This is a genomic window from Paenibacillus sp. FSL K6-2859 (assembly GCF_038008265.1).
Taxonomy (GTDB): domain Bacteria; phylum Bacillota; class Bacilli; order Paenibacillales; family Paenibacillaceae; genus Paenibacillus_AQ; species Paenibacillus_AQ nitricinens.
Window position 1 is genome coordinate 115,343 of record NZ_JBBOYU010000002.1, and the last position, 115,343, is coordinate 230,685.

116 protein-coding genes and 5 pseudogenes (2 of these 121 running past the window's edge) are annotated in these 115,343 nt (G+C 38.9%); 36 read left to right on the top strand and 85 right to left on the bottom strand.

What is annotated here, in order from left to right; translation table 11 throughout:
- The 8 genes and pseudogenes from MHB64_RS31125 to MHB64_RS31160 form a co-directional block, all read right to left on the bottom strand.
- Window positions 1–13: the beginning of a hypothetical protein gene (locus MHB64_RS31125; protein WP_341136210.1), read on the bottom strand. The gene continues 398 nt to the left of window position 1, outside the view; the window shows 13 of its 411 coding nt (coding positions 1–13); its start codon is at window positions 11–13; its stop codon lies off the left edge, out of view.
- A 40-nt stretch (window positions 14–53) separates the two neighbouring features.
- Window positions 54–332 (bottom strand): hypothetical protein, encoded by a 279-nt coding sequence (locus tag MHB64_RS31130; protein ID WP_341136211.1) that lies wholly within the window; start codon window positions 330–332, stop codon window positions 54–56.
- Between the two features lie 87 nt (window positions 333–419).
- Window positions 420–713, bottom strand: coding sequence for a hypothetical protein (locus tag MHB64_RS31135; RefSeq protein ID WP_280788530.1), 294 nt, complete (start codon window positions 711–713; stop codon window positions 420–422).
- A gap of 276 nt (window positions 714–989) precedes the next feature.
- Window positions 990–1,313, bottom strand: a pseudogene (gene ssb / locus MHB64_RS31140) (single-stranded DNA-binding protein); the annotation flags it as partial.
- A gap of 149 nt (window positions 1,314–1,462) precedes the next feature.
- Window positions 1,463–3,352, bottom strand: a complete 1,890-nt coding sequence (gene ltrA, locus MHB64_RS31145; protein ID WP_341136212.1) for a group II intron reverse transcriptase/maturase — start codon at window positions 3,350–3,352, stop codon at window positions 1,463–1,465.
- Window positions 3,353–3,364: 12 nt separating this feature from the next.
- Window positions 3,365–3,532: a hypothetical protein gene (locus MHB64_RS31150; protein ID WP_341136213.1), complete on the bottom strand. Its 168-nt coding sequence runs from the start codon at window positions 3,530–3,532 to the stop codon at window positions 3,365–3,367.
- A 549-nt stretch (window positions 3,533–4,081) separates the two neighbouring features.
- Window positions 4,082–4,228: pseudogene (ssb, locus tag MHB64_RS31155) on the bottom strand (single-stranded DNA-binding protein); the annotation flags it as partial.
- A gap of 23 nt (window positions 4,229–4,251) precedes the next feature.
- Entirely contained in the window at window positions 4,252–5,508 is a 1,257-nt protein-coding gene (locus MHB64_RS31160; protein WP_341136214.1) for a hypothetical protein, read from the bottom strand.
- A 954-nt stretch (window positions 5,509–6,462) separates the two neighbouring features.
- Here MHB64_RS31160 and MHB64_RS31165 point away from each other — a divergent pair.
- Window positions 6,463–7,455, top strand: a complete 993-nt coding sequence (locus MHB64_RS31165; RefSeq protein ID WP_341136215.1) for a helix-turn-helix domain-containing protein — start codon at window positions 6,463–6,465, stop codon at window positions 7,453–7,455.
- 139 nt (window positions 7,456–7,594) lie between these two features.
- Here the strand turns inward: MHB64_RS31165 and MHB64_RS31170 are convergent, their stop codons facing one another.
- From MHB64_RS31170 to MHB64_RS31240, 15 genes are all read right to left on the bottom strand, one after another.
- Window positions 7,595–7,972, bottom strand: coding sequence for a hypothetical protein (locus tag MHB64_RS31170; RefSeq protein WP_341136216.1), 378 nt, complete (start codon window positions 7,970–7,972; stop codon window positions 7,595–7,597).
- Window positions 7,973–8,133: 161 nt separating this feature from the next.
- Entirely contained in the window at window positions 8,134–8,610 is a 477-nt protein-coding gene (locus tag MHB64_RS31175; protein WP_341136217.1) for a hypothetical protein, read from the bottom strand.
- 146 nt (window positions 8,611–8,756) lie between these two features.
- The gene (locus MHB64_RS31180; protein WP_341136218.1) at window positions 8,757–9,440 is read right to left on the bottom strand and encodes a hypothetical protein; all 684 of its coding nucleotides are present in this window, start codon (window positions 9,438–9,440) and stop codon (window positions 8,757–8,759) included.
- A gap of 136 nt (window positions 9,441–9,576) precedes the next feature.
- Window positions 9,577–10,104 carry a DUF4367 domain-containing protein gene (locus MHB64_RS31185; protein WP_341136219.1) on the bottom strand — a complete coding sequence of 176 codons (528 nt, stop codon included), beginning with the start codon at window positions 10,102–10,104 and terminating at the stop codon, window positions 9,577–9,579.
- A 176-nt stretch (window positions 10,105–10,280) separates the two neighbouring features.
- Window positions 10,281–10,718: a hypothetical protein gene (locus MHB64_RS31190; protein ID WP_341136220.1), complete on the bottom strand. Its 438-nt coding sequence runs from the start codon at window positions 10,716–10,718 to the stop codon at window positions 10,281–10,283.
- A 154-nt stretch (window positions 10,719–10,872) separates the two neighbouring features.
- Complete coding sequence (locus tag MHB64_RS31195) at window positions 10,873–11,322, bottom strand: hypothetical protein (protein WP_341136221.1); 450 nt, start codon at window positions 11,320–11,322, stop codon at window positions 10,873–10,875.
- Between the two features lie 663 nt (window positions 11,323–11,985).
- A complete protein-coding gene (locus tag MHB64_RS31200; protein ID WP_143766591.1) occupies window positions 11,986–12,153 on the bottom strand; it encodes an aspartyl-phosphate phosphatase Spo0E family protein in 168 nt (55 codons plus the stop codon).
- Between the two features lie 53 nt (window positions 12,154–12,206).
- Window positions 12,207–14,513: an LPD1 domain-containing protein gene (locus MHB64_RS31205; protein WP_341136222.1), complete on the bottom strand. Its 2,307-nt coding sequence runs from the start codon at window positions 14,511–14,513 to the stop codon at window positions 12,207–12,209.
- Window positions 14,514–14,954: 441 nt separating this feature from the next.
- Complete coding sequence (locus tag MHB64_RS31210; protein ID WP_341136223.1) at window positions 14,955–15,944, bottom strand: phosphotransferase enzyme family protein; 990 nt, start codon at window positions 15,942–15,944, stop codon at window positions 14,955–14,957.
- A 270-nt stretch (window positions 15,945–16,214) separates the two neighbouring features.
- Complete coding sequence (locus MHB64_RS31215; RefSeq protein WP_341136224.1) at window positions 16,215–16,712, bottom strand: EutP/PduV family microcompartment system protein; 498 nt, start codon at window positions 16,710–16,712, stop codon at window positions 16,215–16,217.
- A 420-nt stretch (window positions 16,713–17,132) separates the two neighbouring features.
- Window positions 17,133–18,011 carry a PhzF family phenazine biosynthesis protein gene (locus MHB64_RS31220; RefSeq protein WP_341136225.1) on the bottom strand — a complete coding sequence of 293 codons (879 nt, stop codon included), beginning with the start codon at window positions 18,009–18,011 and terminating at the stop codon, window positions 17,133–17,135.
- A gap of 281 nt (window positions 18,012–18,292) precedes the next feature.
- A complete protein-coding gene (locus tag MHB64_RS31225; RefSeq protein WP_341136226.1) occupies window positions 18,293–18,748 on the bottom strand; it encodes a hypothetical protein in 456 nt (151 codons plus the stop codon).
- Window positions 18,749–18,898: 150 nt separating this feature from the next.
- On the bottom strand, window positions 18,899–19,408 hold the full coding sequence (locus tag MHB64_RS31230; RefSeq protein ID WP_341136227.1) for a GNAT family N-acetyltransferase: 510 nt from the start codon (window positions 19,406–19,408) through the stop codon (window positions 18,899–18,901).
- Between the two features lie 135 nt (window positions 19,409–19,543).
- Window positions 19,544–19,885, bottom strand: a complete 342-nt coding sequence (locus tag MHB64_RS31235; RefSeq protein WP_341136228.1) for a hypothetical protein — start codon at window positions 19,883–19,885, stop codon at window positions 19,544–19,546.
- 114 nt (window positions 19,886–19,999) lie between these two features.
- Window positions 20,000–20,593 carry a DUF2441 domain-containing protein gene (locus tag MHB64_RS31240; RefSeq protein ID WP_341136229.1) on the bottom strand — a complete coding sequence of 198 codons (594 nt, stop codon included), beginning with the start codon at window positions 20,591–20,593 and terminating at the stop codon, window positions 20,000–20,002.
- A gap of 205 nt (window positions 20,594–20,798) precedes the next feature.
- Here MHB64_RS31240 and MHB64_RS31245 point away from each other — a divergent pair, with 205 nt between their 5' ends.
- Window positions 20,799–21,851 (top strand): MBL fold metallo-hydrolase, encoded by a 1,053-nt coding sequence (locus tag MHB64_RS31245; RefSeq protein WP_341136230.1) that lies wholly within the window; start codon window positions 20,799–20,801, stop codon window positions 21,849–21,851.
- Window positions 21,852–22,067: a DUF3006 domain-containing protein gene (locus MHB64_RS31250; RefSeq protein ID WP_341136231.1), complete on the top strand. Its 216-nt coding sequence runs from the start codon at window positions 21,852–21,854 to the stop codon at window positions 22,065–22,067.
- Between the two features lie 35 nt (window positions 22,068–22,102).
- Here MHB64_RS31250 and MHB64_RS31255 read toward each other — a convergent pair whose 3' ends face one another.
- The 17 genes from MHB64_RS31255 to MHB64_RS31335 all read right to left on the bottom strand — a co-directional run bounded on the left by MHB64_RS31255 (window position 22,103) and on the right by MHB64_RS31335 (window position 35,551).
- Window positions 22,103–22,396: a YolD-like family protein gene (locus tag MHB64_RS31255; RefSeq protein ID WP_341136232.1), complete on the bottom strand. Its 294-nt coding sequence runs from the start codon at window positions 22,394–22,396 to the stop codon at window positions 22,103–22,105.
- A 349-nt stretch (window positions 22,397–22,745) separates the two neighbouring features.
- Window positions 22,746–22,961 carry a hypothetical protein gene (locus tag MHB64_RS31260; protein WP_341136233.1) on the bottom strand — a complete coding sequence of 72 codons (216 nt, stop codon included), beginning with the start codon at window positions 22,959–22,961 and terminating at the stop codon, window positions 22,746–22,748.
- Window positions 22,962–22,972: 11 nt separating this feature from the next.
- Window positions 22,973–23,218, bottom strand: coding sequence for a hypothetical protein (locus MHB64_RS31265; protein WP_341136234.1), 246 nt, complete (start codon window positions 23,216–23,218; stop codon window positions 22,973–22,975).
- Window positions 23,219–23,421: 203 nt separating this feature from the next.
- Entirely contained in the window at window positions 23,422–24,042 is a 621-nt protein-coding gene (locus tag MHB64_RS31270; RefSeq protein WP_341136369.1) for a restriction endonuclease, read from the bottom strand.
- Window positions 24,043–24,260: 218 nt separating this feature from the next.
- A complete protein-coding gene (locus MHB64_RS31275; RefSeq protein WP_341136235.1) occupies window positions 24,261–24,692 on the bottom strand; it encodes a hypothetical protein in 432 nt (143 codons plus the stop codon).
- A gap of 407 nt (window positions 24,693–25,099) precedes the next feature.
- Window positions 25,100–25,624 (bottom strand): GNAT family N-acetyltransferase, encoded by a 525-nt coding sequence (locus MHB64_RS31280; protein WP_341136236.1) that lies wholly within the window; start codon window positions 25,622–25,624, stop codon window positions 25,100–25,102.
- A 130-nt stretch (window positions 25,625–25,754) separates the two neighbouring features.
- Window positions 25,755–26,552: a GNAT family N-acetyltransferase gene (locus MHB64_RS31285; protein WP_341136237.1), complete on the bottom strand. Its 798-nt coding sequence runs from the start codon at window positions 26,550–26,552 to the stop codon at window positions 25,755–25,757.
- A gap of 173 nt (window positions 26,553–26,725) precedes the next feature.
- The gene (locus tag MHB64_RS31290; RefSeq protein ID WP_076300645.1) at window positions 26,726–27,283 is read right to left on the bottom strand and encodes a class I SAM-dependent methyltransferase; all 558 of its coding nucleotides are present in this window, start codon (window positions 27,281–27,283) and stop codon (window positions 26,726–26,728) included.
- A 714-nt stretch (window positions 27,284–27,997) separates the two neighbouring features.
- On the bottom strand, window positions 27,998–28,306 hold the full coding sequence (locus MHB64_RS31295) for a hypothetical protein (protein WP_341136238.1): 309 nt from the start codon (window positions 28,304–28,306) through the stop codon (window positions 27,998–28,000).
- A complete protein-coding gene (locus MHB64_RS31300; protein WP_341136239.1) occupies window positions 28,260–29,678 on the bottom strand; it encodes a DNA cytosine methyltransferase in 1,419 nt (472 codons plus the stop codon). Before MHB64_RS31300 ends, MHB64_RS31295 begins: the two co-directional genes overlap by 47 nt.
- A 222-nt stretch (window positions 29,679–29,900) precedes the next feature.
- The gene (locus MHB64_RS31305) at window positions 29,901–31,259 is read right to left on the bottom strand and encodes an IS5/IS1182 family transposase (protein ID WP_076117529.1); all 1,359 of its coding nucleotides are present in this window, start codon (window positions 31,257–31,259) and stop codon (window positions 29,901–29,903) included.
- 144 nt (window positions 31,260–31,403) lie between these two features.
- Complete coding sequence (locus tag MHB64_RS31310) at window positions 31,404–31,664, bottom strand: hypothetical protein (RefSeq protein WP_341136240.1); 261 nt, start codon at window positions 31,662–31,664, stop codon at window positions 31,404–31,406.
- 136 nt (window positions 31,665–31,800) lie between these two features.
- Window positions 31,801–32,670, bottom strand: coding sequence for an SAM-dependent DNA methyltransferase (locus MHB64_RS31315; protein ID WP_341136241.1), 870 nt, complete (start codon window positions 32,668–32,670; stop codon window positions 31,801–31,803).
- A 90-nt stretch (window positions 32,671–32,760) separates the two neighbouring features.
- On the bottom strand, window positions 32,761–33,048 hold the full coding sequence (locus MHB64_RS31320) for a hypothetical protein (RefSeq protein WP_341136242.1): 288 nt from the start codon (window positions 33,046–33,048) through the stop codon (window positions 32,761–32,763).
- An 18-nt stretch (window positions 33,049–33,066) separates the two neighbouring features.
- Window positions 33,067–33,795 (bottom strand): hypothetical protein, encoded by a 729-nt coding sequence (locus MHB64_RS31325; protein ID WP_341136243.1) that lies wholly within the window; start codon window positions 33,793–33,795, stop codon window positions 33,067–33,069.
- A gap of 74 nt (window positions 33,796–33,869) precedes the next feature.
- A complete protein-coding gene (locus MHB64_RS31330; RefSeq protein WP_341136244.1) occupies window positions 33,870–34,856 on the bottom strand; it encodes a DNA cytosine methyltransferase in 987 nt (328 codons plus the stop codon).
- 206 nt (window positions 34,857–35,062) lie between these two features.
- Window positions 35,063–35,551 carry a hypothetical protein gene (locus MHB64_RS31335; protein ID WP_341136245.1) on the bottom strand — a complete coding sequence of 163 codons (489 nt, stop codon included), beginning with the start codon at window positions 35,549–35,551 and terminating at the stop codon, window positions 35,063–35,065.
- Window positions 35,552–36,003: 452 nt separating this feature from the next.
- Here MHB64_RS31335 and MHB64_RS31340 point away from each other — a divergent pair, with 452 nt between their 5' ends.
- Complete coding sequence (locus tag MHB64_RS31340; RefSeq protein WP_341136246.1) at window positions 36,004–36,450, top strand: hypothetical protein; 447 nt, start codon at window positions 36,004–36,006, stop codon at window positions 36,448–36,450.
- Window positions 36,451–37,335: 885 nt separating this feature from the next.
- Here MHB64_RS31340 and MHB64_RS31345 read toward each other — a convergent pair.
- Complete coding sequence (locus MHB64_RS31345) at window positions 37,336–37,515, bottom strand: hypothetical protein (protein WP_076179592.1); 180 nt, start codon at window positions 37,513–37,515, stop codon at window positions 37,336–37,338.
- Window positions 37,516–37,560: 45 nt separating this feature from the next.
- Between MHB64_RS31345 and MHB64_RS31350 the strand changes: the two genes are divergently transcribed.
- Both MHB64_RS31350 and MHB64_RS31355 read left to right on the top strand, forming a co-directional pair.
- Window positions 37,561–38,028, top strand: a complete 468-nt coding sequence (locus MHB64_RS31350; RefSeq protein ID WP_341136247.1) for a sigma-70 family RNA polymerase sigma factor — start codon at window positions 37,561–37,563, stop codon at window positions 38,026–38,028.
- Entirely contained in the window at window positions 37,980–38,222 is a 243-nt protein-coding gene (locus tag MHB64_RS31355; protein ID WP_341136248.1) for a helix-turn-helix domain-containing protein, read from the top strand. Before MHB64_RS31350 ends, MHB64_RS31355 begins: the two co-directional genes overlap by 49 nt.
- A gap of 388 nt (window positions 38,223–38,610) precedes the next feature.
- On the opposite strand, the gene MHB64_RS31360 is transcribed toward MHB64_RS31355, so the two are convergent.
- Both MHB64_RS31360 and MHB64_RS31365 read right to left on the bottom strand, forming a co-directional pair.
- Window positions 38,611–38,871, bottom strand: a complete 261-nt coding sequence (locus tag MHB64_RS31360) for a hypothetical protein (protein WP_341136249.1) — start codon at window positions 38,869–38,871, stop codon at window positions 38,611–38,613.
- 126 nt (window positions 38,872–38,997) lie between these two features.
- Window positions 38,998–39,438: a DUF6843 domain-containing protein gene (locus tag MHB64_RS31365; RefSeq protein ID WP_341136250.1), complete on the bottom strand. Its 441-nt coding sequence runs from the start codon at window positions 39,436–39,438 to the stop codon at window positions 38,998–39,000.
- Between the two features lie 223 nt (window positions 39,439–39,661).
- Here MHB64_RS31365 and MHB64_RS31370 point away from each other — a divergent pair, with 223 nt between their 5' ends.
- Both MHB64_RS31370 and MHB64_RS31375 read left to right on the top strand, forming a co-directional pair.
- Window positions 39,662–40,261, top strand: coding sequence for a DUF3238 domain-containing protein (locus tag MHB64_RS31370; protein WP_341136251.1), 600 nt, complete (start codon window positions 39,662–39,664; stop codon window positions 40,259–40,261).
- 388 nt (window positions 40,262–40,649) lie between these two features.
- Window positions 40,650–41,780, top strand: a complete 1,131-nt coding sequence (locus MHB64_RS31375) for a hypothetical protein (protein ID WP_341136252.1) — start codon at window positions 40,650–40,652, stop codon at window positions 41,778–41,780.
- Between the two features lie 36 nt (window positions 41,781–41,816).
- On the opposite strand, the gene MHB64_RS31380 is transcribed toward MHB64_RS31375, so the two are convergent.
- From MHB64_RS31380 to MHB64_RS31410, 7 genes are all read right to left on the bottom strand, one after another.
- Complete coding sequence (locus MHB64_RS31380; RefSeq protein ID WP_341136253.1) at window positions 41,817–42,692, bottom strand: stalk domain-containing protein; 876 nt, start codon at window positions 42,690–42,692, stop codon at window positions 41,817–41,819.
- Window positions 42,693–42,889: 197 nt separating this feature from the next.
- On the bottom strand, window positions 42,890–43,039 hold the full coding sequence (locus MHB64_RS31385; RefSeq protein ID WP_341136254.1) for a hypothetical protein: 150 nt from the start codon (window positions 43,037–43,039) through the stop codon (window positions 42,890–42,892).
- 112 nt (window positions 43,040–43,151) lie between these two features.
- Window positions 43,152–43,307: a hypothetical protein gene (locus MHB64_RS31390; RefSeq protein WP_341136255.1), complete on the bottom strand. Its 156-nt coding sequence runs from the start codon at window positions 43,305–43,307 to the stop codon at window positions 43,152–43,154.
- Window positions 43,282–44,415 carry a hypothetical protein gene (locus tag MHB64_RS31395; protein ID WP_341136256.1) on the bottom strand — a complete coding sequence of 378 codons (1,134 nt, stop codon included), beginning with the start codon at window positions 44,413–44,415 and terminating at the stop codon, window positions 43,282–43,284. The genes MHB64_RS31390 and MHB64_RS31395 overlap by 26 nt, the downstream gene beginning before the upstream one ends.
- A 70-nt stretch (window positions 44,416–44,485) precedes the next feature.
- The gene (locus MHB64_RS31400) at window positions 44,486–45,343 is read right to left on the bottom strand and encodes a DNA adenine methylase (protein WP_341136257.1); all 858 of its coding nucleotides are present in this window, start codon (window positions 45,341–45,343) and stop codon (window positions 44,486–44,488) included.
- A 211-nt stretch (window positions 45,344–45,554) separates the two neighbouring features.
- The gene (locus MHB64_RS31405; protein ID WP_341136258.1) at window positions 45,555–46,460 is read right to left on the bottom strand and encodes a hypothetical protein; all 906 of its coding nucleotides are present in this window, start codon (window positions 46,458–46,460) and stop codon (window positions 45,555–45,557) included.
- 1,636 nt (window positions 46,461–48,096) lie between these two features.
- Window positions 48,097–49,368: an IS110 family transposase gene (locus tag MHB64_RS31410; RefSeq protein ID WP_341136259.1), complete on the bottom strand. Its 1,272-nt coding sequence runs from the start codon at window positions 49,366–49,368 to the stop codon at window positions 48,097–48,099.
- Window positions 49,369–50,048: 680 nt separating this feature from the next.
- Between MHB64_RS31410 and MHB64_RS31415 the strand changes: the two genes are divergently transcribed.
- Window positions 50,049–50,165, top strand: a complete 117-nt coding sequence (locus MHB64_RS31415; protein WP_341136260.1) for a YjcZ family sporulation protein — start codon at window positions 50,049–50,051, stop codon at window positions 50,163–50,165.
- Between the two features lie 137 nt (window positions 50,166–50,302).
- A complete protein-coding gene (locus MHB64_RS31420) occupies window positions 50,303–50,776 on the top strand; it encodes a hypothetical protein (RefSeq protein WP_341136261.1) in 474 nt (157 codons plus the stop codon).
- A 237-nt stretch (window positions 50,777–51,013) separates the two neighbouring features.
- Here MHB64_RS31420 and MHB64_RS31425 read toward each other — a convergent pair whose 3' ends face one another.
- On the bottom strand, window positions 51,014–52,450 hold the full coding sequence (locus MHB64_RS31425) for an erythromycin esterase family protein (protein WP_341136262.1): 1,437 nt from the start codon (window positions 52,448–52,450) through the stop codon (window positions 51,014–51,016).
- A gap of 206 nt (window positions 52,451–52,656) precedes the next feature.
- Here MHB64_RS31425 and MHB64_RS31430 point away from each other — a divergent pair, with 206 nt between their 5' ends.
- Window positions 52,657–53,541: a helix-turn-helix transcriptional regulator gene (locus MHB64_RS31430; protein WP_341136263.1), complete on the top strand. Its 885-nt coding sequence runs from the start codon at window positions 52,657–52,659 to the stop codon at window positions 53,539–53,541.
- A gap of 655 nt (window positions 53,542–54,196) precedes the next feature.
- Here MHB64_RS31430 and MHB64_RS31435 read toward each other — a convergent pair.
- Window positions 54,197–54,934, bottom strand: coding sequence for a DUF3800 domain-containing protein (locus MHB64_RS31435; protein ID WP_341061951.1), 738 nt, complete (start codon window positions 54,932–54,934; stop codon window positions 54,197–54,199).
- A gap of 1,206 nt (window positions 54,935–56,140) precedes the next feature.
- Window positions 56,141–57,229: a hypothetical protein gene (locus tag MHB64_RS31440; protein ID WP_341136264.1), complete on the bottom strand. Its 1,089-nt coding sequence runs from the start codon at window positions 57,227–57,229 to the stop codon at window positions 56,141–56,143.
- 1,058 nt (window positions 57,230–58,287) lie between these two features.
- Between MHB64_RS31440 and MHB64_RS31445 the strand changes: the two genes are divergently transcribed.
- Window positions 58,288–58,923 (top strand): DUF3238 domain-containing protein, encoded by a 636-nt coding sequence (locus MHB64_RS31445; RefSeq protein ID WP_341136265.1) that lies wholly within the window; start codon window positions 58,288–58,290, stop codon window positions 58,921–58,923.
- 933 nt (window positions 58,924–59,856) lie between these two features.
- On the opposite strand, the gene MHB64_RS31450 is transcribed toward MHB64_RS31445, so the two are convergent.
- The 19 genes and pseudogenes from MHB64_RS31450 to MHB64_RS31540 all read right to left on the bottom strand — a co-directional run.
- Window positions 59,857–60,270, bottom strand: a complete 414-nt coding sequence (locus MHB64_RS31450; protein ID WP_341136266.1) for a hypothetical protein — start codon at window positions 60,268–60,270, stop codon at window positions 59,857–59,859.
- A 298-nt stretch (window positions 60,271–60,568) separates the two neighbouring features.
- On the bottom strand, window positions 60,569–60,952 hold the full coding sequence (locus MHB64_RS31455) for a BC1872 family protein (RefSeq protein WP_341136267.1): 384 nt from the start codon (window positions 60,950–60,952) through the stop codon (window positions 60,569–60,571).
- 183 nt (window positions 60,953–61,135) lie between these two features.
- A complete protein-coding gene (locus MHB64_RS31460; RefSeq protein WP_341136268.1) occupies window positions 61,136–61,666 on the bottom strand; it encodes a hypothetical protein in 531 nt (176 codons plus the stop codon).
- Window positions 61,667–61,755: 89 nt separating this feature from the next.
- A complete protein-coding gene (locus MHB64_RS31465) occupies window positions 61,756–62,190 on the bottom strand; it encodes a hypothetical protein (RefSeq protein ID WP_341136269.1) in 435 nt (144 codons plus the stop codon).
- A 2-nt stretch (window positions 62,191–62,192) separates the two neighbouring features.
- Window positions 62,193–62,582: a DUF6573 family protein gene (locus MHB64_RS31470; RefSeq protein WP_341136270.1), complete on the bottom strand. Its 390-nt coding sequence runs from the start codon at window positions 62,580–62,582 to the stop codon at window positions 62,193–62,195.
- A gap of 47 nt (window positions 62,583–62,629) precedes the next feature.
- Complete coding sequence (locus MHB64_RS31475) at window positions 62,630–63,160, bottom strand: hypothetical protein (protein ID WP_341136271.1); 531 nt, start codon at window positions 63,158–63,160, stop codon at window positions 62,630–62,632.
- Between the two features lie 75 nt (window positions 63,161–63,235).
- The gene (locus MHB64_RS31480; protein WP_341136272.1) at window positions 63,236–64,732 is read right to left on the bottom strand and encodes an AAA family ATPase; all 1,497 of its coding nucleotides are present in this window, start codon (window positions 64,730–64,732) and stop codon (window positions 63,236–63,238) included.
- A 33-nt stretch (window positions 64,733–64,765) separates the two neighbouring features.
- The gene (gene radC / locus MHB64_RS31485; RefSeq protein ID WP_341136273.1) at window positions 64,766–65,440 is read right to left on the bottom strand and encodes a RadC family protein; all 675 of its coding nucleotides are present in this window, start codon (window positions 65,438–65,440) and stop codon (window positions 64,766–64,768) included.
- Window positions 65,441–65,762: 322 nt separating this feature from the next.
- On the bottom strand, window positions 65,763–66,014 hold the full coding sequence (locus tag MHB64_RS31490; RefSeq protein WP_076179572.1) for a hypothetical protein: 252 nt from the start codon (window positions 66,012–66,014) through the stop codon (window positions 65,763–65,765).
- 39 nt (window positions 66,015–66,053) lie between these two features.
- Entirely contained in the window at window positions 66,054–66,638 is a 585-nt protein-coding gene (locus MHB64_RS31495; RefSeq protein WP_341136274.1) for a hypothetical protein, read from the bottom strand.
- The gene (locus MHB64_RS31500; protein ID WP_341136275.1) at window positions 66,619–67,245 is read right to left on the bottom strand and encodes a hypothetical protein; all 627 of its coding nucleotides are present in this window, start codon (window positions 67,243–67,245) and stop codon (window positions 66,619–66,621) included. Before MHB64_RS31500 ends, MHB64_RS31495 begins: the two co-directional genes overlap by 20 nt.
- A gap of 260 nt (window positions 67,246–67,505) precedes the next feature.
- The gene (locus MHB64_RS31505) at window positions 67,506–67,742 is read right to left on the bottom strand and encodes a hypothetical protein (protein ID WP_229696535.1); all 237 of its coding nucleotides are present in this window, start codon (window positions 67,740–67,742) and stop codon (window positions 67,506–67,508) included.
- Between the two features lie 223 nt (window positions 67,743–67,965).
- Entirely contained in the window at window positions 67,966–68,337 is a 372-nt protein-coding gene (locus MHB64_RS31510) for a DUF4258 domain-containing protein (protein WP_076316043.1), read from the bottom strand.
- Window positions 68,338–69,234: 897 nt separating this feature from the next.
- Window positions 69,235–70,149 carry a phosphotransferase gene (locus MHB64_RS31515; protein ID WP_341136276.1) on the bottom strand — a complete coding sequence of 305 codons (915 nt, stop codon included), beginning with the start codon at window positions 70,147–70,149 and terminating at the stop codon, window positions 69,235–69,237.
- A 228-nt stretch (window positions 70,150–70,377) separates the two neighbouring features.
- Window positions 70,378–70,470 (bottom strand): annotated as a pseudogene (locus tag MHB64_RS31520) (LuxR C-terminal-related transcriptional regulator); the annotation flags it as partial.
- A gap of 183 nt (window positions 70,471–70,653) precedes the next feature.
- Entirely contained in the window at window positions 70,654–73,284 is a 2,631-nt protein-coding gene (locus tag MHB64_RS31525; protein WP_341136277.1) for a hypothetical protein, read from the bottom strand.
- A 179-nt stretch (window positions 73,285–73,463) separates the two neighbouring features.
- Window positions 73,464–73,547, bottom strand: a pseudogene (locus tag MHB64_RS31530) (transposase); the annotation flags it as partial.
- A gap of 328 nt (window positions 73,548–73,875) precedes the next feature.
- A complete protein-coding gene (locus tag MHB64_RS31535) occupies window positions 73,876–74,076 on the bottom strand; it encodes a hypothetical protein (RefSeq protein ID WP_341136278.1) in 201 nt (66 codons plus the stop codon).
- A 289-nt stretch (window positions 74,077–74,365) separates the two neighbouring features.
- Window positions 74,366–74,452, bottom strand: a pseudogene (locus MHB64_RS31540) (helix-turn-helix domain-containing protein); the annotation flags it as partial.
- Between the two features lie 215 nt (window positions 74,453–74,667).
- Between MHB64_RS31540 and MHB64_RS31545 the strand changes: the two are divergent.
- Window positions 74,668–75,939 carry an IS110 family transposase gene (locus MHB64_RS31545; RefSeq protein WP_341136279.1) on the top strand — a complete coding sequence of 424 codons (1,272 nt, stop codon included), beginning with the start codon at window positions 74,668–74,670 and terminating at the stop codon, window positions 75,937–75,939.
- A 496-nt stretch (window positions 75,940–76,435) separates the two neighbouring features.
- Here MHB64_RS31545 and MHB64_RS31550 read toward each other — a convergent pair whose 3' ends face one another.
- The 10 genes from MHB64_RS31550 to MHB64_RS31595 form a co-directional block, all read right to left on the bottom strand.
- Window positions 76,436–77,239, bottom strand: coding sequence for a hypothetical protein (locus tag MHB64_RS31550; RefSeq protein ID WP_341136280.1), 804 nt, complete (start codon window positions 77,237–77,239; stop codon window positions 76,436–76,438).
- A gap of 432 nt (window positions 77,240–77,671) precedes the next feature.
- The gene (locus tag MHB64_RS31555; RefSeq protein ID WP_341136281.1) at window positions 77,672–78,112 is read right to left on the bottom strand and encodes a hypothetical protein; all 441 of its coding nucleotides are present in this window, start codon (window positions 78,110–78,112) and stop codon (window positions 77,672–77,674) included.
- Window positions 78,112–79,929: a glucosaminidase domain-containing protein gene (locus MHB64_RS31560; protein WP_341136282.1), complete on the bottom strand. Its 1,818-nt coding sequence runs from the start codon at window positions 79,927–79,929 to the stop codon at window positions 78,112–78,114. The genes MHB64_RS31555 and MHB64_RS31560 overlap by 1 nt, the downstream gene beginning before the upstream one ends.
- A 21-nt stretch (window positions 79,930–79,950) precedes the next feature.
- On the bottom strand, window positions 79,951–84,300 hold the full coding sequence (locus MHB64_RS31565) for a CD3337/EF1877 family mobilome membrane protein (protein WP_341136283.1): 4,350 nt from the start codon (window positions 84,298–84,300) through the stop codon (window positions 79,951–79,953).
- A gap of 3 nt (window positions 84,301–84,303) precedes the next feature.
- Window positions 84,304–86,940 (bottom strand): ATP-binding protein, encoded by a 2,637-nt coding sequence (locus tag MHB64_RS31570; protein WP_341136284.1) that lies wholly within the window; start codon window positions 86,938–86,940, stop codon window positions 84,304–84,306.
- A gap of 31 nt (window positions 86,941–86,971) precedes the next feature.
- Window positions 86,972–87,373, bottom strand: a complete 402-nt coding sequence (locus MHB64_RS31575; protein ID WP_076179056.1) for a TcpE family conjugal transfer membrane protein — start codon at window positions 87,371–87,373, stop codon at window positions 86,972–86,974.
- 6 nt (window positions 87,374–87,379) lie between these two features.
- On the bottom strand, window positions 87,380–87,691 hold the full coding sequence (locus MHB64_RS31580; RefSeq protein WP_076179055.1) for a hypothetical protein: 312 nt from the start codon (window positions 87,689–87,691) through the stop codon (window positions 87,380–87,382).
- Between the two features lie 29 nt (window positions 87,692–87,720).
- On the bottom strand, window positions 87,721–88,872 hold the full coding sequence (locus tag MHB64_RS31585; RefSeq protein ID WP_341136285.1) for a conjugal transfer protein: 1,152 nt from the start codon (window positions 88,870–88,872) through the stop codon (window positions 87,721–87,723).
- A 15-nt stretch (window positions 88,873–88,887) separates the two neighbouring features.
- Window positions 88,888–89,268: a hypothetical protein gene (locus tag MHB64_RS31590; protein WP_341136286.1), complete on the bottom strand. Its 381-nt coding sequence runs from the start codon at window positions 89,266–89,268 to the stop codon at window positions 88,888–88,890.
- A 214-nt stretch (window positions 89,269–89,482) separates the two neighbouring features.
- A complete protein-coding gene (locus MHB64_RS31595; RefSeq protein WP_341136287.1) occupies window positions 89,483–90,460 on the bottom strand; it encodes a replication-relaxation family protein in 978 nt (325 codons plus the stop codon).
- Between the two features lie 785 nt (window positions 90,461–91,245).
- Here MHB64_RS31595 and MHB64_RS31600 point away from each other — a divergent pair.
- Window positions 91,246–92,559, top strand: a complete 1,314-nt coding sequence (locus MHB64_RS31600; RefSeq protein WP_341136288.1) for a ParM/StbA family protein — start codon at window positions 91,246–91,248, stop codon at window positions 92,557–92,559.
- 55 nt (window positions 92,560–92,614) lie between these two features.
- On the top strand, window positions 92,615–93,079 hold the full coding sequence (locus tag MHB64_RS31605) for a hypothetical protein (protein ID WP_341136289.1): 465 nt from the start codon (window positions 92,615–92,617) through the stop codon (window positions 93,077–93,079).
- A 340-nt stretch (window positions 93,080–93,419) separates the two neighbouring features.
- Here MHB64_RS31605 and MHB64_RS31610 read toward each other — a convergent pair whose 3' ends face one another.
- Window positions 93,420–93,551: a hypothetical protein gene (locus MHB64_RS31610; RefSeq protein ID WP_341136290.1), complete on the bottom strand. Its 132-nt coding sequence runs from the start codon at window positions 93,549–93,551 to the stop codon at window positions 93,420–93,422.
- Window positions 93,552–94,474: 923 nt separating this feature from the next.
- Between MHB64_RS31610 and MHB64_RS31615 the strand changes: the two genes are divergently transcribed.
- Together MHB64_RS31615 and MHB64_RS31620 are read left to right on the top strand one after the other, a co-directional pair.
- Window positions 94,475–95,485: a hypothetical protein gene (locus MHB64_RS31615; protein ID WP_280788825.1), complete on the top strand. Its 1,011-nt coding sequence runs from the start codon at window positions 94,475–94,477 to the stop codon at window positions 95,483–95,485.
- Window positions 95,486–95,595: 110 nt separating this feature from the next.
- On the top strand, window positions 95,596–98,022 hold the full coding sequence (locus tag MHB64_RS31620) for a type IV secretory system conjugative DNA transfer family protein (RefSeq protein WP_341136291.1): 2,427 nt from the start codon (window positions 95,596–95,598) through the stop codon (window positions 98,020–98,022).
- 131 nt (window positions 98,023–98,153) lie between these two features.
- On the opposite strand, the gene MHB64_RS31625 is transcribed toward MHB64_RS31620, so the two are convergent.
- A complete protein-coding gene (locus tag MHB64_RS31625) occupies window positions 98,154–98,489 on the bottom strand; it encodes a hypothetical protein (protein WP_256715909.1) in 336 nt (111 codons plus the stop codon).
- 119 nt (window positions 98,490–98,608) lie between these two features.
- The gene (locus tag MHB64_RS31630; RefSeq protein WP_341136292.1) at window positions 98,609–99,253 is read right to left on the bottom strand and encodes a helix-turn-helix domain-containing protein; all 645 of its coding nucleotides are present in this window, start codon (window positions 99,251–99,253) and stop codon (window positions 98,609–98,611) included.
- A gap of 424 nt (window positions 99,254–99,677) precedes the next feature.
- Here MHB64_RS31630 and MHB64_RS31635 point away from each other — a divergent pair, with 424 nt between their 5' ends.
- The 19 genes from MHB64_RS31635 to MHB64_RS31725 all read left to right on the top strand — a co-directional run.
- On the top strand, window positions 99,678–100,298 hold the full coding sequence (locus MHB64_RS31635) for a hypothetical protein (protein WP_341136293.1): 621 nt from the start codon (window positions 99,678–99,680) through the stop codon (window positions 100,296–100,298).
- Window positions 100,299–100,395: 97 nt separating this feature from the next.
- Entirely contained in the window at window positions 100,396–100,881 is a 486-nt protein-coding gene (locus MHB64_RS31640; protein WP_341136294.1) for a hypothetical protein, read from the top strand.
- Complete coding sequence (locus tag MHB64_RS31645; protein ID WP_341136295.1) at window positions 100,878–101,723, top strand: S1 RNA-binding domain-containing protein; 846 nt, start codon at window positions 100,878–100,880, stop codon at window positions 101,721–101,723. Before MHB64_RS31640 ends, MHB64_RS31645 begins: the two co-directional genes overlap by 4 nt.
- A gap of 11 nt (window positions 101,724–101,734) precedes the next feature.
- The gene (locus MHB64_RS31650) at window positions 101,735–102,640 is read left to right on the top strand and encodes a replication-relaxation family protein (RefSeq protein WP_280788819.1); all 906 of its coding nucleotides are present in this window, start codon (window positions 101,735–101,737) and stop codon (window positions 102,638–102,640) included.
- 19 nt (window positions 102,641–102,659) lie between these two features.
- Entirely contained in the window at window positions 102,660–104,189 is a 1,530-nt protein-coding gene (locus MHB64_RS31655) for a hypothetical protein (RefSeq protein ID WP_341136296.1), read from the top strand.
- 45 nt (window positions 104,190–104,234) lie between these two features.
- Window positions 104,235–104,924: a hypothetical protein gene (locus MHB64_RS31660; protein WP_280788817.1), complete on the top strand. Its 690-nt coding sequence runs from the start codon at window positions 104,235–104,237 to the stop codon at window positions 104,922–104,924.
- A 9-nt stretch (window positions 104,925–104,933) separates the two neighbouring features.
- The gene (locus MHB64_RS31665; protein ID WP_341136297.1) at window positions 104,934–106,001 is read left to right on the top strand and encodes a hypothetical protein; all 1,068 of its coding nucleotides are present in this window, start codon (window positions 104,934–104,936) and stop codon (window positions 105,999–106,001) included.
- Window positions 106,002–106,114: 113 nt separating this feature from the next.
- Complete coding sequence (locus MHB64_RS31670; protein ID WP_341136298.1) at window positions 106,115–107,461, top strand: ATPase, T2SS/T4P/T4SS family; 1,347 nt, start codon at window positions 106,115–106,117, stop codon at window positions 107,459–107,461.
- A 10-nt stretch (window positions 107,462–107,471) separates the two neighbouring features.
- Window positions 107,472–108,512, top strand: a complete 1,041-nt coding sequence (locus MHB64_RS31675; protein ID WP_280788814.1) for a hypothetical protein — start codon at window positions 107,472–107,474, stop codon at window positions 108,510–108,512.
- 15 nt (window positions 108,513–108,527) lie between these two features.
- Complete coding sequence (locus MHB64_RS31680; protein WP_280788813.1) at window positions 108,528–109,397, top strand: hypothetical protein; 870 nt, start codon at window positions 108,528–108,530, stop codon at window positions 109,395–109,397.
- Window positions 109,398–109,486: 89 nt separating this feature from the next.
- The gene (locus tag MHB64_RS31685; protein WP_280788812.1) at window positions 109,487–109,699 is read left to right on the top strand and encodes a hypothetical protein; all 213 of its coding nucleotides are present in this window, start codon (window positions 109,487–109,489) and stop codon (window positions 109,697–109,699) included.
- Window positions 109,696–109,839, top strand: a complete 144-nt coding sequence (locus MHB64_RS31690; RefSeq protein ID WP_280788811.1) for a hypothetical protein — start codon at window positions 109,696–109,698, stop codon at window positions 109,837–109,839. The genes MHB64_RS31685 and MHB64_RS31690 overlap by 4 nt, the downstream gene beginning before the upstream one ends.
- Before the next feature lie 24 nt (window positions 109,840–109,863).
- On the top strand, window positions 109,864–110,244 hold the full coding sequence (locus MHB64_RS31695) for a hypothetical protein (RefSeq protein ID WP_076315929.1): 381 nt from the start codon (window positions 109,864–109,866) through the stop codon (window positions 110,242–110,244).
- 14 nt (window positions 110,245–110,258) lie between these two features.
- Window positions 110,259–110,756 carry a hypothetical protein gene (locus MHB64_RS31700; RefSeq protein WP_280788810.1) on the top strand — a complete coding sequence of 166 codons (498 nt, stop codon included), beginning with the start codon at window positions 110,259–110,261 and terminating at the stop codon, window positions 110,754–110,756.
- Window positions 110,757–110,785: 29 nt separating this feature from the next.
- Window positions 110,786–111,100, top strand: a complete 315-nt coding sequence (locus MHB64_RS31705) for a hypothetical protein (RefSeq protein WP_341136299.1) — start codon at window positions 110,786–110,788, stop codon at window positions 111,098–111,100.
- Window positions 111,101–111,189: 89 nt separating this feature from the next.
- Window positions 111,190–111,756, top strand: coding sequence for an AbrB/MazE/SpoVT family DNA-binding domain-containing protein (locus tag MHB64_RS31710; protein WP_280788808.1), 567 nt, complete (start codon window positions 111,190–111,192; stop codon window positions 111,754–111,756).
- 30 nt (window positions 111,757–111,786) lie between these two features.
- Window positions 111,787–112,401, top strand: a complete 615-nt coding sequence (locus tag MHB64_RS31715; protein ID WP_341136300.1) for a hypothetical protein — start codon at window positions 111,787–111,789, stop codon at window positions 112,399–112,401.
- A gap of 9 nt (window positions 112,402–112,410) precedes the next feature.
- Complete coding sequence (locus MHB64_RS31720; RefSeq protein WP_341136301.1) at window positions 112,411–114,666, top strand: PKD domain-containing protein; 2,256 nt, start codon at window positions 112,411–112,413, stop codon at window positions 114,664–114,666.
- Between the two features lie 12 nt (window positions 114,667–114,678).
- A protein-coding gene (locus tag MHB64_RS31725; RefSeq protein ID WP_341136302.1) for a hypothetical protein crosses the window boundary here: on the top strand, window positions 114,679–115,343 show its 5' portion. Its footprint extends 1,426 nt past the window's final position; the window shows 665 of its 2,091 coding nt (coding positions 1–665); it begins with the start codon at window positions 114,679–114,681; the stop codon falls past the right edge of the window.

The window sequence follows — 115,343 nt, forward strand, 5'->3', positions numbered from 1 at the left end:
TCAAAAGTGTCATCAGCGTTCACATCCTTTCATATTTACTATTTCAGTGGAGATCAATTGCACAGCTTATCACTCCATGAACCCCAGCTATGCAAAAGCGCTACCGGTCCATATGTACTCTTTCCGTCAATTCCCATATACAGCAGATATCGAATTCCTTCTACGGTACCTTTATAGTCACTCGGCTGTTTCTCATATTCTGAGTGCAACATGATGGGTTTGATTTGTAGATCTTCAACCTGGTTATTCATGTTCATCTTTTGAGCTGCTGCAGTTCCTACGCAGATATCCATAATCTCTCCATATGTACTAACTAAAGCATAGATATACATGTTTTCCCCCTGGAATGTTCGATTATTTAATCCAGCAGCAAAAATTATTTGCTTGTCACAGAAGTAGCTTCTGATCCTTTTTATTCATTAACTCCAATCATTACGAAGCTTTTGTAATGATTCTGAAAAGGACTCACTCCCATCGAAAGCGTACGCCCATATTTCTTCACTAAACACTAATACCTCTCCGTCAACGGCTAAATGATAAAGGGTGGCGGATCCATCCTCGGTTGTATATTCACTACTCTCTTCATCCAAGGAACCATGCTCTTTAAGATAATTGGTAATGATGATTTCAACAGTGGATGTGAAAGGAATGAGTTCTAACCCATGAACAGTACAACGAGCAATACCACCATCGATGATTTGCAAAAGAAACATTTATATTCCTCCTATGACAAGCCCCTTTCACCGCGGGGACTGTCTTATACTTCCCCGCGGCAGGGAACAACAAAAAGAAGTGATTGCTTAGCAATTCACTCCTCTTTATCTCCTATCAGTAGAGGTTGATTGACTCTCTACTTGTCTTTAATAGTCCACTTTAGAGGGGATCGTTGAATGTTCTCTCTAATCAGGACTGTAAAAGTTGTTTATTAGTCAAAACGTACCGGTTAAACTTCGGAACAAGTTGACTACTCCAGATTAAGGCTTTATCTCTTAAAATGGCAGGTCATCGTCAGATATTTCGATCGGTTTACCATCTCCACTAAATGGATCCATCGTATAGTCATCAGATCTGCTACCAGAAGATGAGTTATTCTGATTCGCTTGCCGACCTACAGAGTTCCCTCCGGAACTGTTATTAGCAGATTCTAAGAAACGAACGTTATCAGCGACAACTTCGGTCACATACACACGTTTACCCTCTCTATTCTCATAGTTCCGTACTTGAATACGGCCTTCTACAGCGCATAAACGGCCCTTTTTCAAATAATTAGCACATGTTTCTGCAAGCTGTCTCCAGGTCAATGGTGATAGGTAACCCTTTGATATTATCTCCAGGTTTTCCCCCACCCCACACCGTACGTGCGAGTTTCCCCGCATACGGCGTTCCATCGATACAAGTAAAGTTCTAGTCACCCTCACTAGACTTTCGAAACAACTAACCCCTCACGGGAAAAGTCGTTAGACTATTCGGCGTTAAGCTCTTTTTTGAGCAGTTTTCGGTACTTCATAATTTTTGTCATCAATTTTACATTTTCAGCCTCTGCTGTACCGTGAATTAGGCGATGGCATCGGTCACATACCGAGGCAAGGTTATTAACTTTGTTGACCTTGTCCATAGGCAGGTATGGTTTTATATGATGACAATTATAAAGATGTCCGTCCAAGAATATTCTGCACACCTTGCATAACCCTTTGTCTCGATTGTAGGCATATTCTCTGTTGAGAATGAACTCAAAGTTGTACAGCTTGTCGTTTTTCCCCTTAGGTACAATCTGATGAAGAGCTACAAAGGCTAAATCTTCCGGCGTGTACAACGTAGGTCTGTTAAGCCTGAGTTTCTTACCTATACGTTCTTCGTATAGAGCGCGACCTTCCGAAGTATACGGCGTGAGATCTTGGTTGAAGTTTTTGGCGAGAGTGCTGGTGGTGAATCCCAATCTGGTCAACCCCACCTTCATGCTGTTCACTTCAACAAAGAATACTCTCAGTTCTTTTCCGGCGTGCCTTTGAGGGCGATTATTGAGTTCACTTGCTGGCACCGTCAACCTCTTCCAGTCTTTACGACCGTAAATTTTGGTAAAGGTTTTATATGCTCTGTTGCTCAGTCTGTAATCGAGACTCTTGAATAGGTATGAACTATTCCCTATCTTGAAGTAATTAGATACTCCAACAATTTTTGAGTTAACAAGTTCAATATGTGCGGCCCTGTCGTAGTCGTTTTTGAACCGTTTAAGTTCGTCGATGTCTGCGGCGATACTCCTAGTCTTTGCATCCAGTTTAGATTTCTCAGGGAGCGCCTTTCCAACTATCTTGTCCTTTAACCGTGCTTTTTCAGCAATGATTTCAAAACCGAGGAATTTTGCTGGTTTTTCCCTGATATTAGTTATCAAGGTCTTTTCTTTAGATAGCTCGAGTTTCAGTACGTGGCTGAGGTATTTCTCAACATCGGTAAGCACCTTTTTGGCTTTATCCTCAGTCTCGCAGAGGATTACCCAGTCGTCCGCGTATCTTACTAAGAAGCACGCTTCGTGGTCTCTTCTGACTCTCCGTGTGCCGTTCTTAGTCGGATTGGATACCTTAATGTATCTTGCCGGGTGTTCCTCGAACTTCTCAGCAACCATCCAGTCAAATTCATTGAGGTAGATGTTTGCCAACAGAGGTGAGATGATGGCGCCTTGGGGTGTTCCGAATTCGTTTTCCTGAAACGAACCATTTTCAAAAATTCCAGCCTTGAGCATTTTTTTGATAATCATGAGGTATCTCTTATCTTTGATGCCCATCTTCCACATGATTTCGATCAGTTTATTGTGGTTGATGTTGTCGAAGAATCCTTTGATGTCTCCTTCGATTACCACATAATTTTTGCACCGGTTGATGAGGTCGAGAGTTCTTGCGATAGCATGGTCGCATGCCCTGTAGGATCTGAAACCGTAGCTGTGTTTGAAGAATTTCCCCTCGGCAATCGGGTCGAGAACAATCCGCGCGATTTCTTGGATCATTCGATCGATCATGGTTGGAATGCCCAACGGTCTTGTTTTGCCATTTGGTTTGGGTATGTGGACTCGACGAACCGGACTTGGGTCGTAATTATTAATACTCCGTTTTATGATGTTTAGTAGTTTATCCTTCTTCATCTGGAGATAGTAATTGACGTCCTTTTTATCTACTCCGGCTGTCATGCTTCCACGATTAGACTTAATGTTGTGAATAGCTGTCAGGATGGTTTCGTCATTGAGCATCAGTTCAATGAGGTTGTAAAAGGGTTCTTTTCCATCCTTAGCCGCATTATGCATCCGATCCAGGGTAGCAACTAATTCTTGTTCGTTCCGAATTTCTAGTCCTTTAACCTTCACCGGACCATCCCCTTATATATAGGTAATCGGGTGAATTAACTGTTTGACTCCCACGTCATTATGACGGTTCGTATAGACCAGAAATTTGCCTTGTAGTCTCTTGTACCGACTAGTCCCCTTCGCTCGTACTGGTTTATTGCCAGTGGTCATCACTACTACGGGACTGCTGCCACTTCTCAAGTGTCATTAGTTCATTCTCCAACCTCGGCTTGAGAAGCTTCCTTTGTTCCGTACAACGTATCCCTTGTTTTGCAAACTTTTAGGTGCCCACTTTACGCCGAAGGTACTCGCCAACCGAGATGAGTCTTAACTGGTTGGTTCAGTCTTATTGGCGCAATATAAGCCAATAATCCGCTCTTTCACCACTGTCGAAGGTGATCGAATTCCCTTGGTATCCTTCCACTTACCTATGTAGGAAGGGTTTCATTCACGACGCTTCAAACGTGGATTCCTCTCGTCACCATAAGCATTGCTTTTAAGGACCTCCGCACCATGTAGGCCATAATAGGTTAGGCCATCAGGTTACGTCTTCACCTAGCTTCGTACAGCCCGCCGGATAGAATTGGCCGCACGTAGGAGTATTAAGGAAGGGTATTTAGACTCTTTACCCTTGCTGGGGATTCCACCCAGCCTCTCAGTTGTACAGTTAGAACGAACTGTTTTGTTCGTTCCCGTCCTTTCACGCGGCAATTAAGCCGCGCTTATGGACGAACAAAGCGCACCGACAGGTATGAAATCTGCTTCACGTTCACCATTTGGTCCAGTGAAATTACGATCAACAGCAAGGGTAAAGGTCGTTGTTGCTACACCGGATGGGGTGTATCTGAGTTCCGGATCCCGAGTGAGTCTACCAATAAGAATTATTCTGTTTAACATTATCTATCAGCTCCTAATTCAATTTATTCAATCATCGCGGTCAACTGAGGCAAATAGCCATTGTCAACGAGATCGTCGATTCCCTTGCCTAAAGTTATATCCCACATAGCCAGGCTTAAAGACATATCTGTGTTCTTTGCAAAAAATTCTGCGCATAGTCCTAGTGTCTGTTGTACCTGTGGTGTGGTAACAATGTCGGCATCAAATGCAATCACTATATGTTTGCATCCCAGCTCTTTCAATACATCCAAGATCAAACTGTAGGTTCCTATCCCGGGAAGTCCTATAAAAGGTTTGAGTAAAGCTTCAGCCCCTTTATCAGCTTTTATCGGACCTTCAGTTATCCATACTTCAGAGCAATCTATAATGTCGGTTGGCATTTCTCCAATGTTCCAGTACGGAAGACATGGGGTCGGCAAGGCTAGATGATAAGGGAGCGGATTACCAATAGAGGAACCGTTTTTCTTGGAACCGCTACTCCACCACCAGTACCGCAGACCTTGCTTGAGTACAACACTGAATACAAATTGCTTCGATTTTGAATAACATTCTTTCTTGTCCTTCTCTGTAAGGATGACTTCTAGCTCTTTACCCTGAACATAGAGTTTGCATCTAGCACGCCGCATCCCGAATTGATTAGGTTCTAGTTCCTTCATGATTTCGCCCTTAATCGCACCTTCCATAACGAGTTCAAGCGGTGGATCATCTACACGAATCTGCCAGCCTGTAATTTCATTTGTTATTGATCGGAACGGAATCATTAGCCCAGCAGCTCCAGCCATAGTCCAATAAGAACCATAAGTTCCTTCTTTAGCGAAAAAACCAGGAACGCCTAATAAATCATTCTGATCACTCACACGATTGATTACAGCTTTAGCAATTTTATGTCTATTCGTACTTGGCATTGTCCGGTATTGTCTTAGCTGGATCTCCTTATCAGAGAACTGGCGGACATTACGTAGATGATAGAGATGATCACTCGACAAAGACATTTCTTCGAGCATCGTGCGATAAACCGCATTCAGGTGAGAATTTGATTTTTTGTCTATCGACTCATCATACATAATCTCCACATTCGTCTTAGGAAGTGCATCCGGATCAAGATAATGCTTATACTGACGACCCATAGTCGTATCAATATAATCATCAGAAGGTACCCGCATACAGCGCACGATGGTTTGTTCATGGTTAATGGCACACCATCCTTCATGGCCGCAGATCGGACATACCGACTGTATCTCATACCATCCAGGTTGCTTACGAAGGCTACGCAATTTCATTTTTATGTTCCCCTCCTATTTTTAAATTCAATTCCTGTTGCCTTTCTATCACTAATATTTTTTTGCCTTCAGAGATACACCGTAATCCGCTGCCTCTCCCGCCAAGAGATAGAGCTTTCATACAGAGTAAGAATCTAAGATTAACCACCAGTTTTAAATTTATAACGTTTTCCAGGATTGCATCCAAAGGTCTGGAAAGCATAAAAAAAGACACATTTCATAAGAAATGTGTCTTCAGGTTCATAACGGGCATCAAAAAAAGGACATACTTATAGCGTATGGCCTTATAGCGTCCATTATTTTACCTATCGCCTCTCGGCATCCCACTCTTCGCTGATATCGGACTGCGAAGAAAATAAATTGATTTCGTAATGTTTAGATTATAGCACCAGATCAGATTCGGGTAAACAGATAATACTAGGGCCAAAAAAAGAGCACCCCAACTTCGGAAGGTTTCCTAAGCTGGGGTGCTCATTGCGTGCATATAAGGTTTGATCAAATTTTAGCATAACATCACACTCATAGCAAGTGGCGCCATTCGATTAATTCTTCCAAAATTCTCTTTACTGAAAAAAAATATTATGCTATATTCGAAGTGCGTGCAAGACTAGGGATAGGTCTATCCATTTACAAAAAAATGGAAGATTTTTAACCCTTTATTTTGTCGCACACAATTTTAATTGTGTGTTTTTTCAGTTTAACCAGAGTATCAATTTTTGATGAAAATGTTTTAGCTGCTACCAAATATATGAGTAAAATAAATAGAAAAAAAGTCCCTATCGCGAGTACATTTAATCTCTGCGGCCGCCAAGCGTCGAGAATAAATGTTAGAGGAATAGGAACTTCACTTATTAGTATTTGTGATTTTATTCTATCACAGACTTTTTGAAAAGTGAAGTGCCTACTCTTCTTCAATGTTGCCTTTTTTTAGGGACGTAAAAGGAGAGTTTTTTTATGCTTGAAAGGAACCTTAAGGGTACGAATTATAAGCTAAGCTACTATCGTTATCGTCAAACAGGTGCTGAGGAATCAAAAATCCGTAGAGTTGGAAATGCAGATCAAATCTATATGCAAAAAGAGATTGAAAAGATCTATATCACTGAAGATGAAGTGAGACGTTTTTCATTAGATAAACACGGTCAAGCCATCCCCTACGTAGACGGTCACATGACAATAATTAGTAACTACATATTCGATTACTGGGGGCATTTTTTATCTGCAGAAGGTATCGCACTCTATGGGCATCTCAAACGTTATTGTTATGGTGACAAGGATTACTGTTGGCCAGACCTCAACCTCATCTCTCAAAAGATGAATAAAAGCCGGAATACAGTAAAAAAATATATGACTATCCTTGAAAACTATGGTTTTGTTCTCATGTTTAACGTTCAGAATGCAGACAAGAACAATATGGAAGAAAGCCCTCTGTTCAAGGTGAGAAAAAAGGTCCCCTTCCTCCCTATGGATCTTTATGAGCAGCTGCCGGCAGAATTAAAGCTTGATCACGATCGATACATGCAATCCATTACAGAGCAGTTTGATCAGATTCTTGATCTGGACCCAGCTATCGATTATAGCGAGGTATATGAGGATGTAATTAGTACTGGAACTGTCGTACGAAAACGAAAAACTCCCCTTGAGCTGGATAATGAGATGCAAATCCAGATTAAGATGCTAGAGAAGAGTATAACTGAAGATGATAAGCTTATTTGGAACGCAGCGCTTGAAATAATGAGTAAGAGAATGACCAAGCCATCATATGATACGTGGCTTAAAGGTTCCTTTTGTATCAAAAAAGGATTAGCTTACACGGTATATGCTCAGAACGAATTTGTATCTAACTGGATGAAAGATAAATTACATACAATAATTTTAGAAGCTCTACAGCAGGCTGGAGCTGACTTTGAAAACATTGAATACAGGTATATCACTTCTGATGAAGTGTAAATGAAAGAAGAACTCTTGATATTTAAAGAGTTCTTCTTTTTTGATTCGAAATATTCAAGCCACAAACAGTAGATTAAGAATTGTTCGGTGAAAATAAAGTATTAGACTTCCGCTGTTATCGAACTAACAAAATTTCCCGTTAGCTTAATCCTTGATTGGGAATATCCCACAAAAAACAATGTCTTGAAAACTGTCGGGTTTCTACAATTATAGTCTGCTTATCATTCTCAAAGATAAGCCCTGAACCCATGTGGTCCTTATAATTCCAGCCCTTTTCCTTCATAAATTCCTTGACAACATCATATCGAAATTCGCCGCTATTTTTCGAAACAAATCTGAGCTGTTTATCTGATTCAGAAAACTGTTCAAAATTGCTGTTTGTAAATTCTAATTTAGAAATGGAAACAAGTATCGTTACAGGGTTGCCCTCTTGTGACAAGGCACTTCCAAATCTGAATATAATAAAACCAGCCGCTATAATGAAAACAGAAAGCACAATCGTCAAAAATCTTTTCAATTACCATCCCCCTAGACCATTTCATTATTTAAAGATACGTTTCCAAGAGTTGTAAAGTTGCGTTGTCCTGCCCGTTAACCTAATAAAATGAGCAGACTGCGGTAGCCTGCTCAACAATAAGTTTTATTATTCAACTATCGTTCCCCGTTAGCGCAAAGATACTATTGAACCTGATTAGCTAAATCAATTAGGTCGGACTCATCTAATTTATAATTGTTTAACTGATTAAGGTTCCCGTTAATATAATAAACAAATCGAGCCAAAAATCCTTTTTCACTTTCCCACCAAATTGATTGACTGGTTTCGTCCTCTTCGTAATATGCTTGTTTCCCATTTTCAAGTTCAAAGGGTTGCTTGCCTTGCGAGGATATTTTCTCTGGTTCATCAATAACCTTGCTCAAGATATACCTTAATTCTTGCGTGGTCTGCTTGTTTTTATAATGAAAAATATACTGTTGAAGTACATCAGGATTATCAATTGCTATTTCCGTGCGAACTTCATTAACTTCAAATGGAAATCTATATGGTTCATTGAAATCATAGAGCATTGATTTACTTCTTTCTTCGGTTGGATTGCTGCTACTACATCCACTTATTAAAAAAATCATTACTAGAAAAGAAAAAGAAATATTCCTCATTGTTTCACCCCTTATTACTTTAACGAAAAAGGAAATATTTAGTTGCGCTAAACTGCCCGTTAGTTGAACAAAGGGCTACCTCTCGGCAGCCCTCTCATTATTGAACTATAGTTCTCCGTTAGTTCAATGAGTTCATGGAGGAAAAGTTATTTCAGACCTTCATTTTTCGTTTCGGAACCCAGAACCTTCCCTGTCTTGTCCATATACAGTTTTGTCATCATACCGTACTTGTTCTGCCCAATCACTCCAAAAAACAAGGCTTGATGGTCTTTTATAACGTTGAAATGATATCCTTTAGCCCATCCTTCCCCTGGTTTGACATCGTTTTTAATCGCAATCTGCACCATATTAGGTGAGTCAAGTATAAGATCACTTTGTGGAATAATTTCAAAGTCTTGAATGTCTTCTTGTATAGTTCGCATAATCGCAATCTTACCTTTTTTTATGTTAATGATTAAAATTTGATTTCTTTGACCATTTCCAAAGAGCAAATTCCAAACTTCTCTTTTGCCATCAATACCAAGAGTAGATGGTGGTGTTGAGCTTGTGTCACCAACACTCGTGATTGAGATTAGATTCGCCTGAGCATCCCATTTTCTTGATTCTGTAAGACCGATCTGGAAAGCGTCTACTAATGTGATCCCTGAACTGGTGGATGCTGTGGCTTTACTCATTACATTAATGCCGCTTAACAAGATCAAAAAAATCAAAACGCCTCTCCGTAACATTGAACAGAATCCCCCATAAATGTTTGGATTATTTTCCGCATAAATGATTGAATTATTCTGCCCAAAGTTTAATCCATTGTCATTTGCAGTACGTAGATACATAGCAGTAGACTCATACTGCTTACTAGCGAATTCCAAAAGAACTCTTTTTGAGGGTTCCAATATAAAAAACTACCATTTGCCTTAAACTAAAAAATAAAGTCCTAGACCTGTTGGTTTATTGAACTAAAGTTACCATTCATTTTACTGATTTGGCTACCTCAATCATATCCTTCTTGGACAATTGGCTACTATCCATCTCAATATAAGTACCATCTTGCACCCATCGCAAACATCCCCCTAGTGTTCCATAATCAAACCTTGCTTCAATTCCGTTCAATTTAACAATCTCACCACTCGTATCAAATTTAAAATTCTCTTCTATAACTCTGGTCGCACTTGTCTTACTACGAACATCGATTATTGTTTCAGATCGCTTGCTTTTGTATCCTATTGCTTTATGCTGTTCAATCCCAAACATATACGTGCTTCCCGATTTATCGAAGTAGTGGAGTCTAACCTTCGTAATTAGTCGGTCAGTATCAAAAGGATACGGTTCCTTGATTTCAAGTTTCCAACTCGTTAAGGAGTAGTGTGGGGTAAACAGCTTAAAATCCGTTGCACTTTTTAATTGATTCAATCCAATATTTGCAAAAGCTTTCATAGGATTTAACAACGATATTGTTGTTAAGAACAAAATTAAGACCAGTTTCTTCAGAACCATCATTAGCACCCCCGCATGCGTTTATTCGTGTAGGGTTTCCCAAGAATGGTGTCTTTATCAACGAACGGACTTGTTTAGCAATCCTGCCAGTTAGCACAACGAAGCTGCCGATTCATGTCGGAGCTTCGTCCTGGTGTTATTGAGCTATAGTGTCCCGTTAGCTCAAACTATGTGTCTCGTTATAACTCACTTATCTTAGTCACGATAAATCCTGATTCGTAATTATGATTGAATGTGATTGTATACATCTTGTTTTTCTTGTCTCTTTTATTTTCTATAACTCTTTGGACCGTTGCCAATACATCTAATTCCTTAAAACCACCCTCGACTTCTCTCATATCCGTTACTTGAAATGGGTCAAACCAGTAAACGTATTCTTTTCCTGTCTTCAAGTACCCTTTTTCTTGTAGCGCTAGAAGTGTCCTTCTTTGCAACTCTGTTGTTAACATACGTTCCAGTTGTTCTTCTCTTGTTTGAGGAAATCCCCATAAAGCGACCCATTCAATCGAATCTTTTTCTTTAGACGCTTCGCCATTCGCTGGAGCAGCACTTGCTGACTGAATGGATAGTATAGTACCAATGGAAAGGACCAGAATGGACATAAATTTTCTATTCATATCATCACCTACCCATAATTTACCCAGTTGGATTTGTTTTATGTGTACAAGAAATTGTTACGTTATCCTGCCCGTTAGTTGAACAAATAAAAAACGGCTGCCGAAGCAACCGCTATTCCACTATCGTGTCCCGTTAGTTGAATGCATATCAGTATTATTCTACATATAACCAGTCGAAATCATTATGCAAAATGTACTCTTCTGGTTCCAATTCTATTGCAAAACTTTCGCAGATTATATCTTGTTCTACATATTCATTACCATTGTCTATACCCAAATAGATATGTAGGAGTTCTTTATGTTTTTGTGCTCGTTCGGGAACTCTTTGTAGGATACTTGAAGTTTTGATAACTGCGGAGCGGTAAAATTCACTCCATTCATCAAATTCCATCCAATATGGTAGTTTCGCATATACCACACCTGAAAATTTTAGCCTTGCTTCCCTTACTTTATAAGTAAAGCTATGCTTACTTCTGTCTACTCGTTCAATTACCTTAAGAAAGTAAAACTCAACGGTCTTGTTTTGGTGGTCAATAACGAATTTCTTTATGACTGAATCATACAGTTGTAAATCATCATTACCTTTGTAATCTTCAGTGTTCATATTTTCTCCTTATTTATCCATTTGATAAAAATGCTTATACTGTTTTGATTATACAACTCAAATCTATATTCCACTATACTGCCCGTTAGCGTAATGATGACCTGTCATCTATGGTACGGTTCTACTTAATAACGCGGCGAATTAATTTCATAAAGCACCCTCACTGCTTATAATATTCTAGCACGTAATCTTGCTTGTGCAGAGTGTTAATGCCCACGGATGTCAAGATCACTTAATGGATAGTTACTACTGCCCCAAGTATAAACAATATAATTGGAGCTGTTTTGTTGTTCAGGATTTATCAAATTCTGCTTTAAAATCACATCATTCCCGCCTCTCAAATTTTGAGAAACTGCCTATGAAACATTGAAACGCCGCCTATCAATAATTGAGAATCAACGTATTTCAAAATTTGAGAGGCGGAATATCAATAGAATTCCCGCCTCTCAAATTTTGAAAGGCTGTGTCTCATAATTTTATAAGCTATTATGCTTCTCAAAGGCTGAGATACCCTCTTTCAAAATCTGAGATAGCCCTTCTCAAATATTGAGTTACCCCCTCTCAAATATTGAGAAGAAATAATAAGAACTAAATAAGACTTATTTATTAATCCTTATAAATAAGAAGATCATTAAAAGAGTCATCAACAAAAAAAACGCACGGCTATTCAGCCGTACGTTTCAATTTATTATATTGATTAAGCAAATTATCTAAGTCTTTAGACTTCTCTAGCACCTCATCCGAATCTAGTCCAGTTTCCAACCCTATTCTATTTAGTTCAGTTCTTTCATCCTCAATAATTGCTTTTAAAAGATTCAATGATTCATTCACCACTGAGTTTTCCCTCCCAGAATTAATGTCCTTGATAAATAGTCAAAGCAACTTTAATTCCAAAACTCTTTATTATGGAGAATCTCAGAGTCACTGAGAACTTTCCACCACTTTCGAAAAGCATCATTGATTGACTTTCGTTCATCGTTCATTGGATATGGGCCTCCAAAACGGGTGCCTGTAACCAAATAGGAATTTGATATTCCACGTTCTTCTAACTCATCCTTAATCCAAGATTCAAAGGCTCGTGCAAATAATTCGTGATCCCGCTTCCAGTAAGCTCCCCGTTCACATGCGTCCAGATAAAAAGAGCTATAGTTAGTAGGAATGAAATATTCGGTTGGAACTTCCCTTCCTTCTTGTATGAGCATGTTGCAGTACATGATTCCGATTTCTTTCCAATCTTTTGAATGAATTCGATAACGACTACAACTATTAAGATCTAACATCGTTTTGTTAATGTCGTAACTGTTTCTTACTAGGTAATCTTTGATACCTTGAACATAATTTGTTTTATTAACGGGTAAGGGATTAGGTACTTCAAAACGCATCAAGCCCTTTCCCTCTTTCATCGTAGTCATCAAGTTAGCAAAAGCATAACTGATATTATCAGGTAGGAATTTACCTGGCTGATTTCCGGATAAGGCCATTTGCTTACCATTCATATAATCATGAGAGTACGAATAGAGATTGAAGTCCAAGGCATGTGCCCATTCGTGGCACTGAGATCCTCCACCTCTGAATTTTGTTAAATTCATCAAATTCTCTTTAGGTTCGAAATGAGCACTCGCGTTCCCACTTCCTCTAGCCCCAAATGCTAACCCTAACTTTCCATATAAAGATATTGATTTGCGCGGAATCTGAAGAATAGCAGCCAAGTCCGCCCAAGCATTTCCGCTACTAAGAACATGGTAACGACCAGCTGCGTCCTCCATCCAGTTACCAAACTGAATCCCTCTAAATCCATATTCCTCTATTAAGTCCTCTGGTTTTCGCACTCCTGACGGTTCATTAGAGAGTCTTACAACCTCTTCCGGTACTTTTCGCTCCCATTGATTCTTTGTCTTTGACGTATCCTTATTGCCTTTATTCTTATTAGCCCAGTTCCACTCTTTACCTTCTTCCGAAGAAAAGGCTTTGTCCAACAGCTTCTCATAAGGTTTTGCGGCAGAATAGCCGATGAAAAGTGATCTAATCCGTTTTCCTAAAGAAAGCCAAAATCGATAATTCATTAATTCTGGATCAATTCCTACTTTACGTGGATTAGTTGAGTAAGCTGCCTTCCAGAACTCTCGCTTGATCTGATCAACTGTATCTCTAAACAATTGTTCTGTAGTTGCTTTAGAAAGACGTAATTTCAGCTCCTCAACCGCTTGGATAAAATTCCTCCGTTGGTTGATGTCATCTTCTGGGCGCTGACTCACCATACCCCATAGTAGCTTTACTCCGTATGCAGCCTCAGACGTAAACCCTACCTCTTTTAAGTTTTCTGCTTTGAAATTATCCAACAGTTCATCTCTTAGCGTATCGCGCAGTTCATGAATAATTTTTAAGACGCCAGGATTTTCAACCAGTGTATCGGCTGATATGACCCATATTTTCTTTGTCGGATCTGGATTCTTCAGAGCATGCTCAAGCATGAGCTGAAGTGTCAGTCTCGAATCTATCCCTCCGGAGTGCAGCAGACCAATAAGTGTGTGCTCATCATAGATTTTTTTAACTTTCTCACGCGTAGCTGCCAGTAAATCCTCATCCACCTTTTCCAGAACGTCCAAGTTCTCTCCTTCAGGAAGTGTTCTCTTATTTTTTTTAGTGTCTGTATTAAGAACATCTAAATCGAAAATAAGCTGACAACGATCCTCTGGATATTGGATTGATTCATAGTGTGCTCCATAGGGTGGGATGGTCTGTTGCAGATAAAGTTCTACCAGCAGACTGCATCGGTCCTGGAAGCAGTAGATTTGGAATTTGTGCTTAGGACTCTGTAAACTACTGTCCATATCACCATCGAGAAAAGCATCGATGGCAGCTTGCTCCGGTATAAAGATGCGAAATTTGTTTGACTCCATAAATGAAAAGAGTTTCTCTGCTACAGTGTCCCTTTTGAACAGCTTATCCCATGTGATTCCGCTATCTGGAGGAATACAATCATCTTGTGGTTGATCATCATTTAGAAAATGATGAAAAACATAATAGAATCCGTGATAGAAAACCCCTGACCAATTGCGAATCACTCCATGAAATAAAAATCTTTCTTTTTCTAGGTAATCCCACACATCAGTAGCTGTCCCATTGTAATGCTTGAGTCTTTCGGTAACTACTACCTTGATTTGATTCTCTGTAAACTCATAATGCTCCATAAGTTCTCCTTTTTTAGGGCATAAAAAAGAGACCTAAATACATCACACAAATCCCGTGTGGTATTTAAGTCTCCTATATTACCCATTATTTATATTGCTATATGAAACTAGCGAGCTCCAACTTTACCGAAATAGTTAACGGTAAAGAAAATTAATATCTTTCAAGGTACCATTAGTATATCTCAAAAAGGTAAGAAATGTAAACTATCATCGTATATCACTTACTGATGTTCGGTGAAAATAAAGTATTAGACTGGAGTCGTTAATTTAACGAGGTTTTTGAATTGAAGAATCGTCAGCTTTTGAAAAATAAGTTTTTAGACTGATCAATTAAAAGAAATAGCGGTGGACCAAGACTTGATAAATAAAGTCTTAGACTGCCGCTGTTGTCGTTGAACTAACGTGTCCCGATAGCTTAATGAGTAAATCAGTTTAGGAGTTCTAGAACTCATCGATCAACGAAATCCCTTTTGTAATACGCATTCTACTATCTTGCAAGAAATCGCGGGTCCAATCATCGGGTTGAGTTAAATCCCAACTCCGGTACATACCCACGACTACGATAATTTCACGTATTTTAAGAAAAAGCTTCATCTGATTTTTCCAGCCGTCAGGCATTTGTCGGCCATCCTCAGTGTAGCCTAGCTCGAAATGTTTAATGAAAAGTTCGTATTGCGCCTTACGTTCAGACTGCGAATCTTCCCCGAATACATACAGCAAGTAATAGAGCTGGATAGCAATGTCCTCGACATACCAACTGTACTGACACTCGTCGAAGTCGAAGAGCGTTATTTGCCCTGATTCATTGACCGTGAAATTACCTACATTGATATCTCCGTGAATTAAACCAAAATTATCAGATGTAACAGGCAGACTCGCCAGATTTGCTTTAAGTTCATCAAGGGCATGAATAATTGGTTGAAGCTCTGCCGGTAAATAATCTTTCGCTCGTAAGAGGTAATCATTAAATTCCCAAGTGTGTCTTGTGGATATGGGTTTATACAGCTTGGTCAGTTCATGAAGACGGCCTGTTATGCGACCACATTGTTCATAAAGTATTGAATTGCCTAGGCATTCAGGATATCCGATTTTTCTGCCAGGTGCATAGTTGAAAGAGGTTGCGTAAAAATCCATCGAAGTCCCTTGGATACGTTCAAAATCCTTTCCAGTAACCGATAGAACCGGGTCTGAGACCGACAAACCATTCACCGAAAGGTAACGAATCCATTCTATTTCAGCTGCAAGTCCTTCCGACGTGCGAAGTGTGCTCGGAGTAAAACGGAGAATATATTTTGATTCATCGCGATTATAGGAATAAATAAAGTTTTGAAAGCCTCCAATGTAAGTCAGATCTTTTGGGCTAATCCCAAAGCGCTCAGCACCTTCAGCAGCATGTTCGTCCAGGAACATAAGTTTTATTTTTGGGTCCATGATTTCTCCTTGGTAATTGAATTTAGATCGAATACTATAATTCCTAACTCATTGCTGTTACCTCAATTTAATAAAATGGATGCCTAACGACATGTAAAAAAACCACTTTCAAAATATTTCTATTACTAAGCAATCATACTTATTCAGCTTTTTACAGTCAATGAAAATGCCTGAGTCATTACGTTAAACTGCCCTTAGCTTAATAAAATGAGCAAACTTCGGCAGGCTGCTCAACAATATGTGTTATTCAACTATCGTTTCCCGTCGTAGTCATGTCCCTTTTGTAAGATCCAGATTGTTACTATCTCTTAATCTGATCACTTTCTCATTGTATCTTTTCAACTTGGCATCAAAACTGTTTCTACTTTGTTCAAAATCCCTCGTCCATTTGTACATCATTTTCAACATCATGATATCTGGTTTATAGTGGCACTTTTCAATACCAAGTTTTTGCTTGATAAATCGTGTTAGGATTCTGATCCTTCGCTTCCACAAAGGAGGATCAAGGAATATGATCGTATCTGCCATTTGATACAAACATTGATAGGAATCTCTATCTGTTCCTTCGAATATCCATGCTCCTTTAATATCGATCTCCTTTATAACTTCGAATTGTTCTTCTGCGGAACGTTTGTACCGTCCCGTAGCTGTTTTATGATGGACTATGGAGTCAAGTTCATACCAGGGTAGACTGAATTTCTGGGATAAGTGTTTAGCCAATGTCGTTTTACCACTAGCTACAATTCCAATAATGAGGATTTTTTTCATTCCTGTTCAAGCTCCTTAGATCGGCGATGTTTAACTAATTATCTATTCGCGATAGCCGCAGATTCCCCTTTTGCTGTCCTGCGTTTTAACATTACTTATTAAAGTAATCTGCCCGTTAGTTGAACAAAGGGCTACCTCTCGGCAGCCCTCTCATTTATTGAACTATAGTGTCCCGTTAGTTCAATGAAACTACGTGTCGTTCACGATCTTCAACGCAAACGGTCTAGCATTCGGGAGGGGCTTGTTCGATGGCCTCGAGGAACGCAAAATGATCAAAATCAAGGAAAACGACAGGTTGGATGAAGAACTGTTAATCCGTCTGCTTACGCAAGCATCCTCTGCTATCTAGCCTCGCAGTAGCAAAATAAGCCTATTTGCCCCCTATGGTACGGTGGCTGCAAACAGGCTTTTTGATTCCGCTTATATCATGATATGTCTTCGTTCAATGCCAGCCACTGCACCGCCAACCCGAACCTGATTGATTTCACCGCTCTCGCTCAGGCGCAATCCTGCCTTGATTTCAGAAGGACAATCCATCGAATACCCTTGCCTGAACATGACATTCTCTACCTCCCGCAAAGATCGTTGGCCATGTTGGTACAAATAGCTGAGCAGGGCACCGTTGGATGTTCCTGTCGCGCTCTCCTCGGGAATATCGTACAGCGGCGCAAAATTCCGGCATTCCGCAGCAGCATCGTCTGGAGTATCCATCGTGAACAGATGATATCCAACCACATCATATTTTTCGCTGATGGCGGTTATGGCATCAAAATTTGGCTGAACCTCATTCAAGAGCTTCCTGCTGCGGATCGGGATCATAATGTCCCGCAGGCCCGTCGAAACAATCTGGATCGGCAACCCGGTTTCCAGACCCTCGGCATCCATCCCCAAAGATGGGGCGATTTCCTCACAGGATATCCTTTCAAGAAATTGAGGTAAAGCCTGTGACAAATAAACAAGACCCTCGGAGCTAATATCGACATCCAGAATCCCTGCCTTGGTTTCTATCGAATAGGAGGTCCCTTCCTTTGACAAACCCAGCGAATGCATTAGTCCAAATGCAGCAATCGTGGCGTGTCCGCACAGATCAACTTCGCTGGCGGGGGTGAAATAGCGGATTTTGTAATCCGCAAGCAGGGATTTTTCCATAAAGGCCGTCTCCGAAAGGCCCAATTCCTTCGCTATGAGCTGCATTTCGGCAGCATCCAGAGAAAGGCCATCCTCCAAGACAACGCCTGCTGGATTACCGCCACGCTCCCCTTTCGGAAACGCATTTAACGTATACACTTCCACATTCATGTTCAGCTCTTCCTCTCTTTATCTTCGAAAAACCGATGTGCGCAACCGCACGTCCCACTCGCCTTCAAGATCTTCCTTTTATCGATTTATTACTAGGTAAAGACGACAGGAGCGATTGAATTGTTGCGTTAATCTGCCCGTTAGCTTAATAAAAACAAGGAACACTGCCGAGGCAAACTGTTCCTTGTTTCGTTTAACTATAGTTGCCCGTTAGTTCAAAAACTTTGCGTTAAAATACGTTCCTAACAACTGCAGTTGTATTTTCCAGAATCCTCTCTCAGTTATAAGTTTTCTAATCCCCAATCGTTGTAGGTGTATTTTTCATTATGAGAAACGGGTTTGAAATCTCTACAAAAATCAAGAAGTTTGCGGCTTCTTGTTTCAAAAGATCTATCCCATGTTATGAAGATTTTAACCACTTCATCTTTATCGGAAGGATTCAAATCCTCGAAGCAGAATATTTGATTTTCGTTATCACCAAACGGGTTATAATTCCCATGTCGACAAGATTGACAACAGGCGATTACGATATTATCGGAGATTTCTTTCTGTAAATATTTGATTGCGTATTCAGTCGAGTCGGTTGACTTAGATTGAATACAAATATTATTCAATTGGACTTCGAAACGAATGTTCCGCATCTCGCCATCAGATAATTCTTCATAAAACATTTTTGTCGGTATTACTTTGGGTTTTCCGTCAATTATATAATTTACGTACAAAGTCTCAACTTTCAATGAGTAACCTCCTTTTCGTTTTCTCTATTCGATATGTTAAACGAGTTCCAGTGTATTGGCATTATACTGCTGCCCGTTTGCGGAAAAGGGCTGCCACGCGGCAACCCTTTTTGAAATTGAGCTATCGTGTTCCGTTAGCTAAGTCGCAGACTACTTAATTTCGATCCAATATCTCTGGATTTCTGTTCCAGTAACAACATCTACTGAATCAAGTATACCACCGTTGTTAACGATGGTTTTTGCTGAGCCATGATTATCTTTATCACAGGTAATAAGCACTCTTGAGTGATTCATTTCCCTCGCTTTAATGAGTGATTGTCTTAATAACTCAGTCGCATATCCTTTCAACCGCATGCTTGGTCTAACACCAAAACCAATATGTCCACCCATTTGCAATAAACGATCATTTAGTGAATGTCTCATATTAACTGCCCCAATGACCTTCCGTTCCTGACTGATAAACCAATATGTTGAACTACTTACTGTATCCACCTTTAAGTCAACACCCTTCTTTAAATTGTCAATCTGTTCGAGAAAGGACTCAAAGTCAGTGTGATCATAACGAAGAACAAAAGGAACTAAATGTTCTCCCGTATCTCTCCACTCTTCAATCATCTCAATGTATTCATTCTTATACTCAGTTGAAGGTTCAATAAGCATGATTATTTCCTCCATATTGTTACTTTTATTGATATTCAGAGTGAATAAATTCCTTTTTTATGTATTTTTGATTACAACTAAACTGCCCATTAGTTGAACAAATAAAAAACGGCTGAAGAAGCAGCAGATATTCCACTATATTTCCTCGTTAGCTTCACAATCCATCCACGTGTTCCTCAGCCGCCGAATGAATATCTCAGGTTCATTTGGGTCAAATACCTCAATCCCGTCGTCTTTTATAAGCTTTCTTTTAATCAAATCGTCAATGAGCAGATCGGTTACATCGTGATAATCGTCCAATACATTTTCCTCTTCAAAAAAACTAATTTGATCACCTATATTACTCAAAAGGTACCAGGTCGTCATAGCTGCTGTTACGGGATTTCCGGTCAATTCCTTTGCTTTACTTGCTGAAAGATGGGCAAAGCTTATTATTTCTCCTTTGCTTTTATTCACTAAAATGTATCCTTGTCCCATTTAAAATTCTCTCCTCATTTTCTTAGTTCACTGAACTATCTGTGTCCCGTTAGCTCAATGATATTACCCATACATACTTTAAAAAATTGGTCAGCTTTCAGCAACGCTTGTAAATTAAACGGAGAAATCTTCAAGAATTTCAACTACCTCGATTTTTCCATTAATCAAAAGCTCAGGAAGTTCATTTTTAACATTTCCCTTCCAATACGTCCTAGCCTGTTTTATTTTTAAGGAAAAGGGAACCCCATCTTCTTTCGGTAAAAGGTTTCCATCGCCCTCAAAGAAACTTCCTACAACCCGCAGTTTAACAAGTTGTAAAACTATTCGATTGTATGAATCAAATATATTTTTCCATTTCAATGCGTCTTCATAGCTTTTAGCAGCGTATAAACAGGACAATCTTGAAGGGTATTCAGGATATTCTTGTAGTCTAACCATTTCAACTATAACTTCTCTGATAGCTCTAATTGTCTGCCCTACATAACTAATCGATATTTCGGCATTTTCTTTGTTCATCTTCAAGCCTTCATCAGTATAATGACCGTATAGAATCTGAATAAAGTCTTCGCCTTTGGAATTCAAACGTTCCTTCTCAAAAAAGAAGTGATACAGAGTGTTTTTTTGGTTGTCATCAAAGTATATCACCTGTCCTAGAGACATTTTTTTCTTAGTAACAATGTGATATACGTACAATTCTTTATCAGCCAAGTCTTCTCCCCCGTCACTATACGTTTTTACTTATTTCACCATAACAAAATCAACCTAACTACTACGCTAAACTGCCCGTTAGCTTAATAAGGGATAAGTGAAAACATAAACAAAAGTAAGTGAATAGTTACGAAATGAAGTAGAATATATTTCCTTATTCTGATAGACTACTCCCAGAATCATACATTGGGGGTATTTATTTTTTATGAAAAGAATTATAGTTCCGATCTTCATGTCACTTGTTTTATTGCTGATGCCTGTCCTTGCTGAGGCACATCCAGGACGCACAGATGCAAAAGGAGGTCATTATTGCCGCACAAATTGCGCAAAGTGGGGACTGGAAGACGGAGAATACCATTACCATAATGGTGGAAGTTCAAATTCAAAACCAGCTGCCACTGCTAAACCAGCTATTAAACCTACCGAAAAACCAACAGCAAAGCCTACTGCTACACCAGCTCCAACTTTGCTTCTACCAAAGAAGCAGAATGTGGGCACTCTTCAGGTCTACTTTTTCGATGTTGGACAAGGTGACTCAACCTTAATCCGGACTCCGAATAATCAATATGTCCTCATTGACGGAGGTAATAACGATCAGGGTAAGAATGTAGTAAAGTACCTGAATGCCCTTGGTGTAAAGACACTTGATGCCCTGGTTGCTACTCATCCTGACGCAGATCACATTGGTGGGTTAGATGATGTTCTGAAAGCGCTGGATGTTAAATCTGTCTATGCTCCAAAAGTGTCACATACCACTGAAACATACAAAGATTTTTTGACCGCTGTGAAGAATGAGGGACGTACCATCAAAGCAGTGACTAAAGGCGTTACTATTCCTTTAACTGGTGTTGAGGCGAAGTTCTTGGCTCCTATTAGAACGTATGGGGATAATCTTAACGACTGGAGTGCTGTCTTAAAGGTCACCTATAAGAACAAGTCCTTCCTCTTTACTGGTGATGCTGAAAAAGCTTCAGAGAACGATATGTTAGCCGATGGCATGAATTTAAAAGCTGATGTATTAAAAGTCGGTCATCACGGCTCCAAGAGTTCAACCAGTAAAGCATTTATCGACGCCGTTAAACCACAGTACGCAGTAATAAGCGTCGGTAAAAACAATTATGGGCATCCAGATTCCGGAATACTTACAAGGTTAAAAAATGCGAATGCTTCAGTTTTACGAACTGATCAAAAAGGAACCATTACTGCAATAAGTGATGGCAATAAAATCACTTTTACATCGACTAAGGGGGTCAAGTAAATGCAGAAAGGAATCATTGATCGCTTTGAGGGTGAGTATGCCGTCATTGAATTTGATGGTAAAACCAAAGATGTCCTTAGATCAGAACTGCCGGCGGAGGTTAAGCCTGGAGACACCCTTATTTTCGAAGAAGGTAAGGTCAGGATAGATACTGAGGCTACAGCCTCGCGGAAAGAAGAAATCGATAGTTTAATGGATGAGTTATTCGAGGAATAATAGTTATGCCCCGGTGAAAGCTTCCGGGGCATTTTTTATGAAGTCACCTGAATCACATCGTCAATCTTAATCCAATCATAGTCATATTCCATTTGCAGTTTGATCCGCCGTAGTTCTTTGTCTATGGCCATTACAACTCCCTGGATCTTAATATCTTGAACCGGTTCAAACTGAGTGATTGTTATCTCCTCCCGATACCGTTTCGAGTAAGCAAGCAACTGATCAATCAAATCCCATTCCTGCGAGTCAAGCACCGGCTTTTTACGATCCCTCCACTGATGCCCTCGCTCATCACTGATAATCCGAATCTTATGCTCTGGTAGCATCATTCTACTGCAATCCTATGTGGTTGCAAGAACAGCTGGTGGAAGTTACACATAAAGGTCCAGATTTAAATTGCGATCAGGTTCCAGGTAATTTTTACTACGCCCATTATCATACGCATAATAGAGTTGGAGGACATTCTGTCTTTTAAGGAGATATAATGCCAAATCAACAATTAGATATGAATTTAAAAGAATCTAGTCCACCATCAAACTACACCCTAAACGAAGCAAGAGAGTTACTTCAATAAAATCACAATGCAATTAAACTAAGTAAGGATGCATTTCTAAATTAATTAAATAAGAAAAATACCCCGCCTATCACTTAAGATAGAGGGGTATTTCTTACACACGCTTATACCAAAACCATCCTAAATTCAAATTCATTTCTCATGTAATAAGCATCCGCAACTTTAACACTGACTGGGCTCCATTTTTGGACCGGATTACCACAATCAATTGTACAGCCTGCCAGATCACCATGACGTTCCAGAATATCTACCTGTGACTGTTTTAAAGCAGCAGTAAGAAATTCTGCATCAGTCTTCAAGACTTTGTATACATTACTCAACATGATCACTCCTAAAAAGAGAAGGTAAACAGCGCTATTCCTAAAACAATAACTCCTACGATCATCATCACAATGCCTTTTCTGTTTTTCAAGTAGTGATACCTTCCAATAGTTATGAGTGCTCCACATATCATTACAACCATCAAAGATTGTTGTTCCTCATCCGCAACATCATAATCATTGAACAATAATGAAATGCCTAGAAGAATAGTTGCCGCACTAAAGTGGACACCAAATTCTTTGAAGATTTTCTTCATTACAGCACTCCTATGTATTAAAATACCTGGCCTCATTTTCTCTGCTTTATGTATTTCTTAATCAAATAAAACAAAACAAATCCTAACAACACCAAGCCAAGTATGGTGATCCATAGAATCGTTGGATTCCCTACGAAAAAGTATGTATTTCTGAATTGAAAATATTCATTGTTCATTAGTATAAAAACTCCTTGTTCTCCGAACTATCTATTTCTTCGAACCAATTGTTTTTCTGCTTTAAAGTCCTTCTTAATTACTTTATTGCTATTCAAGTAATTATCCCATGACTCCAGTATAATCCTGGGCTCTGACTCAAGGATATCCTTTGCTTTATCAATCTGTCCTGAATTGAAAAAGTTTATAATTTCTATAAGGTCACTTCTACTATGTAATCTTACGGCGTTATAACTAGCAAGTTCTTCACACGCAGAGGTATATTGATTTGAGGATATTACCATGGACTTCTTTGCCCTATAATATCTCATGGAACTATAGACCTCTTGAACAGCTCCTAACCCTACTGGATAGAAATAACTCTTTGCCTGAACGACATTTCGATACCCCTTCCCATCTGTAAACACTAAGTCAGATCCAAAATCTCTGCCTCCTCTCGTTTTATATGCATCACTATAACCCATGGCCAAAAATAAACGATACAGATATTCTACAAAGCCAGTTCCGTCTTCCATTCGGTCTATGTCCTGGATCGTAATCTTAAGTGGATCAATTACTATACTTTGGGGAGGGTAACTCTTCTTTCTTGATAAAACTTTGAATACAAAAACAGCAGTAATGATAACAAGAATAACCAACAAAATTATCATTTTTGTCAACCAGCAACCCCCATTAATAGAAGAACCTCGCCAATGCCGGCGAGGTTCTTCCAAATTGCAATGCCATTACTTCCAAACCCTATAACCTTAATATAAATGATTTGGAACATTATGTATATATCACTGGAAAAAAAAAGTCCTAGACTACTGTTGGTTTATTGAACCAACGTTCTCCGTTAGCGTAATCATCCCTGAGGTACTTACAACAATTATGTTTTTCCTATTAATTTGAGAGCATGTAAAATGTTGTCCTCCCCATTGTCATCCCAAATTATCAAATAGCATTTATCTATATTTAATTTTTGTAACGCACCTAATCGATGATTCCCATCTCTAACACTTAAAGATCCATTTCTGTTCTCAGCAATTAAAGGTGGCATGTCCCATCCATCATTTAATCGATCGCTTATTTGATTGATGTTATGGTTCCACCATTTTTCATCTTCCACATATTCCAAATCAGGTTCAGGTCCTACCACCCTGTCGAGAAAACTTGTTTCAATTTCTATTGGTCCTAGCCAGTATCTTTTTTTCAGCTTTAGATCATTTGACATTACTACATTGTCACCTTCGTTATTCAAAAAAAGATGGACCCATGTTTCTATATCATTCTTTGAAGCAAATTCCATTGCTGATTTCAAAGTAAATATTGACAAAATTTATCACTCTTTCTTTTCTAGTTTTTCCTTTATAATGCTTTACATGAATTGTCGGAATTCATCTTATCTATGAGTAACTCCATTTATCTTCCCACACTTCCCATTAAACTTTTATTACTCTAATTATCATGCAATAATACCCCATTAAATGGAAGGTTGAATTCATTTAAAACCGTTCCTTACTATTCCAATATTTCTGCGAAGCATCTGTCTGCCACCAAGCTATACTGCCAGTTAGTTGAACAAATAAAAAACGGCTGCCGAAGCAACCGCTATTCAACTAACGTTCCCGTTAGCTTAATATGATATGCTTCAACGCTCGGAAAGCGGCAGCTAAGAAGCTTCCTTCAAAAAACTAGTGTAAAATCACTTTTCAAACACATCCGCCCTTACAGATTCATTTCTCGATAATCACTGTCCAGTATACTGTAAAAGAATTGATTTACCCATTTACCTTGCCAGGATAGTTCTTCTCTAAATATCCCTTCTCTGACCATTCCTGTCCTTTCCAACACCTTGTATGAAGCGATATTGAATTCATTGCACATAGCAACCACTTTATGCGCATTCCAATCTTCAAAAGCATACTTCAACGCTATTTTTGCAGCTTCTACAGAATATCCATGCCCTCGATATTCAGGAAAGATACAATAACCAATTTCCCAACTTTCACGCTCTTTTACATACCAATGAATATGTAGTTCTCCTATAGGTGTTTTATTTGAATCATCAAGCTTTATTATGTATTGTTTATACCAATCACTATTAATTTTTTCTACTACATTCTTCCTAACTGCTTCCTTATCGGATGAAATAGAATCTTCGAAGTGCCATAAGGAAGTGCAAGTTTTTTTATCAACAATGAATTCTACATCGTCTAAAGTTGCCTGAGATAATATAATTCTTTCTTTCAAATCTTTTCACCATCCAATTTGGTATTATTGTGATTTCATATAACGGATTATTAACGAACTTCTTAAATAACTCTATATGTAGAGTATTCGTGAAATTATTGAGCTATCGTTCCCCGTTAGCTTAACAGCATTACACGTTGTACCAATACATCGGATGCTCAGCTATTGGATCAAAACCAAGTTTGTTTGCAAGAGATATCGATATTGGATTATCTGAATGACAACTCCAGTTTGGTATTAAATTTTTACTACGACAGTCCTTGATAAACCCGATCCCAACTTTAGTCGCAAGCCCTTTCCATTGATGTTCCTCGATTGTAATCATATCAATCTCAGCAAAACCTCCGCCAACGTAAGGGGATGAACATACGCTGATGATTTTATTCTCTTTTGTAATGAAATGTCCAAGGCCTCGCTCATTAAAGTGCTTATTGGAATCCCACACCAGCTTATAGTAAGTATAGAAATCCTCCCGATATCTATTCGAGATATCTTCGTTTAGAATCTCATAATGCAATCCTTCATCGATCTTTATATGTATGTCTTTGCTAATTTCAAAAAACCTTCGATCATTAAAATGGAAATAAGTGCGTTTTATTTTATTTGCATGTACTAATCGATATTTCTGGAAAGCCCTTTCCCATTCGTCTGTGAACATCGCCAATGCATAAAAGCCAATGTGGTTGTCTTTATGATTTAGAAAGTTCGCTACCGCGTCATTAAAGCTATGATCTGAAGCAGTACCAACTAAGCAATAAAACCCACCGCAGCTAGTAAGAAATGCAGCAGTGGGATCTATTTTTCTGTTTATAAATATCTTTCCTTTTTGCGTCTGTTCAATAACAGAAAAGGCAAAGACTGCTTTGTTTTGGATTTTCGAAAACATCGGTAATACCTTAGTAAATTCGTTCCTGCTCAACTCAAACATGGTTCACCTCAATAAATAAGATTTCATTACAATTATTCGATAATAGTTTCAGTTCACCTTTACCACACAAAACTGCCCGTTAGTTGAATAAAGGCAGCTGATCGTTCTGACTCGAATACTTGCGTGCCTTTATTGCACTATCCTATCCCGACTCTAGCTTAGGCGGTAAATGATCAGTTTTTATTCTTAATTATAAATGGCTTTTTGGCATCCACAATAATCGAAACCATCTTAAGTTCCTCGATAGAATTCCTTGAATCAAACCGAAAAGATCTTCCTATTCTCCCATCCACTTCATTCCAGTATGTATAATGAAAATCTCCGTTCTCGTCACAATACTCTAACAGCGTTACTTCAAACCCTGCCATTTCAAATACTGATACGAAAGTTTTAGCATTATAAACTATTTTATGAGTTGCTGCAGGATGATCCGCTGGTCCTGGACCACCGACTTGAACCATCTGTTGATACCAATCGTTACTGAAGTTTTTATCAGGAACGGCACAACGAATGTACCCACCAGGTTTTAAAAATTTATAACAATGCTTCGCAGCCATAATCCCTTCCTCATAGGTTAAATGTTCCCACACGTGTTCAGCCAAGAGCGCATCAATACTCTCTGGTTCAGATAATTTGTTCCAACTTTCTAAAGATAGTAAATTCAACTCATCTACCTGCGTACTGAGCCAACCATCATACTTTGTCTGTCCTGCTCCAATGACCACTTTCATATAAATACCACCATCCAATCTTGTTCTTGAACAATATAACTAAGTAAATATTCTTTAGGCTTAGGTTATTTCCTCTATTTGTAACTAACCTGCCAGTTAGTTTAATGCCCTTGTCAGTCTAGAACTTTATTTTCTTTTGACAACTGAGTGAAAGTCTTTCTTTTATCAAATGCAACCCACCGTGAGTAGTATTTAAACAAACAGAATTATTTCATATCAACTCCATAGTGCTAATATTCCTATTTTATACGTGTATTCGCATGTATATTAGCATACAATATGTATACATATTGTATTTTACTTAATTTCATAACTATAAATAGCGCAAGCGATCAGGGAGCTATCCCTGCTGCTTGTGCTATTTTTGTGTTCTAGGCGACCGACGAGCGGATGCTAAGTGGTGCATTTATTTTCCTTTATTACCTCCACCGCCTACAATCTTCCCTAAATCCTTACCATCAACTTCAGGAGGATCCTTTATACCTCCATTACCGCTAGTTCCAGAACCAGCGCCCCAATAAGTTGTGATCTAGAGAATAGACTCCCAGTAGATCTTTACGGTATTAAACAGAAAAAGAAACGAATTCATTCAACAACTCGATTAAGATATGGTTATACAGGTAGGCAAAAGCGTTTAAATTCCAAATGCAAGCGTCACGGAAGCCGTAAGACACAATTAGTATAAGGTGAAGTTCAAACAATATTAACAATGACTCACTCAATAAACACGGAATCCAGCACCTGGGTTGGATACTGCATGACAAGCGTAGCTGACCGCCGGCGACGCCGGTGTTGCGTTTGGCAAACTAAGCTGCTCTTCCCGTTGTCACAGCCGGTTTCACCAGAAGCAATCCGATGCGCGGAACATCGGCCGTCAGCACGCATACAACTAAAAACACTAAAGTTTTTTAATATAAAACAGGCATCCCAGAAAATAGGGATGCCTGCAATTAATAATAAAATATATTTATCTTGATCAAAAAGCAAAGCTAAACTGCCCATCTTGATCTCTTGCCATTCCATACTCTTTCTTCTGCTTTTTCAAGCCGGCATGCCGTCTGAAAAACATCGCACAGATCTCGTTTGCGTAAGCGCTTATGACGCGTCCACACACACTCTGACCAATCATTTCATAGATTCGATATTCGGGAACATGTTTGGGAAACTTAAACCAAGAAGGAATACTGAAAATCTTACGAAGTTCAGATATGGTTAAGAACCTCCACTGATCTCCCGCTTCATTAAGTACATAAGAGTTACTTGCACTATGAGATCGGTATCGTCTTGGGATGCATTGTAACTCTATGTCATCTGCACCTACAAATGTTTTATTAGTATTACGCTCCGCCCATGAGTTGTTCTTTTCTACTTTTTTAGAAAAGCTTTCAAACCAGGCGTCAACTGACTTCCAAATGTGCTGCGTACCAGCTGGATCTAAATAATGAGATAGCTTATGACGCCGGAATATTGGTGCCTTTGGCTCTCTGAATTGTTCGAAGTCCTCCTGATCCTGAAGAAATAGGGAGTACGTCCGTTTTCGTAGAGCGATGCTACCAAAATCATAACTGTTAATTTGTGTAGGACCGATGAAATACGGATATTTCGGAGTTAAGAGTTCTTTTAAATCATTAAAACTAGGTGATTCATAAAAACCCGGTACGTTCTCAAAGAAAACAACCCTCGGTTCTGCTGCCTCTAATATCTTGTACGTACCTAATATAAGATTATTAAAATATCCCTGATCACCAGGACCTATACTGCTATGTGAGGAGCAATCTAGCGATACGAACGCTACATCAGCCTTTGCAACGGTGTGACAATCCTTCAGATCTCCTTGAAACAAAAAGGAGTACGGGAAATTATGTTTAATAACCTCCGCGCTATCCTCTTCTAGCTCGATCTCCTGTACTGCTGTGTAGTAGCCAGAATCTACAAACATTGATGTTCCTATTCCTGCTCCCGCGCACAAAGACAGAAGGCGAATACGCTCGTCTGAAGGGGATTCAAAGGTGTCACTCTCAAATAGACGAAATCTTAAGGGACGAACAATGATTTGAGGAAAATCCCCATGCTTATATACACTGACTTCTATTTTATCCTGGATACAAAGAATGGATGAATATTTGGATCCACACGTATCAACAAGTGGCCGTGGTTCCCCACTGATACGATTAACCCTTGATGATACACTGACTTCATGAATATTGTCAGATTCCTCAAAGACTCGATTCTGAATGACAATCATTTTCTCATTCTCATCGATGCGGACAAATAAATCCATACCGTGCTCTAGTCCTGCAGTTTCACAAACAAAATTTTGTAGAAATAATCGTGGTGAATTATGTTTTTTACTCACTGTATAAACTTTTTGTAACAACAGGTTAGCTTTATTCATATGGACGTCCATAAACCATGATGAGGGAAGCCCCCACCACAATAAGGGACTTCCTCCTCTCCAGTTTTGAATTATTATTCTGTTTCTACACATTATGGATATATGGATCTTATCGAGAGAACCAGATTATGCTAACATTTTTAATTCCATGAATCAATTTCATAATGCATTGGCTTAAAAAATTGCAGACTACTCCAATGCAATCGAATACCATTTTAAATTTTATGCTGCTTGTTGTCTTTGTTGTTTGTTCACACGATCCACGACTAGCTTCATACTGTTGTAAACTAATGTTGCGAGGGTAAAATGCAGCCTCGCTTTCTGACCTGAACGGTGTCTTACGTTGTTTAATTGGAAGAACTCTTTCAGGTATGCATTTACTCGTTCGACTGCGGATCTTCGCTTTGCAATTTGCTTCCATGAAACGCTGCCTCGAGCGGGTGCTACGTATTTTCTCAGATCTGTTGTTACTTTTACTTTATACACTTTTTGGCACAGGGAGTCATGAGCTAAAGGACAGCTTTCGCACTCCTTCGGCCTTACATATTTAAGCGTTTCATACTTTGGATCGTAACTGTCGTAGCGGTAAGAATGTTCACGCACACATGTGGGCGCGAAATGCTCATCAAAGCCTTCCATTTCAGGTTCACGCCTACGGTTGTAAGCAGTAATGGCATGAGCCTTCGACTTGCGAACTTCCTCGTAAATCGGTTCGTAATCGTATCCTGCATCCATCGTTACGTAGCTAAACCTAAAGGTTGGGAGCTGTGCCTGAAGCCCTTTTAACAGGGGAATGGCAGCCTTTCCATCATTCATGCTTCCAGATGAAAGCAGCGCGCCAAGAATATATTGGCTTTGTGTTGCCACTGCGAGGTGGCCTTTATAACCATACCAATTCAAGTTCTTACCTTCACTATTGCATTTCACACCCCATTCAGGTGCGATCGGCATCTGTTGTCGTAAGGTTTCGTAGGGCACAGCGAGTTGGTCTGCAATTTTCTTTTCGTAAATCGATTTCTGTTCTTCTTCCTGTTGTTTTTGCAGCAGCCAAGCTTCTCGCTCTTGCTTGAGCTTACGCCCGCGCTTCTTCGGAACAGTCGGTTCTTTCTCTTGTTCTTGTTTTTTCGGCGCGCGATCACGTGCTTCGATATGTGTTGCATCAATGGCTACCGTGTCGTCAGGTATAAAACCTTCTTCAAAAGCAAGTTTGATCACGTTTTGGCTAACCTCTTCCAGAGCTTCACTTTGACTAAGTTTTTGAATCAGCCGAGAATAAGTGGATGCTGAAGGAATAGATTCTGCCAAAGAGAACCCGCAATCCAGACGAAACAAAATATCTTCACGAAGTCGCTTCAATAAATCTTTAATGGTGGGAATTCGCTCAATAATTCTTGCGATAAGTGAGTAGACCATGGCTGAATAATTAGTCTCAACAGGTGCACCTAAACGCGACTTTTTGTTGACGATTCGCAAGACAGGAGTAAGATCTATCGTTGCAAAGATAAGGTCAAAGCGTTTTTCGCGATCCAAGTTATATAAATCTTGCAGGGAAAACAGGCTCTCGTGTCGAATATATGGCATAGGGAGTTCACCTCGTCTCATCTCATTTGGTTGGTTTTGTCGCTTACCTATTCGAGATTTGGGGAGGTACTCCTTTTTCTATGCCTAAAAACCTTGTTACTACCAGGGGTTAGATTTATGAAATTGATTCCCATATATATGAATTTATACTTCTTTCCAAGTCTGGTCCTCCAAATCTTGCGCTTGTGCTTCAGTATAGAGCAGTGGAATATCTTCCAAGCGATAGAGCACGTCAACAACCCGATACTCTGGTTTGTTAGGTGTTCCAGTCACTTCTATCAGAAAAAGCGGCGTAAGAAAGTCTTCGTTCTCCACGATGGTATATGGGACGTTGTGTTGATTAAGAAAAGACTCAGTTATTTTGGTAACACTGGACCAAGAAGGCGTGTCATTTTGTTTCTCCATATGTTTTTATTTCTCCTTTTTGAAAGTCTTTATTTATAAAGTTCATATCTCTAGAGATGTATGTTTATCTTCAGCAGTTTTAATTATTGTTTTTTTAAAAAATAGGTTAAAATAATCTTATTTACCCAGCTAACTCTTAAAATGAAAAAGCAAGCTGACCTTCAGAAATCTTTCGTCCTGGCTCCGCTAACACTAGTTGAATAGGTTGACTAATAAGATCATAACCCTCAACATTTCCTGGTCGAGCATACCAAGGGGCATAAAAGTAAAACTGAATGGTACATAGTTTCACGGCAATCCCCGATATATCCTGACCGTAGCCCCGTAAAAAATAATTAGAAGCCGGTAGCAATGTTGCACCGCAGCCTACACATGAATCTAGTACTGACTGCCTTTTCATATGTTCTGGGTCGCTATCGCCGTGGCATATCTCAACCATCATCCGAGTTATATTAAACGGTGTTGGATAATATCCGAGACCTGATTTATATCCTTTGCCCGTCTCATCACAGAGAACATGGGATAAATAATCAGTGGGATTATCGAGAACCAGGAATAAATCAAACTCCTTGTAATAATGTTCGTTTAAGCTTTCTGAGATCCGCGGTGCTTCTATGCTTCCTGCCATCCCCCACAGTAGCCAATCTGCAAAAGTATCGATATTAGAGTCATAATGCTGAAGACACTTAGCAAACATCTTTTTAGTTGCCTCTGCTTGATGGGAGGATGTATCTTTCCACTCTATTTGAGGGATCGGACCACTACCTTCAATTGTTCCTTTTTCCAAAATATCTGTCCAGTATCTCCATCTGCCCCATAGAAGGTCATCGTAGGCGAATAAAAATGGCAATAGCCATCCTCTCTTCTCAAACACTTCGGAATGATGCTGTGGTAGCCCTCCAATCGCTTGTGCATATCCAGCTATTTCATGGGGTAAACGAGTGAGCTGCTCAACTGAAAAGCGATCGACCCGATATAGGTGTTTTTTATCTTGTGGCTTAGACATGGTATCTTTTCTCCTTAAAATCCTCCCTTTCTGCACAGGAGGATGAGTTGATCCCTGTGCAGAGGGTAAGAGATATAAGGTTGAAAAAAATCAAACCACGTTTCTTAGTTGAGGTGTATACGTTTTGTATACCGCCGACTTTCTAAGCTGGATTTCTTCCCTACTTAGAACGATGGCGATCCACATTTGACCCTTCCATGGACCATGTTTCAATATATTATCTGACGAATTCCAATAATGATTGACCTTGAGCGTATAGATGGCCTTTCCTTTTGGATCTACCCCAATTCGTAGAACTTTTGCAAAACGACCGTTTTCTGGACCGTCATCCAAAATCTTTACTATATCGATTACTTGTATCTCAACCTGCGTTTTCATATGAATCAAGTCTCCCCTTTACGCTTTGTCGATAAGTAGCGGCAGTAATGTTGAACAATTTAAACGTGATATCCCTGATAAGGCATCGCTCATAAACTGTTCAAAGGTTTTATCTGCTTCAAACAAAACTTGTAGAATGGTGTGGCCATTTACAAGTTCGAATTTACGGAGTGCCCAGATCAACGTTACCTGTTTTGACCGAATCTCTTCCGTTACAAAGCGCAGAAGCCTTTCATAAGAATTATTCTTAATATTTGTAGGAGCGGGATCAGTGAATACATATGTACTAAGCGATGTACCATGTTTTTGGTCATGGTCTCGAAGGCAGTTGCAGAATACGGCATTATAAATCCCAATGGAAATTTGATTGGCCATCATATCCAGGTCGTATTGCTCAATATTAGGATATTTACGTAGATGCTTAATCAAATCGTTTATTTCTGGATAATGGGAATGCATTCTTCTTAACTCTTCAAATATTTCTATTCGAAAGGTTAACGATTGTAGCTCGGATTTTTCAGACACTTCGCCATGTTCATCTAAAAAAAACAAAATGCAGGTGAGATGTCCGTTATCCATTTTTTTGAGTATGCATTTACCTATATCACTCTCATTGATTTTTACAATGTACATGATGCCTATTTCCATCTCTGAATAGGAGATATTCTCTATCGGGATAATATAAGTCCCTTCCTGTAAGTTCTTAATAAACATATATTTACTGGTAATCATTTTTATAGCCTCCATTAGAACTCCCCCTATCTGCACGGGAAGAGTTGATTTAACCCCGTGCAGTGGGGATGTTCGTATAGAGAAATCTATTAGCCTGTTTCCTGAATACTCCCAAACTGGATTTGCTGGTACATTGCTTTCGCGAGTGCTGAAGCAACTGGAAAAGCAACACAGTTACCAACACATCGATACTGTGCAGAAAGTGGAACGTCTGCAGGGAGTGTAAAACTGTCCGGAAATCCGGATAACCGCAGCGCTTCACGTACTGTGATACGGCGATTTTCAGAAGGGTGCAAAAACTCCCTTCCGTCTTTAGCAATATGTGCCGTAATCGTTGGGCTTGGCTTATCCCATTCTAGTCTTCGCATTCCGCGGTGCTGATTTCGTGGATGCTGAATTACGTCAAATAACCGCTCAGGTGTCGGACTTTCCCATGTGGCCGTATGGTTGGGGGTAATCCCTAGAACTCGTTCTCTAGCCCCTATAGTTTCTGCAGTAGGCAGATCACCAATCGCTTGTCGAACAGTTCTCTTCACGTATGAAGGAGTTGGAAAACTAAAATGGAACCCCAAATCCCTTCTAATACCAGCGATAAACACGCGGTTTCTCTCTTGCGCTACACCGAAATGCGCAGCATTTAAGAGCGCCCAGGTAACGTTAAATCCCATGCCCTTATAATTATCGATTAGATGGTAAAAGGATTGGGAGTGTCTTGTCAGTAAGCCCTCTACATTTTCAAATAGAAAAAAATCGGGCATCATTCTCCGGATTATTTCTTGATAAACTATTGCTAATTTTCCGTGATCCCCTTCAATTCCACGATTGACTCCAGCAGAGCTGAAATCGATGCAACTGGGTCCTCCAATAAATCCGTTGGACTTCGGAATACTGATCAGTGGCACCTTTGTAATATCTTCTACTCGGATATGCCTACCAATGTTTTCTTCGTAACAGTGTGCAGCGTGTGGATTGAATTCATTCGCCCATTGAATGTCGAACAATTCTTTAAATCCTAAATCAAGTCCACCCATTCCAGAGAAAAACGAAGTAATTGTCGGTTTTCTAGAACATTGCATTTGTTAGCCCTCAATTCGCTGTGAAGCTCACAGCTACGAGAGGACAACCGATATGAGAAATGCTGGGCTATTATCTCCTCACTTGCAAGAAGGGGTTCCTTAAGCCCTCCCCCTTCGCTTGAGACGGTTTTATGAGGTACATTAAAGAGCCGGTAACGCCCAAGTTTACTTACTGTGGCAGGGGCGTAGCGTATCCCTCAACCCTTTTAGGGAAATGCAAGACGTTTTCGTTCCTTTTTAGCTTCTCTCTGCAGAGAAAACCAGGAATCCTCACGGTATTTATCACGATCATCTTCCGCACATCGAAATTCATTACGAAAGCAATCAGGAGTACCGTAATATTCGCAATCCTGGCAAACCGATTTGGTGAATCGCTCTACTTCACGACAGAAAAGAAGAAATGTGTGGTTTAGCGGTATGTTGCCTATCAGCTTCCGGTTGTTAATTTTGTGAGAAAACTCAGTTGACGAGAAGGCAAGAACCTCCGTTACTCCAGAGCAGTCCTCATAGGATTGCTCTAGTGCCACTGATAATTTTCTACCATCTACATATCCCTTGTTAAATAAGTCTGTTTTTAACCTTCCATTCAAAGGAATGAAAACATACCCTGCAGAGCTATGAATCAGTTCCTGCATCTTGTATTTCTTTTTTCCTGTACTGTTCACATGGACAGGAACGGGCTTGGGTTTTGACAATAATTTTATCCCTCCTATTTTGAGCACAAAAAAAGGAGACGCAAAAAAGATATACATTAACTTGTATATCTCTATGGTCTCCATGATTTGAACCTTATGTATGAGCTGCAGTTGCAGCATACTCCTTCCCTGCAAAATAAAAAGATCGCAAGGGAAAATTAATGAAATCGTATTGGAACAATTATATCGTTATCTCTATCATCTGGGAAGTCTAAGCTTATTCTTTTGTCCGTTCTTCTTTTCCGTGGACCACAGAGATATTACGTACTTCATTTATTTACCATATGAATGTCGCTATAATTTTTTTTGAAAAAATAAGAATAATTAGTTGTTTTAAATAAGCCAATTTTACCCTTTATAATGAGAGGCAATAACAGAGTAAGTGAGATTGGGAATATCTTATGCTCTCTGATTCCCTTAGTGCCCTCATTAAAACTAAAGGAGGATTTACAATGTCAGATCAACAACAATCCGTAGTAACCAGTGCTGCACCCGGTCCGTTTGTCCGTTCAACAGAAAGCATTTATTTTACCAAAGATCAAATTAATGCCATGATTGAAAGTAGCGTGGGTCAAAGCGTAACTGGGCTTGGCTGGGCTATTGCGACCTTTGGCTATGGTCGTATTAAACAAATTCTTGCAGCTAAACTTCCGCCGCAAGTTGCTGGGCTATTATCTTTAGCAGTAGTTGTTGTGAGTGCTGTGAAATTGGTTGAACAGATTGCTAATTACACTGAGGAAAACAGACTATCTGAAATTCTGCATACCTTGGTTGATAATTCAGGAACATTCGGAAGAATCAAGGTTACCGTTACTACTTGGGAAAAGTTAGTAGTTAATCCTACTAACAGCTACTGGACCTACTATACAACTACTTCCTATGAAGCTGTAGGATATTAATTAAAAGTAAAAAGCGTCGTGCAGTTAGCTGCACGACGCTTTTCTTTACCTCAAGATTAAAGATATTTCTTAGGTTTAATATGTGTATTTTGGCAGTGAATGTAGGAAATGGGTGGGGATTAAACATAGAGTAGGATATCTGACAAGATATAAAGGGTTTGAATGGTGTAAAGTTAATAACCCTCTTACTTAGATCCTCCCTCATCCTGGTTTCTCAAACTTATTTTAAGCTGGATTACTTCAGCATAAGTGACCGCAATCTGTATAATAGAAAAGAAAATTTGATTGAACAGGCCCATTGATGAATATAGAATTACAAAAAACGTGATTAAACCAGTTAAAAGTGCTAAGAGAGTTAATGTAAAGTTTAAGAAACGTTTTTTCGTTGAGATATTTGAACACTGAAGAAAGAGAGCTTGAGCCAAGATACAGTTCATAAACAACCAAAAATGTGACCATATTTGTGAATTTAAAAAATCACCAAATATGTTTATAAGTAAAATTGAAATAAATAGAACAATCAAAGAAAATCGGTCTTTTTTGCTGATCAACAATAAGACCCCCTTTCTGATGAATTTGATCCATATTTAATTTTATCATTATTTTGGAATTAATGATACAAACCTGGGTATTCATCCATTTTCAAGTTAATGGACATTTTTAGTCTACAAAAGGGTGCATCAGAAACCATGTATGAACAGTAACCCATAAGATAAACACTTGAAAAAAGTGAGTATCTTATGGGTTACTGTTCAAGATTCGGCTATCGGGGGTGCCCTTTTTAATTATGAAGGTTTATATCCAGTAAATTAATCATGAAAGTGATTATATTTCTTAAGTTTTATAAAGCTTCAACTTTGACAGGAACAACTTCAGACTGAATCTTTATTTTTCTTTGTCTTGTTGTTTAATGGATTGGATTGCTAGTGTAAGTTGGTTTAATGAGCTATCTAACTTGTCTATTTTCTCCCCCATATTTTGCAATACGTAGCGAACCAGAATAAAACATAATGTTACTGGAAATCCAACATTCGTGACCAGTGAAATTATATCAGTTACCTCCATTTCAACCCCTCCCTCCTTTTACGCTTCTATCTAATAAGGAAAGTAATGACTCGAATTCACAACCATCCCATTCAAAAAAATGGTATAATAAGAACAAATGTTCCTATTTTGGTTGTTAAAAACATCCTGTTTTTTCCCTATAGGTATAACAGTCATAAAAGGAGAGATTCTATTATGGAAATGCAGCCTACTGTCTACGAACGTTATAAAACAGAAATATATCGAATTGGATGGAGATTACAATATCAAGCAAAAAAAATCAGGAACCGTGAAAGCTCACTTTACGACAGTGATTATTCTAGCTCCAGTTTTACATCTTCTTCTGAAGATAAAATGTTGATCCAACAGCTTATGAATACCTTGCCCCCGCAGGGAAAGGTAATTATATATAAACTTTATATTCAAGATTTGACCGAATCTGAAGTTGCAAACGAACTAAAAATCAGCCAACAGGCGGTGAATAAATGGAAAAGAAAGATGATACAGAAATTATCCCAGATGGTGAGTTCTTAGAGTTAGTTCGTGCAGCTAAGAAAAAGGATCCAGATGCAATGCTACAACTCATTCAACTCTATAAAGAAGATATTGTAAAATTAAGCAAGTTCATTCATTTACCACAAGAAGACGCTGTTTCTCAAATCGTTCTTGAATTTTTGGAATGTATACTTCGTAATGAAGTGTCAGAGGCCAATGGAAATATAGACTAAAACATAGTTTGCTTTTACTGATTTCGAGAAAGTAAGTTCTGCTGGAAATGCTGCTCCCATCAACAAAACCTTGAAAGGCATAAAGCCAATCAAGGTTTTGTTATTTAAGGGGTCACTATGCCATCTATCGTCTCCCATGATTCTATCAATAATATGCCAAACAGCTGCAAGCTAAACCTTCACATTCTAGCTTAGTAGCCTTCCTTTACTGAGGTGTTCATTCAAAACGGGGGAGTCCCTATAAAAAAACCTTTAAAGGCACTAAGCCAATCAAGGTTACAGAGAGAAGTTATTTAATTAAAATAGCATACAATAGAGATTACCAAACTACCAAAACTAGCCTCACACAATTCAGCTGGACTAAAGTCTCCTCCATTTAAACAATCCTCTAGTCTTTTCTAAAATACTCTAAGGTATCACTGTCCAATTCTAATACGAAGGGAGTACCCAGAAATGATATTCTATCATCCTCATCATTAATAATTATTTTTAAGTCAATTACTGTCCCCTTTGTTATTTTTAATGATGATTCATCTAACCTGACAGTTATATCTCCCGACAAGTTCATTCTCGACAGTAATAATCTCGCTCCATCAATATTTAAAATTAGATGAACTGCTTTCTTACCAACTTGTTTAATTTTAATCATCGTTTCTACTCCTAATTAATTAAGTGGGATCTGGATATTCTTGTCCCCTCATATTTATTTCCTTTTGACTGTAGAAACTCAAGATGTACATTTGGAGTATTTGGAACAATTTGAGCATAACACTTCTTAGTTTAGTTGATCCTCAGGATATCCTGGATTAGGCGTATTTTTAAGTTCATCCTGTGTTCCAACAAAAAAAGATTGTACAGTAGGCAATTCTTTATTACCGGATTCTCCACTCCCAAGATTATGTCCGTGAATCATTTTATCCGTATCTATTTTTTTTCTTTCTCCTTGTTCACTTAGAAAATAGTACTCGTCAGAAGCTACTCCATATTCTGCATCTTCTGTAGAGGTTTTTAATATTCCTGATTCAGGAATTTGATAAATATTCTTTCCTTCAAGATTTTTGATATTTTCAAATCCTTTTTGATTGTAGATAATTTGTACCCACCCATTATAGTCTTCAGGTATAAGAAATACATTAGGGTGACGATTTTTAGATCCGCAAGCTGTCAGACTTACAAGTAATAACAATATGGCAGTTATAAAAGTCGTCTTTTTCATCACTTACCTCCATTAAATAGTAATATTTATAACTATATTACACTTTATGTTATTTCAAAAAACAAGTTTTTAAAATTAGTTGTAATAGTTGTAATATTAGCTTTATTTTTACCTCCATAGTAGAAGGCCAACTATAAGAGAACATTTAGTTATGGTTAGGGAATGGATTGAATTATTCTCATTCTTATAGTTGATCTATCAATGAACTTTAGGAGGAATTATTATGGCAATTACACTTTCAGTTAGAATTGTATCATTTATATCTAAGGACTGGGTTACCTCACCATTTCCAGCTCCAATTGGATATAGAAGTGAGTTTAAGGGAGATGATCGTAAATTCAATAAGGATGTTTCAGCATCCTATCGAACAGCTCAACAAATCAATGCTACTTTTACAAATACGGGTGGTACTTATACTGCCTACCGAAATACGGGTATTACAACTGAACGTAGCACCAATATTTCGACGGGTAATTATGTTGATAGTACTGGACAAGCAGATCCAAATGGCATTACTGCAAGTGTAGACACTTCTTATCTTTTGGGTGGGAATTCTGATTTCTACAGATTTGTATGTGATGGGGATGCAGCTGATCCTCTAATTCCCGGAGCGCCTGCTGTAAATTATCATCTTTTTGTTTCTATTCATAAAAGTGGTTTGATCTCAATCGAAGGATTACATGATGGGTATCCCTCCTTTGAAGTATACGCAAGTGTAAATGGTGGTACATGGCAAAATATTTATCTCTTTGAGGAGAAAACTCTATTAAATCTATTCCCACCGATGGACATCAATGTGTATGAAACCCGAAACATTATATAAAAAAGACTGATCTTAGGATGTCATATGAAATGATAAGCATTCTATACGTGCCGATATTTGATCGGCACGTATTTCTTATAAAATCTTTGTGCCTTTAATCATGGTCTTCTTAAGTTTAATAGTATTAAACCTACGCATAGAAAAACCCTCGGGCATTCCTGAGGGTTTTTCGTATAGTTATGCTTTACCTTTTTACCCTACTCGTTCGCAAGAAAAACTCTATCGAGTGTGATTCGTACTCTTATATTGCCTATACAAGTGAGGGGGACAAATTCTCCTAACGTCCATCCTTGCAGTACAGTTTGTGTAACGTTCTACTCGTTGTGAGGGATACACACTAGTAGAGAATATCCCAACAAGCTGAAAAATGATGAAAAGAGGGATTTATATGACTTGTAATCAAACACCAAAAACTATCGTCAATTTCCCAAAACCAGCTGGAACACCGGCTCCCGTTGGTTTAACAGGCTCGCAATCAGCTGTAGGGACTCGTTTTCTTATTTCGGACAATCCAGAGACGATCAACTCCACTACCACCACATTTACGAACGGCTTTGCTACACTGTGGAGCGATACTTCTACTGGTAACTCCACTGTACGTTACAGAGCTTTCTTGTGGCATTATAATAACACAGGTGCTTCAATTAAAGTAGGGATCACGCTGGGGAATGCTGGTGCTTCTTCCTACTCAATTCATAACTTGAATAACGCTATTCAGGTAGTTCCTATTGGTCAGATTTCGTCGCTTGGAATCTGTGCTGCTGCTGCTTTGGTAGGAGGGACAATGGATAGTATTACACCAACTGATTCTTCCGTAGCAGCGGGTCAAATAGGTGTTGTAAAAGAATGGACGGTAGGAAACGGGGAGATTGTAGGTGGTGTCATTGAATTTTCCATCAGTAACACCGTTGCTAACGTTGCCATGAATTACAGAGTACGTACCGTAGCAGCAAATAGCGTAAGTGCTAATCTACGTCAAAACCAAACGACGGTTGTTAATTACTACACCAATCCGGCAAATAATTCCACGCATCCCCGCGGTTCATGGGGCTTCGCCGATATTGCGAGCTCAGTTAGTTATAAAGCTGGAAGCGGATGGGCATATTACAACGCTAGTAACGGCAATCTAGATAACCTAATGACAGCAAGTAATTCGTATAAAATTTCTGGCGCTCCAGCATCTCAGGGACCAGCAGACAGTGATAAAGGACATTATGGAGTCAAATACAAACTTACTGTCACTCTTAGTAATGATACTGGCTCTGAAAAGAAAGTTAAGATTTATGTTGGTGCTCGCGGTACTAAATATTATGCAGGTGCAGTTAAGTGGAGCGGTGAGGGTGTGACATACAAAATCCCTGCGCTTAAATCCTACTTGGATACTCCAGGAAGTAATCAAGAAGGAATTGAGGTGGCTACGGTAACGGTCGCACCTGGAGCCTTAATCACTCGTATAATTACTTTATCAACTGCGGGAGCAGCATCTACCCCGGCACTTATTGCTTTTCAGACTTTGTAATAATAAACAAAACAAATATCAGGAGCCTATGAATAATTATTGCGGTTGAAAATCTGAGAACCCTGAGATTAGTACCCTCGACCCCTTGCTGACGCTATCGACCTTCCATACACCATTCGTAAATACGAGATTGATCGTACGATCCTCGGCATATTGATCTTCTCCTGTTAAACCATTTGCCAATATAACCGATTGAGAAAGTGTGGCAGAAGTCTTGTTAATGTATACTGGCAACGAGGCAGGCGCTTCATAGCTACTAGCTGTATTCAAGCCTTTATTTTGAACGATAGACTTAATTAATTTATCCGTAAAGTACGGTTTGAAGTAGGAACTAATATTTTTAATTGAAGAGACATCAGCTGCTTGATTTAATTTATCGGAAAGTAGTTTTAACCGTGGATCCATAATTTTCTGTTTATCAGGGATTTGAACAGACGGTTGCTCCATGTTGACAACGAGTCCCATACCGCCCAATGTCAGTGTCGCCTGCTTAGTCTGTTGGTTCCATAAGACGTTCGCACCTAGCGATTGACCGACAAAACGTAGCGGAACATAGGTTGTTCCTTTAATGACCTGCGTGGCAGTATCCAAATCAATATATTCCTGGTGCGGAATATCCGGATTATCTGTAGTCGGCGGTGATACAATAATTGCGCGTTTGAAATTTGCAGCAAGCCAGATGGTCGAGTCGCCATTTTTAATCTTTACTTCTTTCTCCGCTTGAAACCATTCCACACTCGCACCTAAATTTACTGAAACAGCTCGTAACGGAATGAGAACTCGACCGTTGTTAATCTGACCGTTGTTTATGGTCGTGGGTTTGGATGTATCCGCCGCAAAGCTAAGCACCGGTATTGCTGGAAGCACAAGTAAAGCTGAGGCAAATAAGGAAATCGTCATTTTTTTCATCATAATAAAACCTCCCATAATAGATTCATTTAAATAATAGACGTTTTTCTCCCTTATTTTGTTTCATTTGTTTTATTAACCAAATTATTATAGGGTTATCCAATATTTATACACTATTACATGCAACGAATCTAGAGAACTTCCATACTATTAATGAGCTATAATATCAATCTATATCTTATTTTGGTCTTAATCAGTTGTTAGAGGTCTAACTTATTTTTTGTTTTTTTCAGATTGTTTAATAGTTCATTTCTTTTTTCTTTTCTCTCTTTCATGATTTCAGCTTGCGTGCGATCAACAATTTTGGTTGCTTTTTTTTGGAATGTAATAAGCTTTCCTTTTTTATTCATACTATTACTTCCCTTCTATTAGAGATTCATAGTATGTAGTCTTCACAAGTTTCATAGTAATAAACCTATGCACAAAAAAACCCCCGGGAATTCCCGAGGGTTTCTCTTATAGTTATGCTCTAAGCAATACCTTCTCAGCTTTCTCTTCCGTAACGGCTACTCTTTCACCAAGTTGCTTTAACATTTCGTTACGCAGCTGACGCCGTTGGTTCAAAATTTCTTCCTGAGATTTATCCTCTACCTTAATTGGCTTGTTCTGCAGCAGCATCTTGGGTAGCCTCCTTTTTTGAGATCATGTTTTTGTGTAGTATCAAACAAAAAGCATGAATAAGTCTTCTAATTTGTCTTGACTCTATTATATCATTGGAAATTACTAGAGACAAGGCGCGTTTGTCTGACTCATCAAAGTGGAAGCACCACACCCAACGTTCATTATTCAGCATTTTCATTGAGAAAGCGACGACAACTCTTCCTGGATATGGGTAGCTAATAAATGAATCGTTAGATTTTTCTTTCGCTGCAGACACAGCAGCATATTCAAATTCCTGAGTGACAGATAAATCTATCTCACTCACACTTCCTCCAGAAGTGCCTACGTCGTGTATCTTTGTTAGTTTATTTTCCTTTACGGCATAAATAGTAAATGGAGAGACAAATCTTAGATCATCAAAATCAAGAATGCCATTGGTTAATCGATATATGTTGGTGTTGACTGCTTTAAGTAAATTAACCAAATAGGAAATACTATTTTCTGAATTATCTATATCTTCAGCAAGCCCATCTACTGATCTTTCTAACTCTTCTATTCGATCTCTTAACTCCTGGATGGTTTCCTCCAATACTTCCTCCCTACCTATAGAATATTGCAGTACAGACTCAATACTGCCGTCTTTAATAGGGACGAGTAATGTATTGAAAGCATCGTATAGACCATTAAAAGTGAAGTGATCCTTTTGAATGAAAGTACTCCAAACAGCATATTCCGCAGGACGTCTGGCCTTCAAAGCTTCAACGTGGAATTCAGGCGATCCTAGGGTTGCCATCTTGTCTATGTATCGTTTTACATAAAAAAAGTAATAGATAACAAATAACAAGACTACACTACCCAGAATAATAGACCATAATGGTAAATGCTTATACCAACCTGTTAAAATGACTATTGCTTGTCCTAAAAGAGGTAGTGAGCTCCATTTTATCGCTGAAACTATTTTAGCGTGTTTAAAATATCCTAACACTTGCTTAATGGGGCCTTTCCAAGCAATGCTTACCCATTTTTCGTTTTTCTGTTCTCTCATCTTTTTTATGATTGGATCGAAAGTTCCTTTTATTTCATCAATATAGCTATGATAGTTTCTCATTATGTCAGATTGGTCCATGAAATATTTCCCTCCCCTTCCATTATTATTCCACAATAGTAGCGGAGATCCTTCCTTTAATTACTTTCTTTCAAATGTCATTAACTACAGGGAAATCAAATGACAATTGACCCTTGGTTTCAGGTTTATAATTCATAAAAACATATTCTTTCTCTATTCTTCGGGTTTGTCCAAGTTCAGCCTTGGCTACTGTGCCTACCTTTGCTTCGAATGTCTCACAATGCCAATCCTTATAAAGATCTAGAATTAACGGATCGCCATAATACGTGACCATGCATTTGCCTTGAATATTATGAAGCATTGTAGCAAGTTCCACATGTTCATTAAAAGCGAATTTGTAATAGTGCTCACGGTGAACATATGGAGGATCGACAAATAGGAAAGTACCCGGAGAATCATATCGCTGTATCATATTTTTATAGTCAAGGCATTCAATCATTACACGACTAAACCGCTCTTCAAAAGCTTCGAGTTTTGCCAAAGAGTTTTGAAAATCACTAGCGGTGTTCTTAATCTTTCCGGATCGCCATCCACTTTTAATACCGTTTGCGGGTATTATGCAGTTTCGGAGTAAATAGTACCACCTTACTGCTCGTTCAAAAGGATCCTTTGGAAGCTCCTCACGTTGCCATTTTTCGAAAAGGTAGCGGCTTGTCGGTAAAGTAGATAATGAACTTATCAACTCATCCCTTCTCTCTCTAAGAGTTAGAAGGAAATTGATTAGATCATGATCCTTATCATTAAAAACCTCTACCTTACTTCTTCTTTTAGCCACAGTCATGTGCCCTCCGCTTCCAAAAACATCCGCCCAGCAGTGGTGTTCAGGAATTAAAGGAACCAGGTCACGAGACAGAAAATGCTTTCCTCCAAACCACCGAATTACACTCCCTACGCTATTTTCATCAACATAATTTGTCGCCATATCCATCTCTCCTGTTTCCGATATCGTATTTAGTCGATATGGAAATAGGCAGGACTCTATCTGTCCTCTCACGCATTCTCGAACGATTTGCGTAAGTGCTACATATCCCAATTGGGAGCTCGCTGAAGGGGGCTACAATGAACCTCAATACGGTTTATTCCGTACCTTCGTCGCACCTGATATTAGAGATTATGGAATCGCATCTTTAACATTTCATTCATATGAAACACCATTCCTTATTTGATAAGTGCATTTGTGTCCGGAGTAGTGCTGCACTAATTTTAACTTCACTCTGCACTACATAGCTCTGTTTGATCAGACACAATGTAAATTTTGCTAGGCACTTACCATATTTGTTTTTAATACTCTCAAATTCGGAATCTGCATGCAGTTCCGCAAGTGAACCTTTATCCTGTAGAAAGGATGCAAGCTCACCGTTTTGATCTTCTTCATGGAGCAGTAGCTCCATTTCTCCTAAAGCATTTTTAACGTCTTTCCGCTTCTGGTTGTAATTTCCGAGTAGTTCCTTTAGCTCTTCAAGATTCCGCTCGATGCCGTAAAGATGGGCGTTATTACTAAAATTAGTGATAACCTCACTGGCTTCTTGAGGAGTCTGTAATCGAATCATTGAAGTGATCTGCCATTTCTCACGTTGAATTTCCTTGAGTTTCCGCTTGTTCAGCTCTTCCTCGATTAAATCACCGTAATAATTTGGCTTGCTTCCTAGCGGTATTCCAGATCCATATATGCGATAAGAAACGTTATGCTCATCAAGGAGTTGCTTAAGCGGATCTGAGAAGGTTCGACCTGCATGAATTTCTACAAAAGGCAATGATTCCATACGGAGAATCAGATTCATGACCTTATGGGCTAACTCAATCGCTTCATTTTTTCGTGGATGATATTTTTGCTTAGGATACGGCTCGACTAATTCCTTATAGCCAATAACTCGCTGCTCATAATGACTCAAAAAGAAGATGTCTTCATGAGGAAAGTCACGGATTTCCATGTACTTGATGACTGAATTAACCCATCGACTTTGCGTTCCTTGGAAGAACTTGTGAGCCGGCATAGCTTCATCTGGTCTTGTTGAAGATTCTGTTATAAAAGCAATTCTTCGCATTATTCCACCTCAAGTCTAATTTTTATTTCTCTGATTAATGCTTAGGGGTAATGTATACACCCATTTCTACAGGATTAAATCCTCGGGATACAGTCTAATACATTGGCCACAGCATTCACCTAATCGCGTCTCATGTAAAACTCCTTCATTCCCGCCGCAATCACATACTTGAATCATCGCAGGATGTACTTCACCACAGCTTGAGCAAACAGGTTCTTTGCAGGCTATTTCGAAGTGATCATTTAAAGGACTTTCGCTGGTATGACGCCAAGTTTGTTCTTTTTTACAGCAAGCTGTTAAAAGGCTCATCCTAATTCCTCCTCTTTTTTTGGGCATAAAAAAAGGAGACAAAAAAAAGAATATACGTATCCCGTATACCTTTTTGTCTCCATAATTTAAACCCTATTTTATTTCTGCTATGCAGAAGTCCCCTTCTCTGCATGAATTATAGTTCTGCAGAGAAAATAAATGTGTTTCGTAATAGATCTAGTATATTATCTCTTAGGTAATTTGGAAAGAAAAAGAAGGTGAACTGAATGTAGTTATGTGTTCTTGACCTCTATTTTCCGTACCTTGCGGAATGCCCCAGAAAATGATTTACTAGTTAGTAAGCAGTAAGCAGTAAGCAGTAAGCAATTTCCAATCAAAAATCAAATATGCTAAATAATTCGGAAGCACCGATAAATTCTTAAACCATGAGCAATCACGTTCATGGTTTAGAATCTATCGGTGCTTTTTTATTTAATTTAAGGAGGTATATACAAGAGCTTCTGCTTACAGTGCTGCCAGAAATTTATAAATGAATAAATCTGGACATAAAAAGGAGAGGATTAATGAATGATAGACAGTACACTAATGTCAATAATATTGAGAGTCATTGTCGGTGGTGCAATGATGTTTGCAAATCGGAGTTTGTATCATTTATATGCTCAGGATTTTTTACACAAGTCACCTTGGCAAATTCTTCATTATGTCATATTTTTTATACTTATGTGTTTCTTTCGTCCCTTATCCCTTATACAACTTGGAAAGGAAATAGTGCGGGATCTTTATCGAGTTTGGAAAAGACGGTAATTTTGTTGGAAATGTTTATGTTTAATAAATTAAACTCTTATTTTAATGAAATTGGCGTACCTTCGTTTAGCAACTCCAGCTGATAGCAGAATAAAGAATTAGACTGAACCTAGTAATTGAAACAGCGACAGCCAAGGACGAGAAAATAAGGTCCTAGACCGTCGCTGTCTTATCGAACTCCCTCAGTACGATTCAGTTTTCTCACGAATGCTCGCTTATTCGCAGGATTTCACCCCTGTCAGATTTACCGAAAGATTGTTAGAGCAACCCGGTTGAGGACCAGGACAACATGAAGGCGTGAGGAAATAGAGGGGGATGATAAAACCCCATATCCTTCCATATACTGCACGCTTCTCCACACCGCCCTTGGAGGTTTTCACTCCCATGTCTCAACGGGTCATTGCCCTCTCATTCCTTCGTTACGCCTTTCCAAGGGGTGGAGGCCGGTCATGCTAACGTTACGGGTCGGTGCCCTTTGGTTCAATATATCCGGTACTCCGTGCTTTCTTTTGAAATCCCGTGAATAAGCCAAAATTCGTACGACGAAACGGTGAGAAATCGCTTAAGCTGCTAGCTGAAGTGGCATCGTTTTATGTGGATTGTAGGCTTCACTGCTGCGAGCCATCCCCACGAGAATGCGAGCTAGTTTACCACACAGTTTCATTAGTGACCTCATTTTCTTCATCTTTTTTACCTGAACATTGTACGCATGCATCGCCTTGAATTCCGGATTATTCGCGGTTAAGCTCAGGGTCATCATGAAGATGAAACGTCGGAGGCGAGATCGTCCGCGTTTACTAATCTTCATCTGTCCGGTCCATTTGCCCGAGCTTGCTTCCGCAAGGTTGAGACCAGCATGACGCAGCAAAGCGTTGCCATGAACAAAGCCGCTTAAATCCCCAGCCTCTCCAAGAATACCAGCTAGTGAGATTGCATTAATCCCTTTTACAGCAAGCATCGACTTAGCAAAAGGTATACGGTCTAAAACTGCTATAATCTCTGCCTCCACGACTCGCAGTTGCTCACAAGCGAGATCATATTCTGCGAGAAGCTGCATTAAATGGAGCTTGTACGCATGCGTTGCCTGCTTAGAGCCAACAGAATGGCTAGCAAGAGCGATTAGGGCTTGAGCCTTCATGTCCCCAGGTTGCCGTTGCATAATGGATTGCCAGCCCCTTACCACGTCTTGAGGCGTTAACTTACTCAGTTCATCAGGCGTCGGGAAAAGACGTAGTGTCGCCAATGAGCCTTTGCACATCAGATTCTTAAATACTTGTCTCAGCTCGGGGAACACGACGTCAACCCAACGATGAATCTGGTTCTTTGCACTGACGAGTCTCGTTACGACGGAGTCTCGGTTGGAGAGAAAGACACGAAGCTCTTCAAAGGCTTCAGGTGTGTTGCGAATGAATGAGTAATAGCCGTTCTTCACCATGTCTGCGATGACGAGAGCATCCTTTTTGTCGCTCTTCGATGGTGTATTGTCGCGGTTTTCCTTGTTCTTTTTCACGAGATGAGGATTAACAAGAACAACTTCAAACTGCTTCTCAGATAGCCATTTGGAGACGCTTATCCAGTAATGCCCCGTTGGTTCCATACCGATGATTGCGGAGTCTAGGTTATGGGTTGATTGCAACGATTGGATCCAGCGAAGAAGGATCTGAAACCCTTCTTCGTCATTTGAGAAAGATAGTGGATTGCCAACGACGATCCCGCGGAAATTCACCGCACGAGCGACGTGAGTTAGCTGTGCGATGTCGATTCCGACGACGAGATGCTGAGGGGTAATTTTTTCAATGAGTTGATTTTGTTTGTCCTGGGCTTTAAACTTCATAGTAGAGCGTCCTCCTGGATGATGGGATTTTAAGGGCTATGACCCGTTGCGTACTCCCATCGTACCGAGGCGCTTTTCTTTTTGCAAAGCTCGTAATTAACGCTCTACAGGAATGCTAACGTTTTCCGTTAGGGTAACCTTGGACATATCTCCTCCACCATGAAACACACACCAATTACGGCTACATGATCAACGTCATTCAGCTGAATATCACGACCACCTGGCGAATTATTGTTCTGTTACGAAATGACTTCCTCCGGAAATATTGGTAGCCTACCGTCTAAGTCTTCTTCAGCACAGATTCTTTTTTTAGCTTTTCTTCTGTGCAATTTATCTCTTAGGTAATTTGGAAAGAAAAGAAGGTGAACTGAATGTAGTTATGTGTTCTTGACCTCTATTTTCCGTACCTTGCGGAATGCCCCCAAAAAATGATTAACTAGTTAGCAAGCAGTAATCAGTAAACAATTTCCAATCAAAAATCAAATATGCTAAATAATTCGGAAGCACCGATAAATTCTTAAACCATGAGCAATAACGTTCATGGTTTAGAATCTATTGGTGCTTTTTTATTTAATTTAAGGAGGTATATACAAGAGCTTCTGCTTACAGTGCTGCCAGAAGTTTATAAATGTAAATTGAATATCCTAAAATGTACTCAAATACAGAGGAGGTTATTTGAAATGAGCGAAAAAGTTGCTGGCTTTGGCGGTGATATCGGAGAAGCCTTTACATCTACCGGTGCAATCTTGGTACTGTTTATCCTCCTTGTAATTATTTCTAAGACAATCTTGCTCTAAGATATTAGTTGAAATCTCACACGTCTAATCCGTCAGCATAAACTGATGAATTTTTTTACATTGATTAACGAACGAATGTTTGGTTATAATACAAACAAATGTTCTTATTTTTTGAGGCGGTTAATGGAGGGGTATGCATGAGCAAGCTGGACAATAACGAAAGATGGAAAACGAAGATGATCATGACCGAGCATGTTGAGCAGTACGAGGAACAGCAGCGTGAGAACCCAAATAAAATGATAACTACGGAGGAACGCACAATGGTTCGAGACCTCATTTTGCTTCCTTATATAGATGCTATGGTTAGCAAGAGCCTGAAAGAGATCGAACCCTCCAGCAACATTCTTAAACGTACCTTTTTAATGGCTGGAGAATCCATACAGTGCCGGATCATGCAGGATACCTATCGACTGCAGAAAGAGCTGAAGCAGCGGAATATCAAAATGTTGGCGGATGAGCAAGATGATTTTATCACATATTACAAAATCTTTTGCCGAGGATATCAGGAACGATTTGGATTAACTCGTGATGTTATGCGGACAGAAATTAGCCTCCGGCTGACAAAATACACATCTGAACTGGGAAACATCTTAAAAGACCACCTGAAATAACGAAATCCCGCCAACCAATTATGGTTGACGGGATTTTTTGTTATTGCCAATTTGGCTGTAGAGTCCGTGAAAATCATTGACTTCCAAGGTAAGTGCACATTGTTCCGTTCCACCTATTTCAATGTAGTTTAGATTTGTCTGCTCAGGAGTCTTAATCAAAAAAATGGTTTGTCCCGAAGGGATACGAAGCTGAGCCTGAAATCTAAGAAGAATAACTTTTTTAAAACGGTTTCCTTCTCACTTATATGTGTCCGGCAAATATGTCGGCATCTTCGCTTGTTTGATGAGAAGGATGCCGTCGAAATGCCGTCGTAGCTCTAACGGCATCGGCATTTGCACCTGATAAGAGGCTATCATCCGTTCGAACATCCAAGAATTTCCCCGTTCATTTTCCCGATAGCGTAAATCCATGAATGTATATGGCTGTTCTACAGCCGCCAAAATATCTTCCATAGACCCCGGAATAATCGGATTCAACTGAATCGGTTCCCTCGTATTCTCGGCTGCTTGTCCTTCGCCCATAAATAGACCCATGACGTAGCTTTCCTGTTGCAGTTCCTTTGGCATAAGCTCTCCCATACTCTTCGGCATGGTGGAAATCAGAGACTGTGCTTTGCTGATATGGCCATTATGGCCCCATACGATGATATTCTCTTCCGGATAAACTTCTGTCACCAACCATGCAAGGTTGCTGGCCATCGCCCGATCGCGCCATTCCATCATGGACTGAGCGCCGCTATAATCCCCTTGTTCTGTTAATAGATTGGATTGGATGCACAGCTCATTAAATTCCTGAATAACCCGAATTCGATCCTCTAGCGCTCGCTTCATTAACTTGACGATATGCGGCTCATCGGGATAGTCCATCTTCAACGCATTTTCATTCTTAGTCACGGCCTGCAATAGCTCTTCATACACCTTAATCAGCTCAGGCCTGGCCTTACGGAATCCGCTTTGATCCTTGCTCATTCTCCACTTATGAACCTCTTGTTCCGCTTGCAGCGCTCTGTCCTTCAGCTTAATACTTGGAATCCAGTTCGCATTCTGAAAAAGCGGGGATTGCACCTGAATATCGAAGCCCGTCAGTCGCAAAGGCGATTCGCTCTTATGTGTCTCCTTCATGTATTCGAATAGCGGCTTCGTCTCTTCCGTCCACCATACGCCAAAAATGGAACGCCTCATCGTATCGGGAGTCGCCGTCTTTTTTATCCGTCCTTGACCAAGGGCTGCATCGCCCAAACCACTCTCAAATGCAACAATGTTAAACCCTAGCGTTTGGTGCATGTATTGAATGAGGCGAGTTTTGACTAGATTAAATTCGGCCACACCATGTGAATTTTCTCCCAAATATACGATTCGCTTATCAGCGAGCAACGGGATCAATATATCAAGGTCGCTAAATTTGTCCTGCCCAATGGATCCTCCGTTCGAAGACCATGATTCCGGTTGGATACTCTGTAAAGCATAAGCATGATCCGCGGCCCAACGCTTCCAATCGGATAAAGTAGCCTGATACGATCTTGCTGTTCTGACTTGCTGTTCATTCACCGCTGCTTCCCCATATGCAGTCTTGACCGGGATAACCGCTGATGTTATCGAGGTACTAAGCATGATCAAAGTGAGCGGCATGCACAACAAGCTACGCAGACTAAGGGTATTCGCCTTCCATTTCATTGCATCTAACTCCTTACCGAAAAATAATTTTACGTTCTACTTCAAATATACATTCATTGCACCACACCTTTTTGATCATTATTGCTATCTTTATATGAACACCATAATATGGATGGAGTTATCCTTTATATACCCGAGAAACAAAGCAATATATATCAAATATGCAGCGGTTGCTTCTGATATTTTATTCTTAAGGAGGTTATAACATGAGCTACAGTCCGATCATCCAAGAGTCGATTGCCTATGTAGAGACGCATTTGCCCGAAGAATTGTCACTAGAGAGTATGGCTAAGTTTGCAGGGTTTTCAAAGTATCATTACCATCGGATTTTTCAGCAAGAGGTTGGCGTGAGCGTATCTGAATATATCCGATTTCGGAGAATTGCAAATTCGTCCAACATGTTACTGTTCACAGATGAAAGAATTATAGATATTGCCATTTATTATCACTTTGAGAGCCAAGAATCGTTCACCCGTTCTTTTAAGAAATACTATCAATTACCGCCAGGGCAGTATCGCAAAATCATGGGCAAATTAACGATGCAAAGGGAGGAAATGAAAATGAAAAATGAACAATTATTAAAGGGATGGCAATTAAGCGGGAGTCACCCCTTCAACTATCAGATGGGGATTGACCGGGAAACCTTCCATCAAGGGAGAGCGTCCGGATTTTTAAAGTCGGTTACAGTGGTACCGACGGAAGGCGAATTTGCAACGATGATGCAGCAATTCAAAGCGGACAAATATATGGGCAAAAGACTAAAGCTCTCAGGGTTTATCAAAACAAAAGCAGTGAGAGGGTTTTGTGGGTTCTGGATGCGAGTCGATGATGCTCTTCATGATGTACTGCAATTCGATAACATGAGTGACCGCCCCATTATTGGAGATACTGAGTGGAACCATTACAGCATCGTGCTGGATGTGCCGGATAATAGTGCCGCGATTGCTTTTGGTGTGCTGTTGTCCGGGAGTGGACAGGTCTGGATAGATGGGCTTCAATTCGAGGAAGTGGATACCAAGGTGCCTACGACGAATATCGATTTTATGTGTGAACTTCTAGACGAGCCTATGAATTTATCGTTTGAGGAATAGAGAGGTGTTGCAGAATGAATGATGTTAAAAAACAAAACCTTGGCAATGTCATCGGTCTTGTAATCGTTACGATCGTAATGGCTTCAAAGTTTTTGATAGGAAATATATTCGTGAGCTTGGTAAAAAATATTTTACTTAATACCCGACAGTAAAAGAGTAGTTAGTTTGCACAAGACAAAAAAGCTTACATCCCACACAAAGGTATGCCCCTTAAGCAAGCAGCTTAACTGTTCAATAAAATAAGCAGGCTTCGGCCTGCTCAACAATTTATGCTATTAAACTATAGTGTCCCGTTAGCGTAACGGACTACCATTGCATAAAAACGGCCCTGACTATTCAGAAAGGGCCGTTCTTTTACGTTTGCGAGGACGAAGAATGTTCATAATTCAGTCCTCTTTATGTTATGCGAAGAACTATCGTAATTCGCATTAATTATTATATCCAGTTTTATCTTAATGTTGTGTGCTAAAATTAGGCAAAAAAAATACCTTAACTATTCAGTAAAGGTATTTCCGTCGTAATGAGCGAAGAACTATCGTAATTCCCTCATATCCTGCTCTAGCGTGAGGAAAACTATCGTAAACCTCATCACTTAGAATGTACCCTAATGTTAATTGAAAACAAACCATTTGTCAACAACCGTCCACAAAAATTCTTAGGGCAGGACCTTAAATCCGAAGCGTTGTTTTAAGCCATGGCCGCCATCATACAGAGCTGCATCGATCAACGGATGGATGGATGGCTGTTTCGGACTTAATCCATTGCATGAGCGGTTTAATGTACCTGGAACAAAATCAGCTAATTGAAGACCGATATTGTTATCTGCTTTAATCAGAAAGTTAATGTTTAACAAGCGATCCTGGAAAGCATTTGGGCTATAATATAACGTCCCATTGGCCACAATCTTATGATACGTATTGCGGAGCCTAGTATCATCAGTCGTGTTAATGCCTTCGATATAGACTTGTCCTTTGGCATTATGGCTTCTTAAAAAATGCACAAAGTTTTCAAGTACGATCTGAAGCACGATGTAATATTCATCGTTTAACTCACTGTCATTATAATAAGATTTAAAATCGCTAATATGAATAGAAGCCCCAAGCGTGGTCAAATTATAATTCCGGAAGATGTTGTCCATCCCCTGCCAAAATTCTGCTCTTGTCTCACTCCGCCTAAAAACAGTATACGGCAGATCCCGGCTCGCGCGGATTTCCGATTCATGAAGTATGATATCTGTATTATTAAAGATCCGCTGTTTTAACGCTCTGACTTCAGGGACAACTTTATTTTCGTATGTTTCTTTTTTAATAATGACCCCAGCCAAACATAGATGATGTATATTACTCCCGTTTGGCTTTGATTCATCCAGGAATAAATAGTATTCATTACTCATGCCTTTTCCCCCACAATTGTCTAAATCTTCTATTGATTATACCAAAAAAGTAGCCCGGGATGGTCTGGACAACTTTTTTTGCTTTAAGCAATCCATAGAGTTGCTATCAAAGCTACTTAATGAATATATCATATTATTCAATTCGCGTACGTTTTATCCGCGGCAGGTATGCTTACTGTCTTCATAGGGAGAAGAGTAATCCTGCCCGTTCGTATTATGAGGTTACCAGATCTTTCTGGTCGACCTTTTTTTTGTATGGTCGTAAGATAGCGGTAGCCGGGGATCGAGCATGAAATAGAAAAAGATGAAATATATTCCTGTGCCGAAGGGGACGGTTATTTGTCATATCTTTTTTTAAGTATACCACTTCAGGAATCGGCCATTAATAATTAAATATTGACAAGCTATTAGCTGGAATAGCGTAATGGGACGTTACCAGTCCAATTCTTTATTTTCTTAGTCTATAACTTTATTTTCCGAGTCTAACACTTTATTTTTCAGTCTAATACTTTATTTGACATTAGCGCAAACGTCGCGTTACCTATCCTCTTTTATATAAACAGAAATAAGACCGATCAACGGATCGGTCTTATTAGCTATTAAATATTCAATGTCTTGCAGTATCGTCTTATAATCGCGCCATTTAATTCATTATGCCGCATTTATTTTATATAGCAGCACATCATTAATAACGAGTGCATATTTACAAATAGCCATCTGCGGTGTTTTCCCAGCCCCAATATATAATCTTCATAGTAAATACTCCAAAAGACTCCGGCTCCAGAACCACAAGGAACAGGCCTAGTCTTATCCGCGATAAGGGTATACTCAAATACTTGCAAGGTCTTGGGAAGGTTTGAATGAGCCCCTACAATAATGCTCGTGAGATAAAAATGCCGGCACCTCAAACGTATGTGGCTCCCATCCCATTACTTCTGTAGTAATGACATGATCTCGCTCTTCTGAAGTCATCCCATCAAATCTAAGGATCTGCGGCTCACAGAGAAGTCTGGAATTCCGCAAGTCATCCTTTGTTATTTTTTTTAGATACTTGGAGCGGGCTAACTCATACGCTTCTATTTGTTTTTGAATCTCAGTGTCCATAATTATTGACCTAACAAAGACCAGGGAATTAACCCAGGTGTTTGTCAGGTCACCTCCTCTATTTCTATTTTTTTCCTCGTAGGTTATTATTCGTTTCCAACACTACGTAAAAGATGGTTCCGTATTTATGATATCTTGTTTTTGTTTCGATTTTTCCCCGCTTCCGCCGCATAAAAAACAGATTCCGTTCTTAATATGAAGGTACCGAGTTCTCCCCGAGCCTTTGCATCGTTCACACGGCTCTTCATCAAGAGAAGCGGTACGCACCATTTGAATACTATTATTCTTCTTATGGCTAATTGAGCTGAACGTACTCGACGCAGGTTTCATTATAGGCAACGGTGTAGACCGCACTATGTTTTTCTGAGTTTTTGATGTCAGTTTCACGGCACTCTCCACCACGATCTCTGGATCATAAGCTGGTTTCCCAGCGTACTGAAGTGCAGCTCTTCTTCTCTCAATTCTCACAACCACTTCTTGTCCGGCTGCTTCTTTACAGAGCAAACCCCATGCTAACCCTTCATAAGTTCTCAGAAACATCGCTTCCGTTACCTCAGCGTCCCAAAGCCAAACTTGCTGGCTTTTTACGCACGTATACTGGCGGTAGTACCATCCACCTTCTTCTGATCCTCCAAATGCCCGAGTGACAGTATACACGTTCACCCAAGGGATAAGTCCGAAAAAAGTAGGTGGGCGGAGAATAGGTAACGACTGCCTTGATAATTCCTCTTGATAGGACTCTAGGTTCTTCTCTATGCGTTTTTCGCTAGATTTGCAGACTGTTGCATCTTTAGTCATTAATTTCTGCTGAAAGCGAATCTGCAGGTTCTTTAAACCCTTTTGGATACGTAATGCACTCTGAGACCTCCACCGCTTCACAGCTGGAATGGTTTTGTTCATTCGTGCACTAGATAAACAAATGCCGGTTTCTTTTGATTTCATACTTTTAAGGTCTGCAGATGGATCGGCTGGCTTAATCGGATAATGAACAGTAAGGCTAGAGAAGATGAATGACTGCAAACGATTCAGGGAGCGGGAGCAAAACTCAATTAATCGCTCCTTTTCCGAAAATGTTCGTCTCACGATCACTTTCAAAAGTCCTTCTGACTTTGCTATGTCCGCTTCTACAGCAGCCATCGCTTCCATATCCTCTATATAGCTAAGAAGATCCATTTGTTCGTATTGAGGCATATTTAATCCTCCTCGGGCTCCATAATAGTAATAATTGCTTCTAAGTTATCTCCAGGACCAATGATCCTCGTGTAAGTCTGCTCAAAGATTTAAGTTTATCCAATGATAGCCAAAATCAGGACTACTACTTTCCGGAAGGAAAATCTAATCAATTCTTCATTTTAGGAGGTAATGGTATTTCCTATTTCGAAATAGTTGGTAATCACAGCGAAGAACTCTGGACTTCAAAAATCGATACTTCTACTAAATCATCGAGCAAACTATTCTTCTTACCATATAAAATAATTAATCAGGACGGAAAGTTGCCCACTTTTAACAGTAGAGTTGTTTATTATCATCTCATGCTTCCAATTATGGAAGCATCATATGGTTTTATAGAAACGAATGGTCAATCCACATCATTAGGACAAAAGGAGATTCAACTGAATCAATTTTTTGAAATTCCTGAAGAACATTAGTTGAATTCATCAATATAGTTCAATGCCAAGCAACGTTTCTTTTGCTTGGCTTTTTTGTCATCTTATTAATTAAATTTCCCACAAATTTTTTTTGTTGGCGTTTGTCTGAAAAAGTATTAATAGACTGTAATCTGATAACCTAATTTTATCTACATTTTTATTGCTTATGTATAGTTAAGACGCTGTATTACATAGCTGGGATTATCTTATTAATAATCCAAACCATTCTTTCCCTACTGGTTAAATTACTGAACAACAATGCAATTAGTGCCGTCTTCTTTTGATTAATAATCGGGTCGAAAGATGCTGTCGCATAGAGAACTGCTGTAACCAACTTAAATCATTCAACTTATTCTTTTGCAGATTTAGTGAACTAGAAAGTTTCTTTTGCAAGAATTGCTTCAGTATTTGAATAATTGGTATAAACGACTAAGAGCGTTGAGTGCATTGCTTAAAAATTAAATTTTCTCGGTTGTATTCTAACCCTTTAAAACTCCTATTTTAGTGAAGGCAAGAATAGAAGGTTTGATTAGGGGTACTCAAATCTTCTCATTTTACCCCCTTGCCTAATAATTTATTTTAGAAAAGGAGTTTTTTAATATGGCAGTTAACTTTAACATTCGATTGGTAACATTTATCCCTCATGACAAAGTAGATTCTCCAGTACAGTATGGTTTACCCGCCTACGTTGTATCATTTAAAGGAGATAATCGAGGTTTTGACAAGAATACTGCAAACACCGAAAACTTTCGTACCGCACAGCAGATAAATGTACAATTTACGAATACTGGTGGAAGCTGGACCTCCTTTAAGAATATCGGAACAACTACTGCATATCACTTTAATAATACGACTTTAACCACAACGACTCACACTGCAAAAGCTTCTGATGCAGGTTTGACTGTCACGCGAACCGATGCAAGCTTGACAGGTAGTAGTAGCGATTACATGAAGTTTGTTTGCTCATGTAGTGTAGGCAATCCCTTCATTCCAAGTCCAGATGTCTTTAACGGTAACATTGATTATGAATTTACTCTCTACGTTTATAAAAATGGCACCATCTCAATTCAGGGAAGCCACGATGGTTTCCCAGCTTACGAAGTGTATGCTGAGGCCAATTCAGGCGGTTACCAAAATATCTATCTTTTCGATCCCCGTGATCACGGAAAAAATCAGCTCTCCTTGTTGCCGCCAATGGATGTTACTGGTGTATACAACTCTCGACAAATCTTATAATAAAAAAAGGCCCTACATCTTGTACAAAATCATTAAGTTAAGATACAGGCCCTAAAACTAAAGAAAAGCGTAGGTTATCAAAAAGATAGCCTGCGCTTTTTTTTGCACGTAACAATAAATAGAGCTTGACAAGAAGGTAGAAATGTATTCCGAAGCCCCTAAAAAATGAGGAGGCTACGCCAATGAATGAGTATGCGAATACTTTAAAAGAAACTCTAATATCACTAATGCGAGAAATGTCACCCACACCAGCACCTATGTCAAAAAGCCCAATAAAGATTTTACATGAACGAAGATGTTGCTCTTTGAGACGGTTAGGCAGTTTCTCATCTCCATGGGAGGTAACAGCATATATAATGAACTCTTGGATTCACAGGGTTACGATGTAAACACTGCAACGACTTCTGCTTTTATCCAGCAGAGAAATAAAATTCTCCCGTCTGCTGTAGAGTCCTTGTTCCACGAATTTACAGTGTCTTATACGAATATCAAGCATGACTGAGGTGATCGATTACTCGCTATTGAGGGTTCTGATCTAAATATTGCTACCGACTTTGTGGATACGGACACTTATTTTCAATGTCGCTTAAACTCAAAAAGTATAAACTTTTACATTTGATTGCAGTATATGACTTATGCAACAGAATCTATGTAGATACCCTTGTTCAGCAACGACGGTTATGCAACGAGGGAAGAACGCTGGCCATGATGATTGATTGTTCCAAGCTCAAAGGGAAAATCATGGGTTCACATGAAGATTTTTTTAAGCGAATATTCTATTCGCTTGTTTACTGTGCTCTTTTATGTATGTGCTCCCCGAAAAGAGCAAACGCCACTGGGCTTCTCCCCGTGCCGTTTTGAATTCATGTTTAATTTAAGTCTTGTCTTTGAGTTATCTTAATGATATTGACATCTTGTAGGGCCATTTTTAAATTAATGAGTTTGCAGATTTTTTTTGAAGAACAGAAGATTATAAATAAAACCTAGAATAAACGCTGATGGCATGAAGAAGCACAACAACAACTGTCCTTCAGGGGACCATACATGTCCGGCAGTGAATAGTAAAGGGAATATAAGACCTACAATAACGGAAATAAAGGCAGTAAGAAGCCATTTAAATATATTATTTAATGATGTTTCATTGATTACATAAGCGCCTAAAAATATCGCAGGCACCATAATGAGTAAATACAAGCTAAAAAAAGAAATAACAAGTCCTCTATATTCACTTTCATGGATGGTTTGATTGAAAAAAACTTGACTTCCTTTCTGATAAAGCCAAGCCCCCACGCCATAGGCAAGAATGATACCAATTCCTGCAAGTATATACTTTATTATTTTGATCAAATGCTCCACCTCAATTAAAATTTATAGATATTACATAAGACGTAAAAATTTGAGAAAAGTTTCTGTTTTCTTAATTTTAGTCTGCTTCAGGAACGAAGTAGCCGTCTTACCCTGAGGCGTATTCAAGCCATGTTTAAGAAAGCCAGCCGACACAAACTCTCCGTGGCGGTTTTCTTATGGTCAGAAATCAACAATAAGATTTAACATAGCCTTATCCTTATACAAATAGATAGTAATAAGACCGGTCAACTGAGTCTGATCGGTCTTATAACGTATTTAATAATCTATGTCTGGCAGCTTATGCCGCATTAATTTTACACAGTAGCACATCATTAATAACGAGTGCATATTTACAAATAGCCATCTGTGGTGTTTTCCCAACCCCAATATAAATATCATCATAGTAGATACTCCAAAAGAGCCCAGCACCAGAACCGCAAGGAACTAGCCGAGTCTTATCTGCGATAAGGGTATACTCAAATACTTGCAGGGCATGATTCATGTCTTGAGAAGGTTTGAATGAACCCCTACAATAATGCACATGAGATAAAAATGCTGGCACCTCAAACGTATGTGGCTCCCATCCCATTACTTCTGCAGTAATAACATGATCTCGCTCTTCCGAAGTCATCTCATCAAATCTAAGGATCTGTGGCTCACAGAGAAGTCTGGAATTCCGCAAGTCCTCCTTATTTATATTTTTTAAGTACTTGGAGCGGGCTAACTCATACGCTTCTATTTGTTTTTGAATCTCAGTGTTCATATTTATTGACCCAACAAAGACCAGGGAATTAATCCTGGAGTCTGTCAGGTCACCTCCTCTTCTTTTATTTCGTTCGTTATAGGTGCTTATTCGTTTCCATCACTACGTAAAGGATGGTTTCGTATTTAAGAGCTCTTGTTTTTGTCTCGATTTTTCCCCGCTTCCGCCGCATAAAAAATAGATACCGTTCTGAATATTCATGTATCGAGTTCTCCCCGAACCTTTACATCGTTCACACGGCTCTTCATCAAGAGGAGCGGTACGCACCAGTTGAACACTACTATTCTTCTTATGATTAATTGAGTTAAACGTACTCGGAGAGGTTTTCTTCATAGGCAATGGCTTAGAACGCTGTAAGGCACTCTCTACCACGATCTCTGGATCATAAGCTGGTTTCCCAGCGTACTCTAGTGCAGCTCTTCTAGTCTCAATTTTTACAACTACTTCTTGTCCGGCAGCTTCTTTACAAAGCAGCCCCCATGCTAATCCTTCATAAGTTCTCAGAAACATCGCTTCCGTTACCTCAGCGTCCCATAGCCAAACTTGCTGGCTTTTAACGCACGTATACTGGCGATAATACCATCCACCTTCTTCTGATCCTCCAAATGCTCGAGTGACAGTATAAACGTTCACCCAAGGGATCAGTCCAAAAAAGGTAGGTGCGCGGAGAATAGGTAACGGCTGTCCTGATGATGCACCCTGATAGGACTCTAGATCCTTCTCTATGCGTTTTTCACTAGATTTGCTGCTGGAGCTTTAATGATTAATCTCTGCTGAAAGCGAATCTGCAGGTGCTTTACTCCCTTTAGAATACGTAATGCACTTTGAGAACACCACTGCTTCACAAGCAGAATAGTTTTCTTCATTCGTGCACTAGATAAACAAATGCTAGCATCCTCTGATTTCATATTTTTTATGTCTGAAGATGGATTGGATGGCTTAATCGGATATTGAGCAGTAAGGACAGAGAAGATGAAAGATTGCAATCGATTCAGGAAGCGGGAGCAGAACTTTATTAAACACTCCTTCTTCGATAACTTTCGTTCCACATTCACTTCTAGAAGCCTTTCTGACCTCTCTATATCCGCTTCCACAGTAGCCATCTCTTCCATATCATCTAAATAGCAGAGTAGATCTATTTGTTCGTATTGAGGCATCTTTAATCCTCCTCAGGCTCCATAATAGTAATTACCGCTTCTAAGTTATCTCCAGGGCCAATGATCGCTTTGAGCTGAACATTCTCCATATTCCCCTGCTTATTAGCCAAAGGAACGAAGAATAGTAGTTCGCGGTCATTAGTTGTGGGATTTTTTGCAGCTGAAGCAAGCATGCTTAAGCATCTCCACAACGCTCCATGTGTTCTAATATCAAAGGGCTTATCTCCATCGATATCTTGTATAACTCCGGTCCATACCGCACTCGTAATTCCAACAGGATAAACTATACCAAGTTGTCTAGCTGGTTCTGAAACGTCGATTAAGCCGCCATCCTGGATCTTATCTGCTCGTGAGTAAGCATGAATTTGAGTCGTACCGAAAAGTTTATTCATCTGGACCATCCTTTATATTTTTAAGTAATTTGAACAAAAGATTCAAATCATTCTCCCGCGTCATCTTTTTTTACTTCTTCATATAAGCTGAGTATTACATACTGCATTGGAGTACTCTCTCTGACCCGCCGCATGAGATGAATGAATTGCCATTCTTGTGAATTGCGTTTACGGTAACTTGCGAGATTTATCAAAATGAGAAAGTAGTTCATTCCAATACCGATTACTCGCTCTACTTTATTTTGCTGTACCGGAGTTCCGATCAGACCTAATTTTGCATAATAACGTTGTAAGGTCGATGTTTCAGAGTGCAACTCGATATCCGGATATTTTGCTTTAAACTTTCGTTTAGAATCTTCCTGTAGCAAGCAATATTTCTCCCTAGTAGCATAGTAAAAGCCAAAGGCGGGGCTATGATGAAGATAGTAAGCCCCCTTTCCATTACGACTAACCACGAAGTATCGGTTTAAGTAACGTCCGAATACTATGGATTTAATCGTAAACAGCATAGTTCCTAGGAGAATTGCGAGAATGAGCAAGAGTACAAGTACAAACATTTCTATAAGAATATTTAACATTTTCTAATACCTCCCCATATCAAATGAAGAGGATTACGGTCGCATTACGCCCGTAATCCTCCTTGTTTTTTCTTTCTATGCAACAATGATTTCGTGAGACAATTCTGCTTGGGGTAGGTAAGAGGTCACAAAGAACTGAGTGTGCTCTCCGATGACTTCTTCAATAGATTCTCCGTTGTCAATAAAGACAGGAATCATCATCCCTAGCGTCATGGCCACTAAATCTGCAAGCTCAAACGAAACTCGATTTTTATCAGCACTGGATAGTAAATAATACTCTTTCTCTTCATACCGTAGGCGGTAATGGAAAGTATAGTCCCCTTCTTTCCCACGTCTTGGAATAAACAAGATCTCAGTATGAGTCAACGCACGATTTGATGCAATCACTTGCATCTCAGCATACCGGAGCATGAATTCTTGTACGGAATCGACCTCTAGCAAAAGATAGTCCCTTTGTATTTTCGCATCAGTTAAATGTTTCTGAAGTAGCGGGGTATCTTTGATAGAATGTCCGTTCTTTTGTTTTAGCTCTATTTTAGCCTCGAGCATCTGAAGATCAAATTGAAGTTGCTGCAGCTCCTGCTCAGTTCGTGCTATAAATTCAGCCTTCTCTTCCTCGTAAAGAGCACGATTCGCGTCTATATCCTTCCGTAGGGCAAACCCCTCATTTAGGACATCATTACAGCGATTTGCGATTTGATCTAGCTCAAATTTTCTATTAATACATTCTCTCTCTCCACCATTAATCGGTGTATTGTTTAACGTTACCCAGCTTGCAACTTCTGCATCATATCGCTTTCGCAGTTCTTTAGATTCCAGTTCCCATACATTGACGTGTTCCGGAAATGCAGGTCCCGCTTCCTGCTCAAGATTCTCAATTTGTTGACGTAGATCCGTCATTTTACGCTCATCATCCTCGATGACAGCAGAAGACCCTTGTAGCGCATTCTTGAGAAGCAGTTGAGCTATTTCTTTTTCTGTATCATGAATATAGTCGTTCCATTCACTCAGTTCACTTTTTAAGGACTGCAGATATTGGAGTGGATCTCTCAATCCGTCTATATTCAGACGTGCCTGAGTCTCCACTGGAAGACTATTCATGACTTGAGCGACATCTTGTGCTTGAAGCATGGAGAGAACTACATTGTTCGTCCTAGCCGCTCCGATTCCACCGATATACCCCGGAAGAAAGATACTAAGTAATGTATCTGTTTCTCCAAACCATTCATCAAAATCATCTTGGCTAACTTTTTCATCATCCAAAAATAGACGCATGGAGCGGGCAGTACTAATACGGCAGAACGAATGCTTAACAAGAAGTCCTTCAAGGGTATGAAACTCCCAAGTGGTAACGACTTTCATTTCTTTAGTATTGGGATTAGCCAAACGTTTCTTGACTCCCTTTACATTCCCCGTTAAATCGCACCCTTTCAGGCACCATATGATGGCTTCGCTAAGGGTAGTCTTTCCCTGTCCGCGATCACCAGTGATATGGTTACCCATTCCAAAAGAAAAGGAGTGCTCCGTTTCATAGAGTTTGAAACCAGTGATCTGAGTTAGTACCAGTTTCATCTTATATGCCTGATACATTTTTATATTCCTCTCTCACAAAAGACCTCTTTCTTTCATGCTTGTATTGGATTGACTCCCGATGATGACATGATCGAGTAGATCGATTCCAATAAGCTCACCAGCTTCCACTAATCTCTTCGTTAGTTCAACATCTTCTTTAGATGGTGTACCATCGCCAGATGGGTGATTATGTGCACCAATGATGGAAACTGCACCGCGCCGGATGGCTGCTTTAAACACTTCTCTGGGATGAACAAGAGCTGTGTTTATAGTGCCTATGGAGATCGTTTCTCTCCCAATCACTTTGTTCTTTGTGTCTAAAAATAGGAGAACAAAATGTTCTTTGTCGAGGAATTTGAGATCTTCTAGGTACTCGTAACAATCCTGTGGAGAACGAATGATCGTAATCTCCTCTTTTTTTACTGCATGTGCCCTGCGGGAAAACTCAAACAAGGCTACGATCGGAAGACTTTGACGCTCATTAATACCAAACAATACCGACAGCTCAAATTCGGAAAGAGAAGCTAAATAACTAAGACCCTTTTCCAAAATTTGATCCACCAAGACTGACACACTTCTGTCTCTCACCAAAGGCTCTAAGATTAGTACGAGTAAATCTCTAGTGGACAGAGAGTTGGTATTGCACGATTGATAAAAAGAACTCCGAACTTCACGCACCGCATATTGATTGGTCTCTGTAATAGACATATTTTTCGCCCATGCCAATTGAAGGGGCAAAAGCCCCAATGCACAATGGCAGCGGGGCTTTCCTCCTCACAAATTGGTTTTTATAGGCATCCTAAAGGCATGGAATCTAGCTTCTAGAGAGCAATTTTCCGATCACTGTGCATTCTTTCAGCTTTTTCCGTCTTTCTGCCTCGAATTGTAGTTTCATCAGTTGTACCTTAGTCATGTTTTTTTGCCCATATGTATGTACTGGGGCGAAGCCCCTAATTACAACATAGCGGGGCTTCCTCCTTTAAATTAAATTATTTTTATGGTCTCCAGCTTCTTGCTTAACTAAAACTAATTACACTGCCACTGCCAGGTGAAGATGTCTTTTTAGCAGCTGCAGATTCAAGGCTTGTTGAACGCTTAGAAAAGGTTGACGCTCATTACTAGCTTGGATATTCGCACAAACTTGCGCTGGATGCGGATACCCATGAGCGGTCTCCCCTTTCAACCATTTTTCTGTACAAACAGAAATATTCCCTTGAATATCCACTGGCATGGATTGTAAATAGGTTTCAATATTGATCTCCTGCAGAGGAGTTAGTGTCATAATATAAGTCATCCTCTCAAGCGCCGCAGCGGGCGATATTTATACAACTAGATCGAAGCTGATTTGATCATCAGGCTTCTGCTGGCCTTTCAAATTATGTTTCAATTCATCAAGCCAATGCGAAAAGCGCTGATGCGGGATCGAATTCCGAATATCCTCATTCCGGACTTCAAAATAATAGTGGTCAAGAATGGGATAAAACGAGAAATACAGTTGTTTCTCCGTTTTTGACCAAATCCTTGGATTGCTCTCGACAAATCCGTAGATTTGGCGAAACTGTTCAATATCAAGAGCAACCTGCATCCAATTAACTGAAGTCACAAAGTGCTGACTCATCGTAAAGTACCAATCGGATAGCACTCGAGCTAGTAACTCCTTATCAGTTGGCCCATGCTCATTAGCGAAACGAATCCAAAAGTAGGAACGTTCGGGTGAACACATATTTACCCGGGCCTCCACGGTGAGTGAATGCGTACCTATGGAGCGGGTCCAGCGTTGTTTTTTACCAGGAGTCAGCTTGACTTGCTTCAGGACAGTTGCAACCGATTCTAACGGTGCTTCTACGTGCCATTTAAAAGCAATATATCGAAGCTTCATTCCGTACTCACGCCCCAATCCGTACATTGTTCCCGATGTTCATGCCAAGTGGAAGCGTACCGCGATAATTGCGGCCAGCCGCCAGCATGATGGTGTTATCAGGATCAAAACCCGCTTCTATTAGCTGATCGTTGATCATAGAAGACCAGACTTGCAGCTCAGCCGGTGTAAGCGCCGTTATATTCACGGGAACGAGTTGAGCTTTATTTATATCGACGAGACCATCACCAGTAAGGGAGTAAACGAATTCACCATAGGTTTTAGCAGTAAGTAGGTTTTCAGACATCCGCTTTTCAAATCCTCCCAAATTGACCAAGAGACAAACTCGTTTTGTCGTCAGTTGTTTCATTTCTATTTCCACCCTCCGGTTCGATTGGTTGATCTCCTCTGAAATGGCATAGGTGCCGATCTTTAGCGGTATGTTATGAAACGTGAAGAGTTCGAACAATTCTCTTTCAAATTGATCCGCATCTTCCATAGAGATTCGCTTCTTTCGGCCGCCAACAATCACATTCGTCTGAGGTGGTTTTACAACGTCAAAGTCAATGCAGACGTCGCTTCCATCCAGATCAACAATCGCAAGCCCACTGCAAAGGATACCTAAGTCGTCTTGAATCATTACCTTTTTAATCATCTGGAGATCCTCCCTTTTTTAGGCACAAAAAAAAAGGACACCGCAGTAGCAGCCTCCTTTATGCCATCCATATTTGATTTTTTATACATGAGTTACACCAATAAGGTATATATCATGTCTCCATCCCTAAAGGGATTACAGAAGCCGTGGACGTCCGTTAGTTATGATCCTAAATGATGTACTCCTAAAGGAATCATCTAGAAAAACAACATCGTTGTTCCTCAATAACATCTGTACTATTTATAACTCCTAGGAAAAAATTAATGTTGTTGAGCTTCTTTAGGCAGGAAATCTTGGATTGTGAATTTCTGCTTTAGATCCTGCATGGATACAGTAATCTCTCCAATAATACTGCGATCCACGAGCAATCTTACATAACCCGCAATCAGAGCACTATCATTAAGAAGCATTTGTTCGTCACATTCGCACTTTTGAACTGGAACATCAGTTACTACTAACGTTCCTCCATCAAATTGACGTTTATTAGTAATCAACATAGTATTGATCTCCTTTTTGCACCGGCCACATTGAGACATAAAGCATCCCTCCTATGACCTTATTTTATCATGGTTTACTAAATTCAACAAAAAATAGATGCACTATTTTTATCCAAAAACTGCTCGACTAATCAAGACAAGTGTTCCTACGATGTAGGTAAGGATAAGCAAGGCATGTACTTTGTTTGCATCTTTAGCAGGCATCATTTCTATTCCTCTTCTCTCATGATTTAGGGATGTATTTGCTGTAACGCTCCCTGTCCACAGGAAATACTGTTTTTACGATGAACTGATTACCAGTCTTCATCAAGATAATCACGACAGCCCAATTACCGGATACTGCAGGACCGATAATGGTCCGCTCCGGTTCAGGATTTCTTCCTCTCTCGCCACTATCGTACCCTTCGACGATCTCACCATTAGCAATTGCCCATACGATATCAAGTTCGTCAAACACACGATCCGGATAATCCGAATTATGATAACGATCTTGCATGTAATGAGGACTAATCGTTGTGACGTAACCATCAAGATGATTCACGCCTTTTCTTATGCATTCCAGCTCTTTTGGCCAGTATTTCTTCATATGGTCCATCTCTATCCCCCCCTTTTCATGTTTTTAGACATAATAAAAAAAGCCTTGAAATGAAAAAAAGGCATAACCAAAAAAATGGTCATACTTTTTCAACCTCAAGGCATATTCTATAAGTTGTCAATAAAGACAACAGCTCCTTCTCCAGCTGAATATAAGACAGCGGAGAAAATGAATGTGTTTCGTAATGAGGTAATTATATCCTAATCAATGAAAAGGGGCAATAGAGTAGGCATATCTTTCGATACCTTATATTGCCTGGTCATTTATGCTTTTTACCTAGAAAGTCGTTGTGGTTGAGATACGTAACATTTATAAGTACATTAGTTAACCAATGACTTAACGTTAACGGATCCTCTCTTTTAAACAACATGGCAATCACTTATTCCTCATATGCTTTGATTACTTGTGCAACATCATCTTCAACAAGGATTAAGTCGCATGGGTCTGAATAACCGCTAATTCCATGGAACTCGCCTTGTCGAGTATAAAAAGTGATGTCCTCTTTTATAGAATAACCATATCGGGTTAATTGATCCTGAAATAAACCATCACGGCCTTTTGGATACTGCTCGTGTTCGGTAAAAATAAAGTATTAGACTGGAGTCGTTGATTTAACGCGGTTTTTGAATTGAAGAATCGTCAGCTTTTGAAAAGTAAGTTATAGACTGATCAATTAAAAGAAGCAGCGGCGGACCAAGACTTGATAAATAAAGTCTTAGACTGCCGCTGTTGTCGTTCAACTAACGTATCCCGTTAGCGCAACGACTTACTCTGTTGAATTTCGTGTTCCTCAACATAAAGCGGCATCAGAGAAGGCGAATCGTACCTTATCGCGGCCTTTAAACGACAAAATGGTGCCGATAGCCATAGTCCCATAGCTGCAACGAAATAATGAGCCTAATCCGACAGTGCCCGCATGATGTTGGATTTCGCCTCTGCCGCAATCGCTTCATTCCCGTCATCGACCGCTTGCATCAAGATCAGTACGGGGATGTATACCGCGATCAGCCGCGCCAGCAGCTTCGTTTCCTCGTCCACTCCTCCGTAAGTTTCGAAAAACACGCCGCGAGCGTAAGGTGGTAAAAAGCTGTAAGCAACGCTCAAATCGCAAGCCGGATGGCCTACGCTCAGATCGCCCCAATCAATGATGCCGGAAACGATCCCGTTCTCATTCACAAGCATATTTTTGAAATGAAGATCGCCATGTAGCAGTGCATTCACCGCCTCGACACGGTCCGTTTGCAGCCTGCTAATATACACTTCGATCACACCGGACTCCTCCGGTGACAAGTGTTCAACCACCTTCGATAGAAAGCCCTCCAATTTCACTTTGCGCGATGTTATGTCCGTCAAGCTTCGATGATCTTGCTGAACTCCGCACTTCAGCGCCGCCTGCACCGGAAACTCATGCAATCTCCGCAAAAATTTCGCCAGCGTCTCTGCCGATAAAGCCCGGCGTTCTTCCGTCAAACCGATGGGGAAAACTCCTGGCACGTAGGCATAGCCAAGAAATGGTGCCGGGTATTCGTCACTTGCTTCGCCATAAAACAACGGTTTCGGATAGGGGATGGTCATATATGCCTCCAGCTTCGGCAGCAGCTTCCCTTCCATACGAATCGAGCCAACTGCAATCGTTCTTCTTGGAAACCGGAACACGTACTCGTCACCGATGAGAAAAACCGTATTGTCCCAGCCCCAGCCCAATCGCTTCACTTGCTTCGATGACAGCTGAGGGAATTGTCTGCCGATCAGCTTCCGCGCCTGCTCTTCGTTAACCTCCCACTCCGCATCCCATACATTCGTTCCTCCCATGAAATGTCTGCCTCCTCGTTCCTTACTTTATTTAGACGTTTGCATTTCCTGGAAGTTACGCATAACTGCCCGTTAGATTAATATTATTCATGTGATTTAAAAGATTCATAATAAAAAGAATAGGATAACGACAATCATACATCGCTCTTTCCTACACAACAAAAAACCTCCCCCCACCCCGAAGGGTAAAAGAAGGCTTAAACGCGTCACTTCCGAAGACATGGCCAGCTATATTTTCAGCTCCCCAAGCTTGATCAGCTCGACAACCGCTTGTGAACGGCCTTTTACGTTTAATTTTTGCATGACATTGGAGATGTGGTCTAATCTATGATTCTATTCTAGATGGCTTTACCCATCCAGTAGAGTGAAGGGTCTTATTTTCTGGATTCTGCAAACCATACTGAGAACTATCAATATTTCGATAGGGAAATTAGGATCAGAAAGTAAAAAGATGTTGCCATCATCTATTTACTTCTAATTTGTTTCGGATGTGAACTGCTTACGTCAATACCAGATATCAATCTCATATTGTCCGCTATCGGGATTTAAATAAATCACATACTCCATATTGATTCCGGAAATTTGCGTTTCGATTTTGTTAGTGGGCTTTTCTGAAACCAGTTGTTTTAAGGAATCTTCGAGCTCATTCATAGAGGCGCCCGTATGAGCTTCGACAATATCGCGAGTAAGGTCAAAAATCACATCTTCCGCACCTCTGGATAACATTCTAATAATTGTGATACGATTCTTAAATTTGTCATCATCATAAGATTGGTAGCTGAAGAATTCCGAATTTTCCACATCATCTGATCCCTGTAACGAACAGTAGATTGAATCTATATCTGCGTCTGGTAAGACTGTGAACCCGTGCTTAAGGCCGATCTCTGGAACAACGGCCATTCGCTCTGCAACCGCTTTGGCCTCAACTAGCGCCGCGGCAGCGATTTCTTGTTGCTCTGCCTCGTAATCGAAATGAATATAGAAGTTTTCTTTCTGCTCTTCGTACTGAAGCGCATTGGCCCCGGGGATAGTGCCCGTCACCAGAATAGTAGCATTCTCTCCTGCGGCAATAAACTTGCGGCCATCCCACAGTATAGCGGATATTAGATGCTTGGTCGCCTTTGGAGAGGTTTTGAAAGTGATCCCGTCAGATGAATATTGAAGGTTGCCGTCTCTGCCCGCCGTTACATAGATTTGCCCATTCCAGGATACAGGGCTGTAAAAGGAACCGGAAGAAGATGCATTTTTAACATTCCATGTGATTCCATTGGAGGAAGTGGCTATTACAGGATGCCCAGAGTCATTGCCTGTAAATGCCGATGCATTAAAAGTTATAAATTGCTTGCCGTTCCATACCAAATGCGATGCCTTTAAGTTGAATTTCTTATTATTTTGGGTGACGGAAATTTTGTTCCATTTGGACCCATCCGAAGAACTATAGAGCACCTCCGGATTGTTGGTTTGTCCGATCATGACGGTTCCGTTGCTGACCACTGTACTCATTACTTGTGCCGTTGATTTCAGTTTGCTCCAATTGAGTCCATCTGTCGAGGTGATATAGCCTTTATCCCCAAAAATATAGAAAACATTATTAATGCTTGCCGTACTGTATATCGTTTTAATTTTGACCGGCAATTCACGCTCGACCCAAACGCCGGGTTCCGTTGAATAGTAATATTTCGCATCTTTATAGCCAAATACGTATGCGTAATCGCGTTCCTGGCCGACAGCTATTGCCGTACCGTTAATAGCCGTGATTCCACTCCAATGCAGATCCGATTTTAGAGTTTTTTCATCGAAGGGCTTCCAACTGTAACCGTCGGCTGATTCCCAGAGAGGGCCATTCTCACCACCGGCAATATAACGATCATGTCCATTAAAGGCGATGTATTTAAAATCTGTTGAAGGCCGTTCACGGACGACAGTTCCTCTTTTTAAATCCGTGGAGGTCAGGATCGTTCCGTTATTGCCCGCCATCACATATTGGCTACCGTCGAAAATGATTTTATTCAGATTTGACTGACGCCCGGTTGCGTCGCTAAATTGAAAGGGCTGGAAGGTAGAATTGTAATCGGACCATTTATACCAAAATGCTCCATCCATCGAACGCATAATCATACCATTGTATCCTGCAATTACATACTGATGACCATCCCAGACCAATGAATTCATAATTATATTGGAGAAACTGGACAAAGGATTTAATCCTTTAAATTGTTCTGGTTCTTTTCCTACCGCGTCCGATGTTTTTTTTAATACGGATGTCCATTGTTTCCCATCGGTAGATGTATGTATAGTTCCTGTAGGCCCGCTTATACGACCGTCCCAGCCGGTAGCTACATACTTTCCATTAATATAGACCATATCCGTAAATTGACTCGGGAGCTTCGAATTGGTAGTCTGCCACAGGGACAAATCGCTCGAAGTGGATACTGTAAATTTCGACACGGCAGCATATTGCTTGCCGGTATACAGCAATTTTATATTATCTTGCGGAATTGCAAGCTTCTTGAGCGACCAATTCAAGCCATCAGGCGAAGTAAGAAGGACACTGCCTCCCACTTGAAATTGAGCCCCGTTCGTTCCTGTATTGCGCTGATAGAAGGTTTTTTTCCATTCGCCAAGGGCTACAAAACGCTTCCCATCCCAGAGGACACTGGCGATTTGTAAATCAGACCGCTCGATTTTGGCATTCCAGTTGATGGCATATTGGTCTTCATAATATTTGGGGTTATCTATTTTGACACTTTCTTTAACGCTGAAGGAGAAGTTTAGTTTACCCGATGCCCAGGATTGTCCATTTTGTGAAGTAAGGAGGCTGCCGCCGTCACCGGCAACAACAAATCGGGTTCCGTTCGTGGCTGCTGTCCGCAGATTATTCATCGTGCTTGTGGAAGTGCTCTGCCAGGATTGGGCTTTATCCGAAGAGGAAAGAATGGTACCTCCATCTCCAACAGCAACGTAAATATGTTGGCTATTAACCACGATATCATTCAAGTTGTTAGCTTCGGCGCTCTTGTTCACATTGGACCAAGTCAAAGTACTGGAAGCAGCATGTGTCTGTTGAGTCACTGGCATATAAAACGTAATAAGTAAGGATAACATAATGAAAAAAACAATTGATTTTCTTAACAAATTTATTCACCTCAAATTAGTCTTTTAAAGCACAGGGATATTTTTCCTATGCAAAAGTATAACAATTATATTGTCTTTCTGATATAGAAAAAATTATGGGAGCAATAAAACATTCGATCAATAACTTACGCTTCGATTTATAATTCGGCTGACAGCGGGTCGGATTTTTACGTTTTATCGTAAAACACATTGTGAATGATATCGCTTTTCAGCCATTTCCAAAGTCCCTCAATGGGATTGAGATCTGGAGAGTATTTAGGAACCAGGTGGTATATAGCTTTTCTGCTACGTTATTACAAACTAACCGAAAGCAATGGAGACCTCGAACAAGGGGTTGAGGCTGTTAAACAGTTTTGGAGTATGTTAAAAATCAGTCTAATTTATCTCTAGAAGAATTATTACAAAGATCAAAAAAAGCTGAGGAGTACTATAAAAACGAGTGCGAAAATATTATTACTGATGGATACAAGCATCATGGGAAAATAGATCGTGGCACTTATCTGGATAATATGAACAGTCAAACCATAAATAAAATTGAGGCAATCAAAAGTATATTAAAGGAGAACCCTCATATTCAGTATAATAAAATCGCTAGTACTCTTCGAATGATTTACCATTTACTCTTCTATGCTCGGCAATTTGCTCGGGTGACCAAGTCTGCTGAAATTGAGCTTCCAGTTCGCTTGCCAGCTCAGGACTAAAGCGACCCTTTGGCTTAGAAGATGCTCGACGCTCCTTATAAGCTGCATATAGTGTCTCCCTAGCTTTTCGCCAATCTCTCGGTTGGACCATTCCATACGATACAATATTTCTAGCTGACTAAGTTCGATTAAGCTAAAATGAGTGTAGCTCATGTTCTGATTCTCCTTGTGTAGGTGGTGTGGTAACTTCATTCTAAACGAATCAGTCATAGGTTATTTTCTTTCTCTTAATGTCTGTCGCACTTCATATTACAATCCGTCCAATAAAAAGTACTAGGGTAGCGACACACGTGTCGGTCCTTCCCTCCATAACAAAAAACCTCCCCCACCCCAAAGGGCGAAAGAAGGCTTAAACGCGTCACTTCCGAAGACATAGCCAGCTATATTTTCAGCTCCCCAAGCTTGATCAGCTCGACAACCGCTTGTGAACGGCCTTTCACGTTTAATTTTTGCATGACGTTGTGGAGTTGTGGTTTAAAGTACACTAATGATAAAGGTGCTGGTAAACTGATTGTTGATCTTAAGAAATCACCTAATGAAAAGACGTTAATTGAACTATCTTGTCCCGTTAGGATTCCTGTAGAACGTTAATTTTGCGCTTTGCATAAAAACGAGCGACTCCGGTACGATGGGGTAGTCACGGGTCATAGCCCTTTAGCCATCATAAGAAGGTCGCTCTATCTTGAATTTTAAAGCTCAAACCAAACAAAATCAACTGCTCGAACGCATTTCAACACAGCATCTTGTCGTCGGCATCGACATCGCCCAGCAGTCCCATGTTGCTCGCGCTGTCAACTTCCGTGGAATCACGCTCGGCACTCCGCTTCACTTCTCCAACAACGATGCCGGCTTTAGCCAACTGCTAGAGTGGATGAAAGATATGCAGGAAACGCACGAACTTAACGACACCATCATCGGTATGGAACCAACCGGCCACTACTGGCTCAGCCTCGCTGCCTGGCTCAAAGACCGGAGCCTCGAGGTCGTATTAGTAAACCCTCATCTCGTCAAAAAGAACAAGGAAAACCGCGACAATACTCCCTCCAAAAGCGACATTAAGGATGCCTTGGTTATCGCTGACATGGTGAAAAACGGCTACTACACGGTTATTAAAGAAACCAGTGAAGTATTCATAGAACTGCGAGTGCTCATGGCGAACCGGGAGACAATCGTCCATCGTCTTGTCAGCGTCAAGAACCAGATCCATCGCTGGGTCGACATTGTGTTTCCAGAGCTGAGGCAGGTATATAAACACCTCATTGGCTCCGGGTCGCTCGCTACACTGCGTCTCTTTCCAACGCCTGCTGATCTTCAAAAGCTCACCGTTCGCCAGGTGGTCGACGGCTGGAAAACAGTCATGAAACGACACAGCGGTGAACGAAGAGCTGGTGAGCTGCTGGCACTGGCAGCTCGCTCGGTCGGTGCAAAGCATGCCGAGAAAGCCTACAAGCTTCATCTACAACAGCTGCTGGCCGAATATGATCTGGCCATGGATCAGCTACAGGTAATCGAGGATGAAGTGGTGACTGCCCTGGCCCGTATTCCGCTGGCCAAGCCGCTACTCGCAATAAAGGGGATGAGCATCTTGTCTGTCGCCGGCATTCTGGGTGAAGCTGACGATCTCAGCGGCTATGCACATGGCAATGCATTGTTACGGCATGCCGGTCTCAACCTAGCTGAAGCGAGCTCTGGTAAATGGAAGGGCCAGATGTCCATCAGCAAACGTGGCAGACCAAGGCTTCGGCATGCCCTGTTCATGGCAACCATGGCCCTCATTATGAACGATGAAACGTTTAAACGTCAGCACGAAGTGAATGTAAAGACAAAAAGCATGAAGCCAATGCGCTCAGTGATAAAGCTTTGCGGCAAGCTGGCTCGCATTCTAGTTGCCATAGCACGCAGCGGTGAAGCTTATGAACCGGATCGGGCTCTTCCTATGAAACAGGTTGCTTAATCGCTTCACGAACAGCACGAAAACTGGCTTATTCGCAGGATTTCAAGATTGCACGGAGTACCGGACTACATTAAACAAAAGGGCATAGACCCGTACCGTTAGGAATACCGGCCTCCACCCTCTGGATAGGCGTAACGAAGGAATGAAAGGGCATAGACCCGTCGAGAAATGAGAGTGAAAGCCTCCAGAGGTACGTGGAGTAGCGTGCAGCAGATCAACAAAAAAGGAGCGAAAACTCGCCCCTTCTGTTCCTGCATGCGCATCGGTTGCCCATTTTGACGGCTCTCGTCCCATTCAATCCGGGCTACGATTCATCCTTTGGTGAATTCCTGCGAATAAGTGAGCATTCGAGAGAAAATTGTATCGTACCGAGGGAGCTTAATGAAGCATTGTGAGTCTAATACTTTATTTTCTCAGTCTACAACTTTATTTGCTGAGTCTAATACTTTATTTTCTCAGTCTACAACTTTATTTGCTGAGTCTAATACTTTATTTTTCAGTCTAGAACCTTATTTTCTTTTAACAGCTCGAATTTAACGCTGTTGTACTCGGTATCAAGTAATTTGACAAATGCCTTTTCTGCATCTGCAATTACTTTGATCTTATCTGACTGATAGTTCATATCATTTTCGATATCCTCTGTTGTGGAAAACACATTAATATTAAGAGGATGGATATCAAACATGAAGATTATCATTTCATCCGTTACTCTTGATGTAGGTGCTTTTGGATGAGCGTTTGTTAAGATATTCAGCCTGCCGTGATGTGCGTTATCAAATAATCTTACAAGACTGCTGTTCTCTTTGGAAATGCCAACATACAACAACTCGTAGGTGGAAAATTGTCTAAAATCAAACTCATTATCTGTTCTAACTGTTAATCGATTATGTGAGATCTGATACATAAGTGCCGTTGGAGTAAACCACAGAATGCACCTATTAGTGGATAGGTCTGTTACTCTAAACAGTCTATCTCCAATTTCTAACGCTACATCCTGAAAATCCACATTGTCTTTTAATAAATCATGGCCTAAGTAAAATCTCATTGGAGGACTAAATACACTACCCATTTTTAATTTGAAGAGAAAGATATGATTATCCTGATCGTAAGAGTAATCAGTAAAAAGGAGTTCTTCCCTTTGAGCAATCATATAGATTTTTGAATGCTGAACCTTTTCCTCTACTTCCTTGTCATTTGATAACCAGCTTGCTTCTTGATTTGAAAGCGGAGGGAATACAAGCACAAGTTCATTGTTTAAATACCGCATTTTTTTCTCCTTTAAAATATTGTTATAGACCATTACATGTCCAGAACATCAGGTGTTTTTTCGGAAAGACCAGCGCATTAACGCAGGTCGCCGCTTTGTTCATTCGAATGAGAACCCATCTTTTTCTGGTTCTAAAATACACAACCCTACACTACATTTCTATAGCTATTTCCATTATACTGCCCGTTAGGTTAATACGCTCGAGAGTCTAGTATTTTATTTCTTATTCTACTAGTTTATTTTCTTTTAACACTAAACATTTTTCTCTGACAGTTTCGAATATTATATTAAACCACTGGCTTCATTTATGACAGCTGGTTTAGTAACGGTGAAAGTCACATCAGTATCCTGTTCCATAACAGAGAAGAATTATATGATGTAATAACACAACAAACCGCCTTTAGAAGAAGGCGGTTTGTTGTGTTCACTCTGCTAATAAGATATAACTTCTTAATAATTACTGCACTATGCGGAAGCGGAGTTACCCCACTTCACATCAAACAGATGATGTAGCGTAGGATATAACGGTATATCAGCTTGACGGTCTTGCTGCAAGAGTAAGTAAAGGTCCAGCTTCGTATTATCTTCACCATTAAGTGTGCGGCTGTTCATCATACGAAGCAATAACTGATGCACGGTGTTCGTTGTTGCTGGATGTTCCGGATCCGTCCAGTTGCGATTAGTTTGGAAGAAAACATCCTCGTATCTGTGTAGGATAATCCAGCACAACTCGGTCTGTTGGTCCGATTCTAGTGATTCTGGGAATAACAAAGCTCGAAAAAGGGATGCATCATCCATGTTGTGGCCGGCCATAGACAACCAGGATTGGATTTCTTGGAAAGTAATCTCGAAATTGACCATGAGGTAAGTATCGCTGAACTGCAGGTTAACCAATTGTGTATTCATTAATAAGTCCCCTTTATATAATCTACATTCATCACATAAAATTCTCGTTCATTGGGTGCATAAATGGTTACTCTAATGGCTTCTGGAATGTCTTTTATTTCAATAACAGGAGCTTGCGCTTGAGAAGAGTGTACCACACGATCGTAATTTTCAAAATTAATTATTGGGTTTCCGGTTGTGGGATCGTTAATGGCTTTATAAACGGTATGATACTTACCGTTCATATACTGTTCCTCATGGGTTTCAAATGCCGGTCCTCCATAATATTGACTAATTCCAAAGGTTACAGTAATTAAACTACCAGCCCCACCGTCCCCACCGTCCCCACCGCCTCCTCCAACAAAACCGATATCAGTAAAGGGTTGGCCCGTTGTGGGGTCAATCCCTTGATTCATATCTAGCGAAGCTAAGTTTTGTTTTCGGATAATCGATTTCAGTTTGTTGGCATACTGACTATCCGTCGCATAACCAGCTCTTTGGAGTTCGTTAGCAAACTCATAAGGATTTTCTTTGGATAATGCGAAACGATAACGGCTGTTTTTAAGTAGGAAATCCGAATGGTCAGCAAAAGATCCTGCTACGCTAGAGTAGCTCCGGAATTTTGAAGTCGTGGGCACACGTACGCCATCCACTTCTTCATGTGTTCTTGCCAAGCAATAATCACCTTTATATGATTTATTCGCTTTAATACCAAACATATTATAATTGCATACCGCGTTCTTTCCTCTTCCAGATTCAAGTGCAGCTTGAGCAAGGGTGATACTTGCGGGCACCCCGCTCCTACGCTCCTCATACTGAGCCATTACAGCGTACTGGATGAAAAAGGGGTCGGTCAGTGATCCAAGATTTGGTGGGATGTATACCTCTTCTTTTTCCTCTTCTTCGCTTGGGTCTGGAACAGTAGGAACGTTACCGTTACTATAAAAGTTTGAAGAAGGCCCCCAACCCCCTCTAAGTAAGGGCCTAGTATAACCGACTCCATTTTCGTTGAATGGTGCTATTGAAGATCCTTCGAAGTTAATATTACTTAGATATAACATTTTCTTAGACAAATACTTTGGGTGATCCCCAGTAAGGTACGAAGTTACCGGTGTATCCCACTTCACTTTTTTAAACGCCTTAAATGCTTCCTCACTTGCCACATCCGTGAGTTTTGAAATAAGCATAACGTAGGGCTTGGGATCCGTTGCTTCTTCTCCATCTGGGATAAGTTCGTAATGTAAATGAGCACCGGTTGATCGTCCTGTGTTCCCTGATAAACCGATAATCTCTCCTTTTCTCACAACTTGTCCAGTGGTTACAAAGGCTTGGCTAAGATGTAAGTAACGGCTACTCATAGCAATTTCCGGATCACTGCTTTGAACGACAACATAAATCCCCGCATTTTGGGTGGATTCGGCATCGGAGTTTGTTGGAAAACTTACAGTCGTTACGACTCCTTCAAAGGAACTGGCGACAGGAGTACCCTCTGGGACACCAATATCAATCCCAGAGTGAAATGACGATACTTCTCCTGTCACGGGGTGCACCCGCTTTCCGTAGTCACTCGTGATTAAGTCTTCCATATCGGATGCATATATCTGTGGCGGGAGGATCTTATCACTAATGACGTTTGAACTGATCACAGCATTTGCGGAAGATACTGCGCTAGCGATGATGAAGAAAAAAAGGAAAATTGCGATACCTAAAGCTAATGCACCTAAGACATATGGATTAGTTAGCAGTTGTAGGGCCTGCTTTTTTAGCATGTCCGTACCCTTTTTTTTGAGCTTCTCTAATGCCTGGCGCTTAGCTATTTCTGCAAGACTATTACTCATGATTCGCTCCTTTAGAACCTATCAACTAGGTTTTCCGGGTTTTTGTTGTGGTGTTTGTCTAGCGATTCTAACTTTTTGTTGAACGGATTGACTGAGACTTTCGGCCGCTTGGGTAACTGGAGCGGTTTTACGAGCACGTTGCATTGTTTTTAAATGTCTGAGCTCGTCTTCTAATCCGCTTGAAATATTTGGAGAGATTTTTTGTTTAACCTCCATAGCCACTTTTTGAACTTGTTCGGTATTGATCTGGATCTTCAGATCTTCTACAGGTCCGGAACGATTTAATGCGGTTTTAGCCTCTTCCATTTTTGTTTTAAGAGTAGAATTTTTGATGTTAACAGTCTTAATATCAAGTTTTGGCGTTACTTTCCGGTTCACTCTCACATTCTGAACGACCTCTTGCTCAACTGTTCGGGTAGAAGAGTTAACTTTAGGTAACGTAACGGACTTTGAAACCATAGTGTTCGCATGTTGTTCTTGTTTCTTGATTTCGACATGAACACCACTACGTTGATCAATCCTCACCTTGTGCATCCTACGCTGACGAAGGGATTGCTCAGATACATTACTTGTAGACTGGAGCGGTAATATAGTCGATTTCGCCTGTTCCAGCGTTGCCTTCAGGTCTGGATTTTTGATATTGACTTGTTTCATATCCACTTGAACATCTTTACTGCGCTTAATGTTCACTTTATTCAGTGAACGTTGTTGAACGGACTGCTGAGATACATTGTTTGTCGATTGGATTGGTATGGAAGTACGCTTACTAGGTTCCATTCCAGTTCCCGATTGTCGAACATTCACAGTTTCTGCATGTACTTGTGTGCCTTTATAGCGCTTGATGTTCACTTTATTCAGTGAGCGCTGTTGAACGGACTGCTGGGCCACATCATTCGTGGATTGGAGCGGCAATATAGTCGCTCTAGCTTGTTGCATTCTAGCTTTCAGATCGGATTGTTGAACATTTACGCGTCCAACTTCCACCTTAGTGCCTGAATTACGGTTAAGGTTAACCTTATGCAGCATATTCTGTTGAACGGACTGCAGGGATGTCTTTCTTGTGGATCGGAATGGTGCTAATGCGTCCGCTCCCTGCTCCATCTTCGCCTTCAACTCTGGATTTTTGATGTTAACTTGTTGCATATCTACCTGAGTACCAGATCTGCGCTTGATGTTCACTTTGTTGAGGAGTGTTTGTTGTACAGACTGGCTAGCTACACTGCTTATTGCTTGAAGCGGCAATACAGCGGATTTTGCTTGCTGTAGATTGGCTACAAGATCCGCAGGTCTGACGTTCATTCGTCCCACTTCCACTTGCGTCCCAAACTTTCTTTGTACCCGCACCTTATGAAGCTGGCTTAGCTGGGCTGAAGTAGTCGTAGTCATGTTCGCAAGCGCTGCAGGAGTCTTCCCTACGTTACCTTCCACGGAAGAGCTAACGTTAACCCGATACTTTGCTCGTAATCGAGAAGGCATGATAGAGTAGGTATCTTCTGATAGTTTTGGATCCGCTTGGATTCTTCCAGTAAATAACCGTTTAATCTCCATTTGCTGAGTAACTTGTCTCCGCTTAAGGGTAATCGGTTTAGACTGTTCCTTTTGATCCAAACCACCAATCAACGTCTGGTCTACAATTGTGCGACGTACTTCTTGCTTCTTAGCAAGGTTACTACTCACGGAACTGTCTGGAAGCTTCGGTAATTTTGTGAGAACAGAAGCCTGACTTACCGGACCTACGATATAAGAAGGCGGAGGAATAATGACCTTATCCTGTTTAGCTTTAATATGAGTCACATTACTATCGAGCGATTGTTTAATATTTTGGTGTAGCTGTCCTTTACGCTCTTTCATTTGCGATTCGATAGCACTTCCTGGGATTTGAGGAACGCTAGAACGGAATGATTCGGTACTGATAGGAGCGGACTTATACAATGGAGTAACTTTGGTTTGACGGTCAACCGCATTTTTTTGATGTTTCTGTTTAGATAGGTAACTCTCCGGTAAAGCCACTACTTTCGTATTTTTGTTTGTGATTGGATCAATCTTTTGGCCAAGAGCGACTTTACGATCGTTCATCTGACTCGTTATATTGCCAGTCGGAAGCTTCGGCATCTGCGAAACAAGGAAATCTGTGCTCACGGGTGCGGCAAAATGAACAACCGGTTCAGGAATATAAATGCCTGCTGCAGGAGGAGCAATTTTACGTAAAGCTTCGTTTGCCTGAAGGAGTTTCATTTTATACTCGTTAAATTCAGGCATTTCATCAAATACCGGAGCGATAGAAGTCCTGCTATTCCGGTGCATCATAGTCTCATTTACCTTTTGAGTGGTATTCAGCCCAGCAACTTTAAACCGTGAGTCCATGTTTTTAACGAAGTCAGTGTGTTCGACTGGATTGCCTGTTACTTGTGAAGTATCGATTGCTCGCTTGTACTCCACTTTATAACGCTCAAAAAGTTGGATCATACAGAAGTCGTTCACTGAAGTCTGTAGCTTATGGTTCTTATTAAGGGACTTCACTCGAGCCATTTGATTAACGGCTTCTTTCGGACGATTAACCATATGGGAAGCAGCCTGGCGGATCGCATTCTCGTTTCCGTATACGGTAGCGGCTACTTCTTGGTCGTTCATGCTTTCTTGAACGCCTTGTGTTAAGACAGCCTGTTTCATATCTCCACCATCGTCTTTAATTTCTTTGAGGCGGTTCTTTTCTTCCTTCCATTCTTTGTCCATGCCACGGAACGGATTCTTTGTGCCGTTACGTAGGTTCTCATTCACTCGTTGTACATAAGGGGTGTATTGAACGTCTTCCCCTGACTCGGTGGCAATACTCTCTGCTGCTTGCTTCTCCCGCTGATAACGGAGCATCATACTAGAGCTTGTAGCGTCATTAAGGACTGTGGAAGCTTTTGAAAGTGAGCTTGGATTAAAGGTACTAGGTACACCTTCCCGCTCCTTGCTGTTAAAGATTCCACTGACTTTGTTAGCGGCAGTGTTATAAAGAGTTCTGGTTACGTTACGCTGAAAGGCATCAACAACCGTTGACTTTGCTTTAGGTATTTGTGGGATAACACCTGTAGCTTTAGAGAACACACTATTAATCTCTTCTCGGTATTTAAAAATAACAAAGATTATCACGGATTCTAGTAGGAGGCCAGTGAACCAGCCCTTTCCCCCCTTAACCGCGACCACATCATAGGTTACGTGACCCATAACGAGAGATAGATCTAAGAAAAACATAGTCATGGCGGTCGTTACTGCATAGCCGATCAGTTTAATAAATTGAGAACGAATGACGGCAATACCGGCTTCTCTACCAGGAAGTAATGAAGCTAACAAAGTAACGGACATAACAGCTGCGTGAACGATTAACTTCAGACGCATAAATATGGTCATCACTGCCCAGAAACAGAAGAAACCTAATATAAAGAGAGAAAAGATAAAATATACAAGGATGATAATCATTTGCTCCGCTGATCGAGCAGCCCCCACGCCGGGATACTTATCGGCTGCTTCAGCTAAAGCTATATCTCTTTCTCCCGAGAATGGTTTTGAAGTCAGCACCTTATCAAATAGGACGGGATCTTTTGTTGAAATTTCAGTGTTATCGAACTGTAACATCGAATAAGGACGAATGACGAGTTCATTCCAAACTTGCTCGGAGATCACAGTAACTCCGTTCTCAGCGTTTGTGTTCAACCCAGTGGCTTTTGCTAAGCCTTTGTACATCGTAGTTCCAACAGAACTGACCATTTGATTGGCCGTTTTTAAGAATGCACCGGACTGTGAAAAGAATGCTATACAAATAACCAGTGCGATAAAGAAGGATAGGGATTGTTGTAATCCATCCAGGAAGCGGGTACGCACCATTAACCAAAGGATGTAGGAAACGGTAATCATTACAGCAATACCGCCTAAGCCATCGAATAGGCCTCCAGAGGTGATAACGGCTCCATTTACACCTGTAATATTTCGGATAATGTCAGATACACTGTCTATCAGAGAGTCCATGAAGGAGAAAGTAAATGCTTCACGGGCTAGAAAGTTAAAGAAGCGGGTCAATTGTACGGATACTAGAAAACACATGGACAACATTTGGTCAAAGGCATTGACTAGACTATCCTTCGCGGCGGCACTTACTTGCCAAAAGTGATGGTCTTCAGAGACCGTTTGAAACGAATAATGAGAAACGCCATATCTGTTATACAGTGCATCTTTGTTAGTATCGCTTGGTACCATCGTATCAAGGGAATTTGCATAAATTATGCTAGCAGGGATAGAGGCTACGATAAAAAATACTAGAACTAGACCAAGGATGATCGACAGCCGCTTACTTTTTTTGAAACCGAGCGTCGAAGCCTTTATTTTCATTGACTAGTCCTCCTCTTCCTCTGAAGATGCTGCTTCATCCATATACTGCTGGAACTGTTCCAACACGGTGAAATCAGACTCCTCCGTATCAGTTTTTGGTTCAGCAGCAACTACAGGTGGACGTGTATCGAAGCAATCAAAGAGATGCTGGAAGACAACATCGATTTGTACAAGCCCAATACGACCATAGAGATCTTGCATTAAACACTGACCATTTGCTAGATTCTTGATCATATCGATATTCTCTTGGGTATCTTCCAGTCCAAAGTAGGATAAGGTATTTTTTATCTTCTTCGTATCCTGGTCACGGAAGGCGAACTTAACGCCAATATTCCCTGCTAAATCCCCGGCAACGTCAGTTGCGTTTTGTGTGACTATGATGGCTCCGCCTTTTAAGCTTCGTCCCGTACGAACAACCATATCTGCTAGTGCCTTACCCGCTTGGGTAGAGAGTAGTGCCCATGCTTCATCCATGAGTACGAATTTAAAGATGGATCGATCATGATAGATGAATTTAGTAGCGAAGCGGGCTATAGCAAACATTAAAGCTACGCTCATCTTCTCTTCCAGTGAGTAGTTTTCAGGCAGTTTTTCTGGAGAAGGCATCTTCAGATTTTGAACTTGTAATATATTAATGGCATAGTCCATTTTGATTGTTCGTTCTCCACCTGTACCAAACAAGAGTTTTGCAAAGGAGAGGGAGTGAAAACTTTCTAGTATTTCACCCAAGATTAAGGCGTCTTCACGTGTTTTTCCCATTTCAAATAAAACCGTAATACATTTCGCGAGATAAGGCTCAGGTTCACTTGCAACTTTGTTTACTGCTTGTGAAATATAACTGTAACCACGTTCATTTGTTTTCGTGGAAGAGAGATACGCTAAAATCTCAACAGCCGCTTCTTTTGCTGTTTCAATATCGTCAAAAAACATGACAAAAGGATCAAGTTTTCCCATATCTTCTTTCGAAGAGGATAGAGTGGCGACCTGAATCTGTCCAGCCAGTTCAGGTAAATCCTCTGGCCAATTGGAACGTTCCCCTTTCGGGTCAAATATTAAAGTCTTTCCTCCCAGTATGGCTGCATTCTGATATGCAAGAAGGTTAGCTAGGACGGATTTACCCCCGCCCAGTGTTCCAGTTACTGTCATACTTGGACTGCGGTTTTCTTGACTCGCAAGTGCGGGGTCGAAAAATACAGGGTGATCTAGTGTACCGGTAGTTCCGATATATAATCCCTTACCATCACCCAGTACTTGGGTAGCACCTATCATTCCTGAAGCTAGTTTTTCAGGTGGTATACGCTGTATATAGTCCGAAACATAGCGCGGTGAACCGGGAATAAAGTCATTAAACAAAAGCCACTGATCACCTGCAGGTAGTTCTACTTGTACGTTACCAAAATCTCGGTAATGGTCCTGAAGGATTTTACAATTGCTCTTCAGGATGTTTAAGTCTGTATGATAAAGGCCATAGGTAACATGTGTGATAAATGTAGGGTTTTTACGCTTCTTGTACTCATCCTCTAAATATAGCGCCCGCTCTTGCTTTTCTTGCAAATCGATCGGTATATTAGCGCCTGCTTCGTGGATATTTTTGACTTGATTATCGATATCCATTTTCTTCTTACTGAGCTTTTTAATTGCCTCAACCGACTCCATGACCTCAACCTTGATACTCATTTCTACTGGAAACGGTAATGTGGCTGCACTGTAGAGCCACTCACTACCTGGCATCTCTGCACTTTCCGGTAGATCAGAAAGGACCATATATGCATGATAGATATACTGATCTTTTCCGTCACAAAGTTGCTGTATTTTAATGCGTCGTGGGTGAGAACAATCCATTTCCCCTTCTGTGAGTGTGATAACCTGTCTTGAATCATAGAAGAAGGTATTTAAGCCACTGCGTATACCCTTGGTTTTTTTCGGAGACCAATGCTGCTCTTCTGTTGACCGCAAACTAGGGTCCGCAATTCCCCACCAAAAGTTTCGTTTTATGAGCCACTCCGTTGTCATTGGTGTACCTCGTGTGATTTTAAGACGGCGGGATAGACGATCAAAAATTTGTCGTTCTTTTACGAGATAACTCTGAAACTCATGCTCGAAAATTTCAGGTTCATTCATTCCTGATATATTCTCAATGGTCCGCATGGGATGGCGTATGAGTTTTTTGAGTTCTACTGCGATACTACCCACTTGTTCTAATAAATCTTTATCTTCACTTTTAGGGAGATACACGGCGATATACGGACGATAGTCTGCATTATTGGCCCCATTCTCAGTATTGTAGTTCCCTTGTAGATACTCATCCATTTCACTTACTATTTGAGTCGCACGTTTTTTCAAGGGGCCAGAAAGTCTTTTTTCTTTTAGTAGTTCATGATGTCGATGGATATCATGTGTTTTTGGCAACCATAGGATATGAAATTGATGTGTTAATAAGGATAAAAAAGAGGTTTGGCTAATTAATCTATCAATTTTCTGCTGGTCACTTAGATGGTCGTAAATAAATGAACTGATTTCATAAATAGCCCATACCTCTTTATTGCGGTTGAAAATTAAGTTTTCTTCAAAATATGCGATTGGGAATTCAATGCTGACTTTACTAGGTTTCTTCTTCGCTGGTGTTAAGAGTGATGACAAATTTTAGCCTCCTTTGAAAACGAGAGCGTGACTATCCACGCTCTCGTTTAGTTCGAAACACAACTTTGCTTCGGTACACGTATTTTTTGTTGTGCTCTATCTTACGGTACCTATGTAGATGCTTAGGACGTATTGAGAAGAGGATCATACTATATAGCCATTTATGGGGCGCTTTCCCATCTAGTTTTTGTTTTGTGATTATCCAAGTGGATAACAATGGGAGAAAAACATAGATGTACGCTCCAGGTATGAAGAATAGTATTTTACCGAGGATAATCCAAACCACTTCAATAGCACAAAAGGTAAGAACAACACGTAGATTTGCGGGAACGGGTAACTTTTTGCCTTCTAACGCATAGATAACCCAATCCAAATTCCAAATCTTCGTGTAGTTAGATACGGTGATCCGTGGTGGATCTTGTTTTTCATTCATGCTGCTTTACCCGAAGAACATAGTGAAGAATTTCCCACCCAAAGTCTTCATGGATTCCCAATTCATGATCATCGCAAGTACAAGGGTCATAGCAAAAAAGCTAAGCATTTTCATCCAATCTCTAACGAACATAAAATAAGCACCTACACACAACAAAATACCAGGGATAACAGCACCAACATTTTTTGTTAGCCAGTTCCCTATGTTTACACCTGGATCAGTAGCAGCAAAGGCTGGCATAGCAGCAAACATGGATACTACCAATAGAAGAGAAACTCGGAAAGCTATTCTATGACTCGCTTTATTCTTTTGAAGCATTAATAAAAACCCCTCTCAACGCTAATTTATTAATTTTGTGTTAAAGTCGAACTTGTTTCAGGAGCGGGACTTGCAGATGATATCGGTAAATTAGTTGGTGTCTGATCTTCATTCAATTGATGAGTTCCTACTGACAACACGTAAAATTTTCCATTTGTATCAGTGGCGTTTAATGTCCATGTATTAACAAATAATTCGCCTAGGTCGTTTTTAACAATGACAGAAGCCTTAATACGATAGTAATCAGGCATGCCATCTTGTTCTGTAACCTTATACATTGCTATAGATTCAACGGTATCTAAGGTGAAGTCAGATGGAATTAAGGTATCTGGTGATGAAGCATTATCTGAGTAATAGTACTTAAGCTGGCTAACATTTCCCTCTAAATAAGTTTTAAGAAAGCTTTCTGATAGTTCCTTCCCTCTAGAAAGCAAGGTCTTATCAGAAACAATATTACTGTCGTCACCATCGATTGAGGCTCCCTTTTGCTGATTGCCAATAAAACGTGGGTACGTTTCAATTAGAGGACCATCATCCGTCAGAGTAACTGGAACGACCATGTATGTTTTTTTGATAATGGTCTTTCCATTTGTTGAATTAGTCGGTGCAACTGCACTATTAGGGATATTTGAATCCGTCCCTATTTCCAAAGGAGCTTTAGTGTTGCTCATTTCTACTTCTCTTCTAACCAAAGTAGTAATATCAAAATGTGTAGGATCGATCATTTTGGAATCATAGATCTCTGCTGAGAGTACTCGTGACTCGCCTTTAACTTCAAAAAACTTTAAGCCGGCATCTTGATCGATGTTAATTATGAATTTGCTAATACGATCGATGCGGTCATTTGCATTAGTGGTATTCCAGGTAAAATACTCTGTGGCAAAATCTGTTGCGAAGCCTTTTACTGAATCAGAGATTGTGGGTGAATTGCTTTCAACGTTGGTCACTTTTTCTATGATTTGTGGTCCTCGTGCGAAAGATACCACTCCCCTAATCAGTATAAAAAAACAAAAAGTCCAAAAGAGAATTCGTAAAGCCCTCTTAGGTGCCATGGTTTTTGGTGCACGTGGTTTAATCGACTTGTCTGATTTCAATTTCTTTTTTTTCTCTTCTTTTGAGGCTTCATGAATCTCAGCCTCATCAGACTCTGCTTTTTTTTTGTTTTTTGAGAACAATCCCAAAACGAGATCACCTGCCTAAGAGGATTTTTTGTTTTTTTTGCCAAAACTTAAAGAAATAATAAATATCACTACAAACACAAGGATTAAAGCATGTTTTGTATCTAAGACCATCAACCAGCGCCAACTATCTTGAATTCTCGCCCACAACCCTGGAATTTCATTTACGATTGCGTTTGAGGAATAATCAATGATCTCTGCTACTTTTTCATGAGAATCACTTGGGGTCGTTGGCTGCTCAGTAACAGTTGGAGTTGGTAACGGCTTAGTTGTAGAAATAGCGGGTGGATCAGAAGCAGAATTATTCAATTTGCTAGGACTACGAATTAGTAGTACTGCAGCTATCAGAATGAAAAGTACACTCACACAGGTAATAGCAACTTTTTTGTTTTTTGTCATTCATTCACCTCCGATTCTAGTATATATATTAATTAACTAATAAGATATCTAATATATATACTAACATAATAGTATATTGTGTTGTACATGGTAAATATAAAAAAGACGAGTTTGTCAACTGTGGACAATTCTCGTCTTTTTATGTTTACTCATTTTCGAATGATTTAAAAATTAATCAATTAAATTATAAAATGCTTGTTTTAAATATTATTCCCTACTCAGTTGGAATTAATTTTTCGTAAGAAGAAATTATGTCACCAATATCTCTACCTGCTAAAACTCGTTGCTTTTCTCCAAATACTTTTTTTGCAGCTTTCTCAATGTTATTGAGCCGGGTGTTATAGATGGCATCAGGAACAACAAATGCAATGATCCCTTCTCTTATTATCTTATTGCTGGAGATTTTCAGTACGTTATTATATCTTGCAAGCTTGTTTTCAATTGAAACTTGATCTGAAAAAAAAGGAGATCGTTGAACTGGCTCAGTAGATCTGTCTAACTCTACATAGAATAATTGCTCCCCTATTCTCAACACTGCATCTGGACGAACTGTAATTGTCTCATCATCATCTTGAACGGCCAATGATGGGTACCAGTCCCAGTCATGAAACTGTTTTAAATCACTTTCTTCATTCATCCATTTATATCGGAGGTCTAGATAGACCTTTGCCAATTCCCAGAAATGTTGCTTTTTCGCTCTCTCCATATCTAATTCATGCTTAGAAAGTCTATTCTCTTCTAATATCCCTCTTTTCATTTCAACAACTTTTAAACCACGGGAACTAAGATAATACCAGGATTCTCCGAGAATTTCGTTCTTTCTTTGATGCACAGGTAGATTAGAAGAATCAGGGTTGAAATTTGAAGATTCTATTAATCCTCTATCTTTCAAACGTTTAATTGTTCTTCTAGTAGCTATGAGTGCTCTTTTTTGATTCTTTATATCCAACTCATTCCTTACTTCATTTGTAGCTATAGTGTATTCAGGATAATGAAATTGAGTTGTGTCCAGAAAATATATATTTACTGCTGTTGATTGGGGCATACATCTGCAAAAGTAAAGATCAGTTAAGAGATTCCATTCACGTATTGTTATTAGATCGATTACCTCTCCTATTGATAGATCCCCCTTCGGAGTTCTTTTATTTTTCTGTTCATCTTTTGTTCCTGAGGAATCATTATTAGCTACCAAAATCATCTCTCCTTTATTTATCCATGAGTGGGTTGGGGTTGAAAATCATAAGGCTGCTTAACCCGTATTAGTCGCGTTTTCGAAATGGAGTTAAACCCTTATATGAAAAGGAATATTTAGAAATTCCCTTAATTTAACTAGCCAACATATTAATTAACATACAACACAACATAAAGCTTTACAAAAACGAATTTTAAAAACACCTAAAGTCATTACATGTGGTATTAGAAAAATCATACATAAAGCATTACATACGACACTTATTCAGTTTTATAAAAAATTAAAATTGGTGTCTGTTAGAGCCTATCAAGTTAATACAAAAATAATTGAAATCGACTACTACGTATTGAGATCTATTAAGACAAATCAGTATGAATTACTCGAAATTACTAGCCCAAGTCTTGGATTATTAATAACTAGATTTCATAGTAGTTTCTCATTTTAGTTATCTGTATCCACTAATAGGGGTTTAATGCAAAGTACTGAAAAAGATTCGAAATTGAATATAACTTACTAATCGGATTAATAAAGAATTATTATGAAATTCGTATTTTTAAGCTGATTCTTTAATATTTAACTGAATTTAACCAAATTAAATCATTTTATGGTGGAAATATCGTTTATTCATTATTATCTAATCATAATAAGATTAGTATCTTATTATGATTAGATTCTTCCAATATGTGTACAATGGTATGACAACATCGTTATTTAATTTGACTAAAGGTGAACTTACTACTATAATTTTCTTTAGAGACTATGAAAATTATGGGAGGAATAATTATATGAAATTTCAGTTCAATGTGGGTAATGATCTAGGTAATAGCGAACAAGATATTTATGTAGACGGAAAGCTAGTACAGCAGCCAAACGTTTTTTCTATAGCAGGACAAATCCCTTGGGTAGATGACGATACTGATGTTGTGAAAAATTTGAAGAATATCTATGATAATCTTGCTGTTTCTATTGTTGCTACTGCGGGTGTTCCTACTGGCCTTTACCTAATTGGGAAACATGCTTTAAAAACAAATGGAGAAAATGTAACTAATCTCTACGTAAAAGGAAATAATTCCAAAGCAAATCAAACCGTGCCTTATGTTAATACGTTAGGTGTTATTGCTGCTCGTGCTGTAGAAAAAGCAAATGAACAAGGTGAGCTACCTAATGAGATTAGTGTGGATGTTGACATGGCAACAGCCCTTCCCGTTAAACAACACACACCATCGAATATTCAAACTCTTCAGAGTAATTTTTTAAATGGTACGCACAATATTACAGTTCACTTAGGCCTTACAAAAAAAGTTCTTGTAAAGATTAATTTTATCTATGTTCATGTATTACAAGAGGGATCACCTGCGGTGTTTTCACTTCAGATGAATTCGAGTGGAGCTTGGCGCACAGCTGGATATGAAGGTAATAATAATGAGACAACCCCTATTTTTTTAGAATTCGGAAATACATATAGCATTGAAAATATAGATGGCAGTTACTTTGATGGGAAAAACATCCTACATCTTGATTGTGGTGATGGTACTACTGATACACCATTTACTAGAGGTGATTCTGTAGATAAAGATTTTGGGAGTGGTGTGAATCATGGAGTAGGACATGCAATTGATCCTGCAACTAACGATTTATTAGCTTTAGCCCCCCATGCATTTAACTCTGTATCAAGACAGCAATATAGTGAGATATTGAAATCTCAATTCACATCAAGAAAACATAAGTTCTTAAATGAAGCCCTTCAAGCATTCGGGCCACATATAGATAATCAAGTTGCGCAGATCATGAAGCACGTAAGTGATCAAACTTTAATAATTGGAACAAATGATATCGATATTATTGTCGTTTATGGTGGCGGTAGCATATTAATGAAGGATAAACTTTATCCTAAACTTAAGGAACTCGCTGATAGATTGAGAATTCAGCTACTATATGTACCGAAAGAATATGCAATTACATTAAATGCTGAAGGTTTAGACTTTTTCGTAAAGAGCCCTATTTATGCAGCTTTAAAAGAAGCAAATATGAATACAGTTAAAGGCATTAAAACAAACACAAAGAATTCTAACAAGGAAGTTGCGGCTACAAACGAATAGTTTGGGGTCCTCCCTACTTATAACATTGATTACTTCTTGAGGGGGTGAACCAGAGATGAGGAAAACAGATGCACAAAGAGGAAAAGCTGCTGCATTTAAGCTCAGAGAAGACGAAGAAGAATTGGTTCTTCAATGGATTAATGCGCAATCAGTATATGGAGATTCGATGCGGTATCTTATTCAGAAAGATATAGCCGAAAATGGAATCAGAAATCTCCAGCAGTTCGTTCCTCGTTCAAGAGATATTGAATCAATTAAAAGGCAGTTGATGGAAAACAATACGAATCAATCCGGTTTAAAACCTATTGAAGTACCTTCCATTGAGAATGAAAATAACAATAATAATTTCACTAAAAATAGTGAAATGAATAAGAATAAAGTTAATGATTCTTTTTCAAAGGATGCCAATTTGATTGAATCTGCTGAACCTGCAATCACACACTCTGCTAATGCTGAGATAGAAAATCGTCCTGCAGGAAAAACTTTCAGCAACGATGTAATAAGCTCATATCAGAGTTAGTCTTTTTGAAATAAAAGCCCTTCATCATATTGATGAAGGGCTTTTATTTTTCTAAAAATAGAAACCTGGGATTAATTCTTAAGATGCGTATACTTGGCCTGTAGTAAAAAGGGTTGTTCCATCGTAACTGATCATACATCTGCCGGTTTCCTAATAAGTATTTTATAGAGAAATCAATATCATTTTTTGACTAAGCACATCAGACATGCAAGTTTATCTATTGAAAGCAGATTTTTAAGCAAGTGATCAATTGAACTTTAACGGATTAATCTGCAGTTTGATCTAAATTTGTTTCTGACTTAGAAAAACTTCTGTTTTTGAGAGAAAATAAAGTTATAGATTACCGCTCCGGTGTTAACTTACTCTCTCTGTTAGCGGAGGTCCATGGAAGTGGGACATCGTAATCAGCTGTAGCTGCCGGAGCTTGACTATCTGCTAATGATCTTATGGATTCTCGGAATTTACTACTCACGTAACTTTTCGAACCTCTCAGTTGACAAAAAAATCGCTCCTTATTCTGCTCCTGGCTGATCTTATAAAATTTCGTCGTTATGATATCTCCTATTCCATCAACAGTTTTTGATTTCTCTATTATCTGGTTCACCTGTCGATGTTCGATACATCTCCCTATCTCCTCTTTGATATGGAGTACTTTGTTTCTTCTTTTCTATTATTTCGTCTGTCTAGCCTTCCCACTACTCTAAAACATTTCAACTATCCTTTCGTAACGGCTACTAAGTTACAACAGTCCTCTTCTTTTTGTTCTCCTACCATATAATGCTTCATTCTTAGTGAAATTCTTTGTTTTTCAGACTAACACTTAATTTACATTAGAAAACTTAACAACAAGCGTATTTTGTGGAAAAAGTTCAGAAAACTGAGTGCTATTCTTAACTGAAAAAATCCAAACAATTGGTCTCCTGTTATAATAGAATGTGTATTTTTTATTACAATAGTATACTAATTTGATTAATATATTGTTATTACTGAATTATGATAAAGTGTAATCAAGTATTTATCGTATATTTGAGTTGATTGTTTTTTAAGGTGGTAACCCAATTACGCTGAATTACTCTGAATTACAAGAAGAATTCAGAGTAATTCAGCGTAATAACAATTCCTATTAAAATGTCTTAAAGTGATTTGAGATGAATTAAAATGGATTGATATGACTTGAACTGTGTTTTCGTAATAAAAAGCCGAATTAAAGTAATGATTCAGAGTAATTTAGGAAATCATTGATTTGGATCAATACAAATTAATACGAATTAGACTGAATAAGAATAAATTGAAACATGCTGATTCACGTTGAAATCTATTGGATTTTACTATTTATTTATTAATGGATATTGTAAAATGAAGTTATGAGAATCTTGGGGAAGGAGTGTTGTGTGAATGGAGTACGAATATAGTGATATCCGGACAAAGGAAGAAGTAGAAGAAGCCAACAAAGAAGAAATGAGAGAGCTATTAATTGAAACATTTGATAATGTATCAGTCCTCTATGAAATTTATAAAAGAAGATCATGGTTAGATAAATTATTTACAGATAATATCTTAAGTATGGATAAGGATGCGCTCTATGTATCCAATCAAGTGGCAGCTATTTGTGAAACTCAAACTTATATGATTAATAACAGACGACGAGAACTGTTAGATTATATCAATCCCATCCCTATGGGAGAAGGTAGTAGTAAAACCTTTAAGCATAATTATATATCCGTGTTTAAGATGAAAATGATTATCGGTCTTACAGGTGAAGGTTCTGAATATACGGTCCCACAATTAAAAGAAATTATCTATAGTGGGGGGAAACCAACAACTACGACTAATAAGTCTGAAGATACAGCGAGTAGTGATCAAATGTTTCAAATGATGCAGAAAATGATGCGGTTTGAGAAGTTTCTAGATATGATTGAGTCAGATGAATTTTTCAAAGAGATAGATAAAAGAGTTCAAGTTACTACTGACAAATTATTAAAAGAATCATCGAGTGATGATGAAGTGCATGAAAAGATAATCAAACTATTTGATAAAATTGCATATGGGAACGAATCTCTACCAATTAAAGAAGAGCTTTTTAAAGAGTTTGACTCTCTTTTGGAATTATATCCGAAGCAATCGTACTCAATAAATATGTATAAAACCGCTGCAGATGAAAAAATTACAAGATTTAAGCAAGATGAACGAGAATTATATGTGCAAAAAGTTAAAGGGACTATTGCTGATTTAATCGAAAAATATTCAGTATCGAATAGTGATAACGAAAGAGATGCTATAAAGGATCAATTATCAAGACTATCAGAACAAAATCCAGACATGAGTTTTGACATTAGATTGTGGTTGTCTACACTTTCAAAAGAAAAAGCAAAAAAAGGCTTGCTGAGCCGGTTCTTCTCTAACTAAAACAGCACCAATCCAACTTCTTTACTTGAAATTGGATTGGTGCTGTTTTTTATTATATATATTAATATTATATTTATGTATTATATATACTAATAAAGGGGGAATATATATTGAAGTTTTTTGGAATGATCCTCGGAGGGATATTATCAGCGTTTGGTCATATGTTTGGGTTTATATTCAAAAATGTTTACATTGAGATAAGAAGATTCAGTATGGATCCTGCGAACAAAAATACTTTATGGAACATCCAGGCGTTTTTATTACTTGGATTCTTGATGATCAACTTCTTTTGGTTAATTGGTAAGTACCAAGATCAATTTTATGGACTATCGGATCCCGTATTTTACAGAGCAATCCCACTTTTAATCCCTTGTTTCTTGGGACATATCATTTACTCGTGTCCAATTTTATTTAAGAATAATTACTCTAAACCAATCATTCAAACATTCCTTAATGGTTTAAGCAGCTTGGCTTTAGGACAAATATTAATGAGATTTCTCCCCTATACAATGGGTCTTATAATAGCTGTGGCAATTTTTGTTGCTGTAATCATTTTTACTTTATACTACACATTGCATTTGAACGTGAAATCTACAACTTTTCATAAATTAACTGCTGCGGTTGAACAATCTGAATTAAGCTCCTTCAAAAATAACAATAATAAATCAGTGTTGAACATGGTGAAGAGGAGAGACGGTATTACAGAAGAAGAATTATATGAATTTGACGGAATTGATCTTAATAAGGAAGGTTGTCTATCTCACTTTAGATATTATTCTGAAGAATGTCGTTTGGATTTATTTCATACAATTCCTACGAAAGAGCGACAGAGTCAGCTGATGTCCCTTAATAGGAATGATCGAGCACAACATGAGCAAATATTAGGGGGAACTGGTGCTGGTAAAACGGTATTAGCAACAAATCTAATCGTACAAGATTTGTTGAATGATTATATTGGTAGTACGATTATTGAACCAAAAGGATCTCTTATCAATCGTCTGGCACACTTTTTAACACGTGTTGGAAGACCATTTCGTAGGTTAGACCCCCAATGCGAGACTACAGATTGTCTGAATCCTCTCTTTGTTCCAGAAGGAGAAGATATCGAACCAATGATAGAAGCAAATGTATCAGCTTTTCATGGTTATCTCGGACCAGATGCAGAAATATTTTTCAAAAATAGATCAACTAATCTAATGAGGGTTTGTATAAAAGCGCTTAAGTTAGCTTATGGTAATAATTGTGGATACAATGAATTAGATCGTTTAGTACAACCTATGAACGATGATTATAGAGCAGAGGTCTTATCTGTAATTATTGAAAAGGGTTTTGAGAAACAAGTAGGTTTATTAAGAGAATACACTCGTAATATGGCTGCTAACGAAAAGACTAGAGAATACACAGAAAAAACCAACTCAAATCTTTATGATTATCTTACGATGTTAACTAGTAACAGGCATATACAAAAAATTCTTTGTGGACCGTCTACTTTTAATATTGACGATGCAATAAAAAACGGTGAGATAATTTTGGTCAATGGAGCTTATGGAACCTTACAAACTTTGACATATACGGTTGGGCGATTGTTTATAAATCTCGTAAGAGCAAGTACCTTCAGACGTGATATTAAGGGTGAAATTCGACCACATCAAATAACGATCGATGAGATTGAAATGTTTGCCGACGAAGAATTCTCAACATTCTTAGAAATGGCAAGAGAATTCGAAGTTTTTGTTCGAGTAATTCATCAAGGGAATGAACAGTTAAATGATGTAAGCAAAAGATTAGGTGCAATGGTAAAACAAAATGCAGTGCAGAAATATCTTCTAGCAGGATTAGAGAATGAAGACGCGGATTACTACGCTAGTATGATTGGTGAATTTTATGAGATAGGACAGAGTAGTGGGACTGATGAAATGTCTACAACAGGGTTTAAAACACAAATAAAGGAGGAAAAGCGTTTTAAAGTACTACCGTCTGAAATATTACAACTAAAAGGATATAATCCAGAAACAGGTGAATCAGGCGAGTGTCTCTTCCGTCAGGTACATAACAATGTACGGTTAGAACCGGTTAAAGGATTATTCAAACCACTTCCCAGGGTATTATTTAGCCCTTTAGTTTCTGAAAAGATCGAGGATAATAATAAATTGGGAGATGAAGAACATATAACAAACGATGAAATTGAGGATTTGAATGATATTGAAACGTCAAATGTAGAAAATGAACAACTAATTATTTTAGAAAAACTTAAGAAGAAGGCAAGTGAAAAGAGAAGGAATGAAAGAGAAAGTGTAAAAATAAATGATAACTTAAATATTGATGGTTCTGAAACGATGGAAAAGAACGTAATTAGAAATCCTTTATGGGATAGTGAAGAAGATGTCGCCGAATCAATAAGTGAAGAAACGGTAGTTGAAAGTACTACTAAAATAAATGTGACATATAAACCTGCTGGTATTGATGACAAAACTCTGTTAGTAGCACAGAAAATCAGAATGTTATCTGAAGAGGCTAGGAATAAAAAAAATGAATAATAACCAGAAATATGTTAGAGGATATTTTCTTAATATCCATATGTTAACTGAAGATTGGATCGATTGGTTCTTAAGATTTAATTAGTATTTACTATAATAAAAAAAGCAAAGCGGAGTATTACTCCGTTTTGCTAATCTCTAGTTTCCTCTTTTAATGTTGTAAACAAGTCATTGAACTTATTATATGCTTTTACACCAAGAGGTGTTAATTGGTAAAGTTTTTGTCGGCCACTAGTTGAGTATCCTACGAGACCAAGCGATTCGATCCAGTTAAGAGCAGTATTCAAATCACCACGTCTAACTTTTGCTTGGAGTGATAAATCCTCTTTATTAAAGCTTTTGTTGGCCAGCGTTTGCATTACTAATCTTGAAGCATTTGGTATTTGTGCAATCATACGACTCAAATAGTCTTCAAGTGGAGAGTCAAGTTCGAAGTCGATAGTCGTATTATGTTCCGTATTATACACGAGAGTATCACCACCTATATTATATGATTAATCAGTATATATATATATTAACACACAAAACACAAATATATCTCTAGAATTTAATTGAAGAACAAGAAATTTGAAGGTGATAGGTGTACTTAATGAATTATTAAATTTCGAATAGTTCGAATAAAGGGTTTGTATGAATTGTTAAAATTATGGAGGTTGTTTTGCTTAATGGCTTTTGAGATTTCTTTTTGAACTGAGATTGCGAGAATTTTAGGGATTCTGATGTTATTATTTTCAAAATCCTCACAAAATGACAGTTCTCCAGTGAACTCATCATATCTCTTTACCATTTTAAGATTAACATACCAACCACTTTTAATACGTAAATATCCATTTTTTTCTAATGAGTGTTCGAACAAGGAAAATTCAAATAAAGATTTAGATTCAAAAAAGGTTTGTGTGGATGAGTGATATGTAACAGTATCATTGATGTCAATCCGAATATACAGAACTTTATTAAAATCAAGTTCTATAAATTCAAATTCATTTGTTGGTTTTGTGACTATGTGGCCAGCTATCCGCATCAATTCACTAAATGATGCCCTATATCCTACCGCGAACTTTTTTAATGTATCAGGTTTAGGGATGATTTCGAAATTAGTGAAATTCTTTCTTCCAAGTTCTACATCTCGAATATAGCCATGACTTAAAGAAGTTTTTTTTGCAGCAAGCCTTAAGCTGTATCCGCATGAATGTCTTAACTTTTCTAGATATCCCCCAATAGTTTCATCCATATACAATATAATTCTCCTTATGTCATAATCTTCTGATTTACAATGTTTAGTGCTCAAGTTTTTAAGTATTAAATGAAAACTTAATGAAGACGTTATTAGTAACAAAAAAATGTAATACAAATCCAAACACAAAAGTAATTTTACACGTTTGTAATTTTTTTTTAAAGATACGAGTTGTATCATTATAAGGTAAAATTAATATCAATTAGTACAAAAGGGTTTTTTTGTTATGGTTATGAAGATATTGATTAAGAAGAATATGAGAATACTTCTTTAAAAATCAAAAACATGTCAATATCACTTGAATAAATATAGAAAAGTATTACAATCTAATTAAGATAAGATAATAATTCAATTAGTATAAAATACTAATTGTTTACTTATTTATTGTAAGCCCATTTCTCAAATTTAGAGAGGTGATAGAATGTATCAATTTTACGATCCATCAATTAAGCCTATATTAACAACTGATTTAGATGGTAGGTTTATCAAAGTTCAGACATATGGGCTTTTTAATTATGGGTATCCAGACATAGTACTTAATGAATATATTGAAAATTATGAAGAATTATTTTTATCGATAATTGACAGAATTTTTAGGGTTGAATTCGATATTAACGCTACTTGGAGTCATAACGGGGAATTATTCAACTTAGAATATGTGAAGGATAATTTAGCAGCTTTAGTCCTTGCACCAAAGAATGACTTTGTGAAAATTATTACGATTAATAATCCACTTAATGAAGAGCCAGCAAAATATATAACAAAAGGACTAACAAACATTTATGATCACCCTGAATTAGAAATACAAGCATCAATAGTGTTTTCAAGGGAAATTTTGGCTTTTTCAGTTGAAGAAATTGAAAAAGAGGGAGCGATAAACGAGGACTATAGTATTGAGTATGAGAACCATCTGTATACATTTCATCTAACATCAGATCGGTATGGTAAAAGATTGTTACAGATAATGCATAAAGATTGTGGGTTAACTCCCATACTAAATACAAACAATAAAAATAGAAGCCACTTATATCGTATAAAATAGTGGCTTCTATTTTTTTAATATATATAGTAATATACTAATATATTAATTAGATAGTATTATATATAGATATGATTCGGAAGTAGAAGGGAGCATTAGTTTGCATCATGACAATTTTATTAAAGAATTAGATTTTGTCTTAACTCATCCGTCGTGCAGCGTAGAAAATATAGAATCTTTTTATAACCAATGCTTATATATTTACGAAACAGTACCGCTGTTTGTAATTATCAATCATATGAAGGAAACAAAGCCTAAACTCTTAAAGAATTGGTCGAATTCAAACAAAACGGTAAGTAAGCTGCTTGAAGATATGGAAATACAGAAAGATGATCTCGATAAGAAAAGAAAAGTTGAAATCCTTGTTGAAGTTGAAGATAGCTCATTACAAATTAGTCAGAATGGTTATTACATATTATTTTGGAATACAGAAATTGAGAAATCCAAAATTGAAAACTGCTTTAAAAGGAAGACTTTAAAAGTGATTTCTAAGAGCTTCAATAATCTAGAATTAATTGGTTATAAACTTGAAAAACTGAATCAATATGTTCTATATCTGAAAAATAAAGGAGAATTGATTATATGAATATGTCCATCTTAGGAAACAATATGCTTGAATATAAAACCTCGCTTCGTCGAAAGATGATTCATCAAGGAGTTGTGAAAAGTATTGAAACGCATAGTCCATTTGGTGAACCTATGCAATGTGCAATCATTGAACTGAAGAATGGTCTTAAGGGTATGATTCACGAGAATCAGTTTGATAAACATAAATTTCGATCTCTTGTTGGTTTTTTGGATCATAAAATTGACTACATGGTTTTAGATGTTACGAAACAAGGACTGGATCCTAAGATTGTAAATGTATTTGATGAAGAAAAAGGGATAATCTTACTTTCACGAATACAAGCACTTGAAGAACTGCAAGAGGATTTTTGGGAAAACGTTGAAGTAAATCATGTATGTCCTGCAGTGGTATCCGGCTTTGAGGAAGAACGGTTTTATGTAATGATCAAAGGGGTTTCATGTGTACTCCCGATCAGAGACTATGAATACGACTGGACGCCTTCTGCACGTAACGTAATTCCACTAGGTAGTGAGATTACTGTAAAAATAAAAGAGATCGACCATGAAAAAAAACGTGTTATTGTATCACGAAAAGAACTGATGGAAGATCCTTGGACTCGTGTTCATGAAAATTTTAGAGTTAACGATTTCCATACCGGTGTGATAACTAGTGTTGTAGAGAATATAGGTATTTTTGTGAAATTAGCACCTGGTATTGAAAGTCTGGCTTGGTTTCCGAACCGCGTCCCGAGTCATGGGGATTTGGTGGGGATGACCGTTTCAGTCATGATTAAAAATGTTCAAGCCAGCGGAAAAAGAATTCGAAGTAAAATAATTAAATTCCCACATCACTTATATTAGGAGGAGATTATATGGAATCCCAAGTATCTCCTCTAATAATTACGAATCAACCAGGGATTCGAATGCAACCTACTTGGGACGATCCCTTTGCTTTCGTAGTTTCTTTGGATCCACTCACTAGGCATGAGTTTTTCTATATTAACGGAAAGATAAAAGACGGGTGGATCACAGATAGAGATATAGAAATCATTCGATTTCTTGCGGTACATCGATGGATTACATTGTCTCAATTGACTCGGTTGTTCTTTTCAGGTAGCGATAATACTACGGTTCGAAATAGATTGAAAAAACTAATGAAACTAGGATTGTTGAGAAGGATTCAGTGGAAAACCTACTGTAATCCACTTCAAAATCGTCCAACAATTTATGAAATGGGTTCAAGTGCAGCTGACATTTTGAAGTTTAGGTTTGGTGCTTTTTTAGGAAATAGAGATCCACGGAGACCAAAGGAAGTCTCTATGTTGTTCCGACAAAAGTATATTATTACTAACGAATTTTTCATATTACTAAGAAAATCATTTAATGTTATGCATTTTGAATTTCATCCAGTTTTAAAGCATAAAGAGGATCAGGTAGTACCAACTGCGCACTTCATTTTGGGAACACCAAAAGGGAAAAAGCTTGATTTTCATTTACTTTGCCATCGTGAAGAAGAAAACTGGCTTAAAACCATTCGCTACCAAGCAAAATTTTGTAAGGAGTACTTTGATGCAAACGGCATAAGATCAACTCTTGTTGTACTTGTGTCATCCGATGAAAAGGCAGAATTAGCTAGTAAAATATGCGAACAAGAGGGAACCAGTGACTACACATGGTTCATAACTGATCAAGAATTAGAAGAATGTGTAGACGTTGGATTAACAAATAGTTTTTTTGTTTTTAAAAACGGAGACAAGAATTATTACGACCTTAGATGATGAAAAATGAGGTGATCAGTTGCATCGTCTATTTTTAGTATCGGATGATGAAGATTTTGCACAGTGGGTTGAAAAAGAACTTTCTGATTATGGACGTTTTGTTAGGAAAATAGATGATTTTGAGTTTTTTATACAACAGTGGAGTACTTCAGAAGCTGAGATCATAATCGCGACAGAATATGCAATAGAATCTGAAGATTCATTTTTCAAGATACTTAATCAAGTTGAAATTCAAGATCCATTTATTACAATAATGCTAATTTACTTTCGTGAAGAAGATACATTTATACAAAACTTAAAGGATAGAAATGTAGTTTGCATTTCATGGAATGATCTGGACTTTGGGCTAATGGAGAAACGATTAGAACAATCACGATCAATTAAAGAATTGCAAACAAGAGCTGAGTCTTATCCTCAAATGCATTCTAGTAATAAAAGTGAGTATGTAAATGAACATACAGACGAAACAGATGTAGAAATCAAGATTGAACAACCTGAACTAACTATACAGTTCGGATTGGAGATAGTTGATAAAGAATCTCCTTTGGAAAATTCAATAACCGACAATATAGAAAAGCATTATGTAAATTCATATTCAACCATTGAAAGTAAGGACTTATTTAATGAAGACTTCGAAAAAAAAGATGAATTTATTGAGAAAACTTATGTCGAATCACACCAAGAATCCTCAGATGAAAAAGATCAAGAAGACTCCCCACAATTAAAAGTAAGTGAAGATAAACAGAGTGAAGAAGAAGTAGTTTTATCAAGAAGAAATCAAACGAAGAAACGTTATCCCAAACTTCCTAGTCTCCCTAAACATGAAAATCAGATTATTTATAAAGATAGAGTGATTATAAATGAAAAGATAATTGGAACTGTTCTAATTGCTGTAGCTAGCACTAACCGTAGAGCAGGATCATCACATAATGCAATACAGATTGCACGTTATTTAAGCGGAAACTCCTTCGAAGTTGCATGTGTTGAGTTACTAGACATTAACGTGAATCCTTCGGTATTTAAATTTCTGGATGATGGAACAAAAAAGTCTAAAAAAATGGACGATGGTTTTCAATCAGAAGGAATTGATTTTTATCCAGCAGCTAACTATGAGAAGTACATAAAAATTTTAAATGCAGAGTACCAATATGTTGTTGTTGATTTAGGTCAGATAGTTACGAATCAAGGAAGGAAAAGCAAAGAAGGCCGTTTTTTCAAAGAATTCTTCAGAGCGAATATTTCAATAATCAGCACCTTTCCAGCAATATGGGACTTTCAGTTCTTAGTTAACCTAGTTGATAAACTGTTAAACAATTCCTGGAACAAACCATTTAATGTGTTGGTGAATTTTACAGATGACAAGAGATATAAGAAATTTACAGATACATTTACTAGTAGAGAAAAAAGAAATCTTCAGCTTCAGTTTTTTCAAAACAACTTTCTACCTGATCCCTTGAATCTAGAAGATGAGACAGTATCTATTATTCCTGAGATTTTGAGCTCAGTTATTCCTTCTAGCAAAAAGAAAAAGAGGTTTTATTTTTTTTAAGCATTCGTTTTAAGTTATTACCTAATACTTTAGGAGGTTTTTCATTTGAAATTTAAATTGCATTATTTTCTTTCAATTTTAGTTCTATTAATTGGATTTGGAGGGCTTTTTGGATATGACCTATATATAAAACCTTATGTGCTCTCACAGAAAGTCGTTAAAGTGAAGGTCGCATCTGGAGGGTATCTCCCTAAAAATTATGAATTATCTACAAAAGATGTCTATCTTGAAGCTGTCCAAACAAAAGATGTACCTATAAATGCAATACATAGCATCAAAGATGTTGAAAATAAGATACTCAATGTGAATTTAACAGATGGAGTTATATTAACTGAATCTTTGGTTGATGTAGATGATTTGGAGCCAGGTCCAAATGAAGGGATCTATCCAATACCAAAAGAAGCAATTTACGCAATTAATGGCTCGTTGCGAAGTCGCGATAAAGTTGACATTTACTTAGTGAAGGATCGTACGAAAGAACAAAAGAGCGCATCATCTGATGCAATAGATGTTCCAAGTGTAGATTCAGCTTTTCTAACAGCAGTCACAGTAAATTATGTAAGAACTGAGGACAATAATGATGTTAAAGACACTGAAAACGGTAATATCACAAACCGTACAACATCAACTGGCAAGGTTTCGGTACCTGAACTTAAAATACCTAACGAGGACGCAAAGCAACTTAAACAATATCTTGAACAAGGAGATAAACTTTGGATTGTCAGAGTTGAGTAGGAGGAGAAAATGAAAACGATATTTACAAACGGGTTAGATCAAATAACGGTTAACACGTTACGAAACATAGGCTATACAGTGATTCCACAAAACATAATACCATCTTCAGAACAACTACAAGATAACATATTAATACTTACTAGCGAAGTAGTTGATATTCAAAACCTCTCAACTATCAAGAGCGAAAATAAGGAAGCAGAAGTAATTTACTGGTATTTAAAAAAGGGAGTAAGAGGTTATCAAGCAATTCATGCTATCTGTGAACTGAATGGAGTTTATTTTGTACCACCACGAGCAACAACTGCTAATTTAATCGAAAAAATTAAATACATTCTAGAAGAAGATAATGAACTAAATGGAAATCTAATAGGTTTCTTTGGATCAGCTCCGGGAGTGGGTTGTACTAGTAACGCCAAAATTTTCTCGAAAAGAATCGCAGCCAAAGGAAAAAAAGTTATACTTCTCGGTCTTGATCTCTATGATCCGGGAAATGAACGTCAAACAAGCATTAGTTTGGATTTATTACGCCCACGTATAACTGGGAAGTTACTCCAAGCAGAAGATGTTAATCTACTACTTAAACAAGATGGATATCTTTACTTACCTGGTAATCATGACACGCTCAGTGCACTAGATTACCATGAGGATGAAATTGAATATTTACTATCATGGTGTAAAGAACACGCCGATGTAGTTGTTGCTGATTTTGGATCAATCGCAGAGAGCGCAGCTTGGTACGTGGGTATGCAAATATCAAGTTTAAGAATGATTGTTACACATTTGCGACACGAGTATCGCTTAAAACAATTCATGGAATTGGCAAAACAACTAAGTATATACCCACACGAGTTCTCATTAATAATTAATCGGTCGAATGTTGTAGATGTTGTTACTCCTAAAGCGCTTGCTATGCAAATAGGGTCTGAAGTATTAATTGAAATCCCTCAGTATCCGAATTATCCAGAAAATCTACCTCTTGGGAAGAAAGAGACAATTAGAATTGATGAAATAGTAGATGGATTTCTAATTGCTCTTGGTTTGGCAGAAAACAAGCAAAAGAAAGGATTTTTTTCATGATTCTTGATAAGACAATTTCAACTTCTTCGTCAACCGTACCGTTCTCTCTTAAAGAACGAATGATGAAAAATCGCATAACAAGTACTGAAGACTTCTATTCATATCTAAATAAAATGAAAAAAGATATTACTCCAGAATTGCGGCGGGAGGATGAAGACTATTATGTACTCAATGCAAAAGCATTAATGGGAGACTTGCAAGCTATATCGTACTTCATGAATGAGATTGAGAAATATGTTCGGAAAAATCCATATGGTGGAAAAATACCGGATGCATACAGTAGCATTACTGAAGCATTGTACCATGAATGGAAGGGCTATGGACCAGCTTTCAAATGGATCACTGATCGCTCCTATAGCGATTCAACAGGGCTGCAAATCATTGGTGAACAGATCTTCTACAATAATAAAGGCGTGTTTAGTAAGTATCCTTATAAGATGCCCTCGTTAGACCGGGTAGAGCAGCTTAAGCGTACATTGATGAAGGGTGCGCCAAGTGCAAAATTGAATAAAGACAAGCCTTCTGCAGAGTTTAAAATGGATGATCCCCTGTGGCCAGGGCGATTCATCCGTATAGCGATATGGGTTTCTCCACGTGTCTGGGATGGCTTTACTACTATTACTATGCGGCGGCAAGTTGTAGAGTATATGAATTTTGATGAACAAGCTGGTACTAGCTCTATCCCTGCGGAAAGCATAGACCTACTAAGAGATCTAAGTTATCTATTTAGAAACACTGTAGTAGCCGGTCCTGTTGGATCAGGGAAATCAACATTTGCCAATACAATCGTAGGTGAACAATTACAAGGATCAACCTCTTGCATGGGGGTAGTCATGATTGAAAAACATCCAGAATCAATATTGCCTTATCAAATTAAAGGACATCGTATTATTCCGATTCAGGCTGAAAATGATGAACTAATGGAAGTTGGAATTGAGTCACTTCGTCATGATCCTAATATTCTTTTTATGACAGAAATGAGATTCCATGAGTGGGAATTTTACTTTTTCAGCGGAGAAAAGGGGTACAACGGTATAATCGGCACTTTCCATACAGTTGATTCTGAAGATATTCCATATCAAGGTGCGTTCGCTGTATTTACTCGTTTGGGAGGTAGTCTGAAGGGCCATTTAATCTCTGCGATGAAATCCTGTGAGATAGTTTTCATTATGGAACCTACAGATGCAGGTGAGAAAAAGTTAACCCGGATTTCAGAGGTCTTCTATGATGAAGCGAAAAATTCCGTATTTGCCAGTGATATCATGCGTTACGAACAAGCTACCAATGAATGGACTTATAATGATCAACTTACAGAGAGTATAGTCAAAAGAATGCAAAAAAAGAATCCGGAAGTTACTCAGCGGTTCCTTGAAGAGTTGAAAAGGTTGACTAAACTCAAACCAATGAAAGATCCATTGAAAGAAAGCTTAAAGGCAAAAATTGTACTCAACAGTCAGTGAGGAGGACTTTATGAACAATATAAGCGATTATGCTATTCGTCTTTTTTTTCACTTTTTAGTTGTTCTGGGTATCTGGAAACTAGTAAAGCCCCTCATTGATGAACAACTTCGTTATATAGCGAAGAAACGAGAATACAGGAAGAATGCAAAACATTTTAATGAAGCATCTAAAAGGAATAAACGATTTATCTATCGACATTTAGATAATCTATTGTATCTAACTCAGGATAAGTATGAACCTTTTGTTAGTGTAACAAAATTCATACTTCAAAGCGGATTTCTACTGGTCGGTATATTTATTATTACTCTATTAACAATGCAGGAGCTCCCATCGCTGTTCAGTTCAGATCCCTTTTTCGATGGAAATCTGCAAACCAGTAATATAGATACAATTAAGTCTGTTTGGAAGTTACCGATGTTATTGGCAATATTAGCAGGAAGTATTCCATATATAGTTATGCGCTATAAATATACTAAACGACAAACAGAAGGTAGTTATGACTTATTAGATGTTGTGAAAATATACGCCAAATATACTTACTTATCTGTGGACGCTGCTCTGTATGCAACGTCAGACTTCCTTATGGATAACAATGTACTTAAACGGCCTTTGAGAATACTTGCAGATGAGTTTTCAAATTATAGCAATGAAACGATGCTGCAAGGCGAAGCTCAAAGATTCGCTAGTACTGTCTCAACGACCTTTGCTCGTATATTCATCAGCGATTTATTAGATGCTGAGAAAGAAGGTAATGTTAATCTCAATCTTTCATTACTTGAATTAAACGATTCAATGGAGCAACAAAGAGAAACAATTTTGACTGTAAAAGCAAACAATAGTGATGCTATTAAACTAGGTCTATACGGAAATCTCCTTGTATTTGTATTATCCATCGGTACATTCATGTTTATGCTAAAACCAGGATTGTATTTTAAATTACAATTTCAAACTCCGATTGGAGTCACATTTTTTATGATTATTGTTATTAGTTTTGTTATAGCATTTCTATTCAGTATCCTTCTTTCGAGACCAAAACTAGATTACCAGTAAGTGAGGTGAGAAACATTGGATAAATTATTTACTATAGTTTCAACAATTGGAATAGCGTACTTCGCATTATTGGTATTTCTAAGTACTAGCAAGAGCCACGAACGAGATCTATTTCGCAAACAAATCAATGTTAGAGCTGTAATGATGAAATTTCAGAGTGATCAATTCCAAGAGAAATTAGACAATTCTGGATATCCGGTAAAAGCCCAAAATGTTAACTTTATTCGTTACGCAACGGCCCTGATATTTTTCTTATTCATGTTCCTCAGTTCATATGTTAGAGAAATAACGCTGTCTTATAAAGAGGTTTTAATTCCAATTCTCATTCTATTAATTAGCAGTCCAATGAAATATTTACCGTTGGGATGGATTTTGAATAGGAAGTTTCAGCAAAATATCCTCCATAAGGATGGGGAGATCGTTTCATTTTTAAAACAATATCAGAATAATCGACTTAGAAATAGAGGCTATATTGAGTTTGGAGCTTTTTGCGCACAAGTTGCTCCAACATTTGAATATCTTAAAGATGATTTAAATGAACTAGCAGAAAAGTCTACAGATGATGGTGTAGAAGAAGCTATAAAACATTTTTGCGATAAGTTTCCTGCGAATCATCATTTCATGTCCAATGTTCGTTCGATCCTACTTGCAACAGAAGGCATGGCTGATAATAATGAGGCAATTGAATATCTAAAAAAACAAAATACTGCAATTTCAAAGATATCCAGTGATCACTATCAAAAAAAATGGACAAGGATAGGGGACTGGGCTGGCATCATTAATGTAACCCCATCTATTAGTACATTCTTGATGATCGTAGTGTTGTCCTTGCAATATATCATGTTACTAAGAGGGAATTTTAATGGAGTTAGTCTCTTCCGTTAAAAATAAATATTTATATTACGATTAGGAGGGATCGAAAAAAGTTTTTGCGGGATCTTTAACAACTCAAATTAAAAGGAGAGAATTTAAAAATGAAAGATCAAACTATGGGACATGGACTTTTTATTGCAGTAGGTTTTGTATGTGTAGGGTTGTTGATTGCATTTCTTTTTCCAATTGTACGTGATGTAATAACGGATGCAACAAGTAAAAAGCCTACTGTACCTACCTCGATGATAGTTTCTCCGGCTAAGCAAACAAATTTGATTATTACTCTACCTGATGAAGCTGTTCAAGCAGCATGAAAGATCAGACTATAGGGATAGCGATTTTTCTTGGTTTGGCATTTGTTGTGGCCGCAATGTATCTTGGGGCAGCAACAGGAATGATTGGTGATGGGCAAGATAATATTATCTCTTACACAAAAAAAGTTGAGCATTATTGACTATTAGAAAGGAGTTTTTGTTAGTTGAAAGAGACCATCCTCCGGGCATTATTCATGTGGCTTATCCTGTTTGTTATGCTCCAGCCCATTTTCACATATATTGACTACCTGCTGGATCTTCAGGTTAAGGCAAACACTTCTTATATCACTCAGAAGGCTGCAACAGAGGGGATGGTCACTTCATCAATGAAAAGTGAAGTGATCGCTAATCTCACCGCTGTAGGGTTCAGCGCTTCCGCAATTTCTATAAAGAGCACGACTGAAACGGTTCAAGATCGTAAATCAAGACTCGATGTTTACATCACTGCTCCACGGATAAATTTGTTTCCATATAATTTCTCATCGAACATTGCATCGTTAAATTACTATGGTCACGGATCCATTATGAGTGAATACCTCGATTAAGGGATGATACTAAAATGGACTATATTATTAAGCTGGCTTTCGCATTTTTAATCTTTATGTTTACTTGGTTCTTTCAGGTGCAAAATCAAGAATGGGATGTTAATCGATCATTATTAAAGGATGCAAATAATATGGCAGTACATGACGCAGCACAAGAGATTAATGAAGATCAGCGTTCTCACGGACTTCTTATTATAAATCCAACTGAAGCATATGCCACATTTAAAGAGACACTACAGAAGAATCTTGGACTAGACAGCGAGCTCTCTCCACTAGAAGGGAGCCGCTTCCATGATAAAGTGAATATATTAGAGTTTGTAGTCATTGATGAATCCTCAAGTGTGAGCTTCCCGTTTCTCTACGAGGATCAACGGTATGGGATCACTAAATACATACAAGGACCATCTGTGATCGCAGTAATTGAGACTAAGCATCCTCAACTGTTAGCTACTGGTAAGTTGCAGGAGCCTATACAGGTACCTGCTGTGCAGGAGTATAAATTCAATGAATAATATGCGGGGAGTTGAATCAGTTGGGCATAATGTGCCAAGAAGATGCCACTTTTGCAAAGACCATGACAAAGGATGTTTTAGTGCGTGTGGTATTCTCTAGCGAAATCGCATTGTCTATAGAAAGGGATAATGAGGGAGTTGTAAAAAGACTCGTTATAATGATGGGGAATACTAGTCAGTTCCTTGATTTACTAGATCATGATAAATCAGAAAATGAAATTATACAATTTATTGAGACGCAATATATAGAACTGAAAAGATCATTTGAATCTTCTGTCTTCGAGAAAAAATTCAATATAATGTTGGATTTATCATGGAAAATTAAATCTTATATAGAAAACTAAGTAAAGTTATTTATTTGAAAATATTTCTTTAATTAACTTACAATTCGTCTTACAATATATATATAAGATGAAATGTAAGGAGGTAAAACGTGAGAAACTACTCTGCGACAGTATCATCCAAAGGGCAAATTGTTATTCCGATAAAAATAAGGAATGAGTTAAAAGTCAAAACAGGAGATACGATTGACTTCATTCTTCAAGGCGATGTCATCACCATTCAAAAGGGAATTCGTTTTACTTGCCCCGCTTGTAAGGGCAAGAAAGATCACAATGATGAGATATGCTTTGTTTGTGATGGTAGTAGTGAGATTAACCCAAATGTATCACTTTTCCATGAAATTGAAAGAGTAGTTAGTTACTCTATCTCGGTAAATGTGAACAATGATAGTAGTGACGATGAAAATTTATCAAGCTCTTTTCCAAAGATTCAGGTACATACAAAACGATATCCAAAGAATGTAATCGGTTGGTACCAAGATTACTTGCAAGCGAAAGCTGTGGAACAATTTGTTGATCGCGGTGATATCGAGAACAACACTCTTGATATCACCGATATTGTTGATAGTTTTAATTTAAAAGAGGTCAAAGCTGCTATTATCAAACATTTGCCTTCTGTTAAGAGGTTATCTGAACTCGTAATCACAATTAATGACTAAAAACTACTATAAAAAAGGGAGATGTAATTAATGAATAAAACAATGATGAAATCAATTTTGACAGCAACAATGTTATTTAGTGTGGTTTTGGGTAATGGGGCCATTACAAGCGCAGCGACTGTTAAACCGGCTGCTACTGCCAAACCAACAGCTACACCATTACCTATCATGAGGGATAACCTTAGTAAATACGGGCTGAAAAAGGATATTGAACTACCGGTGACTGTGACAGCTGGAGGACTTAGCTACACTTTGGAAAAGATCATGATTTATGATTTTAATTCCAAAGATGCACAGGGGTTAATTAAGAAATACGACTACCAAGGAACAGGAAAATATTTTATTTGGACAAAGATTACGGTTGAGAATAAGAGCAAGGACACGATTCGGCAGAATGTAACGGACTTAAGCGAAAAGTGGAGATTACTTTTTGGTGATGAACCGACGGCTCCTGCAATGCCTAAAGCCAGTTATTACAAACCAAATAGTAAAGAAGCTGTATGGGATTGGAGTCTAGCACCTGGGCAAAAGTTAAGTACGTATCAAGCTTATATTTATAGAGGGAATTTCAACTGGTTCTACATTAAAGCGAAATATAAAGGTGCTTCTGAGTCGAAATACATCGTTAATCGTCCAGTAGAGTAGGTAAATACAATGAAAAATATCTATGCTTTTGCTCTTTGCTTGTTCTTAATTTTCCCTTTCTTTATTTATCCTGCAGAGGCAGCCGACACGAAATCTATAACATTGAGCGTACCAATTACAACGGGCTTGACGGGATCGAACAACAGCGCGAAGACATTTTATTTAGACCTTCCTAGTGGGGTATCTAGCGCCTCGATCAAGACAGGTACGCTTAAATATAACGGCAATAACAGTACTATCGGTGCAATTACACTTGAAAATGGTAAGGTGAAAGTTACTTTGAAGGGGAATGAAAAGTCTGAAACATTTTCGGTAGAAGGATACGATGGGGATTATAAAGAACAATTCATCACCCAACCTGGTAATTCCATCTGGCGTTATGCGGATGGTAGAAGGTGGCAGATCAATAACTACAAATATGAACTGGGAAAGAACGAAAGCTATAACGTCAATGCTGCAGATTCGCTCATGCCATCAGGTGAACCGCCCAAAAGGGATGTAGTTACAAAATCAGATATTTCTAATAGGGGATTAGTATGGTTTGGTAAGGGAGGAACAGAAATAATATCTGCTAGTAGTGTCATTCAGTCTAGTATCAGAGTTGAAATGTCAAATCTTATTGGAGCGACTGGTAAAAGCGAAATCAAGGATGGCAATAAGTTTATTATTACCTACACAGTGCCTTCGGCGAATGTCCGGCCAGAACAAGTTTCAGATGGTTTTGATAAGGGACAATGGGTAGAAGGACGCTTGTATTTTGTGTTGCTTCCTTATTATTTCACAGCCAGTGCCAAAGTAACTTCTTACAGCTACGCTGGCACTGTGAACTTCGACTACACCCTCCCTACAGAACCCACACTTACTGGCACCGTAACCCTAAATAAACCTAACCCTAATCCTACAAAATTGGGGGATAAAGATGAACCTGTACAAATTTCATTAATGGGGCAGCTGCAAGGATACAATGATGCTTCAAACATTGATGAGTGGGTGTTCTATGCTAAAGAGAAAGATAGGAACAACACACTCAAAACGAAAAAGGAGTCCGCAAAGACATTTAACGTAAGCACGTTATTTGACTTTGAAATTAAAAAGTCGAGTGTGACGGGCGAACATTTTACTCAGGAATATGCTTTAACCGTTCTCGTCCGTTTTAAAAAGCCAATCGTCACAAAGAATGGAACCATCACCTCTCTGGAACAGCCTCTACAGATTTCAGCAGGTGTTTATAAAAACCAACCCCTGGTTACTTTTCCTCCACCTCCGACCGAGCCAGCAGAACCGGAAGGAAAGCCGCCTATTGCAAGAATATCAACAGCTAGATACATAAAAGCAGGGGATGATATGCTCGTTAGCGGAAATGCTTCCTATGATCCGGATGGATATATCACTGATTATGCTTGGAGCACATCTGGAGCGCAGGGAGAAATAGGAAATGTCCCAAGGGGGTATGTATGGTATACCAGAGAGCAAGTTGGAGAGACATTTCCTATAGCGCTCACAGTCGTTGACAATGATGGACAAATAGGTAGTACAAGTACAGAAGTTACCGTCATTGAGCCGAAACCAGCAGCAATTATAGGTATCGAAGGAATACTTAAACAAAATCGTAAAACGACATTGTTTAATAGAAGCCAGAGTCCAACACGCTTTCCGTTAATCGCATCGAAAACACGAGTTACCATCACTGCTGTATCTGGCGGTACGAATGCAGATATTAAATATAGTGGTACATTATCTGAACTTGAAAGCAAAGACATCTTATTTAAGAAACCTGGTAAATATAAGGCTTCGATTTATGTGGAAAATACGCTGGGGTATTCTGATAGTGATGAGATTACTTTTGATATTGTGCCAGATGAAGCGCCGTACAACTATTTTACTCTGCCTGGAGTGGTATATCGAAGTCCTGATTACGGTAATAAAGCGGTGGTTTCATTGGATGATATCTCCTATTCGCCTGATAAAGATGTAGTGGGTCGGAGACTCTGGGAGTATCGCTATGATTCTAATAATGATGGCAGCTTTGAAGGAGAAAAATGGGTGATTTTTAGTAATGAAAATGCGGATCGTTTGAATTTAGAGCTGAGTGAGGTAGGGAAATATGAAGTCCGACTTACTGTCTTTGAAGAATTTGGTCAACCAACCATTGATGAGTTTGTGACAGAAGCTGATCGGAAATCTACAAATTCAGATGGCCAAAAGCTAAGCTCAAGAGTAGTAGAAGTGAAAAATCGAGCGCCAGAAGTGGATTGGTCCTGGTAGAAAGGTGCTTAAATGAAAAAAATAAAAGAAATGCTCTCTCTAGTCCTTATAATCACTTTATTATTCGGATTAATGCCGAGCCAGAGCGTGTATATTCAAACCGTAGAAGCTGCGACTGGTGATCCGAATATCGTCAATTATAAGGATGTTAACATTCCTGCTTACTCCGAGTACCATGATGCAGGATGGAACTACGGAGATTCAAATATAACTATAAATAATCAAAAGCTTACTAACATTAAATACAATAAAACAACCAAACAATTAACATTTGACATTAGTCCAGATGCATTATTTACTTCAAAAGCAACTATCGCTCGTCATAAAGAAAGTGGTTCGTCGAGTATAGTCCAAGGTACAACTATGTGTGTTGGCGCAATAAGTGAGGGGGCAATGTCTCAAAATCTTCCGACTTACGCGTATGGTTGTCCATCTGGAGAATATGGTCAATATGTCATGTTTAAACCACTTGAAAAACTGTTTTTCAAAGCATACTCAACCGAACCAAATGTCGTTGATACTAAAATTAATTTAGCAACAGATACACCTTATTCAAATTGGATTGGTTCAAATGTTTTTGATGGTATACCCAAAGGGATATCTATAGAATACTCGCTACGGATAGGCTATCAACATAACTCGGGCGGTTTGTCACCAGAAAATGGTTATGCTTTAAT

What these genes read in the sequence shown, in the direction of transcription:
- MHB64_RS31130 (WP_341136211.1), bottom strand. Translation starts at nt 332, where the DNA reads ATGTATATCTATGCTTTAGTTAGTACATATGGAGAGATTATGGATATC.
- MHB64_RS31135 (WP_280788530.1), bottom strand. Translation starts at nt 713, where the DNA reads ATGTTTCTTTTGCAAATCATCGATGGTGGTATTGCTCGTTGTACTGTT.
- MHB64_RS31160 (WP_341136214.1), bottom strand. Translation starts at nt 5,508, where the DNA reads ATGAAATTGCGTAGCCTTCGTAAGCAACCTGGATGGTATGAGATACAG.
- MHB64_RS31165 (WP_341136215.1), top strand. Translation starts at nt 6,463, where the DNA reads ATGCTTGAAAGGAACCTTAAGGGTACGAATTATAAGCTAAGCTACTAT.
- MHB64_RS31175 (WP_341136217.1), bottom strand. Translation starts at nt 8,610, where the DNA reads ATGAGGAATATTTCTTTTTCTTTTCTAGTAATGATTTTTTTAATAAGT.
- MHB64_RS31180 (WP_341136218.1), bottom strand. Translation starts at nt 9,440, where the DNA reads ATGTATCTACGTACTGCAAATGACAATGGATTAAACTTTGGGCAGAAT.
- MHB64_RS31185 (WP_341136219.1), bottom strand. Translation starts at nt 10,104, where the DNA reads ATGATGGTTCTGAAGAAACTGGTCTTAATTTTGTTCTTAACAACAATA.
- MHB64_RS31190 (WP_341136220.1), bottom strand. Translation starts at nt 10,718, where the DNA reads ATGAATAGAAAATTTATGTCCATTCTGGTCCTTTCCATTGGTACTATA.
- MHB64_RS31195 (WP_341136221.1), bottom strand. Translation starts at nt 11,322, where the DNA reads ATGAACACTGAAGATTACAAAGGTAATGATGATTTACAACTGTATGAT.
- MHB64_RS31205 (WP_341136222.1), bottom strand. Translation starts at nt 14,513, where the DNA reads ATGGAGCATTATGAGTTTACAGAGAATCAAATCAAGGTAGTAGTTACC.
- MHB64_RS31210 (WP_341136223.1), bottom strand. Translation starts at nt 15,944, where the DNA reads ATGGACCCAAAAATAAAACTTATGTTCCTGGACGAACATGCTGCTGAA.
- MHB64_RS31215 (WP_341136224.1), bottom strand. Translation starts at nt 16,712, where the DNA reads ATGAAAAAAATCCTCATTATTGGAATTGTAGCTAGTGGTAAAACGACA.
- MHB64_RS31220 (WP_341136225.1), bottom strand. Translation starts at nt 18,011, where the DNA reads ATGAATGTGGAAGTGTATACGTTAAATGCGTTTCCGAAAGGGGAGCGT.
- MHB64_RS31230 (WP_341136227.1), bottom strand. Translation starts at nt 19,408, where the DNA reads ATGCTTATTGAACCTTCAACTGAGTATAAGAATGAATACATTGAGATG.
- MHB64_RS31235 (WP_341136228.1), bottom strand. Translation starts at nt 19,885, where the DNA reads ATGGGACAAGGATACATTTTAGTGAATAAAAGCAAAGGAGAAATAATA.
- MHB64_RS31245 (WP_341136230.1), top strand. Translation starts at nt 20,799, where the DNA reads ATGAAAAGAATTATAGTTCCGATCTTCATGTCACTTGTTTTATTGCTG.
- MHB64_RS31250 (WP_341136231.1), top strand. Translation starts at nt 21,852, where the DNA reads ATGCAGAAAGGAATCATTGATCGCTTTGAGGGTGAGTATGCCGTCATT.
- MHB64_RS31255 (WP_341136232.1), bottom strand. Translation starts at nt 22,396, where the DNA reads ATGATGCTACCAGAGCATAAGATTCGGATTATCAGTGATGAGCGAGGG.
- MHB64_RS31265 (WP_341136234.1), bottom strand. Translation starts at nt 23,218, where the DNA reads ATGAAGAAAATCTTCAAAGAATTTGGTGTCCACTTTAGTGCGGCAACT.
- MHB64_RS31270 (WP_341136369.1), bottom strand. Translation starts at nt 24,042, where the DNA reads ATGATAATTTTGTTGGTTATTCTTGTTATCATTACTGCTGTTTTTGTA.
- MHB64_RS31285 (WP_341136237.1), bottom strand. Translation starts at nt 26,552, where the DNA reads ATGTTTGAGTTGAGCAGGAACGAATTTACTAAGGTATTACCGATGTTT.
- MHB64_RS31290 (WP_076300645.1), bottom strand. Translation starts at nt 27,283, where the DNA reads ATGAAAGTGGTCATTGGAGCAGGACAGACAAAGTATGATGGTTGGCTC.
- MHB64_RS31295 (WP_341136238.1), bottom strand. Translation starts at nt 28,306, where the DNA reads ATGGAATGGCAAGAGATCAAGATGGGCAGTTTAGCTTTGCTTTTTGAT.
- MHB64_RS31300 (WP_341136239.1), bottom strand. Translation starts at nt 29,678, where the DNA reads ATGAATAAAGCTAACCTGTTGTTACAAAAAGTTTATACAGTGAGTAAA.
- MHB64_RS31305 (WP_076117529.1), bottom strand. Translation starts at nt 31,259, where the DNA reads ATGCCATATATTCGACACGAGAGCCTGTTTTCCCTGCAAGATTTATAT.
- MHB64_RS31310 (WP_341136240.1), bottom strand. Translation starts at nt 31,664, where the DNA reads ATGGAGAAACAAAATGACACGCCTTCTTGGTCCAGTGTTACCAAAATA.
- MHB64_RS31315 (WP_341136241.1), bottom strand. Translation starts at nt 32,670, where the DNA reads ATGTCTAAGCCACAAGATAAAAAACACCTATATCGGGTCGATCGCTTT.
- MHB64_RS31320 (WP_341136242.1), bottom strand. Translation starts at nt 33,048, where the DNA reads ATGAAAACGCAGGTTGAGATACAAGTAATCGATATAGTAAAGATTTTG.
- MHB64_RS31325 (WP_341136243.1), bottom strand. Translation starts at nt 33,795, where the DNA reads ATGGAGGCTATAAAAATGATTACCAGTAAATATATGTTTATTAAGAAC.
- MHB64_RS31330 (WP_341136244.1), bottom strand. Translation starts at nt 34,856, where the DNA reads ATGCAATGTTCTAGAAAACCGACAATTACTTCGTTTTTCTCTGGAATG.
- MHB64_RS31340 (WP_341136246.1), top strand. Translation starts at nt 36,004, where the DNA reads ATGTCAGATCAACAACAATCCGTAGTAACCAGTGCTGCACCCGGTCCG.
- MHB64_RS31345 (WP_076179592.1), bottom strand. Translation starts at nt 37,515, where the DNA reads ATGGAGGTAACTGATATAATTTCACTGGTCACGAATGTTGGATTTCCA.
- MHB64_RS31350 (WP_341136247.1), top strand. Translation starts at nt 37,561, where the DNA reads ATGACTCGAATTCACAACCATCCCATTCAAAAAAATGGTATAATAAGA.
- MHB64_RS31355 (WP_341136248.1), top strand. Translation starts at nt 37,980, where the DNA reads ATGGAAAAGAAAGATGATACAGAAATTATCCCAGATGGTGAGTTCTTA.
- MHB64_RS31360 (WP_341136249.1), bottom strand. Translation starts at nt 38,871, where the DNA reads ATGATTAAAATTAAACAAGTTGGTAAGAAAGCAGTTCATCTAATTTTA.
- MHB64_RS31365 (WP_341136250.1), bottom strand. Translation starts at nt 39,438, where the DNA reads ATGAAAAAGACGACTTTTATAACTGCCATATTGTTATTACTTGTAAGT.
- MHB64_RS31370 (WP_341136251.1), top strand. Translation starts at nt 39,662, where the DNA reads ATGGCAATTACACTTTCAGTTAGAATTGTATCATTTATATCTAAGGAC.
- MHB64_RS31375 (WP_341136252.1), top strand. Translation starts at nt 40,650, where the DNA reads ATGACTTGTAATCAAACACCAAAAACTATCGTCAATTTCCCAAAACCA.
- MHB64_RS31380 (WP_341136253.1), bottom strand. Translation starts at nt 42,692, where the DNA reads ATGATGAAAAAAATGACGATTTCCTTATTTGCCTCAGCTTTACTTGTG.
- MHB64_RS31385 (WP_341136254.1), bottom strand. Translation starts at nt 43,039, where the DNA reads ATGAATAAAAAAGGAAAGCTTATTACATTCCAAAAAAAAGCAACCAAA.
- MHB64_RS31390 (WP_341136255.1), bottom strand. Translation starts at nt 43,307, where the DNA reads ATGCTGCTGCAGAACAAGCCAATTAAGGTAGAGGATAAATCTCAGGAA.
- MHB64_RS31395 (WP_341136256.1), bottom strand. Translation starts at nt 44,415, where the DNA reads ATGGACCAATCTGACATAATGAGAAACTATCATAGCTATATTGATGAA.
- MHB64_RS31400 (WP_341136257.1), bottom strand. Translation starts at nt 45,343, where the DNA reads ATGGATATGGCGACAAATTATGTTGATGAAAATAGCGTAGGGAGTGTA.
- MHB64_RS31405 (WP_341136258.1), bottom strand. Translation starts at nt 46,460, where the DNA reads ATGCGAAGAATTGCTTTTATAACAGAATCTTCAACAAGACCAGATGAA.
- MHB64_RS31410 (WP_341136259.1), bottom strand. Translation starts at nt 49,368, where the DNA reads ATGAAGTTTAAAGCCCAGGACAAACAAAATCAACTCATTGAAAAAATT.
- MHB64_RS31415 (WP_341136260.1), top strand. Translation starts at nt 50,049, where the DNA reads ATGAGCGAAAAAGTTGCTGGCTTTGGCGGTGATATCGGAGAAGCCTTT.
- MHB64_RS31420 (WP_341136261.1), top strand. Translation starts at nt 50,303, where the DNA reads ATGAGCAAGCTGGACAATAACGAAAGATGGAAAACGAAGATGATCATG.
- MHB64_RS31425 (WP_341136262.1), bottom strand. Translation starts at nt 52,450, where the DNA reads ATGAAATGGAAGGCGAATACCCTTAGTCTGCGTAGCTTGTTGTGCATG.
- MHB64_RS31430 (WP_341136263.1), top strand. Translation starts at nt 52,657, where the DNA reads ATGAGCTACAGTCCGATCATCCAAGAGTCGATTGCCTATGTAGAGACG.
- MHB64_RS31435 (WP_341061951.1), bottom strand. Translation starts at nt 54,934, where the DNA reads ATGAGTAATGAATACTATTTATTCCTGGATGAATCAAAGCCAAACGGG.
- MHB64_RS31440 (WP_341136264.1), bottom strand. Translation starts at nt 57,229, where the DNA reads ATGCCTCAATACGAACAAATGGATCTTCTTAGCTATATAGAGGATATG.
- MHB64_RS31445 (WP_341136265.1), top strand. Translation starts at nt 58,288, where the DNA reads ATGGCAGTTAACTTTAACATTCGATTGGTAACATTTATCCCTCATGAC.
- MHB64_RS31465 (WP_341136269.1), bottom strand. Translation starts at nt 62,190, where the DNA reads ATGCCTCAATACGAACAAATAGATCTACTCTGCTATTTAGATGATATG.
- MHB64_RS31470 (WP_341136270.1), bottom strand. Translation starts at nt 62,582, where the DNA reads ATGAATAAACTTTTCGGTACGACTCAAATTCATGCTTACTCACGAGCA.
- MHB64_RS31475 (WP_341136271.1), bottom strand. Translation starts at nt 63,160, where the DNA reads ATGTTAAATATTCTTATAGAAATGTTTGTACTTGTACTCTTGCTCATT.
- MHB64_RS31480 (WP_341136272.1), bottom strand. Translation starts at nt 64,732, where the DNA reads ATGAAACTGGTACTAACTCAGATCACTGGTTTCAAACTCTATGAAACG.
- radC (WP_341136273.1), bottom strand. Translation starts at nt 65,440, where the DNA reads ATGTCTATTACAGAGACCAATCAATATGCGGTGCGTGAAGTTCGGAGT.
- MHB64_RS31490 (WP_076179572.1), bottom strand. Translation starts at nt 66,014, where the DNA reads ATGACACTAACTCCTCTGCAGGAGATCAATATTGAAACCTATTTACAA.
- MHB64_RS31495 (WP_341136274.1), bottom strand. Translation starts at nt 66,638, where the DNA reads ATGTACGGATTGGGGCGTGAGTACGGAATGAAGCTTCGATATATTGCT.
- MHB64_RS31500 (WP_341136275.1), bottom strand. Translation starts at nt 67,245, where the DNA reads ATGATTAAAAAGGTAATGATTCAAGACGACTTAGGTATCCTTTGCAGT.
- MHB64_RS31505 (WP_229696535.1), bottom strand. Translation starts at nt 67,742, where the DNA reads ATGTTGATTACTAATAAACGTCAATTTGATGGAGGAACGTTAGTAGTA.
- MHB64_RS31510 (WP_076316043.1), bottom strand. Translation starts at nt 68,337, where the DNA reads ATGGACCATATGAAGAAATACTGGCCAAAAGAGCTGGAATGCATAAGA.
- MHB64_RS31515 (WP_341136276.1), bottom strand. Translation starts at nt 70,149, where the DNA reads ATGGGAGGAACGAATGTATGGGATGCGGAGTGGGAGGTTAACGAAGAG.
- MHB64_RS31535 (WP_341136278.1), bottom strand. Translation starts at nt 74,076, where the DNA reads ATGGTCCAACCGAGAGATTGGCGAAAAGCTAGGGAGACACTATATGCA.
- MHB64_RS31550 (WP_341136280.1), bottom strand. Translation starts at nt 77,239, where the DNA reads ATGGTCTATAACAATATTTTAAAGGAGAAAAAAATGCGGTATTTAAAC.
- MHB64_RS31555 (WP_341136281.1), bottom strand. Translation starts at nt 78,112, where the DNA reads ATGAATACACAATTGGTTAACCTGCAGTTCAGCGATACTTACCTCATG.
- MHB64_RS31560 (WP_341136282.1), bottom strand. Translation starts at nt 79,929, where the DNA reads ATGAGTAATAGTCTTGCAGAAATAGCTAAGCGCCAGGCATTAGAGAAG.
- MHB64_RS31565 (WP_341136283.1), bottom strand. Translation starts at nt 84,300, where the DNA reads ATGAAAATAAAGGCTTCGACGCTCGGTTTCAAAAAAAGTAAGCGGCTG.
- MHB64_RS31575 (WP_076179056.1), bottom strand. Translation starts at nt 87,373, where the DNA reads ATGAATGAAAAACAAGATCCACCACGGATCACCGTATCTAACTACACG.
- MHB64_RS31580 (WP_076179055.1), bottom strand. Translation starts at nt 87,691, where the DNA reads ATGCTTCAAAAGAATAAAGCGAGTCATAGAATAGCTTTCCGAGTTTCT.
- MHB64_RS31590 (WP_341136286.1), bottom strand. Translation starts at nt 89,268, where the DNA reads ATGACAAAAAACAAAAAAGTTGCTATTACCTGTGTGAGTGTACTTTTC.
- MHB64_RS31600 (WP_341136288.1), top strand. Translation starts at nt 91,246, where the DNA reads ATGAAATTTCAGTTCAATGTGGGTAATGATCTAGGTAATAGCGAACAA.
- MHB64_RS31605 (WP_341136289.1), top strand. Translation starts at nt 92,615, where the DNA reads ATGAGGAAAACAGATGCACAAAGAGGAAAAGCTGCTGCATTTAAGCTC.
- MHB64_RS31615 (WP_280788825.1), top strand. Translation starts at nt 94,475, where the DNA reads ATGGAGTACGAATATAGTGATATCCGGACAAAGGAAGAAGTAGAAGAA.
- MHB64_RS31630 (WP_341136292.1), bottom strand. Translation starts at nt 99,253, where the DNA reads ATGGATGAAACTATTGGGGGATATCTAGAAAAGTTAAGACATTCATGC.
- MHB64_RS31635 (WP_341136293.1), top strand. Translation starts at nt 99,678, where the DNA reads ATGTATCAATTTTACGATCCATCAATTAAGCCTATATTAACAACTGAT.
- MHB64_RS31645 (WP_341136295.1), top strand. Translation starts at nt 100,878, where the DNA reads ATGAATATGTCCATCTTAGGAAACAATATGCTTGAATATAAAACCTCG.
- MHB64_RS31650 (WP_280788819.1), top strand. Translation starts at nt 101,735, where the DNA reads ATGGAATCCCAAGTATCTCCTCTAATAATTACGAATCAACCAGGGATT.
- MHB64_RS31665 (WP_341136297.1), top strand. Translation starts at nt 104,934, where the DNA reads ATGAAAACGATATTTACAAACGGGTTAGATCAAATAACGGTTAACACG.
- MHB64_RS31670 (WP_341136298.1), top strand. Translation starts at nt 106,115, where the DNA reads ATGAAAAAAGATATTACTCCAGAATTGCGGCGGGAGGATGAAGACTAT.
- MHB64_RS31675 (WP_280788814.1), top strand. Translation starts at nt 107,472, where the DNA reads ATGAACAATATAAGCGATTATGCTATTCGTCTTTTTTTTCACTTTTTA.
- MHB64_RS31685 (WP_280788812.1), top strand. Translation starts at nt 109,487, where the DNA reads ATGAAAGATCAAACTATGGGACATGGACTTTTTATTGCAGTAGGTTTT.
- MHB64_RS31690 (WP_280788811.1), top strand. Translation starts at nt 109,696, where the DNA reads ATGAAAGATCAGACTATAGGGATAGCGATTTTTCTTGGTTTGGCATTT.
- MHB64_RS31700 (WP_280788810.1), top strand. Translation starts at nt 110,259, where the DNA reads ATGGACTATATTATTAAGCTGGCTTTCGCATTTTTAATCTTTATGTTT.
- MHB64_RS31705 (WP_341136299.1), top strand. Translation starts at nt 110,786, where the DNA reads ATGTGCCAAGAAGATGCCACTTTTGCAAAGACCATGACAAAGGATGTT.
- MHB64_RS31715 (WP_341136300.1), top strand. Translation starts at nt 111,787, where the DNA reads ATGAATAAAACAATGATGAAATCAATTTTGACAGCAACAATGTTATTT.
- MHB64_RS31720 (WP_341136301.1), top strand. Translation starts at nt 112,411, where the DNA reads ATGAAAAATATCTATGCTTTTGCTCTTTGCTTGTTCTTAATTTTCCCT.